104 protein-coding genes and 1 riboswitch (1 of these 105 cut by a window edge) are annotated in these 115,343 nt (G+C 29.9%); of the genes, 31 read left to right on the top strand and 73 right to left on the bottom strand.

Annotated features, from left to right (window positions below; all coding sequences use genetic code 11):
* On the top strand, positions 1-438 hold the 3' portion of the coding sequence (locus tag P3X86_RS06835; protein WP_483291915.1) for a TetR/AcrR family transcriptional regulator. The gene continues 141 nt to the left of window position 1, outside the view; only the last 438 of its 579 coding nucleotides appear in the window; its start codon lies off the left edge, out of view; its stop codon occupies positions 436-438.
* Positions 439-607: 169 nt separating this feature from the next.
* Here the strand turns inward: P3X86_RS06835 and P3X86_RS06840 are convergent, their stop codons facing one another.
* The 11 genes from P3X86_RS06840 to P3X86_RS06890 all read right to left on the bottom strand — a co-directional run bounded on the left by P3X86_RS06840 (position 608) and on the right by P3X86_RS06890 (position 11,112).
* A complete protein-coding gene (locus P3X86_RS06840) occupies positions 608-1,372 on the bottom strand; it encodes a creatininase family protein (protein ID WP_483291916.1) in 765 nt (254 codons plus the stop codon).
* A gap of 162 nt (positions 1,373-1,534) precedes the next feature.
* The gene (locus P3X86_RS06845) at positions 1,535-1,996 is read right to left on the bottom strand and encodes a MarR family winged helix-turn-helix transcriptional regulator (protein WP_483291917.1); all 462 of its coding nucleotides are present in this window, start codon (positions 1,994-1,996) and stop codon (positions 1,535-1,537) included.
* Between the two features lie 259 nt (positions 1,997-2,255).
* Positions 2,256-2,834, bottom strand: a complete 579-nt coding sequence (locus P3X86_RS06850) for a UbiX family flavin prenyltransferase (RefSeq protein WP_483291918.1) — start codon at positions 2,832-2,834, stop codon at positions 2,256-2,258.
* A 75-nt stretch (positions 2,835-2,909) separates the two neighbouring features.
* Complete coding sequence (locus P3X86_RS06855; RefSeq protein WP_483291919.1) at positions 2,910-4,379, bottom strand: UbiD family decarboxylase; 1,470 nt, start codon at positions 4,377-4,379, stop codon at positions 2,910-2,912.
* A gap of 54 nt (positions 4,380-4,433) precedes the next feature.
* The gene (gene lpdD, locus P3X86_RS06860; protein WP_483291920.1) at positions 4,434-4,799 is read right to left on the bottom strand and encodes a prenylated flavin chaperone LpdD; all 366 of its coding nucleotides are present in this window, start codon (positions 4,797-4,799) and stop codon (positions 4,434-4,436) included.
* A gap of 11 nt (positions 4,800-4,810) precedes the next feature.
* The gene (locus P3X86_RS06865) at positions 4,811-5,716 is read right to left on the bottom strand and encodes a bifunctional enoyl-CoA hydratase/phosphate acetyltransferase (protein WP_483291921.1); all 906 of its coding nucleotides are present in this window, start codon (positions 5,714-5,716) and stop codon (positions 4,811-4,813) included.
* A 43-nt stretch (positions 5,717-5,759) separates the two neighbouring features.
* Positions 5,760-6,827, bottom strand: coding sequence for a butyrate kinase (gene buk / locus P3X86_RS06870; protein ID WP_483291922.1), 1,068 nt, complete (start codon positions 6,825-6,827; stop codon positions 5,760-5,762).
* A gap of 36 nt (positions 6,828-6,863) precedes the next feature.
* Positions 6,864-7,649, bottom strand: coding sequence for a PhzF family phenazine biosynthesis protein (locus tag P3X86_RS06875; RefSeq protein WP_483291923.1), 786 nt, complete (start codon positions 7,647-7,649; stop codon positions 6,864-6,866).
* Positions 7,650-7,684: 35 nt separating this feature from the next.
* On the bottom strand, positions 7,685-8,935 hold the full coding sequence (locus P3X86_RS06880) for a M24 family metallopeptidase (protein ID WP_483291924.1): 1,251 nt from the start codon (positions 8,933-8,935) through the stop codon (positions 7,685-7,687).
* 23 nt (positions 8,936-8,958) lie between these two features.
* Positions 8,959-9,921 (bottom strand): dipeptidase, encoded by a 963-nt coding sequence (locus P3X86_RS06885; RefSeq protein WP_483291925.1) that lies wholly within the window; start codon positions 9,919-9,921, stop codon positions 8,959-8,961.
* A gap of 9 nt (positions 9,922-9,930) precedes the next feature.
* Positions 9,931-11,112, bottom strand: a complete 1,182-nt coding sequence (locus tag P3X86_RS06890; RefSeq protein WP_483291926.1) for a glycine C-acetyltransferase — start codon at positions 11,110-11,112, stop codon at positions 9,931-9,933.
* A gap of 1,016 nt (positions 11,113-12,128) precedes the next feature.
* Between P3X86_RS06890 and P3X86_RS06895 the strand changes: the two genes are divergently transcribed.
* Positions 12,129-13,562 carry an MFS transporter gene (locus tag P3X86_RS06895; protein WP_483291927.1) on the top strand — a complete coding sequence of 478 codons (1,434 nt, stop codon included), beginning with the start codon at positions 12,129-12,131 and terminating at the stop codon, positions 13,560-13,562.
* Between the two features lie 504 nt (positions 13,563-14,066).
* Here the strand turns inward: P3X86_RS06895 and P3X86_RS06900 are convergent.
* From P3X86_RS06900 to hcp, 10 genes are all read right to left on the bottom strand, one after another.
* A complete protein-coding gene (locus P3X86_RS06900) occupies positions 14,067-14,216 on the bottom strand; it encodes a FeoB-associated Cys-rich membrane protein (RefSeq protein WP_483291928.1) in 150 nt (49 codons plus the stop codon).
* 28 nt (positions 14,217-14,244) lie between these two features.
* Positions 14,245-16,266 (bottom strand): ferrous iron transport protein B, encoded by a 2,022-nt coding sequence (gene feoB / locus P3X86_RS06905; RefSeq protein WP_483291929.1) that lies wholly within the window; start codon positions 16,264-16,266, stop codon positions 14,245-14,247.
* A 58-nt stretch (positions 16,267-16,324) separates the two neighbouring features.
* Positions 16,325-16,546 (bottom strand): FeoA family protein, encoded by a 222-nt coding sequence (locus tag P3X86_RS06910; RefSeq protein ID WP_483291930.1) that lies wholly within the window; start codon positions 16,544-16,546, stop codon positions 16,325-16,327.
* Between the two features lie 15 nt (positions 16,547-16,561).
* Positions 16,562-16,783: a FeoA family protein gene (locus P3X86_RS06915; protein WP_483291931.1), complete on the bottom strand. Its 222-nt coding sequence runs from the start codon at positions 16,781-16,783 to the stop codon at positions 16,562-16,564.
* A gap of 206 nt (positions 16,784-16,989) precedes the next feature.
* The gene (locus P3X86_RS06920; RefSeq protein WP_483291932.1) at positions 16,990-18,786 is read right to left on the bottom strand and encodes an ABC transporter ATP-binding protein; all 1,797 of its coding nucleotides are present in this window, start codon (positions 18,784-18,786) and stop codon (positions 16,990-16,992) included.
* Positions 18,770-20,581, bottom strand: a complete 1,812-nt coding sequence (locus P3X86_RS06925) for an ABC transporter ATP-binding protein (RefSeq protein ID WP_483291933.1) — start codon at positions 20,579-20,581, stop codon at positions 18,770-18,772. Before P3X86_RS06925 ends, P3X86_RS06920 begins: the two co-directional genes overlap by 17 nt.
* 191 nt (positions 20,582-20,772) lie before the next feature.
* The gene (locus tag P3X86_RS06930) at positions 20,773-21,210 is read right to left on the bottom strand and encodes a hypothetical protein (protein WP_483291934.1); all 438 of its coding nucleotides are present in this window, start codon (positions 21,208-21,210) and stop codon (positions 20,773-20,775) included.
* A 2-nt stretch (positions 21,211-21,212) separates the two neighbouring features.
* Positions 21,213-21,410, bottom strand: coding sequence for a helix-turn-helix transcriptional regulator (locus tag P3X86_RS06935; RefSeq protein ID WP_483291935.1), 198 nt, complete (start codon positions 21,408-21,410; stop codon positions 21,213-21,215).
* 12 nt (positions 21,411-21,422) lie between these two features.
* Complete coding sequence (locus P3X86_RS06940) at positions 21,423-21,620, bottom strand: hypothetical protein (protein WP_483291936.1); 198 nt, start codon at positions 21,618-21,620, stop codon at positions 21,423-21,425.
* A gap of 344 nt (positions 21,621-21,964) precedes the next feature.
* Positions 21,965-23,611 carry a hydroxylamine reductase gene (hcp, locus tag P3X86_RS06945; protein WP_483291937.1) on the bottom strand — a complete coding sequence of 549 codons (1,647 nt, stop codon included), beginning with the start codon at positions 23,609-23,611 and terminating at the stop codon, positions 21,965-21,967.
* 295 nt (positions 23,612-23,906) lie between these two features.
* Here hcp and P3X86_RS06950 point away from each other — a divergent pair, with 295 nt between their 5' ends.
* Positions 23,907-24,935: a branched-chain amino acid aminotransferase gene (locus tag P3X86_RS06950; protein ID WP_483291938.1), complete on the top strand. Its 1,029-nt coding sequence runs from the start codon at positions 23,907-23,909 to the stop codon at positions 24,933-24,935.
* Positions 24,936-24,991: 56 nt separating this feature from the next.
* Here the strand turns inward: P3X86_RS06950 and P3X86_RS06955 are convergent, their stop codons facing one another.
* From P3X86_RS06955 to P3X86_RS06980, 6 genes are all read right to left on the bottom strand, one after another.
* On the bottom strand, positions 24,992-26,158 hold the full coding sequence (locus tag P3X86_RS06955; RefSeq protein WP_483291939.1) for a GNAT family N-acetyltransferase: 1,167 nt from the start codon (positions 26,156-26,158) through the stop codon (positions 24,992-24,994).
* Positions 26,159-26,268: 110 nt separating this feature from the next.
* On the bottom strand, positions 26,269-26,865 hold the full coding sequence (locus P3X86_RS06960; protein ID WP_483292537.1) for a TerD family protein: 597 nt from the start codon (positions 26,863-26,865) through the stop codon (positions 26,269-26,271).
* Between the two features lie 195 nt (positions 26,866-27,060).
* Positions 27,061-27,918, bottom strand: coding sequence for an AIM24 family protein (locus P3X86_RS06965; RefSeq protein WP_483291940.1), 858 nt, complete (start codon positions 27,916-27,918; stop codon positions 27,061-27,063).
* Positions 27,919-28,027: 109 nt separating this feature from the next.
* Entirely contained in the window at positions 28,028-28,375 is a 348-nt protein-coding gene (locus tag P3X86_RS06970) for a MazG nucleotide pyrophosphohydrolase domain-containing protein (RefSeq protein ID WP_483291941.1), read from the bottom strand.
* A 125-nt stretch (positions 28,376-28,500) separates the two neighbouring features.
* Positions 28,501-28,722: a YdbC family protein gene (locus tag P3X86_RS06975; protein WP_483291942.1), complete on the bottom strand. Its 222-nt coding sequence runs from the start codon at positions 28,720-28,722 to the stop codon at positions 28,501-28,503.
* A gap of 87 nt (positions 28,723-28,809) precedes the next feature.
* The gene (locus P3X86_RS06980; protein WP_483291943.1) at positions 28,810-29,691 is read right to left on the bottom strand and encodes a DUF4392 domain-containing protein; all 882 of its coding nucleotides are present in this window, start codon (positions 29,689-29,691) and stop codon (positions 28,810-28,812) included.
* A gap of 275 nt (positions 29,692-29,966) precedes the next feature.
* On the opposite strand from P3X86_RS06980, the gene P3X86_RS06985 reads away from it, so the two are divergent.
* Positions 29,967-31,820 carry an ABC transporter ATP-binding protein gene (locus P3X86_RS06985; protein WP_483291944.1) on the top strand — a complete coding sequence of 618 codons (1,854 nt, stop codon included), beginning with the start codon at positions 29,967-29,969 and terminating at the stop codon, positions 31,818-31,820.
* A 46-nt stretch (positions 31,821-31,866) separates the two neighbouring features.
* Here the strand turns inward: P3X86_RS06985 and P3X86_RS06990 are convergent, their stop codons facing one another.
* The 5 genes from P3X86_RS06990 to P3X86_RS07010 form a co-directional block, all read right to left on the bottom strand.
* A complete protein-coding gene (locus tag P3X86_RS06990) occupies positions 31,867-32,187 on the bottom strand; it encodes a DUF3870 domain-containing protein (RefSeq protein WP_483291945.1) in 321 nt (106 codons plus the stop codon).
* Between the two features lie 224 nt (positions 32,188-32,411).
* Positions 32,412-34,490, bottom strand: a complete 2,079-nt coding sequence (locus tag P3X86_RS06995; protein WP_483291946.1) for a leucine-rich repeat domain-containing protein — start codon at positions 34,488-34,490, stop codon at positions 32,412-32,414.
* 30 nt (positions 34,491-34,520) lie between these two features.
* Entirely contained in the window at positions 34,521-36,713 is a 2,193-nt protein-coding gene (locus P3X86_RS07000; protein WP_483291947.1) for a leucine-rich repeat domain-containing protein, read from the bottom strand.
* A 224-nt stretch (positions 36,714-36,937) separates the two neighbouring features.
* Entirely contained in the window at positions 36,938-39,172 is a 2,235-nt protein-coding gene (locus P3X86_RS07005) for a leucine-rich repeat domain-containing protein (protein WP_483291948.1), read from the bottom strand.
* A 137-nt stretch (positions 39,173-39,309) separates the two neighbouring features.
* Complete coding sequence (locus P3X86_RS07010; RefSeq protein ID WP_483291949.1) at positions 39,310-41,481, bottom strand: leucine-rich repeat domain-containing protein; 2,172 nt, start codon at positions 41,479-41,481, stop codon at positions 39,310-39,312.
* Between the two features lie 139 nt (positions 41,482-41,620).
* Here P3X86_RS07010 and P3X86_RS07015 point away from each other — a divergent pair, with 139 nt between their 5' ends.
* Together P3X86_RS07015 and P3X86_RS07020 are read left to right on the top strand one after the other, a co-directional pair.
* On the top strand, positions 41,621-41,983 hold the full coding sequence (locus P3X86_RS07015; RefSeq protein WP_483291950.1) for a hypothetical protein: 363 nt from the start codon (positions 41,621-41,623) through the stop codon (positions 41,981-41,983).
* Positions 41,984-42,036: 53 nt separating this feature from the next.
* Complete coding sequence (locus P3X86_RS07020; RefSeq protein WP_483291951.1) at positions 42,037-42,264, top strand: hypothetical protein; 228 nt, start codon at positions 42,037-42,039, stop codon at positions 42,262-42,264.
* Positions 42,265-42,500: 236 nt separating this feature from the next.
* Here the strand turns inward: P3X86_RS07020 and P3X86_RS07025 are convergent, their stop codons facing one another.
* Positions 42,501-43,784, bottom strand: a complete 1,284-nt coding sequence (locus tag P3X86_RS07025) for an L-cysteine desulfidase family protein (protein WP_483291952.1) — start codon at positions 43,782-43,784, stop codon at positions 42,501-42,503.
* A gap of 218 nt (positions 43,785-44,002) precedes the next feature.
* Between P3X86_RS07025 and glsA the strand changes: the two genes are divergently transcribed.
* The 3 genes from glsA to P3X86_RS07040 all read left to right on the top strand — a co-directional run bounded on the left by glsA (position 44,003) and on the right by P3X86_RS07040 (position 49,264).
* On the top strand, positions 44,003-44,917 hold the full coding sequence (gene glsA, locus P3X86_RS07030; protein ID WP_483291953.1) for a glutaminase A: 915 nt from the start codon (positions 44,003-44,005) through the stop codon (positions 44,915-44,917).
* Between the two features lie 81 nt (positions 44,918-44,998).
* Positions 44,999-47,047 carry a transglutaminase domain-containing protein gene (locus P3X86_RS07035; RefSeq protein ID WP_483291954.1) on the top strand — a complete coding sequence of 683 codons (2,049 nt, stop codon included), beginning with the start codon at positions 44,999-45,001 and terminating at the stop codon, positions 47,045-47,047.
* A gap of 177 nt (positions 47,048-47,224) precedes the next feature.
* Complete coding sequence (locus P3X86_RS07040) at positions 47,225-49,264, top strand: transglutaminase domain-containing protein (protein ID WP_483291955.1); 2,040 nt, start codon at positions 47,225-47,227, stop codon at positions 49,262-49,264.
* Positions 49,265-49,291: 27 nt separating this feature from the next.
* Here the strand turns inward: P3X86_RS07040 and P3X86_RS07045 are convergent, their stop codons facing one another.
* Positions 49,292-49,423 (bottom strand): hypothetical protein, encoded by a 132-nt coding sequence (locus P3X86_RS07045; protein ID WP_483291956.1) that lies wholly within the window; start codon positions 49,421-49,423, stop codon positions 49,292-49,294.
* A gap of 185 nt (positions 49,424-49,608) precedes the next feature.
* On the opposite strand from P3X86_RS07045, the gene P3X86_RS07050 reads away from it, so the two are divergent.
* The 3 genes from P3X86_RS07050 to P3X86_RS07060 all read left to right on the top strand — a co-directional run bounded on the left by P3X86_RS07050 (position 49,609) and on the right by P3X86_RS07060 (position 54,147).
* Positions 49,609-50,490: a hypothetical protein gene (locus tag P3X86_RS07050; RefSeq protein ID WP_483291957.1), complete on the top strand. Its 882-nt coding sequence runs from the start codon at positions 49,609-49,611 to the stop codon at positions 50,488-50,490.
* A gap of 667 nt (positions 50,491-51,157) precedes the next feature.
* Complete coding sequence (locus tag P3X86_RS07055; RefSeq protein WP_483291958.1) at positions 51,158-52,450, top strand: radical SAM protein; 1,293 nt, start codon at positions 51,158-51,160, stop codon at positions 52,448-52,450.
* Between the two features lie 35 nt (positions 52,451-52,485).
* Positions 52,486-54,147, top strand: a complete 1,662-nt coding sequence (locus P3X86_RS07060; RefSeq protein WP_483291959.1) for an ABC transporter ATP-binding protein — start codon at positions 52,486-52,488, stop codon at positions 54,145-54,147.
* Positions 54,148-54,237: 90 nt separating this feature from the next.
* Here the strand turns inward: P3X86_RS07060 and P3X86_RS07065 are convergent, their stop codons facing one another.
* The 12 genes from P3X86_RS07065 to P3X86_RS07120 form a co-directional block, all read right to left on the bottom strand.
* A complete protein-coding gene (locus P3X86_RS07065) occupies positions 54,238-54,582 on the bottom strand; it encodes a hypothetical protein (protein ID WP_483291960.1) in 345 nt (114 codons plus the stop codon).
* Positions 54,582-55,769: a DUF1576 domain-containing protein gene (locus P3X86_RS07070; protein ID WP_483291961.1), complete on the bottom strand. Its 1,188-nt coding sequence runs from the start codon at positions 55,767-55,769 to the stop codon at positions 54,582-54,584. The genes P3X86_RS07065 and P3X86_RS07070 overlap by 1 nt, the downstream gene beginning before the upstream one ends.
* Before the next feature lie 188 nt (positions 55,770-55,957).
* Complete coding sequence (locus P3X86_RS07075; protein ID WP_483291962.1) at positions 55,958-56,725, bottom strand: class I SAM-dependent methyltransferase; 768 nt, start codon at positions 56,723-56,725, stop codon at positions 55,958-55,960.
* A gap of 94 nt (positions 56,726-56,819) precedes the next feature.
* Positions 56,820-58,064, bottom strand: coding sequence for a nucleotide sugar dehydrogenase (locus P3X86_RS07080; protein ID WP_483291963.1), 1,245 nt, complete (start codon positions 58,062-58,064; stop codon positions 56,820-56,822).
* A 32-nt stretch (positions 58,065-58,096) separates the two neighbouring features.
* Entirely contained in the window at positions 58,097-59,797 is a 1,701-nt protein-coding gene (locus P3X86_RS07085) for a glycosyltransferase family protein (protein WP_483291964.1), read from the bottom strand.
* 159 nt (positions 59,798-59,956) lie between these two features.
* Entirely contained in the window at positions 59,957-61,180 is a 1,224-nt protein-coding gene (locus P3X86_RS07090) for an MFS transporter (RefSeq protein WP_483291965.1), read from the bottom strand.
* Positions 61,181-61,558: 378 nt separating this feature from the next.
* Positions 61,559-61,816: a hypothetical protein gene (locus P3X86_RS07095; RefSeq protein ID WP_483291966.1), complete on the bottom strand. Its 258-nt coding sequence runs from the start codon at positions 61,814-61,816 to the stop codon at positions 61,559-61,561.
* 177 nt (positions 61,817-61,993) lie between these two features.
* Positions 61,994-62,518, bottom strand: a complete 525-nt coding sequence (locus tag P3X86_RS07100) for a hypothetical protein (protein WP_483291967.1) — start codon at positions 62,516-62,518, stop codon at positions 61,994-61,996.
* A gap of 128 nt (positions 62,519-62,646) precedes the next feature.
* The gene (locus P3X86_RS07105) at positions 62,647-62,928 is read right to left on the bottom strand and encodes a zf-HC2 domain-containing protein (RefSeq protein WP_483291968.1); all 282 of its coding nucleotides are present in this window, start codon (positions 62,926-62,928) and stop codon (positions 62,647-62,649) included.
* Positions 62,918-63,430, bottom strand: a complete 513-nt coding sequence (locus tag P3X86_RS07110) for an RNA polymerase sigma factor (RefSeq protein ID WP_483291969.1) — start codon at positions 63,428-63,430, stop codon at positions 62,918-62,920. The genes P3X86_RS07105 and P3X86_RS07110 overlap by 11 nt, the downstream gene beginning before the upstream one ends.
* Positions 63,431-63,432: 2 nt before the next feature.
* Entirely contained in the window at positions 63,433-63,720 is a 288-nt protein-coding gene (locus P3X86_RS07115; protein WP_483291970.1) for a zf-HC2 domain-containing protein, read from the bottom strand.
* Positions 63,713-65,707 carry a hypothetical protein gene (locus tag P3X86_RS07120; RefSeq protein ID WP_483291971.1) on the bottom strand — a complete coding sequence of 665 codons (1,995 nt, stop codon included), beginning with the start codon at positions 65,705-65,707 and terminating at the stop codon, positions 63,713-63,715. The genes P3X86_RS07115 and P3X86_RS07120 overlap by 8 nt, the downstream gene beginning before the upstream one ends.
* A gap of 162 nt (positions 65,708-65,869) precedes the next feature.
* Here P3X86_RS07120 and P3X86_RS07125 point away from each other — a divergent pair, with 162 nt between their 5' ends.
* From P3X86_RS07125 to P3X86_RS07135, 3 genes are all read left to right on the top strand, one after another.
* Positions 65,870-66,358, top strand: coding sequence for a permease (locus P3X86_RS07125; protein ID WP_483291972.1), 489 nt, complete (start codon positions 65,870-65,872; stop codon positions 66,356-66,358).
* Positions 66,352-66,873 (top strand): permease, encoded by a 522-nt coding sequence (locus P3X86_RS07130; RefSeq protein WP_483291973.1) that lies wholly within the window; start codon positions 66,352-66,354, stop codon positions 66,871-66,873. The genes P3X86_RS07125 and P3X86_RS07130 overlap by 7 nt, the downstream gene beginning before the upstream one ends.
* Before the next feature lie 264 nt (positions 66,874-67,137).
* Positions 67,138-67,854: a ferric reductase-like transmembrane domain-containing protein gene (locus P3X86_RS07135; RefSeq protein ID WP_483291974.1), complete on the top strand. Its 717-nt coding sequence runs from the start codon at positions 67,138-67,140 to the stop codon at positions 67,852-67,854.
* A 158-nt stretch (positions 67,855-68,012) separates the two neighbouring features.
* Here P3X86_RS07135 and P3X86_RS07140 read toward each other — a convergent pair whose 3' ends face one another.
* The 4 genes from P3X86_RS07140 to P3X86_RS07155 all read right to left on the bottom strand — a co-directional run bounded on the left by P3X86_RS07140 (position 68,013) and on the right by P3X86_RS07155 (position 71,808).
* Positions 68,013-68,996 (bottom strand): cell wall hydrolase, encoded by a 984-nt coding sequence (locus P3X86_RS07140; protein WP_483291975.1) that lies wholly within the window; start codon positions 68,994-68,996, stop codon positions 68,013-68,015.
* A gap of 468 nt (positions 68,997-69,464) precedes the next feature.
* Entirely contained in the window at positions 69,465-69,956 is a 492-nt protein-coding gene (locus tag P3X86_RS07145) for a flavodoxin family protein (protein ID WP_483291976.1), read from the bottom strand.
* 26 nt (positions 69,957-69,982) lie between these two features.
* Positions 69,983-70,588 (bottom strand): pyroglutamyl-peptidase I, encoded by a 606-nt coding sequence (pcp, locus tag P3X86_RS07150; RefSeq protein ID WP_483291977.1) that lies wholly within the window; start codon positions 70,586-70,588, stop codon positions 69,983-69,985.
* Between the two features lie 41 nt (positions 70,589-70,629).
* Complete coding sequence (locus tag P3X86_RS07155) at positions 70,630-71,808, bottom strand: cation:proton antiporter (protein WP_483291978.1); 1,179 nt, start codon at positions 71,806-71,808, stop codon at positions 70,630-70,632.
* 85 nt (positions 71,809-71,893) lie between these two features.
* A riboswitch (Fluoride riboswitch) is annotated at positions 71,894-71,955 on the bottom strand.
* A gap of 113 nt (positions 71,956-72,068) precedes the next feature.
* Between P3X86_RS07155 and P3X86_RS07160 the strand changes: the two genes are divergently transcribed.
* Together P3X86_RS07160 and P3X86_RS07165 are read left to right on the top strand one after the other, a co-directional pair.
* Positions 72,069-72,545: a spore coat protein gene (locus P3X86_RS07160; RefSeq protein ID WP_483291979.1), complete on the top strand. Its 477-nt coding sequence runs from the start codon at positions 72,069-72,071 to the stop codon at positions 72,543-72,545.
* A 265-nt stretch (positions 72,546-72,810) separates the two neighbouring features.
* Complete coding sequence (locus P3X86_RS07165; protein WP_483291980.1) at positions 72,811-73,485, top strand: hypothetical protein; 675 nt, start codon at positions 72,811-72,813, stop codon at positions 73,483-73,485.
* 551 nt (positions 73,486-74,036) lie between these two features.
* On the opposite strand, the gene cls is transcribed toward P3X86_RS07165, so the two are convergent.
* The 6 genes from cls to P3X86_RS07195 form a co-directional block, all read right to left on the bottom strand.
* The gene (gene cls, locus P3X86_RS07170; protein WP_483291981.1) at positions 74,037-75,479 is read right to left on the bottom strand and encodes a cardiolipin synthase; all 1,443 of its coding nucleotides are present in this window, start codon (positions 75,477-75,479) and stop codon (positions 74,037-74,039) included.
* Between the two features lie 98 nt (positions 75,480-75,577).
* Positions 75,578-76,093: a hypothetical protein gene (locus P3X86_RS07175; protein ID WP_483291982.1), complete on the bottom strand. Its 516-nt coding sequence runs from the start codon at positions 76,091-76,093 to the stop codon at positions 75,578-75,580.
* Positions 76,094-76,212: 119 nt separating this feature from the next.
* Entirely contained in the window at positions 76,213-76,728 is a 516-nt protein-coding gene (locus P3X86_RS07180; protein ID WP_483291983.1) for an ECF transporter S component, read from the bottom strand.
* Between the two features lie 195 nt (positions 76,729-76,923).
* A complete protein-coding gene (locus P3X86_RS07185; RefSeq protein WP_483291984.1) occupies positions 76,924-77,757 on the bottom strand; it encodes a DUF2785 domain-containing protein in 834 nt (277 codons plus the stop codon).
* Between the two features lie 141 nt (positions 77,758-77,898).
* Entirely contained in the window at positions 77,899-78,483 is a 585-nt protein-coding gene (locus P3X86_RS07190; RefSeq protein WP_483291985.1) for a flavodoxin family protein, read from the bottom strand.
* 871 nt (positions 78,484-79,354) lie between these two features.
* Positions 79,355-79,780, bottom strand: coding sequence for an NUDIX hydrolase (locus tag P3X86_RS07195; protein ID WP_483291986.1), 426 nt, complete (start codon positions 79,778-79,780; stop codon positions 79,355-79,357).
* Between the two features lie 185 nt (positions 79,781-79,965).
* On the opposite strand from P3X86_RS07195, the gene P3X86_RS07200 reads away from it, so the two are divergent.
* Positions 79,966-80,712 (top strand): Bax inhibitor-1/YccA family protein, encoded by a 747-nt coding sequence (locus tag P3X86_RS07200; RefSeq protein WP_483291987.1) that lies wholly within the window; start codon positions 79,966-79,968, stop codon positions 80,710-80,712.
* A gap of 192 nt (positions 80,713-80,904) precedes the next feature.
* Here the strand turns inward: P3X86_RS07200 and P3X86_RS07205 are convergent, their stop codons facing one another.
* Both P3X86_RS07205 and P3X86_RS07210 read right to left on the bottom strand, forming a co-directional pair.
* The gene (locus tag P3X86_RS07205; protein WP_483291988.1) at positions 80,905-81,264 is read right to left on the bottom strand and encodes a hypothetical protein; all 360 of its coding nucleotides are present in this window, start codon (positions 81,262-81,264) and stop codon (positions 80,905-80,907) included.
* A 173-nt stretch (positions 81,265-81,437) separates the two neighbouring features.
* Positions 81,438-83,555, bottom strand: coding sequence for a methyl-accepting chemotaxis protein (locus P3X86_RS07210; protein ID WP_483291989.1), 2,118 nt, complete (start codon positions 83,553-83,555; stop codon positions 81,438-81,440).
* Between the two features lie 674 nt (positions 83,556-84,229).
* Here P3X86_RS07210 and carA point away from each other — a divergent pair.
* Together carA and carB are read left to right on the top strand one after the other, a co-directional pair.
* Positions 84,230-85,300, top strand: a complete 1,071-nt coding sequence (carA, locus tag P3X86_RS07215) for a glutamine-hydrolyzing carbamoyl-phosphate synthase small subunit (RefSeq protein ID WP_483291990.1) — start codon at positions 84,230-84,232, stop codon at positions 85,298-85,300.
* 1 nt (position 85,301) lies between these two features.
* The gene (carB, locus tag P3X86_RS07220) at positions 85,302-88,499 is read left to right on the top strand and encodes a carbamoyl-phosphate synthase (glutamine-hydrolyzing) large subunit (RefSeq protein ID WP_483291991.1); all 3,198 of its coding nucleotides are present in this window, start codon (positions 85,302-85,304) and stop codon (positions 88,497-88,499) included.
* Between the two features lie 94 nt (positions 88,500-88,593).
* Here the strand turns inward: carB and P3X86_RS07225 are convergent, their stop codons facing one another.
* The 6 genes from P3X86_RS07225 to P3X86_RS07250 form a co-directional block, all read right to left on the bottom strand.
* Complete coding sequence (locus P3X86_RS07225; protein ID WP_483291992.1) at positions 88,594-89,058, bottom strand: PTS sugar transporter subunit IIA; 465 nt, start codon at positions 89,056-89,058, stop codon at positions 88,594-88,596.
* A gap of 35 nt (positions 89,059-89,093) precedes the next feature.
* A complete protein-coding gene (locus tag P3X86_RS07230; RefSeq protein ID WP_483291993.1) occupies positions 89,094-90,263 on the bottom strand; it encodes an NAD(P)-dependent malic enzyme in 1,170 nt (389 codons plus the stop codon).
* A gap of 257 nt (positions 90,264-90,520) precedes the next feature.
* Entirely contained in the window at positions 90,521-91,714 is a 1,194-nt protein-coding gene (gene nagA / locus P3X86_RS07235) for an N-acetylglucosamine-6-phosphate deacetylase (protein ID WP_483291994.1), read from the bottom strand.
* An 11-nt stretch (positions 91,715-91,725) separates the two neighbouring features.
* Positions 91,726-93,054, bottom strand: a complete 1,329-nt coding sequence (locus tag P3X86_RS07240; protein ID WP_483291995.1) for a family 4 glycosyl hydrolase — start codon at positions 93,052-93,054, stop codon at positions 91,726-91,728.
* Positions 93,055-93,058: 4 nt separating this feature from the next.
* Positions 93,059-93,814, bottom strand: coding sequence for a MurR/RpiR family transcriptional regulator (locus tag P3X86_RS07245; protein ID WP_483291996.1), 756 nt, complete (start codon positions 93,812-93,814; stop codon positions 93,059-93,061).
* Between the two features lie 21 nt (positions 93,815-93,835).
* Entirely contained in the window at positions 93,836-95,392 is a 1,557-nt protein-coding gene (locus P3X86_RS07250) for a PTS transporter subunit EIIC (protein WP_483291997.1), read from the bottom strand.
* Between the two features lie 317 nt (positions 95,393-95,709).
* On the opposite strand from P3X86_RS07250, the gene prdR reads away from it, so the two are divergent.
* The 10 genes from prdR to P3X86_RS07300 all read left to right on the top strand — a co-directional run bounded on the left by prdR (position 95,710) and on the right by P3X86_RS07300 (position 105,789).
* A complete protein-coding gene (prdR, locus tag P3X86_RS07255; protein ID WP_483291998.1) occupies positions 95,710-97,455 on the top strand; it encodes a sigma-54 dependent transcriptional regulator PrdR in 1,746 nt (581 codons plus the stop codon).
* 200 nt (positions 97,456-97,655) lie between these two features.
* Positions 97,656-98,960 (top strand): proline reductase-associated electron transfer protein PrdC, encoded by a 1,305-nt coding sequence (gene prdC, locus P3X86_RS07260; RefSeq protein ID WP_483292538.1) that lies wholly within the window; start codon positions 97,656-97,658, stop codon positions 98,958-98,960.
* Between the two features lie 23 nt (positions 98,961-98,983).
* The gene (gene prdA / locus P3X86_RS07265; RefSeq protein WP_483291999.1) at positions 98,984-100,855 is read left to right on the top strand and encodes a D-proline reductase (dithiol) proprotein PrdA; all 1,872 of its coding nucleotides are present in this window, start codon (positions 98,984-98,986) and stop codon (positions 100,853-100,855) included.
* Positions 100,856-100,882: 27 nt separating this feature from the next.
* Positions 100,883-101,146 (top strand): CBO2463/CBO2479 domain-containing protein, encoded by a 264-nt coding sequence (locus P3X86_RS07270; RefSeq protein ID WP_483292000.1) that lies wholly within the window; start codon positions 100,883-100,885, stop codon positions 101,144-101,146.
* Positions 101,147-101,172: 26 nt separating this feature from the next.
* Entirely contained in the window at positions 101,173-101,898 is a 726-nt protein-coding gene (gene prdB / locus P3X86_RS07275; protein WP_483292001.1) for a D-proline reductase (dithiol) protein PrdB, read from the top strand.
* A 24-nt stretch (positions 101,899-101,922) separates the two neighbouring features.
* On the top strand, positions 101,923-102,678 hold the full coding sequence (gene prdD / locus P3X86_RS07280; protein WP_483292002.1) for a proline reductase cluster protein PrdD: 756 nt from the start codon (positions 101,923-101,925) through the stop codon (positions 102,676-102,678).
* Positions 102,679-102,700: 22 nt separating this feature from the next.
* Positions 102,701-103,171 (top strand): glycine/sarcosine/betaine reductase component B subunit, encoded by a 471-nt coding sequence (locus P3X86_RS07285; protein ID WP_483292003.1) that lies wholly within the window; start codon positions 102,701-102,703, stop codon positions 103,169-103,171.
* Between the two features lie 57 nt (positions 103,172-103,228).
* Positions 103,229-104,236, top strand: coding sequence for a proline racemase (locus tag P3X86_RS07290; RefSeq protein WP_483292004.1), 1,008 nt, complete (start codon positions 103,229-103,231; stop codon positions 104,234-104,236).
* Positions 104,237-104,273: 37 nt separating this feature from the next.
* A complete protein-coding gene (locus P3X86_RS07295; protein ID WP_483292005.1) occupies positions 104,274-105,170 on the top strand; it encodes a sulfite exporter TauE/SafE family protein in 897 nt (298 codons plus the stop codon).
* Positions 105,171-105,432: 262 nt separating this feature from the next.
* The gene (locus P3X86_RS07300; RefSeq protein WP_483292006.1) at positions 105,433-105,789 is read left to right on the top strand and encodes a hypothetical protein; all 357 of its coding nucleotides are present in this window, start codon (positions 105,433-105,435) and stop codon (positions 105,787-105,789) included.
* A 229-nt stretch (positions 105,790-106,018) separates the two neighbouring features.
* Here the strand turns inward: P3X86_RS07300 and P3X86_RS07305 are convergent, their stop codons facing one another.
* The 5 genes from P3X86_RS07305 to P3X86_RS07325 form a co-directional block, all read right to left on the bottom strand.
* Positions 106,019-107,071 (bottom strand): MerR family transcriptional regulator, encoded by a 1,053-nt coding sequence (locus tag P3X86_RS07305; protein WP_483292007.1) that lies wholly within the window; start codon positions 107,069-107,071, stop codon positions 106,019-106,021.
* Positions 107,072-107,150: 79 nt separating this feature from the next.
* Complete coding sequence (locus P3X86_RS07310; protein ID WP_483292008.1) at positions 107,151-107,621, bottom strand: GNAT family N-acetyltransferase; 471 nt, start codon at positions 107,619-107,621, stop codon at positions 107,151-107,153.
* 15 nt (positions 107,622-107,636) lie between these two features.
* A complete protein-coding gene (nagZ, locus tag P3X86_RS07315) occupies positions 107,637-108,857 on the bottom strand; it encodes a beta-N-acetylhexosaminidase (protein ID WP_483292009.1) in 1,221 nt (406 codons plus the stop codon).
* 41 nt (positions 108,858-108,898) lie between these two features.
* A complete protein-coding gene (locus P3X86_RS07320) occupies positions 108,899-109,216 on the bottom strand; it encodes a MazG nucleotide pyrophosphohydrolase domain-containing protein (RefSeq protein ID WP_483292010.1) in 318 nt (105 codons plus the stop codon).
* Positions 109,217-109,522: 306 nt separating this feature from the next.
* Positions 109,523-110,767, bottom strand: coding sequence for a MerR family transcriptional regulator (locus tag P3X86_RS07325; protein ID WP_483292011.1), 1,245 nt, complete (start codon positions 110,765-110,767; stop codon positions 109,523-109,525).
* Between the two features lie 166 nt (positions 110,768-110,933).
* Here P3X86_RS07325 and P3X86_RS07330 point away from each other — a divergent pair, with 166 nt between their 5' ends.
* Complete coding sequence (locus tag P3X86_RS07330) at positions 110,934-111,764, top strand: hypothetical protein (RefSeq protein WP_483292012.1); 831 nt, start codon at positions 110,934-110,936, stop codon at positions 111,762-111,764.
* A gap of 422 nt (positions 111,765-112,186) precedes the next feature.
* Here the strand turns inward: P3X86_RS07330 and P3X86_RS07335 are convergent, their stop codons facing one another.
* The 4 genes from P3X86_RS07335 to P3X86_RS07350 form a co-directional block, all read right to left on the bottom strand.
* Positions 112,187-113,362 carry a MalY/PatB family protein gene (locus P3X86_RS07335; RefSeq protein ID WP_483292013.1) on the bottom strand — a complete coding sequence of 392 codons (1,176 nt, stop codon included), beginning with the start codon at positions 113,360-113,362 and terminating at the stop codon, positions 112,187-112,189.
* Positions 113,363-113,637: 275 nt separating this feature from the next.
* On the bottom strand, positions 113,638-114,330 hold the full coding sequence (locus tag P3X86_RS07340; protein WP_483292014.1) for an L-2-amino-thiazoline-4-carboxylic acid hydrolase: 693 nt from the start codon (positions 114,328-114,330) through the stop codon (positions 113,638-113,640).
* A 147-nt stretch (positions 114,331-114,477) separates the two neighbouring features.
* Entirely contained in the window at positions 114,478-115,008 is a 531-nt protein-coding gene (locus P3X86_RS07345) for a hypothetical protein (protein ID WP_483292015.1), read from the bottom strand.
* A 56-nt stretch (positions 115,009-115,064) separates the two neighbouring features.
* Positions 115,065-115,307: a hypothetical protein gene (locus P3X86_RS07350; RefSeq protein ID WP_483292016.1), complete on the bottom strand. Its 243-nt coding sequence runs from the start codon at positions 115,305-115,307 to the stop codon at positions 115,065-115,067.
* Positions 115,308-115,343: the final 36 nt, after the last annotated feature.

Below are 115,343 nucleotides of genomic sequence, written 5' to 3' on the forward strand. Positions count from 1 at the left end.
AGTAAAGAAGAAATATTTGAAATACTATACGAATGTATTATTGAAGATATAAAAGCAAATCATTATATCAATAATAATATAAGTAGTAGAGATGAATGTTACAGCAATATATTAACTTTAGGTTATAATATGATAGATTATTATATCGAAAATCCCGAATTTCCATTAATTATGATGCAGTATTTTTTATTAGGATTAAGGAATGAGACAATAGCAAATCTTACTGATAAACTCATGAAACAGGTTAAAATCTACTACAAAAAAATAATTGGTATGTGTGTGAAGTTTGACATGATTAAAAGCAATCAAGAAGATTTATATGTACATATTTTTGAAATGATAGATCAAAGCATTTTAGAAAGATCAATTCACTTACCTAAAACAACTCTCTATGATATTTGGAAAACATTTGTAGATAAAATGTTAAACAATAATTGATTAAAAGTCTCAAATAACACTTTTATATTGATCAAATTGCATAATGTTATCATATAATAAGCTGTAGAAAAAAGACAACTATAAATTATCTACTCTCTACAGCTTTAAGCAATAATATCGATGTATTACCATCTTAATTATTATGTTATGTTTGTAATTATGTTATTAACTAAAGACAAAATTTTTTATTATTTTTTATTTTATAGTCAATTATATAATCTACACATATTTCCATACTCACTTTGCCAACCTCAGCAGTTGCAACAGTAGCATCACCTAGTATACCATTATTAGATGTAGCTTTAAGTCCTTTCATTTCGACACTCTCAAAGGTTTCCTCAATTGTACCCAAGAACCCAGTTTCTGCTTTGCTCATATCTACATATTGAGGCCAATATGCTAACATCTCAGAAGTTTCAATTCCACCAGCGTGAATACCTCCTACAGTTTGATCCATTTCAGCGGATTCAGAAGATGTTTCACTCATTTTAGACATATCTTCAAGAGTTAAAGTATTTATTATACAAAAATCAGGATGTTTCTGTGATAATTTTTCAGCCATATCTTCAGCAACATCAAAATTACCTCCATGTGCTGGTGCTAAAATAATATTTGTAAATCCATGTCTAACATAGCTATCTACATAATCTTCTATGAGATCTCTAAAAGTCGATTCTCTTAAAGTAAGTGATCCCGGAAATTCCATAAAATCTTCTGACAGACCCGGTCTAATAGCAGGAGCAACTAACGCTTTCTCAAGTCTTCTGGCAATTATTTCTGCTAATGAATAACCTAATAAAGTATCACAACTGATAGCGATATGTGGGCCATGTTGTTCAATAGCACCTAAAGGAATAACCACCGTTCTAACACCTGCGTCCATAGCTTTTTTTATTTGTACCCAAGTCATTTCTTCTAATAAAAACGTTTTCATTTATATTTCCCCCTTTCTTTTTATTGATTTAATTATATAGGTTAAATAGCTTGTTGTCAATTATGTTTGTTAAATTACTCGATTATTGTTTTATAGGTAAACTATAAATAATGTATAAAAAAACTAGCCAAGTCCAATCTCGACTAGATTTATATCTAACAATTACTTTTGCTCATCTTTAGTTTGTACTAAATAATCTATATAATTTTCTAAAAAGTTAATTATTAGCTGTTGATCTTTTTCTGGCAACTGACTAATATGAGTCCAATCATCGTGACAATGCTCTGCATGAAACGCATTATGCCCTTCATAAGCCAATCTTCCTTTACTAGTAAGAATATAATACACTTCTTTATTGTTACTTACAGCTTTTAACTTTCTTATAAGACCCTTTTTTTCTAACTTTGATGCAGTCTTAGAGACAACACTTTTAGCACTTCCAGTAAATTGTGATAATTTACTAACATTATAATCGGGATTATCATGTATAGCTTCCAGTAGGTGAATTTCAGCTGAAAAAATCTCTACATCTGTCCCATATTTATTTGATATACGCGATACTGAAATAAGGTGATTAGTTATATTTCCTATCAAAGCATCAATTTTTGCTATATTATTTATCATGTTACCTCCTTATATTTATAAATATTATCATTAAATCAATGTATTTTTGAATAATAATTATGATGAAATTGCTTATTTAATAAAAATTTCTACTTATATATAATATTTTATAGAAAATGTGTAGTTTATTCAAGTTTAAATAAACAACTTCTCTCTTTATTATAATTCCATTTGTAGATTAAATGTAACCCAAAACAAAAGAGCTCTAAGAATTTCTTAGTCGCTCTATATAAAAAACAAGGTAGTTTATAAACCTACTTTAGTTTGTTTCACCCCAACGTTTAAATTTGTTAACCTCTATACCGAATTTATATAATATTTTCCCTATTATATGAATCTCCATCTCTTGTATTGTGTTCGGGTTATTATAATACGTAAGCATAGGAGGCATAATAGTTATATTGTGTAACTTTGATATATAACAAAGATTATCTAAATGGATATGACTAAGAGGTGTTTCTCTGATACATAATACCAGTTTTCTACCCTCTTTGATATTTACATCAGCCGCCCTTAAAAGAAGGTTGTCTGAATACCCATGAGCTATACCACTTAATGTTTTCATACTACAAGGAAGAATTATCATTCCCTCAACTTTAAAAGTACCACTTGCAATACTAGCCTCTATATCTTTGTTATCATGATATACATCTGCTAAGCTTTTTAATTCTTCTATATTCATATCTGTTTCAAAAGAAAGAGTCTTCTTTGCTCCCTCTGTAACAACGAGGTGAATTTCGTATTCTTTAAACCATTTTAGTTCTTTAAGACAACATATAGCAAGAGGAATACCACTTGCTCCACTTACACCAACAATTATTCTCTTTCTATCCATCATAATTTTCTACCTCCCACGCTGTAAAAATAACTAGTCTGGTTAACTTCCTTCATTTAAATAAATACTAACTATACTTTATACCCAATGAGACGGATCTACTTCCATAAACTTAGAACGCTCGAAATGCTCTTTTTTATTATAAGGAACTGTACAGTCAAATATAGTTTTACAAGCTATGCCACTATCTCTAATGCTAGGTGACATATCTGGAGTATTAGAAGGATCTAGTGGATGACACCTTACACCGGGTATACAAATAACATCCGAATCTGCTTGAAAACGTGTGTTCATCGCCCATAGTACATCATTGATATCAAATGGATCAACATCTTCATCTACAAGAAAAATGTGTTTTAACTCGCTAAAAGCCGAAAATGCCAGTAGTGCTGCCTGTCGCTGTCTTCCTTCATCACTAAGTATACTTTTTTTAAACTGAATAATAGCCATATATTTACCCCCGCCAGCTGAAGAACAGTATACATTTTGTAATTTATCAGGCATAGCTTTATCAATCATTTGAATTATACTGGCTTCAGTAGGTATACCTGCCAGCGATACATGCTCTTCACTTGGACCTATACAAGTCTGCATGATAGGATTTATACGTGTCGTCACTGCTTTAACCTTGATAACCGGCAGAGATGGATTTGCATCACCTGTGTATCCCGGAAATTCAGGCATAGCTTTACCAGTACCAGTATTACAATCTTCTTTCATGCGAACATTTGGTAAAAGTTCACCTTCAATGACATATTCAGCATTAGCAATGCATCTTTCATTTATTGTTAAACAATCGGTTAATCTAACTGGTTCTTTACGAATAGCTCCAGCAATCTCTAGTTCATCAAATCCTAAAGGAGTCGTTGGCGGCTCAAAACATGATGCTATAGCTATTGCAGGGTCTACACCGATACTGATAGATATAGGAAGTGGTTGATTATTTTTCTCAGCTTTATTTCTAAATACTTCGATATGACGAGCTCCCGGAACAAGATACATAGTAATCTCATCTTTGCTTTGAATACACAGACGATGAATAGTGATATTTGATTCCTTTGTTTCAGGATCAGATGCATAGCACAATCCCATAGTAATATAAGGACCTGCATCGTCAGGTGTATTAGTAGGAGCTGGGATAAGCTTACGAATATCAAAATCTGGATCATCCGCATAGTGCACTACTTGTTGACATAAAACATCTTTGGAATTAATCATCACAGGTTTGATTGGTTTTTTTACAGCCTCATTCAAAAGACGCCCAAGATTCTTAGGGTCTTCATCTAAAAGATACCCTACCCGTTTACGGCTAGCGAGTAAACCTATTACAACTCTATCTCCTTCATGTCCTTTGACATTATTAAAAATCATCGCTGGACCTTCCTTGGTAGGACGCGCAACAGTTCCCCCAGCACCAACATGTCTATAAACTCCTGCAAGTTCAGCTTTAGGATTAACTTCTACATCTGTTTGTATCAACTGCTCTGGAATGTTATCTAATAATTCTAATGCAGAGCGAAGATCATAAACTTTTCTATTTTTAGACATTCCATTACCTCCTATCTCAATAAATTGAATCTTTTTACTTAAATAAAGTTATAGTTATTTTTGAAGTTCTATGATTATATCTTCTATAATTTCATTGCACGCATCGTATATTTTAGTTATGCATTCACTATCAATACCATCTACATGAACACCACAACTACATGACACGGTACAATCAAAACGTCTAGCTATCTTTTCAGAAACAAGCTTTGCGATTTCCTCATCTTTATGCGCTAATTTATTTATTACAGAAGTAGTCACACTAATTCCATTACCTGTTAAACTTTCCCTAGGAATAGTTAAAACTATACATCCTATATGAGCTACATGACCACCATAAAGTGAAATAGATATATCTTTACCCATCTTTACTACAATACATTCAACCAGAAAATCATTAACTACTCTTTGATAATACATATCTTATCTATTTATAAAGCTTGTAATATAGCAGTTAATATGGAATAATACTTATTTTCTGGTTTGTCACTTCTACTAGTCATTATTACTGGGCTAATGGTACCATTTAGGGTTCCCGAAGATGGTAGCTCTGCAAAAAATGTTAAAGATTTAGTGAATATATTCCCTGAGCACAAATCAGGCATTATTAGTATATCAGCTTCTCCAGCCACAGGACTAACGATTCCTTTATGTTTAGCAGCATCTGCAGATACTGCATTGTCTAGAGCAAGAGGACCATCTACTATACATCCTTTAATTTGTCCACGTTCAGCTGCCTTACTAAGCATAGCTGCTTCTATAGTTGAGTTTATTGCAGGATTAACTTTCTCTAACGCTGAAACAATAGCTACCTTCGGTTTATCATTTCCTAATTTGTTAGCAAGCTGTACTGCATTTTTTATAATCTTAACTCGCTCTTCATAACTTGGGTTAATATTAACTGCGCAGTCACTGATTATCATCAGACGTTCTTCTTTTCTATGCTCTAAAACTGTAGCTTGACTTAATAACGCTCTCTCTGGCAAAAGACCTTTCTCTTTGTTTAAAATCGCTCTCATAAATGAAGATGTCTGCATTAAACCCTTCATAGGAATATCTGCCTTTTTTTGATGTACTAACTCACAAGCCAAATTAGCACATTCAGATTCTCCCTGAAAAGAAATTATTTCATAATCCTCTACACTTTCATTCATACCTACGAGAATTTTAATTATCTTCTCTTTATTTCCAATTAAAACCGCTGTTATTATACCTTTTCGCTTAGCACTAACAACAGCATTTAATGCATCGTCATCATGTGCACCTGCTAATGCTATCTTCTTCTTAATATTACTTGAAATAAGATATTTTTCTATTTCTTTAAAAGATTTAAACATAACTCTTCACCCCATTCTTTGAATTATTGTTATTATTCAATCATTATAATTCTTTTATTTCTTCCTCACCTTTTAGAGCTGCCAATGCATTTAATACAAGAGACTGCATTTCGAATTCACCTGGATAAACAACTACTTCTGCAATAAATCCAACATGTTCTTTGATAAAGTCAATTATTCTCTTTGAGTTTGCAATACCTCCAGTGATAATAATTGCGTCAACATTACCACATAAAACAGAAGCACAAGCTGCAATTTCCTTAGATGTCTGATATGACATAGCATCAATAACTTCCAAACATTTTTCGTCTCCCTTTTCTGCTTTTTCTTCTATAGTTTTAACATCATTTTCTCCTAAATAGGCCATTAAACCACCGTTACCATTAAGCATTTGCCTTACTTCTTCATAAGTATATTTACCTGAGTAGCATGTTTTCACAAGCTCTCCAACAGGAACTGTACAACAGCGGTTAGTAGAAAATGGCCCATCTCCATCTATTGCGTTATTAGCATCAACAAGTTTTCCTTGTTTATGTACAGCAACGCTAATTCCACCGCCCATATGAGCAACTACTAAATTTAATTGATCATATTTCTTTCCAATTTCTTTAGCGTATTGTTTTCCAACAGCACGATGATTTAAGATGTGAAAACTACTTCTTCTTGGCATCTGTGGTAATCCACTGTATCTAGCCAAAGGTTCAAATTCATCAGTAGTAGGTGGGTCAACAGTAAATGCAACTGGACCTTCCTCTGAAAAACTATTAGCAATCTTTAATCCTAAATCCGTAGCATGATTTCCATATTTTTCACTTGCCGATTGCTCTAGCATTTTATTTGTTATACGATATATACCTCCTATAATTGGCTGAGTGTGACCACCTCTTGTAACAACCGCATCTAATGATGCTATTTCAATACCTTTGTCTTTTAAAAATCTACTAATAGCTTTTTTTCTGTACTCAAATTGTTCCCATATAGTTTCATAAGATCGTATTTCAACTGCTGGATGCACCAAGCTTTCCTTAAATACAAAATTTTCACCTTCACAATATGCAATCTTTGTAGATGTAGATCCTAAATTTATTGCTACAATTTTATATTTATTCATAATTCATTTCTCCCTTCTTTACAAATTGTTATAGCTTTACGATTGTATATAAAGTTCGGCTTCCGAATAAAGCACTGCTTTTCCTTTTATCTTAACTCTGCCGTCTTTACTTCGACAATATAGTGTGCCTCCCCTTTGAGAATGCTGTCTAGCGACCAATTCGTCTTTTTCAAGTTTTTTAGCCCAATATGCAGCAAGCCCACAATGAGCAGAGCCACAGACAGGATCTTCTTGCATACCTATTTTAGGAAAAAAGCATCTAGAAACAAAATCATACTGATCACTACTCGCAGTAATATGCATACCTTCTCCAATAGGAATCTTTTTCATCAATTCAAAATTAGGTCTAGCGTTCTTAACTTGCTGCTCCGAATCAACTAAAAGTATCAAATCACGACCAAGCACTGCCTCTCTAGGTTTAAACCCTAGTACTTCTTCTATAAGAGGAGTAACTTTGCAGGAGGTCAATTCAAAAGCTGGAAAGTCCATTTCAAAAGTATTTTCATCAACTAATATCATAAAGTTTTCACTAGCAGATTCACAATTAATAGTTTTTATATCAGGCTCATAATAATTAGATATTATAAAAGCTAGTGCTAGTGTTGCATGTCCACAAAGACCAATCTCTTTTTCTGATTTAAACCATCTTATATAATAATTACCCGGTGATTTTTTTACAGCAAAAGCTGTTACACTAATATTGTTTTCTGCTGCGATCTTTTGCATTAGAGATTCAGATATAGGCGAATCTAAAACACATACCCCTGCTGGATTTCCTTCAAATACCTTATCAGCAAAAGCATCTACTAAATAATACTTCATAACCGACCTCCTCTTAATTTATTGAATTTATAATTTTACCATAGCTTTCTTTTAGTATTTGTAAGTGCACGTGCGCCATCATCTGTAATTAAGATGACATCTTCAATAACTCCGCATCCTAGTCCTGATATCGTAACCATAGGTTCTAATGCAAACACATGTCCAGGCTTAAGTATTGTTTCACTCTGCCAATGAAGACTTGGAGCTTCTACTAATGATGTTCCTATTCCATGTCCAAAACCTGTTGGCCAGTGATATTCTAACAAGCCTGCTTTATCAGCTACTTCAATAGCAATACGTTGTAAATCTTTAATCATAACACCTGGCTTAGCTGCAGCAACTACGCTTTCATACATATTTAAACCACAGTCAAGCAAACGTCTTTGCATATCTCCTACTTTACCAACACAAAAAGTTCTAGACGCATCTGTACAATATCCTTGACGATTAACACCAATATCAATATAAACCATATCACCATCTTCAAACTTACGATGAGATGGGTAAACATGTTTAAGTCCTGCTCTTGGTCCACCAACTACCATACAATGAGTTAAGTAATCTGAATCAGCTCCTAATACACAATGTATAACAGATGCTATTTCCATTTCGCTAACCCCTATATTAGCGTGTTCTATAGCTGCCTTTAAACCTGCTGACGTCACTTCGCAAGCTTTTTCCATTATTTTAATCTCAAGTGGACTTTTTATAGCCCTAATCTCTCTGCATATACCTGTATGCACTACTTCTATATCAGTAAAATTAGATGTAAGCTCATCCATCATATGCCCTGACATTATGTGAGCACCTTCTACTCCTAAACGCACTTTTTCAAGACCTCTTTCTTTAATAAAGTCCATTACATGTAGCATTATACTCTTTGGTTCTTTAACTGTACTAGGTAAATGGGCAGGTCTAAAATCACGAATCCATGCAGTATGTGCAAAGGAATGCATAGGTGCTGAATGGTAAACAGAGTTTGTTGTAACCATCAAATCTCCCTCACGAGGTATAACAACAATAGCATCACATCCAACATTACAGTAATTAGATATCCAACGAATATTTGCAGCTAAATCTCCATCTCCTCCGTATACCAAAAGGCAATCAAGACCTTCTTCATCCATTTGCTTTCTTACTCTTTCAACACGTGTATGATACTCCTCTACAGGGAATGGTAACTCTAGCCATTTCTTTCTATTATCCCAGTCATAGGGTTCTCTTTGAAAAGCCATATCCTTATCAAGATACGCTTTTAATCTATTATTAAGACTTTTTGTACTCATTTCTTCCTCCTACTAATTATTTATTATCCTATAACATTCTTGAAAATCCTATATGCATTTTTATAGCATATTTTATCTACTTCATCAGCAGTAAATGATTTGGACAGCGCCTCGGCAATCATAGGCATACCACTATAATCTTTAAACTCAAGTCCGTCCATAAAACGGTCTGGCATACCATCAAAATCAGAACCAATAGCAACTGCATCAATACCTGCTTTATCTTTAATATGGTGAGCATGTTTAACTATATCGTCTATATTTGTTTTAACAGTATCCTTCTTTAAAAATGCTGGAACAAAAGCTATCCCACAAACGCCACCACTCTCACCAATTACCCTTAACTGATTATCAGTGAGGTTTCTTGCTGAATCACATAACGCTCTACTACAAGAGTGAGATGCAACAAATGGTTTTTCACTATACTTTGCCACATCATAAAAACCACCCTCTGACAAGTGAGAAACATCCACTATCATTCCTAATTTATTCATGCGTTTTACAACTTCAATTCCAAAAGGCTTTAACCCTCGTTTCATTTTTTCCACATAATTACTCTGAGGAAATCCGATGCAATTTTCATAATTCCAAACTAAAGTCATCATACGCACTCCTAATTCATATAGCTTATCAAGATAGCAAATTTCATTATTTAATAACGTAGCATTTTCTATAGTTAAGATAAGTGAAATCCTATCATTTTCTTTGTTTGTAATCAAATCACCAACACATCTAGCTTCACTAATATAATTTGAATATTTATCTAGTATTTCTCTGTAGATTTTATAACAGTTATCAAAATATTGCCTAGGTGGCTTTATATCTTCACCAGTTATTTTATCTTCCAAAAATATAGCCATACATTGAGCAATAGCTGACCCTGTTTTTAATTTTTTTAAATCTATATGGTACTTATTTTCCCAAAACGAAATGTTTTCTTCATAGCATCTCATCAGAGTATCACAATGCAAATCTATAAATCCCATATCAATCACCTACAATCCCATTTCTTCTTTTACTTTAGCAAAGCAAGAAATAACAAAGTCTAAATCTTCTTTACTGTGTGCAGCTGAAATTTGAGTCCGAAGTCTCGCTCTTCCTTTTGCTACTACTGGATAGGATATACTCATAACAAATACCCCTTTATCAATCATGCGTTGACTAAACTCAGCTGCTACTGATTCATCCCCTAAAATAATAGGTACTATAGGATGTGCCCCATCTGGAACTTCAAACCCAAGTTTTTTTATCTCTTCTCTATAATACTGAGTATTATCCATAAGTTTGTCTCTAAGACCTGTTGACTCTTCTAAAATATCAATAACCTTAACATTTGCTTGACAAATACAAGGCATGAGAGAATTAGAGAAAACATACGGTCTAGAACGCTGTCTAAGTACTGTTACAATATATTTGCTAGCACTTATAAATCCACCTGAAGCACCTCCAAGAGCTTTTCCAAGAGTTCCAGATATTATATCAACTCTTCCTTCTACTCCACAATGCTCATGAGTACCTCTGCCGTGAGCACCAACAAAACCAGTAGCATGACTATCATCAACCATGACTAATGCTCCATATTCCTCAGCCAAATCACATATTTCAACTAAACTTGCAATTGTACCTTCCATTGAGAATACTCCATCTGTGACTATTAACTTAACACGTGCATCTTTTGCTTCTTCCAACTTTTTACGAAGATCAGACATATCATTATTTTTATAGATATAGCGTTGAGCTTTACAGAGACGAATTCCATCAATAATACTTGCATGATTAAATTCATCACTAATTACTGCATCTTGTGAATCTAACAAAGCAGCAAAAATACCACCATTTGCATCAAAGCAAGATGTATATAATAATGTATCCTCCATATGGAGAAAATTACTTAAACGACGCTCTAGCTCTCTATGAACACTTTGAGTGCCACAAAGACTTCTTCCTGCTGACAGTCCAAATCCCCATCTATCAATACCTTTCTTAGCAGCATCAGCCATAGCGGCACTTCCAGCCAAACCAAGATAATTGTTAGCACACATATTTAATAATCCCTTATGATGCAGTGTATCAACATGCGCATCTTGTTTACTAATCACTTCCATAGGTCTTTTCCATGTGTTTTTACTATCTTCAACAATACTTTTATAATATTTAACCGATTCTTTCACTATCATTAATCCTCCTAACTTTTTGTTTCACTGGTTAATAATTTATTCTTATTTATAATATTAAATTACTATTAATTAAGTGTCAAGCAATATTTTTATTATATTTTACCTAAGAAACTATATTGATAGTTTTATCAAAAATAATATAAATATATAACTTGATGAATGAAATATAATTTATAATACAGTAATTAGGGAAAACATCGGCTAACCAAGCATGTCCTATATTCAATTCCAACTTATCTTTATATCATTCTATTTTTGTTCAAAAACAAAATAAATAGAATTAAAAATATCAATATCTAAATTTGTATGATCTTGTATGATCCCTATGTTACAAATAGCAAGATTGCAAAATAATAGTCTTCTGGTAAAAATTCGAATTAAATCTATTCTTTTGTTTGTTTTATTACTTTGATATAGAATGCAGAAATATAATCGATATTTTTTATTAAATTAATTATATGTAATAAACCATCTGATTATTCTCATATTGTTTCATAGGTATATTTTTTTCGTCATTATATTACATTTAATATTTGTGATAATTCATCTATATTAGAGGTGCTAAGCTGGGTATTTATAAGTTTTATAGCAAAATCAACTGTATAATGTTTAATTGACATTTATTTTGAAATAGTTTATTATAAATATATAATAATTTTTGTTTCATTGTGAAACTTTTTTTGAAATTATGGCACTAAACTATTATTAATTTAACAAGGTCAATAATCAATTTAAAATTTATAGAAACATAGCTTTAAATTTTAGCTTCTATTCCACAGATTTATTTTTTATAAGTTTCATGAAATCGTTTTCAATCTATTTATACGAAAAACTTTAAGATTAAAATATCATTAGCCTTTTTCTCCATCTAAGGTGATAAAAGAAATTTTTGACAACTTGCTTTGTACAAGTATAAGTCGAAAGGAGGTAAATAATTGAAATAGCAATTGTAAAAACTTCACTGTTTAATGTATTAATTAAAGATTTATAAGATGATTTTATTAGGAGGCTATCACATGTCAAATTTAATTAGTTCAGATGAACGCTCAGGCAAACTATCAATTCCACTAAAGATTGGCTATAACTTTGGAGCTTTCAGCACTTCCATCTCAGCCTATGTTTACAATTTATTTTTTTTAGTCTTTGCTGTAGACTTTGTAGGACTTAATCCTGCTTTTGCAGGTGTTATCTCATCAGCAGCTGTATTATGGGATGCTATTACAGATCCAATAATAGGCCATATGTCTGATTCTTTAAAAAGCAAAAGAAATCTTTCTCGTCAAGCTTTTATGCTTAGAGCACTTATCCCATTTACAATAACTTTTGTACTGCTTTATAGAATTATAGATGCAAGCCAAGGCGTCAAAAACGTATATTATGTAATAATGGCAGTAGCATTTTGGACTAGCTATACTTTATTTTCTGTTCCATATGATGCACTTGGTGTAGAACTAACTAATAACTATAATGAAAGAAACTCCATCAAGATAATCTCTCAAATTGCAATTAATGTAGCATTATGTGTAGTTGGTATGTTTTCAATGAGAATAGTAGAATCAGTTCTAGCAACAGGTGGATCTCCAAAAGCGGCTTGGGGCAAACTCTCTTTAATCTTCGGAAGTATAATATTTATATCAGCTGCAATTAGCTTGTTCTCTGTAAGGAAATATAAAATTGTGCAACCCACTACTAAAAACAACAAATCATCAAAAAATATTTTCAGTACAATGTTTAAAATATTAAAAGGTAAAAGTATTAAGATTGTAGCAGCTTCTATTTTTATATATTCTATTGGATTTACAACCAGCCAAGGATTGGTAGTATTCTTGATGAAAAATATACTTGGATTAAATGGAGCACAAGTAGGTAATTATTTCGTGCTAGTTGCGGTAATAGGACTTTCCAGCGTTGCATTAATTAACTATTTATCAAACAAAATCGGAAGACGTATTACTTATATAATTTTAGTGATAGTATCAGCGATTATGCAGTCTATGTTTATTATCTTAGATATTCCTAATTTTGGTTGGATGGTTACATTTGGAGTATTACAAGGTATAGGTCATAATGTGTTTTGGTCAATAGGCTATTCAATTATGTATGATTGTTGTGATATAGATGCATATGCTAATAAAAAACGTCGTGAAGGTACAGTACTATCCTTAATCCTTTTATGTCAAAAAGCTGGATTTGCTATCGGAACATCATTAGCAGGTATATTGCTACACTTCTTTAAATACGACGCAACGCTTACTACTCAAAGTGCTGAAACAGTTTATGGCGTTAAGTTATCAATGTTTATAATTGCACCTGTATTCTTTGTATTAAGTGCTCTCCTCATGACTGGATTTAAAATGAATAAAAAACGTTATAAAGCATTACAAGATGCATTGTCAGCTATGGATGAAGGAAGTTCTCATTCCTCAGATGGATTTGAAGAACTATTGTAGTTTTAATCATATAACAAACTATCTATAGTCAGAGATTAGTTAATAACAAGAGATTCACAATACTAATATAAGAAGGGATTTCTCATTTAAGAGAAATCTCTTCTTGTTGACAAAGCATACCATAAAAAAATAAAAGAAGTCAGTATCTTAAGTATACTTGTATTTTAAGTGAAGGATATATTTATATTATATAGAAAATAAATATTATAGTACCTAAAGGGAGGACTACGCCGTGGAAGAATATGTAGGGCAATTTATAGGCTTTATTGCTTTAATTGTGAATATATTTATATTAGGTTTTCTATGTTTATTTATTTACAGAAAATTTAAATATGTTAGCAGGAAATGAACCTCTGAATATTTGTTATTTGTAGACTTGACTATATTTTTGTCTTTTATATAAAAAGTAGCAATTAGATGACTATGAGTATCTTAGTACTATTCCCTTATAATATTATAATACTAAAAAACACCCATAAATTTTATGGGTGTTTTTAATATATCTCAATTATTATTTTCTCTACTACTACAACTATGCCCACAACTACTACAATCTGAGCAAGTGTTTTCACCATTAGCTAATTGCTTTGTCTTTCTATATATTATAAATGCTGCTAATCCTATTACTACAGTACCTATAATAATTGTAGCCATAATATCATCTCCTTCTATTAATTATTAACTAAAATATTAAGCATCCTACTTGATATACAATCATTGCTACTATCCATGCTACTAGGAACTGGTATACTACAGAAAATGCTGTCCATTTCCATGAGTTTGTTTCTTTCTTTATAGTTCCTATAACTGCTAAACATGGTGTATAAAGAAGTACAAATACCATGAACGCATATGAAGCTACTTGACTGAACGTTTCTTTTAATGTAACTGCGAATACTCCTGCATCACCTTCTACTGCCGCCTCAGCTACTTGTTCTCCTAATCCATAGATTATAGCCATATTACTTATAACAATTTCTTTTGCTGATATACCTGTTATCAGTGATAATGCTGCTTGCCAATTTCCGAACCCAAGTGGCTTAAATATTGGTGCTGCAAATCTACCTATTGATGCACCTATACTGTCAGTGATTTCTGCTGCACCTGAGAAGTTGTATCCAAGTATAAACCATATTACAATAGATGCTGCAAATATAACTGTACCTGCTTTTATTATATATCCTTTACATTTTTCCCATACATTTAACAATGTATCTTTTATGGTTGGAATCCTATAAGGTGGTAACTCCATTACAAATGGCATACTCTCACCTTTAAATAGTGTTTTCTTAAATATTAATCCCATTAATATAGCAATTAATATACCTAAAATGTATAATGAATAAATTACATATGTTTCATATCCTCTAAAGAAAACTGAAGCAAATAAAACATAAACTGGTAGTCTAGCTCCACATGACATAAATGGATTTATTAAAATGGCTGATAATCTATCTTTTTCATTTTCTAGAGTTCTAGTTCCCATTATAGCCGGAACGTTACAACCAAATCCCATAAGCATAGGTAAGAATGCTTTTCCATTTAAACCTATCTTTCTCATAAATCTATCCATGATAAATGCAACTCTCGCCATATATCCACTTGCCTCTAATAATGATATAAATAAGAATAGTAAGGCTATATTAGGTAAAAACGTAAGTACTCCTCCTACTCCGCCGATAACACCATCAACTATTAAAGACTGTAGCCAGCCCGCTACGCTCATGTTCTCTAAAGCTGTTCCTACAGCACCACTAAGTGTTTCACCAAAGAATACATCTATTTTATCCAAATATATATTTCCAATATTAAATGTAACATAAAAAACTAAAAACATAAGTCCTGCGAATATAGGTAATCCGAAAATTCTATTTGTCAACACTTTATCTATTTTATCTGATGCTGTTAATTTCTGAGTCTTTGGTCTCTTTACTGACTTTGATAGTATTTTGTTTATTACATTATATCTTTCTTCTGCTATCGATGATTCAAAATCGTCTTCTTCGTCTACATCTGAAGTTGCTGATACTTCATCCATTTTTTTATCTTGTAAACGCTTTAATATTTCTTCATCGTTTTCAAGTACTTTTATTGCAACCCATCTATCTTCATATCTATTTATAAGTTCAACCCTTCTATCTCTAAGCTTTTCTATCATGGCATTGATTTCATCTTCTATGTTCCTGCTATAAACTAAATCGGATTTTGCAATCTTATCATTTTTATTATGATTATATATAATTTCCTTTAATTGATCTAAACCTGTTTTCTTAGTTGCAACTATTGGAACAACTTTAGTTCCTAATTCCTTAGATAATTTATTTATATCTATTTTATAACCTCTTTTTTCGGCTACGTCCATCATATTCAATGCTACTAAAACTGGCTTACCAAGCTCAAGTAATTGCATTGTAAGATATAGATTACGTTCTATATTAGATGCATCAACAATATTTACTATAATGTCTGGGTTTTCATCTAATATATAATTTCTCGTTATTACTTCTTCAATAGAATAAGGCGACATACTGTATATACCTGGTAAATCAACCACCTTAATACTATCACCTTTAATATTTAATGTACCTTCTTTTTTTTCTACAGTAACTCCTGGCCAGTTTCCTATGTGCTGTCTAGCACCGGTCAAGGCATTGAATAGAGTAGTTTTACCACTATTCGGATTACCTGTTAAAACAATTTTCAATAGAATTCCTCCTTTATTTCGATGTTAATACTCATTATCAATAGGTTTTCAAAAAAATTTACTCTACAATAATTTTTTGAATATCGTCTTTTCTCAATGTAAGACTATATCCTTTAATTTTTATCTCAACTGGGTCTCCTAGTGGTGCTACTTTTTCAACTAATACTTCGCTTCCTTTTATGATTCCCATGTCCATCATTCTTCTTTTAACAATACCTCCTCCATTGATTTTAAGTATCTTAGTCTTATCTCCAGGTTTTAGATCTTTTAATGTTCTCATAACATATACCCCTTCCTACATACATTCTACCATTATCTTATTGCTTATACCCGCTCCTAACACAACTTTTGAGCCTCTGATATTCACAACTGTTGCTCCACCTGTATTACTATATAGTACTTTTATCTCAACGCCATCTGTTAATCCCATATCAGAAAGCTTCTTTTTCAATTTTGATCCTGAATATATAGCTTTAAGCTTAACCATCTTACCATCTTCAACCATATTAAGTGGCATATGTCTCACTCCTTTTCTAATACATTATATTTATATATAATGATAATTGTTATCATTACCATTTTAGCATGTTATCTAGCATTTGTAAAGATATATTTATAACTTCATCAAATTCCATTAAAGATTCAAACTCATATTATAATTTAATTACCAAGTATAAGCATCCCCTTAATGTTACTTACACTTGGCATATTAGAATTACATATTTACATATAATACTTTGATTGAGCTTCCCACATATTTTTATATTTTGAACAATTTATTATTAAATCTTCATGATTACCTATCCCGATAACTTTTCCTTTATCTAAAACAACTATTCTATCTGCAAATTTAACACTACCTAATCTGTGCGTTATTATTATTGATGTTTTTTCTTTAGATATATCTGCGAATCTTTCATAAGTCTTACATTCTTCTATTGGATCTATAGCAGCAGTTGGCTCATCTAATATTATTAATTCATGACACCTATAAAGCCCTCTTGCTATAGCTAGTTTTTGCCACTGTCCTCCTGATAAATCTATCCCTCCAAATTCTGTAGACAACATAGTTTTATACCCATCAGGAAAAGTACAATTATTTATTTTTATATCAGCTTGACTTAATACATTATCAACATTTTCATTATTAGTACCAATACTATAATCACTTATAGTAACATTATCTATTAAGTTAAACTTATATTTTTTATAATTTTGAAATACACCTGATATGTTCTTATATAAAAAATCCTTATTGATTTTACTTATATCATATTTATTGTGCGTTATTATTCCATCACTAGCTTTATATAAACCTATTATTAATTTAACTAATGTTGATTTTCCTGAGCCATTTTCTCCTACTAATGCTAGAGTTTCTCCTTTCTTTATTTCAAAGCTAACGTTATCTATTGCTTTATCAGACATATTTGGATATGAAAAACTCACATTTTCAAGAGCAATATTTCCTGTTAATTTTTCTGATTCTATTTTGCTGATTAAATCCCTCTCTGGTAAATCTAAAAATTTTATATAGTTTTGAACCTTCCCAAAGTTTTTGGAATAATACCCTATACGTCTACATATCACATCTTCCATATTATTAAACAAACTATCGATTGAAGCAAATACCGCAGCAAAAGCTCCTACTGAAATATCCTGTTTCATAAGGCTATCAAAAAGCAAGAATAATATACCTATGTAACCTAGTAGAGAGATTATTTTAGATCCAAATTCTACTAAATTTGATTTTAAGTTTGCGTTCCACTCAAGCTTAATAAGCTGTTTAATAGTATCCTTATATAATTTATAAAAATATGGACATGCTCCCAGAGCTCGTGTTTCTCTAATATACTCCCTACTAACTAAACACTCTTCATAATAACCCGTTCTTCTTCTTATAGGTGCACTTTTATCTTCGAGTTTTGAATGTATTTTGACTTTTATTAACTGTGTTATCAAAACTGGCAAAAAAACTAAGCCAAGTGATACAGCTAATATAGGCTTTAATTTGTATAAATATATACCCATAAATAAAAAATATGGAACATATAATGCAAATACATCAGTTAAAGTATTTACGAAATTTATAGCATATCTTATACCTGTATAACACTTGTTTATATCATCTAAAACTCCTGTGTTTTCAAAGTATAGTGGATCAATTCTAGACATCTTTAAATTAACATTATTAGCTAGTTTTGCAAAAGTTCTAGGATCGTAAGTTTCTCCAATAAAATTATCAATACCTTCTATTATTTGCTGAGAGATTTTCACTACAAACAACATTGCAAGTGCCAAAACCGTAGCTCTTAAAGATCCTTTTTTAGTTGCTAAGTCCGTTACGTTATCGAAAAGTTTTTGCATAAAGATAACAGTTACTGCAAACGAAGCACCATCAATGATAAATAGCATCGTATTGCTTATATATAGTAAAGGAGATACTGATATCACTTGAGGGAAAATTTTTCTTATCATAGTCCATACTGAAATATTTTTAATATTATTTTTCTTGTTCATAATACCAACTCCTTTGGGCTATAAACATATTGTTATAGATTCCTTTTTTATTAACGAGTTCTTTGTGTGTGCCCTTCTCTGCTATGACTCCATTATCAACTACTAAAATCTCGTCCGCTATCCTTGCTGCTCCTAATCTATGTGTGATCAATATTGAAGATTTTCCCCTGCTTACTTTACCAAACAATTTATATATATTACTCTCACTAATAGGATCAAGCGCTGCAGTAGGCTCATCTAATATATAGACTGGAGCATCGCTTGCTAAAGTTCTAGCTATTGCAATCCTTTGCCATTGACCACCAGATAGATCTTTACCATTTTGATTGATTTTACCTAGTGGTGTTTCTATCCCAAGAGGCAATTTTTCGATATCATTTAACATCTCTATATCTTGTAAGATTTCTGAAACTTTTTTATTATTATTGTAATTGTAAACAGTATTACAATCACCCAGTGCTACGTTATCTTTGATTGTTATCCAGTATTTAGCATAGTTTTGATATACGACTGAAAATAAAGCCTTTAGTTGTTGCTGTGTGTATTCTTTAATATCTTTACCATTAATTAAAATCGTTCCAGTATAATTAGTATAAAGACCAGTCAATAACTTTACTATAGTAGTTTTTCCAGCACCATTTTCGCCAACAAAAGCATAAAGTCTATCTTTCTCTAGCTTCATAGATAATCCATTTAATATTCTTTTATCTGTATTAGGATAAGAAAAATAAACATCTCTAAACTCTATGTATTCAAAATTCATATCACGAATTGATATATCTGCAAGCTCATCTGTGCCAACTTCTTCATCAAGATATGAAAACTCTGTTAAATCTTGAATATAAACCTTGTTTCTTGAATACTTTTGCATCGTATATGATAGTTGCCATGACATCTGTTGTACTAATTTAAACGATGCTGTAACTAGACTCATATACATACCTGCTGTAAGTAGTCCATTCTTGACTGGACTCAATAATACTAATGCTATCAATACAGATAATACGACTGTTATACTACTTGCTGTTTGCATTTTTATAAAATTATTTTTATCTACTTTGTACTCTATCTTTCTAGCTATCTCATATTCATTAAACCATTTTTTATTTAGTTCTTTTGTAAAACCAAATAAAGACCTCTCTTCAACATAATTTCTTGATGAAATAACGTCTGTAAGATAGTCTGCTTTTCTTTTATATTTTTTAGCATCTTTATAAGCTTCATAATCTGCCTGTCCACATTTAAACGATAGTTTAAACAATGGTATGGCGATAACTAATATGAAAATACTGACCCACCAAACTTGTACAGATATTATAAATATAATGCTTCCTATTTTCACTATATATTCGAGTATATTAAGAATATTGTCAAAACCATCAATAATTTGTTTACTAGGACATTCTCCTACTCTTGATATCAAATCCCATGTATCATTATTTTCAATATGCTTATACGACAAACAGGCACGTTTTTTTATAATTGCATAAGAAACAGCTTCATTTGTTTTAAGAATAAGTTTAAGTTTTACAAACTCAAGTAACATACGTGACAACCATGAAAATCCAACTAAAATCATTATCGCAATCAATGGTATATATATTGATAACATTTGTTCACCATTAAATATACCTATAGCTGTATTTATAAAATATGTAGTTGCTAATACTAAAAAACTAGGGATAAGGGCTATTAATATACGTAGTATTATAATACTTGAAGTTATCAATGGTTTTAATTTCCATAGTATAGCAATATAGTCTATTGGTTTATATTTCTTACTTTTTATGTTCAAATCTTCTCCTCCATCTTTGTATATTAACTAGCCATAATTTCATAATAATAAAAAACATCTAAAAAGATGCTTTTATTATTATATATTATATTAATTATAGTTTTAGTCTAATTTTGTCGATTGATATAATTTGTTTAAACTTATTTAATATTTTAATTTATTATGAACATTATATTATCGGTATTTACGAATTACATAACCTTCCTTGATTGAACAAAATTAAATATTATACTTAGAACATTAATTGATACAAAGAATATTATACCTAGATAATACATACTTATCTTTATTTTAAGTATTTCTGTTGCTGTGAGTATTATAAATAAAAATGATGCTATATTTATTACCTTCAATGTATTCTGCGCTGATTTTGCTCTTATAAGAGTAAATAGCTCATCGTCTTTGTTTACAACTCCAACACTCTTTAACGGTTTTTTTGTAAAATATTTTGACAATATATATCCTACTACTCCTATTATTAAAAACATAATTGATAGTATCTTGGTTAGTTTCATTCCCTCTGCCATTACTACTCCATTTGTTTTGGCATAGAACCAAGCTATAAGCCCTATTAAGCCCATTAATACAGATTCTATATAACTAAATGAATCTGAATCCATTTTTCTCATATCTAATCCTCCTCATATATAAATATTTGCTCTATCTGTGTGTTAAAAACTCTTGATATCTTAAATGCTAATGTAATAGAGGGGTTATACTTACCTTTTTCTAATGATATAATAGTCTGCCTTGATACCCCTAACTTAATAGCCAAATCATCTTGAGTAAGGTTGTATTCTTTTCTTAAATCTCTTATTTTGTTTTTCATATATATTCCCCTTTATCCATTTAGTAAATCTTTTGGGTTTTCAATATAAAGATTGATATTGCCACACTCTGGACAGATAGCAACTTTTGGTTTAGCAACTTTCTTTCCAAATACACCTTTTCTAGTTATCTTTATACCATAGGCGGATGCATCAACTTTGATATCAAATTCTTCTATCATCTCTGTATTACACTCATTACATTTTCTCACATCTTCTCCTCCTTTATTTCAATATGTAAAGTATCCTTTACATTGATATTACCATCTTAAGTTTTAAATGTCAAGCTACCTTTACATTTTATTTTTGCAAAATAAAAGATTATTTCAAGCATTTGTCACAAGAAATAATCTTAGGTTAATGACAAAGTCATCAAGATAGCAGACTATAGTAAGCGCTCAATTTCAAGATGTGTCAAAATTGAGTAGCATAGCTTACTTAGAGGTAAGTGAGCAACGGAAATTTTAACAACAACGCAGAAATTGAGCTTTTGTCTACAGTCTGAGATTATTTCAAGTAGTTAGTCACTTAAAATAATCTCAATTTGGTTTATTGATTAGCCCAATATTGCTTTTAAGTCATCATCTGGCGTAGATATTGGTTTTATGTCAAATTTATCAATTAATACTTGTAATACATTTGGAGATATGAAAGCTGGGAGTGTAGGTCCTAACCTTATACCTTTTATCCCCAGCGACAACAATGTAATCAATATACAAACTGCCTTTTGCTCATACCACGAAAGTATCATTGTAAGTGGCAAGTCATTGACTGTACATTCAAATGCATCTGCTAGTGCTAAAGCTATCTTGATGGCTGAGTAAGCATCATTGCATTGACCTACATCTAGTAATCTTGGTAGATCACCTATATTTCCAAAATCCAATTTGTTAAATCTATATTTCCCACATGCAAGAGTCAATATAATCGTATCTTCTGGTGTTTTTTGTGCAAATTCTGTGTAATAGTTTCTACCTGGTCTTGCGCCATCACATCCTCCTATTAGGAAAAAGTGTTTAATAGCTCCTTTTTTTACTGCATCTATTACTTTGTCTGCTACACCTATCACTGTATTATGACCAAAGCCTACTAGTATTTTCTTTTCTGGCTCATCTTCTTGTGTTCCACCTAGCTCTAATGCTTTTTCTATAATCTGAGAAAAATCTTTCTTATTATCTTCACTTTTAATGTGCTTAATTTCTGGATATCCAACTATACTAGTTGTATATATCCTATCCTTGTATGAATCTCTTGGTTTTTGTAAACAGTTTGTTGTCATAAGTATAGCACCTTGGATGCCATCAAATTCTTTTTGTTGATTTTGCCATGCTCCACCGAAGTTTCCTACTAAGTGCTTGTATTTTTTTAACTCAGGATAACCGTGCGCTGGTAACATTTCTCCATGAGTATATATATTTATCCCTTTTCCTTCTGTTTGCTCTAGTAATTCCTTTAAATCCCTTAGATCATGTCCAGAAACTATAATAAATGGTCCCTTTTTCATTGTAATCAAAACCTCAGTTGGTACTGGGTTACCATATGAATGGGTATTAGCTTCGTCAAGTAATCTCATACATTCTAGGTTCACTTTACCAAATTCCATGTTGAGTTCAAACAAATCGTCTATAGTTAGACTATCGTCTATAGTAGCACCAAAACCTTTAAAAAAGAATTCATCAACTTCTTTTGACCTATATCCCAATACTTGTGCATGATGTGCATATGCACCCATTCCTTTCATTCCATATATCAACATCTCTCTAAGTGATCTGATATCTGGGTTTAAATTTTCATCATACATAATACCTGCTTTTTTTGAGTCTATTAGCATAGCTTCTTCTGTTTCAGGTAATTCATATGATACTTCTTTAGGTACATTTGAGATATCACCTAATGATTGTCTTAATCTTTTCTTTATTTCATCTGCTTTTTTTAGATACTCTACAAATCTTTCATCATCAAAGTTTACATTTGTGAGTGTTGCAAATGAAGCATCTGCCATAAATCTACTTGCTTCATCGTCTATTTCATGTTCTTTTTCTATCAGTTTCATCCCACAATAACCGATTCCCTTTAATTGATAAATCAGCAAATCTTGCAAGCCTGCTACTTCTGCATTTTTCCCGCAATTTCCTGCTTTTGTACATCCTTTTGATCCTATTGTCTGCTCACACTGATAGCAAAACATTGAATCTAGTTTCATTTTATATACCTCCAATCGAATTTTCCTACATATATATAATTTCCTTATAACAACTAATATATGTGTTTCATATTGAGTTAATCATTTGAATAAACATAGTAATGACAAATAATTAAAATATTCTTAAAATTTTTTAAAAACTTGTGTTAACGTTTTACTTTTGTATATTTAGCTATTAAATTAATGTAACATTATCATTATTATTTCGTTTAATTGTGTTAAATGTATTGATATTTATATATAATTCTTGTAAGATATAGACAATAATATTATTATTTTAGAGGGGATGGATGTCATGACAAAAAAAGTTGATATCGACTGGGCTAATTTATCATTTAGCTATATGAAAACTGATTTCAGATATGTAGCAAAATGGAAAGATGGCAAATGGGATGAAGGTAAATTAGTTGAGGATAATATGTTGACAATAAGTGAAGCTTCTACAGCACTTCATTATGGTCAACAATGTTTTGAAGGATTAAAAGCATATAGAACTAAAGATAATAAAATACAATTATTTAGACCTGATGAAAACGCAAAGCGTTTAAATAGAAGCTGTGACAAATTATTAATGCCTAATTTTCCAGTTGAAAGATTTATAGACGCTTGTATGCAAGTTGTTAAGGCTAATGAAGCATATGTGCCACCTTATGGAACTGGTGCAACTTTATATCTTAGACCATTTTTAATTGGCGTAGGAGATAACATCGGTGTTAAACCAGCACCTGAATATTTGTTCTGCGTATTCTGCGTACCTGTTGGACCTTATTTTAAAGGCGGTTTAACTCCTGTTAATTTTGTCATCTCTGAGTCCTTTGATAGAGCAGCACCTTATGGAACTGGTGGAGCTAAAGTTGGTGGTAACTATGCTGCTAGTTTAGAAGCTCACAAGGTAGCTGTTGATAATGGATTTGCAGACTGTATCTATTTAGATCCAAAAACACATACGAAAATAGAAGAAGTTGGAGCTGCTAATTTCTTTGGTATAACTCACGATAATAAGTTTATAACACCTAAGTCACCATCAATACTTCCTAGTATAACAAAATACTCTCTTTTACATATTGCAAAAGAGTACATGAATCTTGAAACTAGTGAAGGTGATGTTTTGGTTGAAGATTTAGATCAATTTAAAGAAGCTGGAGCATGTGGAACAGCAGCTGTTATAACACCTATTGGTGGAATCGAGTACAGAGGTAAACTTCATGTATTCCACAGTGAAACTGAAGTTGGCCCTTTAACTAGGGAATTATACGATACTTTATATGGAATCCAGTTTGGAGATGTTAAAGCTCCAGAAGGTTGGATATACGAAGTTAAATAAATTAGAATAAGTTATGGGACTATCTCGCTGAGACAGTCCCATTTTATATAAAGCTTTTAGTCACAATCATCATTATCAATGTACCCTCTTAACTCTAACCATTCTCTTCTGAGAAGCCCTAATACACTCCCGTCATAGTAGTTACCATTCCTAAATACAAATGCTCTATCATTACCCTCTAATTTAAAGCCTATGCGTTCATAAAGCATTCTTGCTTTTTCATTAAAGTTAAAACACCCTAAATATACTCTATGCATGTTTAATTCTAAAAACGCATAGTCATTAAAAAGTCTTATAGCTTCTGATCCATATCCTTTGCCTCTATCTTTGTCACTTAATATCCCTAACCCAACCATTAAATGTCTGTTTTTTAAATCTATTATTCCTGCTCCAATTGTTCCAGCAATTCTACCATCTTTTGTTCTTATCCCAAATGATATCCCTTTTTTTAAAGTAAAGTAATCATTTTTTCTTTCTACTATTCTTTTATATTCTTGTATTTGTGCTGGTGCAGGCGCTCCTATATATCCATATTGTTTCTCATTTGAATTCTTAGATAACTCATACATAACTTTGATATCATCTTCATTAACTGGTGTTAAATCTATTTTTTCTCCAATTAGTAGTTGCTTTATTGGAGATAAGTTAACTTTTAACTTATAATCATCATCAAACTCTGTATTGCTAATATTTACGATTTCATCCTTGTATATTTTTTTGTTATTGAAATCTTCTTTTGTAATCCCCATTGCTAGCACATCTTTGTATTTTCCATTTATATAAAAATGTTCTCTTAAACGTGCCTCTATCATAAAGCCACTTGCTAATAAAATCTCCAACATTTGTCTTTTGCTACTTCTAATACGTATATTTAGTTTATTGTAGTTCAAGTCACCAAAACACTTTTGAACTATAATGTTTAATGCCTTAATCCCAAATGGCTCTTTATATTGCTTTGATACATAATATCTGATATGAGTATAGCCATTCTTTGTTATACTCATATCAAATATACAACAAGCTATCATAGCTCCGATCTCGTTTTCTACAACATAAACCCCATCTAAACTACTTGCTTCTTCAATTTTTTTTCTTAGCTTTTGCTCTCTTATATCGCTTGGTCCTTGAATTTCTATAGCATAATATTTTTGATTTTCATTTTCTAATTCCAAAATATCTTCTATATCTTTAAATGATGCAAGTCTTATTTGTAATCCTTTCATAGCTACCCCCATATCATTTATTTTAATATTCTTAAAACTCAGTATGTATTTATAGGGAATGTTTCGTACGAAACATTCCCTTTGTTAATAATTATATAAATGTAAATCTACTATTCAGCACTTACCCCATATTCAGCACATAAAGCTACTAATCCTTCAGTAAATCCTGAACCTACTGCTCTGAATTTCCACTCTCCACCATGTTTATACAGCTCTCCTACTACCAATGCTGTTTCAATAGAGTAATCTTCAGATAAATCATATCTCATAAATTCAGTTCCAGAACCAGCGTCTACTATTCGTGCAAATGCATTGTCTACCATACCAAAATTCTGACCTCTTGTTTCTGCTTCATTAATAGTTATACAAAATGCTATTTTTTCTATCTCAGGTGGCAATGAAGTCAAGTTTATTTCTACTGATTCATCATCCCCTGCTCCTGCGCCTGTTCTATTATCACCACTTAGAACTATAGCACCTTCTGGAATATTTTTATTGTTGTAAAATACAAAATCACTTGCATTTCTAACCTTTCCATCTGCTTTTAAAGCAAATGTGAATACATCTAGATCAAACTCATTTTGTCCATCATATTTATTTGTATCCCAGCCGAGTCCTACTTTAACAGTAGTTAATGGTCCGTTTACTCCCGCTCCTTGAGCACTTTTAGCAAGTGATACCTTTTGACCTTTTTTTAATGATACTATATTTGATGACGGTGCTGGAGTTGTTGTATTTGTTGGATTTGCTGTAGGCTGTGCTCCTCCAATTCCACCACCTATTCCTCCTCCTAGCCCTGCTGGCTGAGATGTCTCTGTAGCTTGTTGTTGATTATTTGTATTTGTAGTATTTAAACCACCTAATCCTCCACTTATGTTCATAATATTTCCTCCTCTTATTTGTTAGTCATTAAAAAATCTGCCTAGCGTTGATCCTATATTACCTAATGGATTTGAGTTGTTACCATTTTGTCCTCCCCCAAATGCTTGTCCAATATTTCCCATTGTATCACTTACATTATTCCTTGAGTTTTGATATGAGCTTCCTTGTCCTCTTGCCCTTCCACCTGAGTCTATAGATATATCTAATCCTGATTTTCTTTCTGATGGTTGAAGAACTACTGATTGACCTGCATTTTTAAAGTTGAACATATAAGATTCCCCAGAGGTTTGTCCTATTATTGTCTTCCAGTTAACATCAAGCTTTAACCCAGGGTCTGGACCAGTCCAACATATTATTGCATCTGGATCTACTCTACATGGACTTTGAAGCACTATTGCATTACCATCTGTGATAATTGCAACAAACCCTACTTCACCGGAATTGTTTTGAAAATTAGTCGTAAACAATCCCTTTTGTGATAACACTCCTGCTCCTATAAATCTCACTCCATATTTCAAGTTACCTGAAAATGCTAGTATATTCTCTGATTCTACTCCTAGTGATTCTCCTGGTTGTACAGGTATAACTTTAACATTTTTACCTTCCCAAGCAAATATGACCATTCCTTGTCCACTTACTTTCATTATCTCCATGTTTTCTCCTGTCAATCTTCTTGAAACTTGATTAACTATTCCTCTAACTAATCCTCCTCCATTCGGATCAAGCAGGATTTTCTCGTATTTGAATTGCCCCTGATCTGCTACCATTGCTCCTTTTTTAGCATACATTACTCCATTTCCTTGTGCTACGCATGAGAATGCTGGTGTTTGATCTGTTGCACCTGTCAATTTCTCATAGGTTTCTAATTTGTATCCCATTATGTAATACCTCCTTGGTGTTTGTTATATTATAAATTCATTATTTATTTTCTTAATCGGTTAATTGATTATTTTAATTATATAATAAATAATGTTAAAAATCAAGTTATTATATTTGATATTTTTCATATTCTTCTTTATAATTTCTAATTAGGTTTTTATCATATTTATCCTTGTATACTCTTGTGAATTCTTCTGAAGTTACTTTAAATCTATTTAATACATCCATATAGTACATCATTACATCTCCCATTTCTTCTATGAAACGTTCTCTTATTTCTTCGTTTTCCATTATGCTATTTATTCCTTTTTTCTTTATTATAGCTATTACTTCTCCAAGTTCTTCAACCATATACAATAAAAAATCTTTACTGTATTCTGGTTCCATAGGAGACCATCTTTCTTTGTTACTTTCCCACAGTAACTTTGATAGATTTAACATTTCTTCTATATTCATTTACTCTCATCACCTCATCATCAATGTATAATATTATATATAGTATTATATATAATTTGTGCTAATCGAACAAGCGTTTTCTCATATAAAAAAGACATATTAACTTAATATGTCTTTATATCGATTTACAATTCCATTTCATTGAGTATATCTCTGAGTTTCTTTAAATCTTCCGCTGAAAGTGTAATTCCCTTTCCCATTTTTTCATGACCTTCTGACCAATCTCTTATATCATATTTAGGAGCTCTAGAGTTCCAGCTAATTTTGTTCAACTCCTTTGACCATCCACTACTTGACTTAGATAATACTCCTAATTCTTCTACTATTTCATATTTGAATTCTGCCATTTTGCACCTCCTACTTATATTGTTGCATAATTTGACTATTTAAATTCTATGATAGAATATAACATATGTCAAATACCTTGCTTATGGTCATTTCTTTGTAAATTGGATAGTACACTCCAAAACAAAGTGTAACTCATGTATTATGCTTATATTCTCTTCTATACTTAGTCCATCAACTGTAGGAGTTTTTAACTTTGTAACGCCATCTACTGCCCCACACTCAGCCATAGAATATAACAACCTCTTTTCCATATCTATATCATGTAGCAACCGTTTGTTACTCATGATTGATAATCCTGCTATTATAGCATGCGCTCCCCAATTAGACACACCTGCTACTATTAAATAATCAGAACTAAATTCACTACAAATTAAATTTCCGTAGGCAACATGCTCCCTGATATAATTAGATATTTTCCCCATTCCTATCTCATTTCCTCCATCTCCTATTGCTATCGTTACTATCTTCATAGCTTTCGCATATTTAAACAATATATCTGTATTTGGTACTAGATGTGTTATGTCATCTCCATTCATTGAATAACAACACCTGTCTTTAGCTCTCCCTGGCCTTTCTACTGCTACTATATGAGAAGGTTGGTATTGTTTTAATAATGCTAATGAATTTGCCTCTACATCTGTTTCTTTAATTATCTCTATATCTATCCTATCTCTTATCTCTACCTCTAAACTGCATTTTTTCACTATATTTACAGAATATTTATCTGTTACTATAATTACTTTTTTTTCTAGCTTGAGTAGAGCATTTGCAAGAGCTACTGCTCCTAATGGTCCATCTGTTTCTCCTACAAGTACATCTTTAATCACAAATCCTGTGACTATCATGATTACTTTACTTTTTATCAATTCATTACAAATACATTCTAATTCCCCTTTTAAATAAACTCCACCCATATTTCTATTGTCTAGATTTTTTCTCATGATTCCTTCTATTTTTTCAAGTGACATGTTATCCCTCCGTTTTATCAACATAAAAAAACCCACAACAACATAAAGTCAGTCATGGGTCTTATCTACAATTGTATATAAAGGTCTTTTATATACCAATAAATAAAACTATTATTTACTTGATTACATTATACTATAAAATTTGTGTTTTTTAAATGAATTTTGCCAACTCATTTTTTTGGTATTTTTACCACAATTTAGACAAGTTTTTATTGACTTTTGCACGTAAATATTATAAATTAGAAATAGCTAGTCCATGTAAAAGGAGGTAGTATATGACAAAATCTGAAACGAATCCCCAAGAATTTAGCATTAAGAATATTTTCAGCTCATTTAAATACTGGCCTAGGATACTTAAACTCCTTTGGAATTGTAATCATAAGTATCTAATAGTTATAATGTTACTTAGTATTTTAATCGGTATTATGCCTGTTGTAAATATAAATGCTATGAGAAATTTAATCAATGTTGTTCAAAAGGGAGGTAATAATTATAGAAGTGTACTAAACGCATTCATTTTTTTAATTTCAGCTTCGCTTTTTGCAAACTTATTGTCTCTAGCAAAAAATTATTTTGAAAATCTATTCCAAACTATTATGACTTATGACATCAAAGTTGATATAATAGACAAAGCAAAAAAACTATCACTAGCTGATTTCGAAAACCCAAATATCTATGATAAGCTTCAAAGAGCTCAAAATGAAGCTGGTTATAGACCATTTTCTGTTTTCACATCTATTCTTGCTATTATTAGTAGTGTTTTAACGCTTGTAACTTCTGCTGGAGTTATTTTTATGTGGAAATGGTGGGCAGCTGTTTTATTAATCATTGTTCCTTCTTTTTCTACTATAAGTCTTTTAAAACAAGGGCAAAAAGAGTTTTTGTTACAATGGAAAAGAGCTCCAAAGCATAGAAAGTCATGGTATCTTGAATTTTTACTCACTAGAGATGCATCTGTAAAGGAAGTTAAGCTTTATAATTTGGGCAATCACTTAGTAGAAAAATATAAGAAATTTTATAAAGGTTTTTATCGTGAAGATAAAGCTATGACTAAAAGAAGATTTTCTCTTACTCTAGTCTTTGATATGATAAACGAAATAGCTGTAAACGGTGTGAGAGGATTAGTAATTTATAGTACATATATCGGAAAGCTTTTTATTGGAGATTTGTATGCATTTTTAAGCACTACAAAGCTAGTCCAGTCAAACTCTCAATTAGTTTTAAATACAATGTTTCGTATGTACCAAAACAATTTATACATAAAGCAATTATTTGATTTTTTAGATTTACCTGTTGATGAAAACAATAAATCTAGCTCTAACGGTTTAGCATTAGATACAATAAAAGATATTGAATTTAAAAATGTATCTTTCAAATACCCTAATAAAGATATCTACGTTTTAAAAAATCTAGATTTTAAAATATCTGCTGGTGAAAAAATAGCTATAGTAGGTGAAAATGGTTCTGGAAAAACTACAATAATAAAACTAATGTGCAAACTCTACGATAACTTTGAAGGTGATATCTTAATTAACGGTATATCTATAAAAGACTATGATGAAAATTCATTGAGAAACAAGATGTCTATCGTTCTGCAAGATTTTGTAAAATACCAACTAACTGTAAGAGAGAATATTGCATTTGGCGATCTAAAATATATTGAAGACAATGAAAAAATAATAGCCTCCGCGAAACGTTCTGGTATTAATGATTTTGTTATGAACCTTCCTGACTCTATTGATAGTCAATTGGGTGTCTGGTTTGAAAAAGGAACACAATTATCAGGTGGTCAGTGGCAAAAAATTGCACTATCTAGAGCTTTTATCAGAAAGTCTGATATATATGTTCTAGATGAGCCTAGCTCGGCTTTAGACCCCTTATCTGAAAAAGATATATTTGATAAGTTCTTTGAATTATGTAAAGACAAAATAGGTATATTTACTTCTCATAGATTTTCAACTGTTAGATTTGCAGACAAGATATTAGTATTTAAAAAAGGTAATCTAATCGAATGTGGCACACATGAAGATTTGATGGCAAATAAAGATTACTATTCGAAGCTTTATAGTATACAAGCAACACCTTTTAAGGATAACAACGATAGAAATAAGGAATACGAATGTGTTTAATAAATAAAGGGGGCTAATTGATAATCGTTAGCCTCCTTTATGTTAGTTATTTTGAAATCATAATATACTTATTTCTAGCATCTTTTACAGAGGCAATAACTGCTTTTTGTGCCATTCCGTAAAATCTAGTATTAACCTCTTGTACTATTTTATCTATATCTTTCACAAGGTTATAACCTATCAGCATTGACCTGATAAAATCTGTTGTGGCATCTTTGACCATATTACATGTGGCATCTATTATTTTACTATTATCTTTTTTTACTACTAAGCCAATAAAAAATATATCGTATAAAGCAGTTATGGGGTCAGTTTTGCTTATTTTAGCAGTTCCAAGAATGTATATAGTATTTTTATCATATAGCATATTTTCACCTCTACTAAATGTATTATCTAAATGTTCATATCATAGTCAGTAAGTTTACCATCTACATATATGAACTTAGCTATTTAAAATTCATAATCTCTCATCCATCCTAAAATAACTTATTTCTTTCAGACATATTAAGTTCTCCTAGATTATCGCTATCAATCAATTTAAGTATGCTTATTGCTATCTTTTAAATCACCCGAAAAGTATCTTCACTTCATTTAATAAACAAATACATTATTATATTTTGTAATAGTTTCATCATCTATTTCATTACCTAAAACATTTATCTTATACAAATGCTCCAGCTTCGATAAAAATTCCCAGTCATTAATTTTGTTATTTTTTATACTTAAAATCATTAATAATTTTGTGTGGTCAAATAAGCTTTGGTTTATATTCTTTATTTTATTGTTATCAATACTTAATATATACGTTTCTTTTAAGTTCAACTCATTTATATTCATTATCTTGTTGTTATTCAAAAATAAATATGCTGTCTCTACGTTCTTGATTGGTGATATATCCGAAATATTATTATTATTCAAGTTTAGAACTTTTAAGTATTCTATATCTTTTAAGCCAGATAAATCTTCAATGTCATTGTTCATTAAATAAAGCTCTGTTAAATTCATAAGATTCTCTATAGGTTTTAAATCTTTAATATTGTTATGTTCTAAATATAATCTTTCTATATCACTATTTTTCATGCCTTCTAAAAAAGTTAAATCACTTATTTCATTATTGGTTAAACTTAGATATCTCAAGTTGTTTAACTTATTTAAACTTGGCATATCTTTAATCCCATTATTATCTAGATATAAATGATTAAGATTTATATTCTCATTTAGAACACTTATATTTGCTATCTTATTATTAGTTAGATCTAAAAACTCCAGTCTTTTTATGGTAGCTAATTTAGATACATCAACAATATCATTATCATATAGTATTAATGTTCTTAGATTTTGCAAATTTTCTATACCATCTAAATATTTTAGTCTTTCGTAGCCATTGTATATTAGTTCTCCAATACTAAGGCAGTCATATATATAAAGATCACCCTGTGGTTTATTTATTAGCTGTCTAATAGACTTTTCTAAGGCTTTATCCTTAAACTCTACTATCTTTTCGGTATCTATTTCTTCAAAAGTACTTGCATATACTTCCTTCTTTAATTTATTTAATGTAGTTCTAAAGCTTAATGGTACATTTTTATAACTAAACATATGTTTATCTTTATATTTCATTTCTCTATACTCATCCTTGTATTGATAATCTATCTTTATCTGCTGTATTCTGTTTTTCGCATCAATCTCAATAATTATATCTGCTTTAAACTCTCTTGATTCATTTTCTTCTATCCATGTATTAAATATTAATTCATAATATATATTAGCGTCATATGTAGTAATTGTATATATATGTTTATCACTACCTGTTTCTTCATATTTAATAACTAACTTCTCTTTGTTGATATAGTTTATTAAATCTAACTTAAACATTTCAATATCATAAATTGGTAATTGATCAAAACCTTTAAATGCTGTCATATTATCAACATCTCTATCAATGTAAATAGAATCTGCCTCACTATACACTGGCTTTTTTCCATTGGCAATCATTTTTATACCAGCCATTCCATCTCTAAAGTAATAGCTTTTAACTATATCTAGTCCCTTTTTATCTAATTTCACCTGTCCATCTAAGTTTTTTAAAAAAACTGGGTTGAACCTTCCAGTCTTGTTATATCCTCTTATATTACAATAAGTTTTACTATTTGTATTTTTGTAGTATTTATCATCTTCTGTAACGAGCTTTTCGGTATGGATTGAATCTATTTCAAAATAATTACTATTGTATCTTAGATTAGCAATCATACTATAAAGTTTCTCGTAATCTGTATCTATTAATACCTCTTTTTTTTCTTGATCAAATACGACTTTACAAAGCATGTTCTCTTCAAAAAATTTAGCTTCAGCATAAAGCTCAACATTGTATAAATAGTCATATTTTGTGTATCTTTCATCTGTTATATAATCTTCGTCAATATAAAATTTCCTATTTATATCATCTCTACTAACTAAAAAATCTTGATTTGTAAGCTTTACTTCAAATTTTAAAAGCTTAAGTGTATCGCTAACTGGTAAGTAAACTTTTTGATTATGTTCTATTATTGGATGGAAAATTTCCATCTCTTTATTGTCAAGCTTCACTTTCCACTCGCTCTCTGCTTTAACACTCTTGCATGTTATAATCATAAATACTATCATAAAAAAGACAGCTGTTTTATTTTTCATTTGTTAACCCCCTATAAGTAGTTCTAAACCTTAATCTTTATTTCTAGATAATATATCTTTATATTTTTCAATATCTTCTTTTTTTATTGGATTATGTTCTACGTATATTAATTGTATGTATTTTAGCTTAGATATGAAATCTATATTTTTTATTTTATTATAACTAATATTTATAAGCCCCATTTCTTTATCTTTAAATAATTCCTCATTAATATATTCAATTTGATTATTGTTTATAGCTAAACATTTCAAATTCTTCATAGGTAAAGTATCTACTCTTTTTATCTCATTATAGTCAAGATATAAATAAACTACTTCTAAGTTCTTTAAAGGTGTTATATCTTTTATTTTATTAAATGATAATTTAATTGCTTTTAAAGTATCCATTTTCTTTAATTTAGATAAATCTTGCACACCATTTACTGATAAGTTTAGATACTCTAAATTCATATCGTCAAAATTACTCAAATCAGTAACCTTGTTATTCTCAAGATTGAGTGACTTAAGATTAGTAAAAACACTTAAATACTTAGCGTTAGATATATTGTTATTTTCAAGATTTAGGTTCTCTAGATTGTTAAATTCTCCTTGACTTATTTTCTCCAAAGCTTTTAAACTAGATATGTTGTTTGTAGATAGATTTAGTTTCTTTACGTGCTTCATACTTTGAATGTTACTAATATCACTTATTTTATTATTTGATAAATTTACCATAACCAAATCAGTTAATTTATCTACTCTAGGAATTTCACTTATTTTGTTACCTTCAAAATCTATTTCCTGCAGGTCAGTTAAATAATTGATGCAGGATATATCTTCTACTAAATTGTTTTTAATAGATAGCTTTTTTATTTTTTTTAATTTTTTAAGTGGAGTTATGTCTTTTATTAGATTGCCGTCTAATCTTATAAGTTCTAAGTTTGGCATGTTCTCTATATCTTTTATACTTTTTATTTTTTGATCTTTGTACTTATCAATGTCTATACTTTTCAATGAATATAGTTCATATCCATATATGTCACTTTTGGGTTTGTTCAACAAATCTCTAACTATATTTTCAAAAGCTTTATCATTAAATTTTATAACTTCATATGCATTTTTACTATCAAACTCTTCTTTATATACTTCTTTTACAAGGCTTACTAGTGAAGTATCTAATTCATTAATATTTTTAAGCATGCTAAATCTAAGATTTACTTTTTGTTTGATACTTGTTTTATTCCCTTCGTCTATAGATATGTAATACTCAAATTCATTAATATTATAGTTTTTGTCATAACCAAATATAAATTCTAGTTTAGATTTAGTATTAGGCATGAAGCCTGTAGGAATGTTTAGCAAACAAGCTATTGCTTGGTTATCAGTAGTTATAATTTTAACTCTGTTTTTACTCCCAATATTACTTAATTGTATCTTAACTTTGTCATTACTTATTAAGCTATTAATTGACCATCTACATTCTCTAATAGTTCTTATAGCTCCATTATAAAAAGTATGTGATTCATTGAAGTCTTTACCATATTTCTTCATACCATCTATCGTTACTATAAAACCTTTTATATCTCCATAATAAAAATAATCTAGTTTTGCATTCGTTTTCTTTCCGTCTACTAAATGCATACTAGATGCTTTAAAAACGCTTTTTATAGGTTGACCTCTATCAAATAAACATAAAGTTTTGCCTGTGAGTTTTTCTTCATAAACATTTCTATTCATATCATCCTTATGTCTACAGTACTCATCTACTACTATTTCATATCTTCCACTATTGTAACTCATCTTATGGAGTGATGCTATGAATTTTGTGTATTTTGTATCGATATATAGTTTTTTGTCTTTCTTAGATATTTTTATATTTGCAAACATATTATTTTCGATAAAACTACTATCCACATACAATGTATTGTCTTTAGTTGTAGTTTTATGTTTAGTCATTGCATCATACACAACACTTTCATATATCATATAATAACCTATCTTTGAATCTTCATCTTTGACAATTATCTTACCGTATTTATCAATTTCAATATCAAAGCCTATTATTCCAAACATATCAACTAAAGGAAAAAATATTTCATCTCCTTCGCTAAATGGTTGATTCTTAATCTCTACCAACTTTTCATCCTTATATATCTTCCATGTATCTTGCTGCGCATTTGCCTGTGTTTTTAATCCTATTATAAACATGGATGCTATTAAACATATCATCACTTTTTTCTTCATAAACTCCTCCTTTTAAGCTTCAAAATATACCATCTAATGGTTATTATACCATATAATTTATCTATTATTGTCATGGATGTTTTTAAAAAGTCAATATAGATAAAAAGAACTACTAAATAGAATTAACTACTATGTCTATACCTATTAAACAACAAAATATAGGTACTGTATACAGCACCTATATTTTTACTATAGCTTACAAAGTGTCTATAAACAATCTGCTTCTAATCCATATTATATTCTTTTGATTTGTCTAATTTTTTCTTGTACTTGATCAAATCTTCTTGCTCTATTGGGTTTGAATCAACGTATATTGCTCTTAATTGAATTAGCTTAGATATAAAATCGATACTTTTTATTTTATTATTGTTCATATTTATACCTATTAATCCACTCCCAGTAAATATATCTTCATTTATATATTCAATTTGATTATTGCTTATCGATAATAGCTCCAATTTGCTAATAGGAAGCTCATCTATCTTTTTTATCTGATTATAATCAAGCATTAGTGAAACAACTGTTATGTCTTTTAGTGGTGTTATATCTTTGATATTATTACTCCTTAAATTAAGTAATTTCAAATTCTCCATTTTCTTTAGCTTTGATATGTCCTGCAATCCGTTTTTAGATAAATCTAATACATATAAATTCATTCCATCAAAATCACTCAAATCACTAATTTTATTATTAGATAAATAAAGAAACTTAAGATTAGTCAAAACGTTCAAATATTTAGCACTAGATATATTATTATTTGAAAGTTTGAGTTCTTCTAATTTACGGCAGTTGCCTTGATTAATATCTCCTAACTGTTTTAAGCTAGATATATTATTATTACTTAAATCTATTTTTTTAACATTTCTAATGCTTCTTATATTACCAATATCGTCTATCTGATTGTTTGATAAATTTACTTTGGATAATCTATACAACTTATCTACACATGGTACTTTCTTTATTTTGTTGCCTTCAAAGTCTATCTCTTGTAAATCCATCATAGAATTTATACATGATATATCTTCTATGTGATTGTTTTTTATAGACAATTTTTCAATCTCATTTAACGCTTTAAGTGGAGATATATCTTTAATCAAATTATCATCTAGCTTAAGTGTCTTTAAGTTTATAATGTTCTCTATGCCCTTTATACTTTTTATTTTACCATTTTGATTTTTAAATTCGGTAGTATCTAAATTTCTTAATGAATATAGTTGATACCCAAATATGTCCCCTTGTAGTTTGTTTATTTTAAACCTGATAATATCCTCAAAAGCTTTATCTTCAAATTTTACTATATTAAATGCATTTGTATTTTTAAACTCTTCACCATGTACTTTCTTAATAAGGTTAATTAACGAATTATCTAGTATCTTTGTATTTTTTAGTTTACTATATTTTGAATTTATTTTTTCTACAACTTTATGATTTTCATTATATATACATATGTAGGCTTTGGTTTCTACAATTTCACAATTCTTATCGTATACATATGTTAGTTCTAACTTAGATTTAGTAGTACTAGGTACAGTTTTTCTAGTTAATTCCAAAAACTTAAATATTTCATTACTATCTATAGATGTTATTATAACTTTACATTTAGTACCTATATTACTTACTTTTATACTGAATTTATTATTATCTAACAATTCACCTATTTCGTATCTTGCTTTTTTCACTATGTCTATATTATCTAATATCTCTCTTTTTCTAATATTAACAATCTTTAATTCTTCTCTTTTAAAATCATAGAAATCCTTACCATAACTCTCTTTACCATCTACAGTCAATATAGCACCTAGTATATTATTATAAAAGCACTCTACCTTTGCTTTCTTTTTTCCTTCTTCTGTATAGTAATCAATATCTGAACTAAAGACAACTGCGTCACTGAATCCATGCGCTAATTTAATTAAGGTTTTATCTTTATACTTATTCTTGTATATAGTTTTTCCTTCTTTTTTTAAACTTGCATAGCTATCTCTTGTTATTTCATATTCTCCACTACAATTAATCATTTTGTAAAGCGATGTCAAAAATTCAGGCAACCTTATATTAATATGTACTGTTTTTTTATCTTTATTTATCTTTACATGCGATAGTAAGTTGTTTTTTATAAAATTACTATCTACATACAACATGCCATCTTTATATTTGATTTTATATATATCAAATATATCAAATAAATCATCGTTTTTAAAACAATATAGCACCGTTAAATCTTCATTTTTAATAATCAGATTGTTATATTTATCAAACTCAGATTTAAACCCCATGATTTTTAACATATCTTCTAAAGGAAAAAATATTTCGTCTCCTTCGCTAAATGGTTGATTCTTAATCTCTACTATCTTTTCATCTCTATATATTGTCCATGTAACTTTCTGTGCGTTTACCTGTGTTTTTATTCCTATTATAAACATGATTACTACTATAATTAATGTTAACTTTCTTTTCACAAAACCCCACCTTTTATTATTCTTCCATCTAATGGTTATTATATCATATTACTTGTTTATTATGGTCTTGCATGTTTTTTTAAGTTAACATAGGTAAAAAGCACTAAGCTTTAAATAACTCAGTGCTTTAGAAATTGTTATTTATATTCTACATTATGAAATTGTTTTAATACTTCATCCTCTATCAAGTTACCTTTCATATTAATTTCCATTAAATCCTTTAATTTATACAAAAAACCAATCCCATTATCATTTATTTGATTATTGGCTAAGTCAAAATAAAATAGCTTATCACATTTATTGAAAATCTTAGGATGTATCGTTTTAATATGATTATTGGATAAACTCAGTAACTCGATATCACCAATCAATAAATTATCAATGCTAGTAATATTGTTATAATCTAATGATAATGTTTTTATTTTAGTATAGTTTAGTGGTGTTACATCACTTATATTATTGTGACTAAGATATAGACTTTCTACATAGTCAATATTTTCAAAAACCTTTAAGTCACTTATTTTATTCATTGATAGATTTAAATATGACAAATATTCTAAATTGTCCACAGGAGTTATATCTTCAATATTATTTTTTATTAGTTCAAGTTCTTCCAAATTGCTAGTTATGTATTTTAAAGGCTCTAGATCAACAATTTGATTCTCATTTAAGATTAACTTTTTTAGGTTTGTTTGTTTACTTAGATTTGGTATGTACATTATTTTATTCTTAGTCAAATCCAAAAGTTCTAACATTTTCATATCACACACCCATGACATATCTACAATATCACAGTTATTTAGTATTAGTGTCTTCACTTTTTTCATATTTTTTAGTGTTGAGAAATCTGCTGTTTTAGCATTTGTTATATATAAATATTCTAAGTTATTTAAGTTTGCAAGCTTTGATATGTCCTTTAATTTGCATCCATCAATAACTACGAATTCTAAATTACACATGTTTTCTATACCATCTAAACATGTAATTTCTCTGTTTAATAACGTTATTGCATTTACATTCAATAAGTCATAAACATGTATAGTGCCTGATTTTAAATCTATTTTCTCTCTTATAGTTTTTTCTAATTCTTTATCTTTAAAATTAACTATTTTATCTATATTAATGCTTGGATAATATGATTTGTAAATTTCTCTTTTCAGACCAGATATTTCTTTACTGAAGTTGTCTGGTTTTTTTATATACTTAAATGTATACTCATTTTGAATAAAATCAATTAGATTATCATCTTTAAAATGACCAAAAAATCTCATATTATCTATTCTATTTTTTTTATCAATACTAACTAATAATATTGCAGTTTGCTCTTCATCTTTATCCAGTTCGCTTAGTTTTACGTTTTTGTTATTAAATACTTTATAGTATATCTCCATATCTTTAATACTTATATAATAATCGTATTTATTAAGCGTACTATCTCTATCTATACTTCCTATTTCAACTAAACCAAGCCTAGCGTATTCAAGTAAATAATTATAAAAATTGTCTATTTCATCTATTGTAAATCCCCTATTATACTCTACAACATATCCCTCTGAATCTATATTACTCTTATCATGTAATGGCGAATAAAACTTTTCTCTTTTATTCTTTGTGTATTTAAGTCCTCCTAACATACCTTGTTTGAACTCTTTTATATCTACATTGCAAAGAGTCTCCCCCTGCTCTGTGAGTTTTAATTCACCGCTTATATCTTTAACTTGAGTAATTTTAAACATTCCTGTGTTTGAGCCCTTAATGTCGCAACTTGTTTTACAATTTTTTTCAATATAAACAAGTTGTTCTTTATTTATGTTAAACGTATCTACAATTTCATTAGATTTTATCTCTATAAAGTTATCATTATATACTAAGTTTGCAAAACCACTAAGTAACTCTGAATACTTTGTATCAATAAATATTTCTTTTTTTTCATCACTAAAAATAACATTACTAATTAGATTGTCTTGAAAAAAAAACTCATTAGCATAATAATTTCCATTTATAAAATAACAACAATATGTTTTATTTCTACAATTTTGTAGACTATTCTTGTAATAATCGAACTTCATTGTAACACCATTTTTTTTCATGATTATCACATGGTTATCTATTTGTATATCAAATCCTAATAATTTACCAACATCCTTCACGGATAAATACACAGAACTCCCTTCAGTATGTACTACATTTTCACTTAAAGTTATAGTCTTACCATCTTTGACAATCTTCCAATCACTTTGTGCAAATACACTTTTACTTGAAAAAACCATTAAAAACAATACCAATAAAAACATAGTTCTCTTTTTCATTAATGCAACCCCCTATTATCTATGGCATACAAGGATTATTATACCATATTTTTTATCAGTTTTTGTCATTTATTTGTTTACAATGGTTTTTTTTTATATTAATATATATATTGTTAAAACTATCAAAGGGGGTTTTTATATGGAAGAAATGAAAAGTATTGAAAATGCTGAGAATATGAATAATACAGAAGAAGACATTGAATCAGAGGAAATAGAAGATACTAGTAGTCCTTCAGGATTTTTTGTTTTTACAGTTATTATGGGCTTTGTAATGTTCATAGTTTCTGCAGCTTTTCTTCACAAAGGTCATGATAAAATGTGTAATTATAGCACAGGCTATTTCAAACAAAATGCATATGTTGGTGGAGATGCATACAACTATATTATAAACAGCAATTATTCTACTTCATTTTTCGTTCTTGCTACGTTGTTTGCACTTCTTGGAGTGGGCATAATTATAATAGGTTATTTGCATAGAATAGCAATCAAAAATAACGATTAACGAAAAATATAAAATAATTAACACAATACTTGGGAATGAAATGGGGTATTAAAATGAAAGATGTATATGCGAAATTTAAAGTATCAAGTTTTATTATGTTTTTAATTTCTGTCTTTTTCCTATTTAAAGGTTACGGTAAAATGAATGGTCACGATATGAATTATGCAATAGCATTATTTGTTTTAGCTACGTTTTTTTTAATTCTTGGAATTGGTTTAATAAAAATTGGATATTTGCATGAAATAGCCATTAACACTGATAAAAATAAGCAAAATTCATAGCAATAATTGCATACTTAAAAGGTATATAAATTAATCAAATATTTTAACTATGATATTTAAATTGAGTCATGCTTTGAGTATGGCTCAAAACTTTTTTAGAGGCAGATTATTAAAAACAATTAAAAAGCTTAACCAATAAAACTATGTATAACCACAATGCTCACATAGATAATCTAAAAATATATAACAAAATGACCATTAAATTAATGGTCATTTCGTGCTAGTATCATCATTTCCTATTTATTAATCATAATATCAAGTATCATCTCGTCCGTATGCATCATACCCTCTGAACCAATTTTTGCTATGTTTTTAATTGTTTCTTCTACATCTTCGTGTATAATACCATCTTTTCTTGATATTTCAATATCATTTATGGCTAAAAGTGCAGATTGTATAGCAGCACTTACACCAGTTGAAACCTTTAGAGCACATCCTGTTTTAGCACCATCACATATCATGCCTGTTATATTTCCTATCATGTTTTTAAGAGCATAAACTATGTTCTTGAATTTTCCACCCATCAGATATGTTATACCGCAACTTGCCCCTGCTGATGCTACTACACAACCGCATAACGCTGAAAGTCTACCTAGATGTGTCTTGATATATATCGCTATCAAATTTGCTAAAGCTAATGCCCTTATTAACTCTTCTTCACTGTTCTTGTTCTTCTCTGCTACTGCTAAAACTGGTAACATAACTGTAATCCCTTGGTTACCACTACCTGAGTTACTCATAACACTCATCATGCATCCATCCATTCTAGCATCAGATGCAGCTGCAGTAAGTGCCATAGCATAATTTTGCATGTCATCAGATAATATCCCCTTTTGTATACTATCAAATAATGTCTTCCCTACGCTTAATCCGTACCCATTTTTTAAGCCTTCTTCTGCTATTTTTTTATTTAACATAGCTCCTTCTAGTAGTGGCTCTATTTCTTTTATATCCACACTTTGAACAAAATCATATATCTTTTCCATATTCATATTGTATCGTTTATTATCAGTTTTCTTTACTTTTTCATCCTTATCTTGTATCTTTTCAAATAATACTTTATCATTTAGCTTTTCTAGTACAATATTTGAATGATTATCTTTTATTATTACTTTAGATATATTATTTTTGCTATAACAAACTGCTTCTACATAGAGTTTAATATCTGTATTCTTTATTTTAACTTTAATTAATCCCTTAGATATCATTTCTTTTGCTTTATCAATATCTTGCTCGGTTGTATCTTTTAGTACCTCTAAAACTGCTTCAGCCTTACCCCCAATTCCACCTAAAGCTGCTGCTATATCTAGTCCTGTAGAACCTGTTCCTGGTATTCCAACACCCATACCATTTTTATATATATTAGGACTAACATATACTTCTAATTTTTCCAACTCTCCAAGTATCTCTCTTGCTTTTGCAGATGCCAACGCTACAGCGATCGGCTCAGTACAGCCTAGTGCAGGTACTACTTCTTTTTTCAATATATCGACAAAATTATTACAACTACAACAGTCCATCGAAATCACTCCCTTTACAGATTTATATATTCCCTTGTCTTTATTTTATTAAAATTGCAAATTTATTCTTGTTAAAAATTAATATAGCCACCATTATTATATTTTACAATATACCCTTAGTCAATCTAATGTCATTTTTTTAATAATTGTTGTCAATTTAACTTTATTATTGTATTATTATTTTGTACTAAAAATCATAATTGCAAAGGATGAAAAAAATGAGAGAATTACTGCATTCATTAATAGAAAAGAATAAATATTGGACTCAATATGGAAACGTTGCCACATATATACCAGAACTATCTAATAGTAACCCTGATGCTCTAGGCATATGTACAATGGACATTGATGGAAAAATATACTGTGAAGGTGATTATAATACAAAATTCACAATACAAAGCATTTCTAAGGTTGCCTCATTTATGTGCGCGTTAAAAGATAATGATATAAATAAGTTATATAGCAAAATAAGCTGTGCGCCTACATCGGATGGCTTTAATTCTATTGTAAACTTAGAAACAAAAAACTCCCACAAACCACTCAATCCTATGATCAATTCTGGAGCTATAGCTACTATTTCAATGGTATATGGCTTAACTGCTAATGATAAGTTTAACAGAATACACGAATTCATAAAAGAAGTAACTGGCAACAATAATTTGAAGATAAACTATAACGTATACCAATCCGAGAAAAATACAGGTGATAGAAACAGAGCATTGGCTTATTTCATGAAAAGTACTGGTATAATTAATGAAGATGTTGAAGATATATTAGATGTATATTTTAAGTTATGTTCTTTGGAAGTAACCTGTAAAGACATTGCTCATATGAGCTTAGTTTTAGCAAGCGATGGAATATTACCAAACAAAAAAAGACTTTTAAGCAAACATATATGTAAGACCGTTAAAGCTATAATGACTACTTGTGGTATGTATGATGGCTCAGGTGATTTTGCTGTAAGTGTTGGTATTCCTGCTAAAAGTGGTGTAGGAGGAGGTATAGCTGCAGTTGTGCCTAAAAAGATGGGAATTGGAGTCTTTGGTCCTGCATTGGACAAGAAAGGAAATAGTATTGGTGGTATAAAGCTTCTAGAGGATTTATCTGAAAGGTTAGACCTTAGTATATTTTAAAATGAATTAATATTGCAATTGGATACTATGCATAGTACAATTAACATACACTTCTAATATAATCCAAAGGAGGAAATACAAATGAAGAAAATAGTATCACTTTTGTGTATTATTGTATTATTGATTTCAAATGTTGCAGTTTTTGCTACCGTTGATACAAATGTTACTCAAAAGCAAGATTTAAAAGAAGAAGTAAATAAAAGACTTAAATACTATCAATCTATTACTCATGACACTACAATCTATAGCTTAAGTTTTAATAGTATGGGTGAAGCTGAACAAGAGGTAATTACTCAAGGAAAAGTAATGACTCCCTCATATTCTGATATAGTTTACTGTGAGCAAGCTATATCAAAAAAAATTGATGAAGTTGTCATAAAAATAAACTCATTTTGTAAAACCCAAGATGAAAAAAATCTTATTTATGCAAAGATACTAGAAAATTTTCCATTTAAAACTGCATATAAATACTCTAAAGAGCCTACTGTACTCAATATAAATGGAAAAGATCTACATACTACATTGAAAAATATAGATAGTGCTTTTATATTTACGAAAGGACAAATTGAAAAACAGCGTGAACTTATAAAGGTATTTAAGAATGATTTACCATCTAAAGAAAATATTTTTACAATTGCTCAAGTTATAAAGGATAAAAATTTACCTAAGAAGTTTCAAAAAGATTTTCAAAGACCTTTGACTATAGGAGAATATTGTGAACTATTATATGAAATAACTAAATCACAAATAAAAATAGATAACTATACTATAAGAGAAAAAAGCATCAAGAAAACACATCCTGCTTATGTAAAACTAGCTTATATATTAGGTTACATTGATACATACAGTGATTTAGATAAAACTTTAACAAGAGAAGAAATGGCTAACATTGTTGCTCCTACTAGACAATTCTCCAGTAGAGCAACTTCTATGGATTTTGAGACTATAAATCCTCTATACCTTGATGCTGTAGGAAATAGTGGAATGAAATTGATTGGTACTAATTTTAGACCGAAAGAATTTTATAAATTAGAAGATGCTATAGTTGATGTTAAAGGTTACTCGTTGTTTAATTTTAAAGTAAGAGGTTTATTATCACTAAGAGATTTACCAAGTCATTATTTTATACTAGATGGTAATACAATCACTTTACATAAAATGAAAAACTTTGACTATGCTGTTGAAAAATACACTAAAAAGCTAGCTAATAATATATCTATAAATTTATCTACACACATGCTTGACTACGGTCCATTTTGTGTTGATGTTGATAGTAAAAACAAAAAAATCACTTTTACTGTAAAAGAAGGCTGTTCTACGATTAGCTTGAGTGTAGATTGGCGAAAATACAATTTTTATTTTACTGACAATCATATAAAAAACAAGTATGAAATAAGAGCTATACCTAAAAACAATCAGATTGACAAATTCGTAAAAGGCGATAAAGCTAATCAAGAAGTAAAACTTATAGCTAAAAATATTATAAGTAAAATAATACAGCCTAACATGAATCAAACTCAAAAAATAAAAGCTATACATGACTACGTAGCTAAAAATCTTACTTACAGTGGAGATCCTTCATTTGTAACTACTGATGTTGCTTTAGCTGGATTCAAAACTGGCAAAGGTGTATGTACAAATTATGCTACTATGTTCCACTATTTATGTCAAGAAGCTAATATTCAAAGTAGAGTTTTATCTTACTACGATACCTTTGTTGGTCCTCACACATGGAATGTAGTATATGTAAACAACAAATGGTATCATGTAGACGTAACATGTGATGACGCAAAAAACAAAATAACATATAAATACTTTATGAAGACCTCAGAAGAGTTTATGCCTACGCATGGGTGGGAAGCTTTTGGAAATATAGTAATTACAAATTATAAGGATATTGATCCTATGAATATTAAATCAACTATAGAATTGAGATTGTTTCTTACTGAATATGTTAATTCGCGCGAATACGCAGACTCTGATATAGATTTTAAACTTGCAGACCCAAGTATAGATACAAATTTACGTTTCTTAGTTCTAACACGTGGTGGCACTGGTCGCAAATTTAGTCTTTCTTATAATAAAAAAACTAAAGTATATACATTAATTGATAATTTTAAGAAGAATTAAAATCATAACTTTTTTAAAAATGTTAAATAGTCTTAACAAATTCATTATAGATAAACAATCAGACATTTTGCTATGTTTAGCGTAGCAAAATGTCTTTTTTATAAAAATTATTGCAATTATATGCAGAGTAATAATAGAATTATATAGTTAATAATTATATTTTGAAAGGAGTTAAAAATGAAAAAAACAATATTAATATTATGTATATTATTACTTTTAAACAGCATCACAATGGTTTATGGCTCAAATCAACCTTCAATTGAAAGCATTGATTTAAGAAAAAAAATCATAGTTGATTTTGCTTATAACTCCAATGTACATCCAATTTTCAGTGATTTTCTTGATAATCATTCAATTAAAGAAGTAGAGCAAGCTAGAATTGATCTTAGTAATATATTAATAAAAAAAATTAATGATATTAATCAGGAAATAAACAACTTTTGTAATAATGAGTATGAAAAAAACATGATTAAAAACCATATTATTAATAACTTTCCTTATTCAGAAATCGCAAATGCTTATTTTAGATCTTTTGATAAATCAAAATCTAACAAAGAATCTGCAGTAAATAGTCTCCTCGATTTATTACTTGAGCAAGCAAAAAATAATATTACAAGATATTTAAACGTATTTAAGCATGATAAACCTTCTTCTAAGCACAAAGCGACAATAGGTAAATACATATTTGAAAAGACAATTTCCCAAAAGTTCCAAAAAAATTTTCAAAGGAATATTACGGTTGGTGAATATATAGAATTATACTATGAAATTCATAAATTAAGTGAATTGAATGCGCTGGATGATGTATTTTATAAGTTTGCCATTAATGAACCAAGCATAAAAACTTCTCATCCAAATCATATAAAGTTTGCATATATATTTGGCTTAATTAATAAATATAGCGATTTGAATAAGACTCTGACTAGAGAGCAAATGGCTCACATTATTGCGCCTATAGTAAAAGCAAATAAGACTTGCCAATCAATAGATTTTGAAAGTATAAATCCTAAATATTTAGACGATGTTGGTAATAGCAACATGCATTTAATAAACAATTGCTTTAAACCAAAAGAATCTTATAAACTAGAAGATGCTATTGTCGATATTAAAAATCAAAAATTTCACTGTTATAATGCTTATCTAAGAGGTATTTTCCCTCGTGCACTTTTTTATCTTTTCAATAAAGATCTTTATATTATAAAGGATAATACTATAACTATTGATTGTGGACATAAATATAATAACTATAATGAATCAATTGATATGTTTATGAAATTAGGTAATTTAGATATAAGAAAAATAAACACTAGCACTACAACTATTGATTACGGCCCATTTTACGTGGATATTTATAAAGAATATAAAAAGATTAAAATTACAATGAAAGAAAATGCAAAAATAGATTTTACTGTAGATTATTATACTCTAGGAAATTCATTAAGAAGTAGTTTTGAAGTTAAACTGCTTCCAAAAAGTAAAAAAAATATAATCGCTTACGGCGACTCTACAAAATTAGTATTAAAACAAAAAATAAAAACACTTATAAGCCAACTATCTAATAAAAAGATACCTCAAAAAGAAAAGCTAAAAACAATAAATGACTATATTGCAAACAAACTAGTTTATGATGATTGTAATGAATATAAAGGTGTTTATAGTCTTACTTATAAAACAGCTCTAGAGTCTTTAAATAATAAGGTATGTTCAAGCAATGGTTACAGTACTCTTCTTAGTTTTTTATGTGATGAAATTGGTATTCCAAATAAAATCATTCACGCTTATGACGAAAATTCGGGCTTGTATCACTATTGGAACGTTGTATATATTGATAATAAATGGCTTAACATCGATGTAACACTGGATGATAAGGACAAAAAAATTGACCATAGCTATTTTCTAAAGTCTACTTTTGAATTGATGTCTACCCATGACTGGAGAGTGTTCGGTAATATCACAATAGATAACTACCCTAATATTGACCAAATGAATATAAAGTCAACTATTGAGTTTAGGTTATTTATGACAGATGGTCTTTCTAAACGTCCAAATTTAAACTTAGCATTTAAACTAGCAAATAAAGATGTAGACCTTGATCTGAAATTTCTTGAGGTAGGCTTGTCAAAAGCTACAAATCATAAATACAAATATTCTGTTATTTATGATGAAAAAAGTGATACTTATATGTTATCTACGAAAATTAAAAATTCTTTATACTAAATGCTGGTAGGTTTAGGTATAAAATATCTAAACAATACTTAAACCTAATAGCTTTTTATCCTTCAATCTTATTTTTACTATTTCTTTTATTACATTACCTATTGTAAAAACAAAATACCCCTCTATCTCTATAAATCTTACTACCAAAACTCTTTTCATTCCCAATATACACTTCCTTTATTATTATATTTCTAACTCTCATTAGTATAATAGAAAATCTAAAATAATCTCAAAAACTTAAATGTTAAATTTTTGTAATTTTTGTATTTTTTTCTAGGTTAAATTCAAACTGTGTGCTATAATAGTTAAAAGTGATATATTTTACATATTTTAGGAGGATTGTTGTGAAAAAATTATTCATTCTACTTTTAATAATTAATATGATTATAATCGGTTGTAGCTCTGTCAATAGAATTAAAGATACAAATTCTCTTTATCAGACACTTTTTCATGAAGTATACAATAATAAACTGGAGGCTAAAGATATATCAAATATAAAAGTATTATCTATATATAATACTTTTGGTAATATTCATATTGCTAAATCAAATGATAATAACTTAAGAATCACAGTAAAAATGGCACAAACTAAAAACATACGTGATTTAGACAAGAAATTAGAAAGTATTGTTATAATACCTGAATATAAAAACAATATAATGCTTTTAGAACCTTTATATTCTAAAGTAAATCACCAAAATTATTGGCAATGGATTAATGAAAAATTCAATGCAAATGGTATACATTTAGATTTCTTTGTACTTGTTCCTGGTACAGTAAAAGAACTTCGATTATATGGAGAATTAGGCGATATAAATTTAGAAAATATTACAGCAAAAATCCATGCGCAAACAAATATCGGTAATATAACTGGAAAAAGTATTAATCCATTAGATGATACTACATTTTTAACAAATATTAATGATAAAAAAGGTATAGATATTGGTTTTACTACAACAAATAACGCAAATAAAATTACTGTTATAACAAATATCGGTGACATTAATCTACGTATCCCAAATGGAGAAAAAATTGATTATATACAAGTAGATAATAAAGAGAATTATAATTATATTTACGAAATGTTTTCACAGAACCAATTTCTATATTGTAAAAATAAATGTCTACAAAAATATACCCCTATTAACAAAACAGTGAAGAAAACTACAATAATTACAAATACCGATAGTATTTTAGGAAAAATAAATATCAGTAATCATAATTAGTTTAAATTTGAAGTTATAAGTTAGTACAATATAAATTTCTTTGAAATTTTTTCTAAATTAATTCTACATATAATTAAGAAAAAGTTTCCAAAATTATTTGTAACTTATGGATTACAAAAATTTTATAAAAAAGGAGGTAATAGAATGAAAAGATTTGAAGTTTTAGAAAAAGGTATGTTGAATTTTTCTGAGCCTAATTTCTGCGTTTTCGCTAACTGCAGCTCGAAAATCTTCTAATGGAAAGTGAGGACTAATTAATGAGATTTAAAATAATTGAAAAAGGAAATTTGCTTTTTAACGAACCAAATTTTTGTATATTATTTGGTAAGTGTATATGTATAAGGATATTTTGATTTAATATTTACTGCTAACTTATAACTTCTCTAATCAGGAGGTGATATATTGCGTTTTTATATTTTAGAAAAAGGTGTATTATCTTTTAGCGAACCAAACTTTTGTTGGTGGTTTATGAATTGTCCTACAAAGATATTTGATCCTCCAACTAACCCGTAAAAAAATGAACTAGAGCTGTAGCAATAAATACTTATGCCATAGCCTATATGAATAATAAAGGCTATGGCATTATTAGAATAACAACATAGATTTATTCTATCTTTAATCATAGTTAACGTTAACTTAAATTAAAATCTATTTAGGAGGTATTTTTATGATAACATCTAAATACAATGTAGTTGTTCCTATAAATAATCAAAATTTTATTTTTAATTTAGCATCTCAAGCCTTAATTAAAGCAGATGATGATTTAACTGATCTATTAACATCAAATGACAACAAGATGGATTTATCTTTAGAGGAAATTAATGGTCTCAAGGAAAATGGTATTATTGTTGATAGTGCAGAACAAGAAGTAGCTAGATTAAAAAGCAATATAAATTCACTTAAATATGATAGGAGTAGATATGGTATTTTTTTATCAATGACTTCATCCTGTAATCTTAGTTGCACTTACTGTTATCAAGATAAGAGAAAGGATCAAAAAAATACTGAATATTTATCACTGGATAACTGGAAAATTATACTTGAACATTTCAAAAGTGAAATCAAAAAATATAATGTTAAACTATTTGTTGTAAGTTTATTTGGTGGAGAACCTATGTATGATGACAAAATGTGTCAACGTATTATTAAAGATTTGAGAAATCTAGAAAACGAATTTAATGGTATAAGAGTTCAGATGGCTCTTATAACAAATGGAACTCTCTTTACTAAGGATAACATTGATTTTTATTTAAATAATGTTGGTACTATACAAATAACAATTGATGGTCTAAAGGAAATCAATGATAAATTCCGTATTTATCCTGATGGTTCAGGAAGCTTTGATGATATTATTAGAGGGCTGAAACTCATAAATGAATTCCCTAAAAAAGATACATATGAGGCGTGTTTAAGAGTAAATGTTAATGATGCAACGATAAACTATGCCAAAGATTTGATAGATTATATAATTGATAACAACCTTCATAAAAATATAACTACAATTGCTTTCCATGAGATTTTTTCATCCCAAAGCCAAGTTTTCTCGGAAAGTTGCACTAATAAGAATGTTGAACTAGCAAAAAAAATATCTGAACTTAATTTCTATCTAATTAGTAAAGGCATAAGAGTTTTTAAGGAATTGTCAGGTCCTTGTATAGCAAAAATGTCTACAGGTTATGCAATAGATGAAAACTTAAATATATACGGATGTCCTGGTATAATATATAGTCAAATCCACGGAAAATTAGAAAATAATGGAGATATCACTGTGCAAAATAAAGAATGGTATGACTACTATCTAGAAGATTCTAGTTGTATCGATAGCTGTAAGTACGCTCCTATTTGTTATGGAGGATGTACTTGGGCTAAAGGAAACAATGAAAAAGATTGTATGAAAGATATCTACGATGCTACTATTGTGAGAAAATTGCAATCATATATTATGTCAAAATATCTTTAACATGTGGAAATACTATTATTAATAGGGGTGAAGATTTGATAAGGTACCTAAAAGAACAAAAACTTATATGTTTGATAATATCTCTTTTGTCTATAGTTATTGCTGCTTTAGATGTATCAAAAGGTATTATTTTAAAACTTATAGTTGATACTGCAACTAAAACTATCAACTATCACTTTCAAAATATCATATTAATAATACTACTTTTTATAATTTTAAATTTTGTTATTCTTTCTATATTTAAAAAATTAATATATTATTCAATTAGAAAAGTTTCTGTGGAAATTAGAAATGATCTTTTTAAGACTATATTGTTTTGTGATTTTAGAAAAGACAATCTTATTAATAATATGAATATATTATCAATGTGTAATAAAGATATTGAAATATTAGCAGATAAATACTTTTTAAATTTTTTTATGTTAATTAGACTAAGCGTAGTTTTTTTATTGTCAATGATATATTTATCATCAATTAACTTTGTATTATCTATAGTTATATTATGTTCTGGTATCATTAGTGTTGCTTTACCACATTTTTTTGTAAAAAAAAGTGGACAATTAAGAAATGCTTATTCTAAAAATAACAGTATCTTGTTTAATTCTATTAAGGAATTGTTATATGGTTTAAATACTATCCACCTCTTTGGATTAGAAGACAAATATTATTCTAAAAATGAAACAACAAATGAAGATTTTGAAAAATCTAAAGAAAATAGCATTTATTTTGATTGTTTTATTCAAATAATTACTACATGTACAAGCTTCCTTATACTAGCTACTAATGTTGTTTTTGCTGGTTATTTGTCTTTTAAAGGTTATTTTAGCATCGGTACTGTATTATCTGTGATGCAGGTTATGAACTATGTACTCTCTCCTCTTACTCAAGGACCTTTATATTTTGCAGAGATTAAATCGGTGAAACCAATAATCCAAAAAATAAATAACTTTATTATAACCATTAAAGATAACAGCTGTAATGTACAAGAAATTATTAAAGAAATAGAACTTTCAAACCTTTCCTATAAATATTTAGGAAATACAAAAAATTCTATATCAGAAGTTAATATAGTATTCAAAGCAAATAAAAAATATGCAATAATTGGTCCTAGTGGATGTGGTAAATCAACATTAGTTAAAATATTGGCTAAGCTTGCAAATGAATATGTTGGAACAATAAAAGTAAATAGCAAAAATTTGCACAATCTCAATTCTTATGATTGGAGAAATAAAATTTCAACCGTCCAGCAAGAAGTATTTATGTTTGACGATACATTACGATATAATATTACTTTGGGAAAAACCATTTCAGATAATATGTTACTAAAAGTATTAGATGACGTTGAATTATTAGATTTTGTTAATTCTCTACCTTCTGGTTTAGATACTCATATAGGCGACAATGGCAATCTAATATCAGGTGGTGAAAAACAAAGAATAGCCATTGCTAGGGCTTTAGTAAAAGACACTGAAATAATAATTATGGATGAAGCAACCAGTGCTTTAGATTTCTCAAACACAAATAAATTAAATAATCTAATTCTTTCGTTAAACAAAATGATAATTGTAATTACACACAAGTATAGTGCTGAATTTCTTAAAAAATTTGATCATATAATAGTAATGGAGAATGGTGAAGTGCTTGCACAAGGTAATTATGATGATATAATCTGTATGGGTATACCTTATGATTCGTAGAATAAAAAGAGGTATGTAAATAATTGTTGATTTTATTTACCTACCTCTTGTCCTTCTAATGCAAAAACCTTAACATAATTAACTATATTATTATTTATTTTTATACAAAACAATGCTAATATTCTTATCATCTATATCAAGCTTTATCTTATCAACCATCATACTTATAAGAGTAAGCTCTGTATCTACATCACATTCTCCTGCCAACTCCCAGTAGTACTCTTCCATTTCTTCCTGCTTAGGGCAATTTATGCATTTGATTAATTTATCTATTTTTTTCTGATTATTCTCTTTTACATAATTGCTTTTTGCACTAATTTTGTATCTAGTCTTTTCATTTTTTATATTGACCGTTATATCATCTGCTCCTATAGACATGAGGTATGTCGATAACTCATCTACTATTTTAGATATACGTTTTTTTGTGTGTTTCATCAATCATCATCCCTTCTAAATGCTTCTATAACGGGCACTAAAACCGATGCTACAATTCCTGCTGCAAAACCATTATTGTAAAGGTTTAATCCTCCATGTAAAGCTCCTACATTTAATACTACTGATGAATGTACTAAACCTGCTAATATACCAAAACCCCATCCAAACTCACCTGCAATAGGAGCTAACGCTGTTCCAAATAATGCTGCTAGCTGTATATGTGGATCATTTATCTGAAATACTTTTATAAGTGAACCTATAAAAACTCCCATAAGTATCGGTGTAATATTTCTAAAATGCTTACCAAATGCTCCGAATCCTACTACTGTCAATATTCCACTTATTGTTGGCCCGTTTAAGTCTCCTCCTATTAATATAACATAAGATAGCGAAATTAATCCATTAATCCCCATATTTATTAGTGTAGGAGGAAAACCTTCTAGTATTATAAAATCGGTAACCAATCTACCTGGATATCCGATGATACCTTTGATGCCATCTAATGATCTATGGTTCATAATAAACCCTGTTACTATAAATGTTAAAAATACTAAATAAAAAAAACTTCCTAGCAATAAATTATTTCCTGTGGTCCATATCATTTTTGGACTTGGTGTGAAACCAAAAGATTTGAAAAGTGATACGTAGATTGTTCCAACCATACCTGCCGTAAAACCAATGTTATAAAGGTTGAAACCTTGATGTACTCTTATAAGAAAAGCTGCTAATGGAGGGAGTATAAAACCTATACTTATCCCACTAAATATACCGACGATTAATCTCATATTAAAGCTCATTTGAGCTGTAAATATTATCTCTGTTACTAAAGGAGCCATAGCTGTACCAAATAACGCTACATATATATATTTTGAAAACTTCTCTCTTTGCACTTTAGCAAATAAAAATACTCCAAATACTACAAACCAAACATTAAATAGATTTTTCCCAAAAAGTGAAAACCCTGATATTAAAAACAATGCAGCAAATGTAGCACCGTTAAAATTTATTCTTAATCTGCAAAGTAACATTACAAAAATGAGAGTTAATAATCCTGAATTGACAAAAGCTGCTCCTATACCTCCAATGCCAATATAATCTGTTATTAGTGTTCCCGGCTCGAGTATAATCCTGTACATACCATTTATTATGGTCTTAGGATTATCAACAAAGAATCCAAATAATATCATAGATATAGCATAAAAACTAATTATCTTAACCTTAATAGTATTAGTTATATCCTTTTTTATTTTATTCCTTACGAGTCTTATTGAAATACCTCCTTTACTTTAAAATATTTTGTATACACTTATATTACAATAGCACCCAGTATATCGTCAACCAAAATTTATTACAATAAAATATTAGTCTAGTAATGTTATTCTTTTTTGGTCGCTACCAATGTAAACTCTCCTGGTATATTTTTATGTTCATCAAATCTTGGCCCTTCAATCAACTTTTCTACCACAAAACCAACCGACGCAAATGCAGTTATTATCTCTCCCATAGTCCAATACCTCAAAAGACATTTTGGAAATTCTTCATCCCCTTTATTATTTAATATCCTTTCATAAGCTACCTCTCCTTGCTCTAGTTCTGATGAAAAATAATCTCCCCCTAATTCTAACTTTTCTCCCTTAAAGATATTGCGTTCTTTTAAGACTTTTCTGAAAGGATGAAAATCATTTAAAACTAACTTACCTTCTTTTTTTAATAAAGAATATATTTTCTTTGCTACTTTCTCAATATCTGAAAAATAATGCAATATTCCACCCTCTAGATATGCTAAGTCATACTTATTATATGTATTTAATTCTAAAAAATCAGAAACTATAAAATTTATATCGACATTTGCTTCTCTTGCAACATTCATAGCATATTCTTTGTTATCCTCTGATATGTCAACAATAGTTACATTTGCTCCTAATAAAGCAAGTGGTATAGCTTTCTTGCCACATGAGCCAAGTATGTTAATAATACTCTTTTGATTAACCTCACCTAACAAGTCAATATGTCTACGCAGATAATACTTTGGTCTTTTTGTCATATCTTTAGCAACTGTCTGTGGCTCTCCCAGCTCCTTAATCCAAAACTCCTTTGCTCTATGTGACCATGCTTTTTTATTAGTTTTACTTTGGTTATTCATATAGCATCTCCTCTCTAAAAAAAAATAAACATCCACAACTCCTAATGAAGTTATAGATGTTGAACATATATTGTATCAAAACTATATTAATTATTCAATTAATATTACCTAAATTGTAGTATTTAATATCTTCGTCTTCTATATTTAATGCGTTTCTAGTATCTAAAATCATAGGTGTTCTCATTTTACTTGCCAATCTTTTATAATCCATTTCTCTAAACTGATTGTGAGCTGTTAGTATTAATATTAAATCCGAATCCTCTACTATACTATCTATAACCGACTCCTCATAGTATCTTATTAAAGGATCGTATACCTGCACTTGGTATCCTATCTTCTCAAGAATTCTAACTATCTTTAATGCTGGACTTTCTCTTATATCATCAATATTTTCTTTATACGTCAATCCAAATACTGATATCTTTGGTTTCTTGATTTGACTTAATAGTTTTTTTACTTTATCTACTATGAAATAAGGCATACTATTGTTGATCTTTCTTGCTGTTGCTATTAGTTTGCTTTCTGATTTGCATTTCTCTATTATAAAATAAGGGTCTACGGCTAAGCAATGTCCTCCTACTCCTGGACCCGGCTTTAATATATCTACTCTTGGATGTTTATTAGCATATTCTATTACTTTTAAACCATCAATTCCAAGCTTATTGCAAATCTTAATCAATTCGTTAGCAATAGCAATATTTATATCTCTAAACGTATTCTCATAAAGCTTTGCCATTTCTGCAGTTTTGGAATCTGTTAATATAATCTCACCTTTTACAAATTTATTATAGATACTTGCTGTTTTTCGGTTACAGTTATCTGTGCAACCTCCTATTATTCTACTATTGAATATAATCTCATGCATAATATTCCCCGGTAACACTCTTTCAGGACAATGCGACAAAAACACATCTTTTCCAACTTTAAATCCTTTTTCCTCTATTATTGGTTTTATTATATTCTCAGTTGTTGTAGGTGGCACAGTTGATTCAACTATTATCAAATCACCTTTTTTGAGATATTGACATACCTCTTTTACTGATTTTATCACATGGCTTAAATCGCATTTTCCGTCATTATCTATTGGAGTAGGAACACATATCATAAATACATCTGCGGTACTTAGATTGTTTCTTATTGATATTTTATTTTTATATATAAGATCTCCAAAATGCTTTTCTAGATTTGGTTCTTTTATATGAATGAGCCCTTGATCTAGCATTTTCACAACTTTTTTGTTTTTATCAACACCAAATACTTTAAACCCATTTAATGCTAGTGTTATAAGTGTTGGCAAACCAATATAACCTAAGCCGACAACACAAATTTCATTCAACATAATCACATCCTTAATTATAAAAACCGCTTATATTATACCGATACATATTTTTGTGGAGATATTACTCTTTTTAGCTTCTTGCAATTCTTAAGATAATCAGAATCACTTATCTTCCAAGTATGCTTTGATACATCACCATTTCTATATACTATATAGTTGTATTTATCAGCTGAATATAGCTTAAAGCCATGTCTTATGCAATCCTTTAAAAACACAGTATCCTCTCCTGTAGATTTATCTATAAATTTAATTTTATCAAATACCTGTTTCTTTACTATCATAGCTGAACCAGATAAAAAATCTGTATATTTATGCTCATTGTCAGGGAACCTTATAGCAAATGTCTTACTTTTAGTCATATAAGTGTAATATGACATTTTACCCACTATATCTGCACTAGTATAAGTGAATGCATTCATCAAATCTCCGATAAAATGGGCACCGTAAAAATTATCGTCATCAAATTTTGATACATAGTTATATTTAACTTTACTAATCGCATAATTTAAACATGCACCTAGAGTCTTGCTTTCATCTAGCTTAAATATCCTTACATTTTTATACATCTGAGCTTTCTTGAAACATTCATCTATATTAAGACTATTTTTGTTTAGTATTATTATCAATTCTTTATTGTTATACCTTTGCCTATTATAATTTCTCAATATATAATCTAATTGTTTATCTTTATTTGTACAGGTTATTATTGATACTCCTGACCTTTCTTCATCTGTATATTTAATTTTTATTGTATCTAATATATATTTTAATCTATGCTTGTAAGTATGTTTATCAAATACCTGTCTAATTCCTCTGAGTGCAATTCTATCTCTTGTCTCTTTGTTAGATAATAAAATTTTATAATATCTAGCCGCTTCATCTTTACTTTCAGCTATTTTGACAATATCTTTAAACACTTTTTGCATCCCTATTGATTTATTACTTACAGCACAAGTTCCACATGCTAAAAATTCATATATTCTTCTTGAAAACATAGTTGGACTGTCTACTACTGTATTAACATTTAAAAAAATATTATATTTCTTATAAAGCTTAACAATCTCTTTATATGGCTGTCTAGGTTTTAGAAAACCTTTATACATCTGAGGAAATTTAAAGTTTATATTATTCCAGTGTGAATTTCTGTCGTATATATCAATTTTATATCTCATAGCAGGAACTAATAAGTTATGGAGAGCCAATTTTCTTTCTTGGTGTTGTCTTGCATACCAAGACCCTGCAAAGGCAATTTTACCTTTTTTCTTGCAGTCTCTATTGATTGGATTGTGAATTTTAGGCTGTGCTGCAAAAGGCAATGGATATATTTTATTATGTTTTAGATGCTCTTTATACATAGATATACAGTTTGAATCTGATGTAAACACATAATTAAAGTATTTTGCTGCTCCTAAAAATTTATGGAAATGAGCAGGGTCTTCTTTGTTCCAAAATACAGTAGGTATTTTTCTAGCTCTACACCAATTCACTACACTTCTTAAGACAGTATTTCTGCGCTTGTGAAGATTTATTATGCTATTTTGCCATGTACGTCCGTTTCCTTCCCAAGCTGATTCTACAAATAATAAATCTATATCGTCTTTTATTGCTTCTAGATCTTGCTTCCATGTCTTTCTTCTGATTAATTTCAAATTACACTCATATTTAAAACAGTTATAACTAAACTCATCAACTATTGTTGCTACGGTTATATCTTTAATGTTTTTTATACTCAACGTCATGCATCCCCTTTAACTCATAATGATAAAATAAACTAATCTTCTATACTATAGTATGAGTCAAAGTGTGTATTGGTTTAGTTTTAATTAAAAAAAGCTAGAAATATCTGTTTAAGACGTTTCTAGCTTTTTTAAACTCACTATTTTTATCCTGAATCATGTGGATGATTTAGGTTTATATGCATTTTTCTTTTTAAACGTTCTTATAAGTGTCAGTACTATAAAATTCACTGCTAAAAATACTGGTATCAAATATAATATAAACTTCGTTCCATAATCAACTGATACTTTCATTCCTAACATAGGGGCTACTATCCAACCTGCACTACCTACTAAACCTTGAAATCCAAATAGCTCTCCTCTTCGTTCTGGTATTGTATTCTCTGCTGTTATAGATGTGACTATTGGCTCTATTCCACCTATTAAGAAAAAAAGCAATCCATATAACACAAAGAACATATTAAGTGAATCAGATTTTGTGAGAAAATATGAAGTAACTATTGCAAAAACCAATAGTATTGTAACAATCTTTAGTTTATTGTATTTGTCCCCTAATCTACTGATAAAAATACCTGAAGCTGCAGATGTAAGTCCAACTATTGCATTGACAGTTCCTGTGTGTTCAGCTGCTCCTACTTTAGTTTTTAAAATTCCTTGTATATATAGCGCTACATATGGTGAGAATACTGTTCTCGTAAGTCTGTGAAAAAATAGAACAACTAGCATTGCTATTACTAGTTTTGTAAAAATTGATTTTCTATTTTTATCTTTATTTTTGCTCTTCTGTTTTTTAGCTTGTTTTTCTATGTCAGTTTTATCTTCAACTACTAAAAACAATACTATTAAAAAGCCTATTAACATTACTCCAGAGCCTAGAAAAAAACTAAATCTATATCCAAAATACTCAGCGAATTTACCTCCTAGAAATGGACCTATAGTATAGCCAATAAACGTTGATGATGATATGATCCCCAACGCATAAGAAAGCTTGTGTTTTGGCGTTGATGCTGCAACAAACACTGTCGCTGCTGTAACAGTACCAGTAAATAATCCTTGAAACCCTCTGAGTATTACCAATTGCCAAACATTGGTTACTAATCCCATAGCTCCAATAATAAATACAGAACAAATCATAGCTCTAAGTATCATCAACTTTCTTCCATATCTATCTGCTAACCATCCCCATACTGGGGCCATTATAGCCATTGTTATTGCTGGAGCTGTAGCTAATATTCCTGTAAAATACTTGATTTGCTCTTGATCCACAACACCTAATTCTTGAATATAAAATGAAATAAAAGGTAGTCCTAATCCAAAGCTCGTCAAAGAAATAACTTGTGAAATCCATAAAGTATATAAATTTCTTTCCCACCGCTGCATAAAATTCCCCCTATTTCTATACAATTTTTTTACATGATATATAATATCACAGTTAGAGATAAAATGAACGGGAATATTTTGCTTTTTATAAGCTTAAGTTAGAATTAAATTCGTAAATCTATACTATCAGTTAATTTACTCTTAAATGCTTTATAATGCTCAATGATAAAATATACATTTCATAACTCCTCTTTAGTAGCTTATTTTTAGTAGCTTTTATATTATTAATATTTCGTAATATAATTTTGCACAAAATACTACTTTATCATGTAACCCTATTATTTTTTGTAGTTTTCCTCAATTTTAACATTCCAAATCGTTTTTATTGGAATATAATAATCTAATATATTATTCTTTCAGTTAGACTCTTTTTTTGCACTAAACTTCTTTTACTTCTTCTAATTTCATCATATTTGTACTTTTATTGAATGTTCCCTTATAAATTTTCCCTTCATCTACTTTATTTATAACTATTCTATAATTATAATTTTCTATAGTATAAGTTGTACCTGTTCTTCCATCATTCAACTTGTATCGTTCTTTTATTATGATATTTGTAACATCTTCATAAATATTTGTTTTTAAAACTATAACCAATAAAATAATAACCAATATTAACGACAACCTTTTCTTCACTCTAAAAATGCTCCTTATATGTTATCTTAAAATAATTGGTTTTATTAGTTTAATGATATCATATTTATATTATCCTAGCACAAAAAAACACCCTAAAATCACACTGTTACGGTGTGTAACTTTAGGGTATCATAGCAATTCTCAATTATCATACAACCTATTTTTAAGTAATGACTATTACCTATTATTAACCCAAAGATCAAAGTCATGCTTTACAAATGAATCGGCTGCAACTTGTGTTTGTAGCACTTTAAAGTATTTACCTTCTCTCTTTCCCATATGTCCGTTAAATTTTTTTACTATGATAGTTCCTACTATACTTATTACTACAAAAGCTATTAATACTTCCGTTATAACAGATTTAGATGTGGAGAAACCTAAGTCATTTATCATTTTAGTCAGATCGCTCTTATCCCTTAAATCTCCTTCTCCAAACAATATAACCTTATTTTTATTAAAACCATAGTTAACCCCTGCTTTTGAATGTTTCATATTTATATCTTTTAAATGAGTATCAGTTAAAGCATTCTCATCTTTATCACCAATTATAATCATATTTTCAATCTCTCTGTTATTATTGGCAAGCTTATACTGGCTCATACTCAAATTAATCGCATTATGGCCTTTTTTATTGGATATATATTCTGCTAAACCTTCTGCTATTTTATGATGTTTTTCAGATGCAACAATAGCTATATCCATAAATCTTAACCCCCTAGAACAAAATCCTCCCTCATAGTCTTATAATATGCATTCAGTGTAATTTTCTACACTAAAAAAATGTATTTTGTTCAATTTTTTTAATAGAACTTATAAAACTCATATCATAACTAAAATATCACTAATAATATTGACACAAGCACTATGTAGCTAATTAGCCCTATTAGTGTAAATTTCTTAATCAAATATCCATAGTATTTTTCTAGTAGTTTGTCTTCTTTAAGTGCTGGTTTCTCTATATTTAGTTGCTCAATATTCATAGACATTGCTTTTTTTATTTCCCTGCAATATTCACATTCCTGTAGATGCTTATCAATAATCTCGTTTGTTTCTTCTCTACATAAGCCTTCTTCATACAGCGGCAATAAATCTAAAATCACATTACATTCCATCTATAGCGCCTCCATATAATTTCTTGAATTTTATTCTTGCTCTGTATATCGTAATCTTCACTTTAGATAAACTCCAATTCAATCTATCTGCAATCTCCTTATACGATAACTGCTTTATATCATGCAATATAATTGCATTTTTCTGATCTTCATTTAATTTATCTAATATCTCAAAGATATATCTAGTATCCTCTCTGTCATCTATATATAACTCTGGATTTTCATCTCTATTATTATTTACTTTATCATAACTATCAGTGTACTGGCTTGTTTTAAATTTTTCATGTTTACGTAGATAAGATACAATTTCATTTCTTGTTATAGATAATATCCAATTTTTTATAGATGCTTCTCCTCTATAGCTGTGAATCGATTTATATACCTTTAGAAATACTTCTTGCGTTATTTCCTCAGCTATCGCACTATTTTTTAGTTTTATATTAATATAATAATAAACTAGGTCCTTGTACTGTGTATAAATATTTTCTATGCTTTCTCTCATGTTTATCTACTCCATAATATCGACCAAACACTTATCCATGTTATAAACAAAATTACCGCTATACACCCAGCATAGAATAAACGCCTGATTTTTTTTAATAGTTTTTCATCTTCTTTATTTAAAGCTTCATCTTCCGTCATTAGTTGCTTTACTTTATTATTTGGTATATAGTTTCTACATTCTTCACACGCTGATATGTGCTCTTTAACATATGCTAAAGTTTCTCCTTCTAACCCTTCTAATCCATAATAATCTATAAGATCTCTAACTATCATACAATATTTATTCATCTTTGTTCACCCCATCAAAATCATAAAGTGAAGTCACTTCTTTATTATCTGAATCTACTCTATATACATGTCTCTCGGTTTTACCATAAGGCATTATCTCAACAATATAGTCATATTTTACGTCCTGACCATTAATGAACTTACCCAAACTTACTCTTGATTTATATACTTCTAAAGGTTTATACAATTTTTTAACTGCTCTTACTGCATTGTTTTTATTAATTTTAAACTCAGAAAATGTTCTATCTTTAAATCTATTTTTGTAACTATGAAATGAAACTAAATCTCCATTGTTATCTAAATTAACATATATATTATGTTTATGATTTTTAAAATAATGATTTTCTTTAACCTCATAAGTGTATTTTTCGCTTTTTAATATTGGCTTAATATATTTTAAAGCTATTTCCATGTCCTTTTCGTTTGCTTGTATTCTCTCCCTATTATTTAATCCGTATGATGTTACTATTTTTTCCTTTCCATTTATCCTTATAACTTCTGTCATAGTTTGTATCTTTATACTAGGTTCCTCATCATACTCATTACGTATTGCTGTAATAGCATATGGTGGCATTTCTTTTTTCAAAACCCTATAAAATTCTTTTAATATGTTTTCTATTTCATCATGTGTTATAGTTATATCATCATAAAATGACAATGGATACAATCCAAAATTACTATTATATGTTCTAAGTTTCCCATCAAATGAATAAACCATGTTTCTACCATCATAAATTGTATCCTTCTTTAAAACTTTTCCATTACTCAATTTTAGAGGGAAATCTATTTTGTAACAATTCTCCTCTTTTTCTATTATCATGTCCTCTACTAATGGATTATATGGATGACCTATATCCCTTAGAAACTCAAGAGATATATCTTTAATATCCTCAATAGATTTTGTGTGTTTGGCACTTTCTAATAAACTATTGTCACTTGAGTACATACTACGGTGGTGAATTGAAAATATCCTATTATTTGTTTGACAAAATCTAAAATCATAATCTCCCACATTCCCACTTAGTTGATAATATAGCACTCCAATCCCTGAGTTTCCATCCACTCTAAAGTCACCCTCATAGTCATTTAGCGCTTTTCTTAATATTATCTCACATACTTTAGGATTATCTAAATGTGCATCTTCTCTAACTGTTGACTCCATTATTGGTAATGTATGCTCGACACTTAAATCAAATAAATTGTAGACAGGGTTAAGCATTATCACTGATAATACCATCACTCCTACTAATAGTGACTGAGTAACTTTATGGTTTTCTATTTTCTTTAGATGTATTAGATAATATACAAGCTCATAGCTTCCTAAAAGCAATATAAACAGCGATGTTGTTAAAAGAGGATCTCTATTGGCGTAAATTTTTATAAAACTCTGTCTCCATAACCCTGTTAATAACCCAATTGTTCCTAACATATAGAACCAAAGAATATTATATTTATTTTTACTCCAGAACATCTTAAAGAAAAAGTATATAATCACTCCTATACCAGCGATTGAAGTAATTTCTATCAAAACATACATCCATCCATCTATGAATTCATCAAACATTTTAATCAATACATATATCAAGTAAAATATTCTGTATATCATAGGAGTTGTCATGACTAATACATCAAAGCTATAAAAATAGCCTCTATACTTAGTTTTTCTTATGGTCAAGATATAATATATTCCAAAAACAATCATATAGCCAAAAAATAAATTGTTCCATATTCCTCCAATCACTCTATCTACATTACTACTCACCTTAATTCTATGTAAAAAACCGTATCCTAGTGAAATGAAAAAAACTAGTCTTAAAACTACTCCACCTATAGCCATACTTCTTGAATATAGCTCCTTCTTCCAAAATAAATGTACAACATAAATAAATGCAAATATCATTATGCTATAGCAGATTATACTTATACCCAGATCACTTATGACAGAATATCTATCTAAGTGATTTACTATTTGTGCTAAAAACCTCATACTATCACCTTTCTATATTTACTAAATCAACGTTAATTCGGCTATAAAGACGTAATATTTATAAAAAAGTTACACATTTATGCTTTTTTATTATATTGCATAATTTTGATAATAATATTATAATCTAATTGTTATACATATTTTAGAAAATGGTGATAAATAATGTTTTTATTTTATACTTTTGTTATAGCTTCATTGATTTTGTCTTTTTTATTTGATAGAAAAAAGACAATAAAAGCACTCAAAATAGCATACAAAAAGCTAACTAAGATTCTCCCAGCATTTTTGACAATGCTAATATCTGTATCAATAGTACTTTATCTTGTACCTGATACAACTATATCAAAATATTTAGGCAGTGGAAGCTTATATGTCGAAATAATTATTGCTTGTATAATCGGTTCGATTTCTCTAATGCCTGGCTTTATTGCTTTTCCACTTGCTAAAGTTTTGATTGAGGCTGGCATAAAATACAGCGTGATTGCTTCTTTTACTTCATCTCTTATGATGGTAGGTATATTGACGTTTCCAGTTGAAAAGAAATATTTTGGCAGTAAATTAACTATTTATAGAAATGTTCTTAGCGTTATTATAGTAATAGTATTGTCAATTATAATGGGATTAGCATATGGGGAGGTTACCTTATGGTAAATAAAAAGAAACTAGCTTTATTTATTATCTACATAGCTTTTATAATAGCATCTCTTGTATTTAGTTATGACCCAGGAATACAAATCGGTAAAAACTTTTATATATTTGCTCTTGATATGATAAAAGTCCTACCTTTTGCTTTTGTACTAATAGGGTTGTTCGAAGTATGGGTAAAAAGAGAAACTATAGAAAAGCATTTAGGTGAATCTTCGGGTATTGAAGGATATATGTGGGCTATCTTGTTATCAACAACAACTGTAGGGGGCATATTTACAACACTGCCACTCGCTCATGCATTGTACAAAAAAGGAGCTAGATTGAACGTCGTAATTACATATTTAGGTGCTGCGTCCGTATGTAGAATTCCTATGACGGTATTTGAAATTTCATTTATTGGTTTAAAATTCTCTATTATAAGATGGTTAGTATCATTACCTCTTGTTATTCTTATAGCTATATTTATAGAAAAGGTATTTAAAAATAAAGACTTAGGTATACCAGATGATATTGAATGATATAGTTTTCTAGGGTAATGATTTAATAAGATATGATCTTTTATTATTAAAATTTACAAATAACTAAATCAGTATTGAAGTTATAGCTACTTTTCTGAAGCTTTGAGAATATAATAAATGACATACTATATTCATTGGTATAAATTAGCACCGAAGTTCCATGACGACTAGTGTTTCTTTTGATTTGTTCTTACTTGTAATGAGTAGTGCTATTTGTTATAATGTAATTGATAATGATTATTGATTTCCTTAAAGGAGTGTACTATGAATATATTAATGTTAAGAGGCACAACCGAATTAATAATTTCGATAGCAATTACAGCAATTTTGTATTTTAAGTTTAAAGACTCTATTAAGAAAAACAGTAAGTCTTGTTACTTAGGTTCTACTATTATATCCGGGATATGCATGGCAATATCAATTATGGTTTTTATAGGTTTGTGGAATGTTGATTTTAGTATATGGTGGGTGAGGATGATTAGAGGAATTGCTAGTGGTTATTTCCCTGCATCTATTTTCATGTTTGTAATGTATGCAGGAGCTTTAACGCATGCAAATCCATATAAGAAGACTCTTATGTCTATTAGGACTGAAATGTCAATTATAGGTGTAATATTTTACTTGCCTCATACGATACTGTATACTGCTTTTTCTGCGCCATATGGAATAAAAGCTCTAATAGCAGGAGATATACAATTGATTCCTCAATTGATGACGTGGACAGGTCTTATAAATAGTATACTGCTGATTGTTCTCGGTATTACATCATCAAGAAAAATGAAAGCTCGCCTTAATAGCAAGTGGAAAAAGCTTCACAAATGGTCATACCTTTTCTACTTCAACTGCTTTGTACATTATATGACTCTCAGTATTAGCAGGGGGAGATATGAACGCTCAGTTATATATGTATTAGTTTATGGAATCTATCTGATGATGAAAATTAGAAAAGAAGCATTTAGTAAAAAATCAATAGGTGCTTAGCTAGATAAGGTTAACTATATTAAGTACTCCCATATTGATATTATTAATGGGAGTACTTTAATCTAAAATAAAACAATATCTCAATCTATTTAATTTTTTTAAAATAAAGGGACTATACGTTATTCGTATAGCCCCTTCTTTGCTTGCCAAAAAATATTTTACATATAAAAATCATGTAAACCTATTGATTTATAAAATGTTTTGTTGTTAACTATCCAAAAATTCTTAGCTTTATCAGGATTTAAGAAATATGTGCAATTTCTAATATTATTGTTCCCTGACAATGCTTCTTTTGCTGCATTTGTACTTTCCTGTGATGGAGTATTATAAATAGAACCATCTAATACTGGGCTAAACTGATAGTAGCCAGATGTTTTTTCAAAAACAACACCTTTAATTGTATTTGGAAAATCACTACTTTTTACCCTGTTTAATATAACATTAGCAACTGCCAATTTCCCTTGATATGACTCTCCTTGAGATTCAGCATGTACTATTCTTGATAACCAATATAAGTCGTCAGAATTATTAATTTCACTATGTGTTTTACCATATTCGTCATCGTATGCTTTGTTAGTATTTATATGAGCTGTATAGGTATGCTGATCCCAACCTACATTAACACCAAATACCTCACATAAAAATCTTAATGGAACAAAAGTTCTTCCACTATAAACATTAATTGGAGCATCTAATTTTACCTTCTTATTGTTTATATAGGCTGTATCTGAGTACAACGGTAGCGATATTTTTTTACCATCTTTCATTATTATCGCTGTACTATTTTTTTCATCCCATTTAATCTCATCTGCTTTTAAAGCATCTGCTATTGTTCTTATTGGTAAATGAACTCTACTACTTTCTAAATAAGGGAATTCTTTTGGCCAAATCGACTTACCGTCAATTTTTATTTTGATATTTTGCTTTGAAGACTTTAATCTTATAAGTTTTCCTTCATATAGCATATCACCATAAGACTGGTTTAGGTTTTGAATGGTTGTTAACCCGATACCGTATTGATTAGCGACTTTCCAATAAGTGTCGCCATCTCTAGCTGTGTGCATTACATATGAATTACCTAATGAATAGGAGGTATTCACAACAACACAAACTAGAGCAAGTAAAGCTAAAATCTTTCTCATAGTATTCCTCCTCTCATCAATCATTACTTTATCATCTATCTTTTTTCATATCAACACATAATACTTTCAAGCATATCATAATAATACCTATTTATTGATATTTTTGTATCCAATGAATGTTTTTATTATTCTTCCACATATTTTTATTGGTAAATAGTTCTATGGTTCTAAATATTACAAATTTCAAAAAAGTATTGTATTTATCACGTCTAGAGGGTATAATGTTTTTAGACAATACTAATATAAATAATGAATTACATAGAACAAAGATAGGTTTAGTTCTATAACCTATCTTTGTCATGTAGTCTCTATCCTATTTTTGTTTCATTTTCCCCTATTTGTAACTAATCCCAAAACATTGCATTGATGCTTTTATTTTTATGTAAATATTTCTTCATTTGTATCAATTTAATCCACAGCTAAACTATTTTATTGCTTTAATTGTCCACAGGATTTAAGCTCGATTGTTTATCTTTTTTTATTAATTAACTCTATTACACCTTGAACTATTCTTTCTCCAAATATCTCAGCTCTTTCTTTTTGTTCTTTTTCTCCGTCTTTTATGCATACTGCTCCAAAGTGAGTATAAGGTTGTCCTTTACTTGCTCCAACAGAATATACAAACATTCCTTTTACTAATAGTTCTGAAGCAATAGCTAATAAGGCGTTGTCAGCTCCACCACCTAAGTAGTTCTCTGTTGCAAATACACATCCTACTTTGCCTGACAGATTAAGTTTACAAGTATCTAACCATTTCTTCATTTGCCATGAGTATGTACCCGCATATGTAGGTGTTCCAAATATCACTATATCAGATGACTCTATGTACTCATTATCTACATCATTTATAGACATTATCTTTACATTTGTACTTTCTATTTTCTTTACCCCACTCATAATCCTTTCACTTACTCTCTGTGTATTCCCTGTTTCACTATGATATACAATAGATATTTTCACGTTTTACACATCTCCTTTATTTTCTTTTAATGAACTAAAATAGTTTTTATTGCACACTCTATTCCTTTCGTTATACTAGCTAAACACATACTAGGTAATCCTTTTTTATGAAGTGTCTGTTTAGGTATAAAAGGAACATGTATGAATCCACCTTTGATATGTCTATACTTTTTATTTATTAGATACAATAAGCCATACATAGTGTGATTGCATACAAATGTTCCTCCTGTATACGATACACTTGCTGGTATTAGGTTATTATTCATTTCTTTCACCATTGCTTTTACTGGTAAATTAGAAAAATATGCATTAGCACCGTCTTCATATATTGGTTTGTCAGTTATTTTATTATTCTCATTATCTGGTGATTTTGCATCAATAATATTAATAGCTACTCTTTCCACTGTGATTTCTTTTCTCCCACCTGCTTGTCCTAAGCAAATTACTACATCTGGCTTTACATTCACGATTAACTCTTCTATAGCTTTTACAGATTTATAAAACACTACTGGTATCATTGCTTTAATGATATCTACATTTTTTATCTTGTCTTTTATAAGATTAAGTGTTTCTATCGCTGAATTTAATCTTTCTTTACCATATAGCTCAAAACATGTTACAAGTATCCTCATTACCAATACTCCCTTTAACACAGATTTGTATTTGTCATTCTCTAACTATCTAATAGTTTCTTTGCAGATAACTTTATTCCTATAGCTCCAAGGGGTGCGGTTACTAGTATAGATAATACTGCTATTGCTAATATAACGTCTCCTGATGTAACTCCAAGTGCTAATGGTGTTGCTCCGATAGCTGCTTGAACAGTAGCTTTTGGTGTATATGCTATTATACAAAAAATTCTCTCTTTAAAATTTAACTTCGTTCTCATTGTTGATAATAAGACCCCTATACTTCTACCTATCAAACCTATCACTATTATTATCAGTCCTGTTACCCCAGAATCAAATGCAACATTAATATTAACTTCTGCGCCTACTAACACAAATAAAAGTATTTCAGCTAAGACCCATATTTTATTGAACTTGCTAGCAAGTCTCTTCGCTTTTTCAGTGGATTTTTCAAGTATTATAAAACCTAATGCCATAACTCCTAATAGTGCTGCTATCTCTATTTTACCATCTAATTTTGTTTCTAGTGTAGTAAATATTATGGAAATACTTAAGATTATTAAAACTTTCTCAGTATCTCTTATGCTATATTTTCTAAATATCTTTATCAGTAATAGACCTGTAACAATACCTAACCCAACTCCTATCACTATTGAGATAGGTATATTTAAAATCTGCATAAACACGTTTACTTGTTTTCCACCATAAAGCCCTATGAATGTTGAAAATATAGTTATCGCAAATACATCATCTATAGAAGCGCTGGCAAGTATTAAAACTGGTATATTATTTTTTCTTCCAACACCTTTTTCTATAAACTTAAGCATATGAGGTACAACAACTGCTGGTGAAACTGCTGCTATAATAAATCCTAATATTCCTCCTTGTATAAAAGAAAAGTCAAGTAACACCATTGAAAGCACCGCTATAACAAATCCCTCAATCAACCCTGGTATACAGCTCATTTTTATTGCTATTTTCCCGACACTAGTAAGCTTTTCCTTACTGATTCCCAGTCCTGCTCTTAATAAAATAATAATTAATGCAATCTTTCTAAGATCTTCCGAAACATTCATGATACTATCATCAAGCACATTAAAACCATATTTCCCCACTACAATACCTAATATAAGCATTCCTAGTAGCCCTGGTAATTTAATTTTTTCAAATAACTTATTTACTAAAAAACCTAGTAAAATTATTATTGCTAAACTTGTAGCCATATTTATTCCTCCTCTTCTTATACAAACTAATCATCTTGGATGTATTTTGTATAAGCATAAAAAAACCTACTGATATACAATAAATACATCAATAGGAGTCATTAGCATGTCATGCGTTTAATGGCGAACTCCATCGCCTATTCTGTTTACCTATTCATTATAATATAAATTATATCATCACACAATATATTTTTATCATTTTATATTGTTCTATACATTATTCTTATTAAAAATACAAACTATAGTAAAGAGGTGATAAAATGATAAACTTTACGCAAAAACAAAGAGATATTTTAAAGGAACAAAGACATGACGAAGAACTTTGTATAAAAAAATACAATAGGTACGCTAGCAGAGCACATAATCCACAATTGAGCCAGTTATTTACAGAATTAGCCTCTGTAGAGCAACAACATTACGATACCTTAACTCAAATGCTAAACGGTGTTGTTCCAAGTATGAACCAAAGCGGAGGGGGACAAGGACAAGGACAACAAGCACAGCAACAAAATATGCAACCTTCAAAGCCTACAGGAAACTACAATCAGCAAGACTCTGATTTATGTCGAGATGCTCTTAACACCGAAAAATTCATATCTGGATTATACAATACAGCTATATTTGACTTTGAAGATAAAAATGTAAGGCAAGTTCTCAATCACATACAAAAAGAAGAGCAAGAACACGGAGAAAAAATATCAAATTATATGACAACTCATGGGATGGATATAGGATAGCCTAATACTTATAGCTCCCAATAAGCCATGTTACTTTAGAATAAGTATGGATTTTAAAGTAACATGGCTCAATCTTATCCAATGCATAGTTGTAAAGTTAACTTTTGATATCTATATGAAGTATAATCTAAAAATTTAAACAAAATGTTGTATTTTGGAGAATAAACTCATTTAATGTAAATCTTTCTCAGATTATATTTTTGTTGGTATCTATAAAATATTTATGGTATAATTGTTTTATTCTAACTTTCTAAGGAGTGACTTTATGAAATCCGAGGTATTAATTGCAAACGACAACACAGTTATAAACATACAGAATATATTCAATCTAATACAATGTGGTAAATTTGAAGAGGCATTTCTCTTATCTTCACAGACAATGACAAGAGGAGACTGTGGAGATCAATTATTTCATGAGTGGGTCAAATCTCTAGCTGAATTTTATTCATGCAAAAATAAAAAAACAGCTATTCAGCTATTAGAAAAAATAAAACCTGATAAATTAGAAAATGAAATCCACTTTAGAATAATTAACTCCTTGATGTCGTTTTATGGTGATATTAAAGATGAACATAATTTCATACTCTATAAAGAAAAATTAGAATCCATTCTTCCTTCAATAACTAGCTATGATTTAAAATTTAGAATACTCGTTAATATTAGCAATGGCTATTATGATATAAAAAATTATAAGAAATCATTAAATTACTGCGAAAAAAGTATATGTATAGCACAAAAGCATATGATATTTGATTTTAAGTTTTGCAATGTTGTAATGATAAAAATAATGAATCTTTTTTATTTGGGAGAAACAGAAAAAGCTAATGATTTGAAAATGGATTTTACAACGTTTTTAAGGCTTACAAATAATTTATATGTCAATAAATATCTGGATAAAGCATTAGATAAATTTAATAAGGAGGTGTTAGATAATGAATAAAATACTAAACAAAATTTACAAAAACCCTTTATTCACAATAGCTATATTATTCCCATTAACTACTAGTAGATATATCTTTTCTTTACTAGGCGATTTCCCTTATATTCACTAATCTCGATCAACCCCTACCGTTAAAGACTACTCTAGTGGTAGGGGCGTCTTAAATATTAATATTAACTACTTATCAATTTAATGTTTTTATCCTAAAAAGAAGCCTATAAACGATATTATTATATATATTAAATCATAAATCAAAGCACTATTATTATAGATTGTAAATGTAGTGGGATAAAAGAACATACCCATAAATAAAAGTAAATACCCCTTAAATCTATTATTCTCAGTAAAAAAATATCCAGTTAGAAAACTATATATTGTATTTACTATTAATGCATAAAAACTCCAAAAAATCCTTATTATCTTAAGAACATGAATAATAAAATGCTTGGTATTAATAAAAATAATAGGATTGAACTTAATATATTGTTATTTTGCATTTTATTTTGTTTATTATTACTATCAGCTTCTTTCATGTTTATTTGTCCTATCTGTTACAATATAGGTGACAGCAACCTCGAAATAGCTTCTTTTATCCTTATAATCCTAGAACGGTTTTCATATACTTCTCTTGTTATTTCACTACAATTCTTCATATCTTTTTCAAAAATCTCTTTTAATCTACTAGAAACTTCTTTATCATATATTAATGCATTCACTTCAAAATTAAGCTTAAAGCTTCTTATATCAACATTTGCTGTGCCAACGGAACATATATTACCATCAACAACAAATGTTTTAGCATGTAAAAACCCTTTATTGTACACATACGCTTTAACACCAGCCTTTAACAAGTCTCCAATATATGAATAAGTTGCCCAGTAAACAAACATATGGTCTGGCTTATTTGGTACCATTATCCGAACATCTACTCCTGATAATGATGCTATTCTTAAGGCTTCTAAAAAACTGCTATCTGGTATAAAATATGGCGTTTGTATATATAAACTCTCTTTAGCTAAATATATCATCTTTAGATATGCATATTTAATTTGCTCCTGCTCTGAATCTGGTCCACTAGATACTATCTGTATACCTGCATCGCCCTTACTATCTGTATTCTTAAAGTATGATGAAAGACTACTAAACTTCTCTTTTGATGCATATCTCCAATCAACTAAAAATCTACTTTGCAAGCTATAAACTGCTTCGCCTATTAGTTTTAGATGTGTATCTCTCCAATTCCCAAACCTTTTATCAAGACCTAAATATTCATCTCCTATATTGTATCCTCCGACATACCCGTATTTCCCGTCTATTACTACTATTTTTCTATGATTTCTATAGTTTAGTCTATAGTTTAAGTATGGTATTAAAGATGGAAAAAACGCAGCTGTTTTCCCTCCAGCTTCTCTTAATTCACATAATAATTTTCTTGATATTAGATGACTACCCATAGCATCATACAACAACCTAATTTCTACCCCTTCATTTGCTCTTTCTACAAGGGCTTTTAAGATTTTCTTACTAAGGTCATCATTTCGTATTATATAGTACTGCATATGGATATGATTCTTAGCACTTTTAATAGAATCCAGTAGTGCATCGAATTTATCTTTTCCATTCGTGAAAAATTGTACAGTATTGTTTTGTGTGAATAATGAATTATTGTCTACTAGATTCATATGAATCATGTCTTTATATTCACACATTGAACTATCTTTAAATTCTACTTCATCGTTTTTAAGCATATCTACTTCATGATTTATCAGTTTCTTTATACTTTCCTTTTCATTTTTGTTGTTCTTAAATATCTTTTTCTTAGCTATATTTTGTGAGAACAATAAATATAGTATGAATCCAACACCAGGTATAAATAACAATACCATTATCCAAGCCCATGCTACCGAAGGATTTTTTCTTTCTAAAAAAATGACAGCAAAAGCTAACGGTAAATTTAAGAGCATTAAAAAATATATTGATGACGCAATATACATTATAACACCTCCGAGACATTAAATTATGATATAGCTATTTTATAATATTATTTGCATCAGCTCAATATATAATCCAATATTTATTAAGAATAAATACTTTACATATTGTCTATTATAGAAAATAATTCATTTTTATATTTTTCAAGTTGTCTTAAATAACTATTGAGTGTAATTCTATTAAACCTAATCTTTGCTTTCTTCCACTCTTTAGTTAAACCTCCATTAAGTAATAATCCACTTACTCCTGTTATCAAAAGCACTCTAATCCATCCACCAAATATCAGCTTTGAAATCAAAAATATAAACATACCAACAATTATACCAAATAAGATGTACGGTGTTTTTGTTGGATCTTTTAGATTTATATCTCTTAGGTTTATACCTTCCAGAACTTTTTTTATATCCTCGCTTATATCTGGTCTGAATTCACTTAAATTGTTTAACCCTGTATTATTTTTACCTTTATTACTCCAATTTTGCACTTGTTGCTTAACTTTTATATTAATGTTTGGCAAACATATATTATTTCTAGTTACTATTGATTTAGACAACTCCAATTTTATTATTGACTCTAATGTATTAAACTGTTCATTGATTTCATTTTTAAAAGACATCTATACACCTTCAATCTTTTTATTTTACATACTTAATAAAAAATATTCCCTAGCGTATAATAATATGCCGTTATTTTATATATAAAAAAGCCATCTCTTTATTTGAGATAGCTCCAACTTTAGAATGAATTTGTATTCTTTAAGGATCTTTTTACCTGTATTCCTATAGGCAACGCTATTATAATTCCTACTGTAGTTGTTAGTATAGAACCTGGTATTTTGCTAATTGGAGATATAAAATTGCCTAATAATATAGCATTAGCAAAATAGTATCCAACTAACGATATTATACCACCGATTATGTAAGCAAAAAAATTCACTATATAATTCATACCATTGCTTTTCTTATGCACAATAAGTGATACAACAAATGCCATAAGACCTTTTATGATAAGTGTAAATGGTGCATATTGCAGAAAATTACCCAATATGTCGAATAAAAACATTCCTCCACCACATGCTATAGCTGAATCAATTGGATTTAGTATTATTGCTGTTATAAAAAGAGTTGTTGTTCCTAAATGCATCATGCTAGTTCCTATAGGAACTTTAATAAATGTAGCAACTAAGTTAATAGCCATAAAAAACGCCAATCTTACAATCCTTCTAGTATTCCATTTTTTATTTATATCCATAACATCACTCCTATATTTCATAATATAGCTTAGATAATCACGGATTAATTATCGCATGTTTCATTGTTAACTTCAATAACTAATTTTAATATTGATATATATAGTTATTTTATAAAGCATTATTTTATCAGCTATTAGCTCAGTAAATATTACGAAAAAAATAATGCTATAAGCCTAGAAGCTAAAGATTATATTCTAACTGTATTTGTTATTTTTACTTAATGACATCAGCAATTGATTAACTATTGTTTTATACTCTGACTTTCCTAATAATCTAAAATAAATACTCCTTATTAACTGCTTTACATTGTTGTTAAAAATAAATTTATATGGATAATCCTTAATACTATCCATCTCAAAAAGCTTTTGAATCCACTCTATAAATTCTTTCTCCTTGATAATGTTTCTACTTAAAATACTGACTATGGTAGTTGTCATACGTTCATCTTCTTCGTACATAAAACCTATCTCATAGATATTAATCTTACATTTTATAGCACACAATATTTTCATTAAATCATCATGCTCTAGTTCCTGACATAATGCAAATTCGTCTAAAGCATCAGATGCATGACATATTGCATGTAACCATCCCTTGTCTTTAATGTATCCTCTAAAATCTAACTCTTTATTAAAATAATACAGCACTCTTTCAAATGAATATTTAACCTCTTCATGTGATAAATAATTATCTTTTCTATGCCTAAATATAGTACATGCAATAATTAATATAGTAAACGCCCTTTTAAATCCAGAATCATCATCCTTGTTACCTAATCCATATAGCAAATAATCATCACTTAATGCAATATTGTGTAACTGATAAACCTCTTTTGTACTAAGAATTTCATCATTTGTTATCCATTTAAATAAAACTGCATAGCATAAACTGTCCCTTAATTGCCCATCTGTATCACCTAAGTACTTCATTGATTGCATTGCTAACTCGAATGGGTCAATATTGTCTATTACTTTATAATCATTTTCTCTTATCTCTATTAACAGTCTCTTTAATTCTTCTTTATTCATGTTCACCCTCCTTTTTAGTTAATTATATAAAATAAAAGCTGACATAATCTTGTCAGCTTTACTCAAAATATTTATTAAATTATTTTTATTTAAAGGGATTAAAAATATTTTTATATAAAATGGTAGGGTTTCTCTATATACTTACGCCTCAACTATCCTGCTTGTCAATAAACTTTTATTAATAGCTTCTTTTACATTATATCCAATTTCATATGATCTTTCTAGTTCTTCTTGTCTATTATCATCTAAATGAATACTCTTCATGGTGAATTTTTCTATTGGCATTATACCTAACTGTTTGTAAAAGTATTCAATTGTATCTATTGCGTGACTATTTTTTAGATTATTTGACTCAATAGCAACTGAGATACCACATTTACCACCTCTCATAGCTATTTTATCATTGAGATATGGTCTGCATCTGTCAAAGAATACCTTTAAATGTCCAGTTATATCCCCTAAATATGTAGGAGATGCAACCAAGATTATGTCAGATTCGTCTATGTCTTCGTATATGGCATTCATGTCATCATACTGTTTACATCTCTTCATGCTCTGACAGTAATTACAATCTTCACAATAATTAATGTTCAAATATCCTAAGACATATCTATTAACCGCTATACCTGCTTTTTCCATACCCTCTATAATTTTATCTACCACTAAAGCTGTATTTCCATTATTTCTTTGACTGCCAATAATACATACTGCTTTAATTTTAATCACCTCTTTAGTATATTATTTGAAGAAAAATAGTAGAAAATTTTTGAATTAATAATTTGTGATACTGCATATTAAATATTTTAATAAACCTTTGCTCCAAATTACTATTTGCCAAAAAGCATTTAAATCATATACCCTACTTTATTTTTTAATCCCTATTATACTACCCCTTCTTTCATATATTGTAAATTTATACACCTTCAACTTCAGGTGATGACTTTTTTTTACATATATTGTATTGATGTTAAATCTTTCTCTATGTATAATATTATATCTTAATATAAATAATCCTTTAGCTAGTTTTGTCGTATTATAGATAAAATAGCCTGTTGTAGTTATTATCTATATTAAAATACTCAATTTTTTTGAAAAAATTTTTTAAGACTTTAAATCACTAACATATTCTGTAAAATTGCTATTTAAATGTATTTTTATTCTAGTAAAATAGAGTCTTCACATATAAATTTAAATTATTTAGATATAGATTTTAATTATCAGATTAAATATAATTAATTACACTATTCGGCTAATCGACAAGCTATTCTTATTATAAATCTGCACCCATATGTATCTTTTTCAGTTAATTGTTAATTATTGCTATTATGTAAATATTTGTTGTCGCATTTATGTGTTTTTTTATATTAAAATAATCCAAATAAAAAAAGCTGATAACTTTTCAGCTTTTAGATTGATGACAAAGTCATCAAGATAGTAGACTTTAGTAAGAGTTCAATTTCAAGGCGTGTTAAAATTGAGTAGCAGAGCTTACTTAGAGGTAAGTGAGCAACGGAAATTTTAACACGGGCGCAGAAATTGGGCTTTTGTCTAAGGTCTGAAAGCTGATAACTTTATCAGCTTTTTTAAATCGATGAATCTATTTATTTTTTTGTCTAAACTCCAAAACCCTTTCAAATAAATATGGCTGTATTTGAGGATAAGTCATTTCTTTTGGCAAATCATCAAAATAGTCTATTTTTTCTATCTCCATGTTTGGCAATTCTCCCATTACATTTAAGTCTGCAGTAAATAATCTTCCGTAAGATGTATTCTCATCTCTAGTTACATAATAATCACATATAGGAGTTATTTCAAACTCTTTTGCACCTGTTTCTTCATAAAGTTCTCTTTTTGCTGTAGTATTTATATCTTCATTTTCTTCTCTGTGACCACCTGGTATTTCCCACGTGTTTCTGTCCTTATGCTTTACAAATACCCATTTACCATTATGTATAGCCATTATAACTGCAAATTTAAGATTATATGTTTTATCATGTCCGATTTCTTTAAAACCTACCTTCATAATATTCCCTCCACTATTCTATCATATTATACATTATAATGTGTTACAATAAATTAAGCAATAAACAATAACAAAAAATTCAACGTCAAACTTGTACTTTTACTAATTTGCCAGTTAAATTATTAATTTAATTTCAATAAATTGATTATAATATTAATATAAACTAAATTTTGGAGGTTATCATCATGAAACTCAGTTCATTAAGAAAACCAAATCCTGTCTTAGCTAAAGGTATGGATTATAAAATGGAAAGTCATAATACTACTGATACAATGACAATGGGGGGCACAATAAACAAGATAATAATACTACTAGGCTTAGTCATAATAGGTGCATTATTACCTGCAAGTGGCATAATACCTTTAGTATCGTATACTGGTATGATAGTATCTATTATATTTACTTTTATAATAGGTATCATAGCCTTTTCAAAACCTAAACTATGTCCTATATTAGCTCCAATATATGCAGCTTTAGAAGGAGTTTTTTTAGGGTATATGTCATTAGCTTTTGAAAGAGCCTATCCAGGTATAGCATTACAAGCAGTACTACTGACATTTGGTATACTTGGAGCAGTTGTAACCATATATAAACTTGGACTTATAAAAGTTACAGAGGAATTTAGATTTATGGTTTCTAGTGCTACATTAGGGATAGCCTTACTATATGGGTTAACTATCATACTAAGATTATTTGGCATTGATATAGCATTCATACATTCAAGTGGTATTATAGGAATAGCATTTAGCTTGTTTGTCGTTTCTATAGCTACTTTCAATCTAGTCTTGGATATTGAATATATTCACAATGCAGTTAGAAGAAACTTTTCTAAGGAATATGAATGGTATGGTGCTTTTGGATTGATGGTAACTTTGATTTGGCTATATATAGAAGTGATTAGATTACTTGCAAAGCTTAAATCAAGGGATTAATCAATTATTTTTATAGCAAAACATCAATATACAGACTGAAGAAATAGTTCAAGTCTGGGACGTGTTAAAATTGAGTAGCAAAGCTTACTTAGAGATAAGTCAGCAACGTAAATTTTAGGACAACGCAGAAATTGGGCTTTTATAACAAGTTTGAGGTTGTCCAGCATTATTGCTAGACAACCTCATTTTTAACTAATGGTTCACCGAATGTTTATGCCAGTACTGCATGTGTGTACTTTTATCATAATACTCACATGCCCCACATTCTTCTATAGTAGTTACCTTTCTTTTATATACTGTCACAAAACAATCTTTGTAAGGACATTCATAATATCCGCATTTAATCCATTCTCCATAAGTCGTTCTCCTAATAAATCCTGACCAATTACCACATTTAGGACATGCTGGCGCTCTTATGCCTACTTCATCGTCTATATGATTATGACAACTACATGTCTGCTCATTGGCTTCTAGATTCCCTGCATATACGAAATTGATAGTAAAAATAGTAACTACCAAAATACTTACCAAAAGAATATTTCTCTTATTCACAAAATCACTCCTTATTTTTTGGATGTTTATGAATATATATAGTGTAATAAACGTTATGAAGAATTACGAGATATTAGAACACCTTACTCACCTCCACTAGAATAATACTTTGATAATCAATGTAATTTTATTTTAACATTATTTGTAAATATTGTCAATGGAAGTCCATCTCTTTATACGTTAAACTTGTCAATACTCTCTATTAGATTATTTGATTGAGTTTTTGTAATCTGTGCATTTTCATTCATTTCTTCTATAGAAGCTAACACTTCTTGTGTACTAGCTGATACCTGCTGAGCTGTAGCTGATGACTGTTCAGCAAACGCCGCTAAATTACTCAAAGTATCTATTATTCCATTTTTGATATCCTCTATGTTTTTAATATTTAACTGAGCTGAATCCAACTTGCTAAATAACGATGATAAGTATTCATCTGTTTTGCCAAATATCTCTTCTGTGCTTTTAATTGACTTATTTTGTTCATAATACGATGTTTTCATTTCCTTCATCATAGTTACTGATTTTTGAGATTGTTCTTGTATATTACTAATCATCTCTTTAATCTCATTAGTACCTTCTGCCGTCTGTTCGGCAAGTTTTCTTATTTCATCAGCTACTACCGCAAAGCCTTTGCCTGCCTCTCCTGCTCTTGCTGCCTCTATAGAAGCATTAAGTGCAAGTAAATTAGTTTGCTGTGCAATACTGTCTATTAATCCTATGATTGACTCAGTATTGTCCGCATACTCGTTAACTTTGTTTATTATATCTGTTATAGCCTGTGTACTTTCATTTGCAATTTTTGTTTTTTCATTGAGATTTACCATTATATCTAATCCGGATTTACTTAGTTTGTTAGTCTCTTCTGATATATTGTATACCTCTGATACAACTTCAACTGTCCCATCTATAGATGTTCCTAAATTATTAGTTCGATGAGATAGATCATCAACGTCTTTAGCTAGTCTAGATGAACTCGATGATACTTCCTCTATAGCTGATGAAATTTCATTTACTGATTGATTAGAAGCCTCAACAATCTCTGCTAACTGCATAGAGTTTTTATTAACAACATCTGATGACGATTTAACATCATTAACCAATACTCTCATCTGAGAAATCATATCATTAAAATTACCAGATAGTTGCCCAAATTCATCCTTTGTCTTAATATTTGAAAGCTGCGATAAATCACCGCCTGCCGCTTTACTCATAACACCGCTTATTTTTTTCATACTACTATTTATGTTTTTACCTATTAGTATATTACTCAATGTTGATGCTAATATTATACATAGTATAATTATGATATTAATTGTACGACTTTGGTTATATTCACTAAGTATTCGACTTCTAGGTATGAATGTCATTATCGACCATGTTGTATCTAAGTTTTTTAGATGGAAAGGTTCAAATGTTATTAATACTTCACTATCTAATTCACTAATATGGTCAAAATATGAAGTTTCTTTATTCGCTTTTATTTGTTTCATTATTTCCGGCTTAACAGAATCATTTTCAAAGATTTTCTTAGGTAAAATACCTTCTTTAAAACCATTAGCTACACATGATCCTTCTGCCGAAACTAAAATAGCTACTCCACCGTAATCATTAACACTTTCTATCGAAGTTATTTTATCCTGCAAATAATCTAACTCAATATCAGTAGTAACAACTCCTAAGAATCTATTGTTATTTAGTATAGGATAAGCTATTGTAACCATTAGTACATCCTTACCATTAATCTTATAAAGATATGGCTCTGTAATTATTGGCTTTTTAGTCTTTTTAGGTACTAAATACCAATCGCCATCACCTTCTACATCGTATCCAACTAAAGGTTCTACTTTTATCACGCTACCACTTTTATAAACATAGGGCAAGAATCTCCCTTTAGAATCACACCCTAGCTCTTTTTCCTTCATAAACATCATATCTTTTCTGTCATATGCATTTGCCTCAAATCCAATAGCTAATGCGATTACATTTGTTCTGTTCTTCAAATTATTCTTTAGTATATCAACCGCTGCTTGTCTACTTATTGTTCCTTCTTTAGCTAAGTTAGAAAAGGTGCTAGCTAAACTCTTTACTGTATTTTCTGCTATTTCAATATCTTTTAGTATCGCTGCTGCTTCTTTTTTTGAACTTTCAGCAACTATAGTACTAGTTTTGTTCAGACTCGTCGACTTTAACTCACTCAAAATATAGAATATCATTGCCACCGACATGCACAGTATAATCCCAGACAAAATAGTGATCTTATACTTCATTCTTAAATTGTTGAACCATTTCACTTTTTCATTCACTCCTTTTCTTATTATTTGCATACAACATTAGCCTATTTATGTGATATAAGTTATTTAAATTATACACCATTTTAACTAAATATGTCATGTATTGTTGTAATTTTTATTATTATCTATAATTTTATTATTGTAGTAAATTATAGATAATATTTTCTTTCACATCACTTGAATAAAGATGCAAACTAATCTAAAATCAATGTATTTTTATTATTAGAGTTGACATAGATATTACAATGTGTTAGTATGGATAAAAGTTTAAAAGCAAATCAAAACTTAATTAAGAATAATATTAGTACCTTTAATTCAGCCCTGTGAGACTGAGAAGGATGTTTATTAAGATATGTGTTAAACACTGTCTATTATTTGTATGCAAACAAATAGGATACCCAAGATAAACGTCTTAAAGTATTCTATTTTTTTATGCAATAAAATAACGTAAAATATTCATTGAGATTAATAAATATACTGATTTTTCTATATTTACTTTCAATTGTTTAGATTGTAATATAAAAACCATATATCAATAATTAAGTGTATAGTTAATTCTAGATGAGCATTTTGGTTTAATGAGTATTTTAAGCGTTTATTATTAATTAAAGGTTTTATAACAGTGTATAGGTACGAAACTTATTCTTTCAAATAACAAGCAAAGGTGTGGTTAAATGAAAGGTATACTTTATCTAGAAGATGGAAGTATGTACATTGGCAAAGGTTTTGGAAGTATAGGAACAAATGTAGGGGAACTAGTATTTAATACTTCCATGACAGGATATCAAGAAATCATGACAGATCCTTCATATGCTGGACAAGTAGTCACTATGACTTATCCATTGATAGGTAATTATGGAGTAAATCCAGAAGCTAACGAAGCAACTAGTATATTTGCAAAAGGATTAGTAGTAAAAAATATATCCCAAAATCCATCAAATTATAAATCTATGGGAACATTAGATGAAATGCTTAAAACAAAAGGGGTAGTTGGTGTTTATGATGTGGATACTAGAAGTATCACTAAAAGAATAAGAAAACATGGAGCTATCAAATGTTTAATAACCAATGAAGATTTAACTAAAAAGCAGATGCAAAATCTAATCAACAATACAAATATAAAAGAAGATTGGATGAAAGTAGTAACAACAAATGAAATAACAAATATAAAAGGTACTGGACCAAAAGTAGCCGTAATAGATTTTGGTATCAAGAAGAACATCATTAGAATATTAAAAAAATATGGATGTGATATTACTATTTTCCCTTGCGATAGTAATATAGAACAAATACAAAAAACAAATCCAGACGGTGTTTTTCTAAGTAACGGTCCAGGAAATCCCAAAGAAGCAAAGGCAGGAATAACCCTCATAAAAAAATTGATAAACATGTATCCTATATTCGGTATTTGTATGGGACATCAAGTATTAGCACTCGCTACAGGAGGAGATACATACAAAATGAAATATGGACATAGAGGTGGTAATCATGGTGTCTATGATATAGAAAATGATAAAGTCTATATTACTTCACAAAACCACGGTTATGCTGTAGTTAAGGAAAGTTTACAAGAAAGTGATATGAAAATAACACACATAAATCTAAACGATAAAACTGTAGAAGGCATAAAACACAAAAAACTACCTGTTTTCTCAGTTCAATTCCATCCAGAAGGCGCGCCAGGCCCAAATGATTCAGAATATCTATTTGAACAATTCATAAATCTAATATCGGAGGGAAAATAATATGCCTTTAAATACATCTTTAAAAACAGTTTTAGTTATTGGTTCAGGTCCTATTACAATAGGACAAGCTGCAGAGTTTGACTATTCGGGAACACAAGCGTGCAAAGCTATTAAAGAAGAAGGAATTCGCACAATCTTAGTTAATAGTAATCCAGCTACTATTATGACAGATAATAATGTGGCTGATAGAGTATATATAGAACCTCTTAACATTAAAAGTTTGACAGAAATCATAAAAAAAGAAAGACCAGATGGTATACTTGCTGGATTTGGTGGGCAAACAGGACTAAATCTAGCCATGGAACTTGAAGACAACGGCATATTAAAAAAATATGAAGTATCATTGCTCGCAATAAATAGAGATACCATAGAAAAAGCTGAGGATAGACAAGCATTTAAACAACTTATGCTTGAAATTGGTGAACCAATCGCTAAGAGCATCATAGCCACAGACATTAATCAATGCTTAGATTTTGTAGATACCGTAGGATATCCAGTAATTATAAGGCCAGCGTACACACTAGGAGGAACAGGTGGTGGTATCGCTTATGACAAAAATGACCTCATTAAATTGTGTACATTAGGAATAAAATGTAGCCCTATATCACAAATACTCCTTGAACAAAGTGTAGCAGGATGGAAAGAAATAGAGTATGAAGTGATTAGAGATAAGAAAGATAATTGCATTATAATATGCAATATGGAAAATATGGATCCAGTAGGTGTTCACACTGGGGATAGTATAGTCATAGCACCTTCACAAACATTAAGAGATAAAGAATACCATATGCTTAGAAATGCTTCTATTAAAATCATTAAAAATCTTAAAATAGAAGGGGGTTGTAATATACAATTTGCTCTTAACCCCAATAATAGCGAATATATAGTAATAGAAGTTAATCCTAGGGTAAGTAGATCAAGTGCTTTGGCTTCAAAAGCTGTAGGTTATCCTATTGCAAAGATTTCTGCCAAAATATCTATAGGATATTCTTTAGACGAACTAAAAAATAGTATAACTAAAATTTCTAGTGCTTGCTTTGAGCCGGCTTTAGATTATGTGGTAGTCAAGTTTCCGAAATGGCCTTTTGACAAATTTTCTAGTGCATCTAGAGCACTCTCAACTCAGATGAAAGCTACAGGAGAAGTGATGGCTATAAGCAGAACTTTTGAAAGTGCTTTGTTAAAAGCTATAACTTGTTTAGATGACAAGTACGAAGGCTTAAGGAGCAATGATATTGATAATTTAAATAACAAATTATTAATTGAAAAAATCAAGAAATGTGATGATGAAAAAATATTCGCTTTAGCTGAAGCTCTAAGAAGAAATATGTCTATAGATGAATTGTTTGAGATAACAAAAGTAGATAGATGGTTTTTATATGGTATAAAAAGGATCATAACATTTGAAAAAAGATTAAAAGATGAGAGTTTTAACCTTAACATACTTAAAGAAGCAAAAAGTATAGGTATGACAGATAACGAGATTAGCAAACTATCTGGTGTAGCTATTGAAGAAATAAAAAATCTTAGAAAAGATAATCAAATGTATCCAGTGTATAAAATGGTAGATACATGCAGTGGAGAATTTGAAGCTAAAACACCGTATTATTATTCTTGTTATGAAGAAGATAATGAAAATATTATTAGTGATAAAAAGAAGATTTTAGTTATAGGATCAGGTCCAATACGTATAGGACAAGGAATAGAGTTTGATTATTGCTGTGTACATGGCGTATGGGCAACTAGAGAATTAGGATACCAATCAATTATCATCAACAACAACCCTGAAACTGTAAGTACAGATTTTGATACAGCTGACAAATTATACTTTGAATCATTATATATTGAAAATGTTATGAATATCATAAAGGCTGAGTCACCATATGGAGTGATAGTTCAATTTGGAGGTCAAACAGCGATAAATCTAGCTAACAAACTCAACCAAAATGGTATAAAAATATTAGGTACAAAGTTTCAATCTATAGATTTATCAGAAGACAGAGATAAATTTGGTGCTTTCTTAAAGAAACATGAAATAAAAGCACCAAAAGGAAACTCAGTCACTAATATTGAGCAAGCAATAATCGCCGTACAAGAGCTTAATTATCCTGTAGTAGTAAGGCCTTCTTATGTTATTGGCGGTAGGGCTATGCAAGTTGTTTATGCTGAAAATGAATTGATTAGATATATGGAAGAAGCCACCCAAGTAACATCAGAGCATCCTATTCTGATTGATAAATATATCAAAGGAATAGAAATCGAAGTAGACGCTATTTCAGATGGAGAGTACATTTTAATTCCGGGTATTATGGAACATATCGAGAGGACAGGAGTTCATTCTGGAGATAGTATTACTGTTTATCCGAGCATTTCTCTAAATAACAATGTAATCGAAACACTCCTAAATTACACTGAAAAAATCGCTAAAGAATTAAATATAATTGGATTAGTCAACATCCAATATGTTTATGATGGCACTAATGTATATGTTATCGAAGTAAATCCAAGAGCATCTAGAACAGTTCCAATTTTAAGTAAAATTACTGGTATCCCTATGGTAAAACTAGCTGTAGATGCAATGCTTGGAACAAGTTTATTAGATCAACCTTTTGGTACAGGATTATTAGAAAACAGAAAAATTTATGCAGTGAAAGTTCCTGTTTTCTCTGGAGAAAAACTAGGAGATGTTGATATGCAACTAGGCCCTGAAATGAAATCAACTGGCGAAGTGTTAGGCATAGATTATGAATATAGAAAAGCATTATATAAAGGATTTGTTGCATCAGGTATTAAAATTCCAACTAAAGGATCAATTTTTGTATCATTAAAAGAATCTGATAAAGACGAAGGTACTGACATTATAAGCAAATATAGTGAATTTGGATTCGATATTTATGCTTCATATGGTACTAGCATTATTTTAGCTAATAAAGGTATCAATTGTAATCAAATATCATTTGAGCAAACACTCGAATATATAGATAATGGAAATATAGATATCATAATCAATACTCCTACGTTAGGAAATGACTACAAAAGAAATGGTTTTAAAATAAGAAGAAAAGGTATAGAACAAAGAATACCAACATTTACATCCATTGATACTGCAAAAGCTTTTATCACAGCTGTTGAAGTAGAAAAAAATAAAGAAGAAGTTAATTATATGACAATTGATGAATATGTTAATGGGCGTTTTTAGTTAATATATATATTTCCCTATTTTTAAGTAAAAGGACTAACTCTTAAATCAATTCATAGAGTAAGTCCTTTTACATTATATTTAAAATAATAAGTTATTTAATTGTCACATGCATCATTTCATCACCTGTAAACATCTTATCTAGGCTTTTTACTCTATCCATATTAGTTATCACGACTGGTGTTACTGTGTCTTTTTCATTCTTTTTTAGTAATTCCAAATCTACTTTCATGATAGGTGTACCTGTTTTTATACTGGTTCCCTCTTCAATCAATCTTGTAAAACCCTCACCTTTTAGATTAACTGTATCTAATCCTATATGAATTAATATTTCTAATCCATTAGTAGTTTCAATCCCTATTGCATGGTTGGTAGGAAATATTTGAGTTATTTTACCATCACATGGCGCTACCACTAACCCATCACTAGGTTTGATAGCCACTCCATCTCCAAGCGCTTTTTCTGCAAAAACAGGGTCTGCTACTTTTGTTATATCTACTACTTCTCCTGCCATAGGAGCTTTTAATATTTCTACTTTCTTTTTAAAAAATCCAAGCATAACTTCCTCCTAATTTGTCATGTTTTTGTCTATGTCTATCTTATTATACCACTTTTTATTGCAGCTTGCTTTACTGCATCTGCAACAGCTTCTTGAACTTTAAGATCAAAAGCCCTTGGTACTATATAATCTTCACTCAATTCTTCATCCTTGATACATCCAGCTATAGCTTGGGCTGCAGCCACTTTCATATCTTCATTGATTTCTTTAGCTCTAGCATCTAACGCACCTCTAAATATTCCTGGAAATGCTAAAACATTATTAATCTGGTTACTAAAATCTGACCTTCCTGTACCGACTATTTTAGCTCCTGCCTCTTTAGCTAGTGATGGATAAATCTCTGGTTCAGGGTTTGCCATTGCAAACACTATAGCATCTTTGTTCATTGAAGCTATCATATCTTTAGTGACAACATTTGGTGCAGATACTCCTATAAATACATCTGCTTGTTTTATTACTTCTTTCAACTCTTCATTGATACATCTAGGGTTGGTTATCTCTGCTAGATTTTGTTCTGCTTTATTCTTATATACTCCTCCCCTACAAATAGATCCTTTTCTGTTACACACAACTATGTCCTTTACTCCTGTATTTATCAATAGTTTTGTTATAGCACTACCAGCTGCGCCTGCGCCATTTACTACTACTCTTAGTTTATCTATTTGCTTATTAACTATTCTTAAAGCATTAATTATTGCAGCCAATGTTACAATAGCTGTGCCATGTTGGTCATCGTGAAATACAGGTATATCTAACTTTTCTTTAAGTCTATTTTCTATTTCAAAACATCTAGGTGCTGAAATATCTTCTAGATTTATTGCTCCAAAACTCGGAGCAATGCGTACTATTGTTTCAACGATTTCATCTACTTCTTTTGTGTCTAAGACTATTGGAAATGCATCTACATCTGCAAATTCTTTAAATAATATCGCCTTACCCTCCATCACTGGTAATGAAGCTTCTGCTCCAATATCTCCTAATCCAAGCACCGCTGTTCCGTCTGAGATAACTGCAACCGTATTCCATTTGCGTGTGTATAGATATGCATTTTCTTTATCTTTTGCTATCTCTTGACATGGTTTGGCTACCCCGGGCGTATACGCTAAACTCAAATCCTCTTCATTATTTACTTTAGCCCTTGAAACCACTTCTAGTTTTCCTTTAATTTTTTTGTGAAATTCTAATGCTTCGTCGTATATAGACATCTTATCACCTCTTAATTATAACTGTTATTCAATACTTAAAATCTGAGGCTGCCTGTTAAAACAGACAACCTCAGATTTTTACTACTTTAACCTAAATTAATCACAGAAAAATAATAACTATATTGCATCCTTATAATTACAATATATCCATCACTTTTTCACCGTACCACCAGTATGCTTCCGAAACCGCTGAAATAGTGTAATTTAAAAAACTACATCATATTTATCAATGTTCCATGAATAATTCAGGTTTAATTTTATGTTTCCTGCAATACTCCTCTTACAAAGGTATCTATTATATTCCAATCTTCATCTATCACTAATAAATCAGCATCTTTGCCTATTTCTATACTTCCTTTTTTATCATCCACACCTATATATTTGGCAGGATTTTCGCACGCCATTTTTATTATATCAGATATGGTTGCATTAACATTTTTCACTACATTTCTAACAGATTTTATATAGCTTAATTCTAAATCTTTAACTTTTTCATAATCATCTTTAGATAAGATTTCTTCTTTGTTATCGTCATATACAAGCTTTATGTTGTCTCCATCCGGAATGAATTTACATTTTCTAATATAATGGTAAAATGGTTCTTTTACCCTTGCAAGTCCAACACAATCTGTACTTAGTATTATCTTTTCTTTTCCTTTTATTTTATACATCAACTCAAAAGCTTCTGGTTTTACTGTTTGGCCTGTTTGCTTAGCAAACTCTGCATACATATCATCAAAATACATAGCTGCACCTGCTACCCCTAATCTTCTATGATGAAAACCTCTCATACCACTAAAGGTATGTGTAAAGCCACCTAATCCATAATCCTTAAGTGCTTTTATATCTTCAAACTCCGCTGCACTATGACCTACCGAAATCTGAATATCTTTACTATTAGCATGTTTTATCAGTTCTTTTGCTCCCGGTAACTCTGGAGCAAGTGTCATGAGCTTAATATAGTTATCCCCAGCTATTTCAATAAACTCATCTAATAAATCAATTGAAGGATCTTTACAGTACTCTTCTTTTAGCATACCTTTGTATTCTTTACTTATAAATGGTCCTTCTAAATGAAATCCTAAAACTTCTGCTCCTTGTTCTGCATTCCATTTATCTATAAATTTCTTTCCTTCTGCTAACTGACTTTTTATTTCATGTATTGCTGCAACGTCTGATGTGGCAAGATAAGAAGTAACTCCTTCTTTTACTAACCCTTTAGACATTTTTTTTAGAGATTGTTGATCTCCTTCAAAACAAAACGATCCCGTTGCCCATCCATGAAGATGTATATCAATGAATCCCGGTATTATTACATGTTCACCATAATCCACTATATTTTCAGTTGGCATTACTTCATCTAATATTCCTAATATTTTACCTTCTTCAATCTTTAGATAACCTTCTTGAAATCCGTTAGGTGTATATATATTTTGAGAAAACAAATACATCAAACCATCTCCTAACTTAACCACCAATAATCTTTGTTTGCCTGCATCATATCATCTAAAACAGCCTTGGCTTTAACTGGATTTACGATTGAACGATTTAGTGTCAATGCTTCTAAGGCTTTTTGATAATCTGATTCTAAGCACGCCTCTACAGTTAATTTTTCGTAAGCATATTGTCCTTCTATTAGTCCTTTATAGAAAGTACCAACTTGTCCAAACTCATATCCTTTAACACCATCTTTACCTAGTGTCCCTGCCACTTCAACCATTGCATCTTGTGGTATATTGGATATAATATTGTCATTCTTCACCATAACTATATATACTTTATTTAAATCATACGCTATAGATTCTGCTACTTCTACCATCATATTTCCATGAACTGCACCTACTAGTAATTCTAAACCTTCAAAGGAATTTTGGTCTTTTGCCTTCTTACATAATTCCAATACTTGTTTTTCTCTACCATTTTTAGCTTCGTCTGCTCTAGTATAATTTGGATCACTATTCTTAGCTATTTCTTCTGGGAAGAAATAATACTGCAAATATGTGTTTGGCAAGTATTCTGGGAAGAATGACATCATTTTGTTTACATTTTTATATGTTTTTAACCATGAAGCAGCTCTTTGTTCTGCATTATATGGCTTGAAATCATGCTCCAATAAATACTTTTTAAGTTTTGGCAATAAATCTTCTCCAGTTGGTACATGACGAAGCTCTGTAAACCAACCAAAATGGTTCAATCCAAAATACCTTGGTTCAATATCATACTGGTCAACATCCAACAATTTAGCAAATGATTTTATCATAGAATAAGGTTGATCACATATGTTTAATATCCTTTTATCTTCTGGAAATACCTTATCTAGTGCTACAGCAACTATTGCAGCTGGATTTGTATAATTCAATATCCATGCATTAGGTGCATACTCTCTAATCTTCTTAACCATATGAATCATAGGTTTAATGGATCTCATACCATATGCAAATCCTCCTGGTCCACATGTTTCTTGACCTATTAGATCATATTTTAGAGGAATTTTTTCATCGTGTCCTCTCATATGGAAATTTCCTGCTCTCATTTGACAAAAAACATACTCTGTTCCTATATAAGCTTCATCTTCATTATCAGTAAATAACAGCTCCACGTCTGGGCAGTGTTTCTCCATAGCTAATCTTATATAATCTTCTTGAGCTTCTATTCGTTTTTTATCTATATCGAAAAATATTAATTTTTTTAATGGGAAATTCTCTTTATAGTTAATCAAACTTCCTACTAACGCTGGGGTTCTTGTACTTCCACAGCCAACTATAGTTACTACTAGTTTTTTTCTGTTCATAATATTACTCCTTTTCATACATACTTATATACATAATTAATAGTTGAGCCACAGCATGTAATCCTAATCGAGGAATTAAGTCGTTATGTTTTGTCTCAATTTCATCAGCAAAACAAAACATCTTATAATTCGCTATTTTTTGTAAAGAGTTATTAGAAAATGAGGTTAATGCAATCACATCAATTCCTTTAGCTCTTGCAATATTTGCAACATTTTTTATTATTTCTGTTTCACCTGATAATGATATTAGTACTAATGCCTCATTTTCTGTTAACCTTTCACCTATGACATCTATTAAATTTATATCTTCAATAAATATTGATTTTAATTTTAAGATAGATAATCTAGAATTTAGCATAGTACCAACATGCCTAGAAGCACCTCTTGCAACAATATAAATAGTCTTTGCATTGATTATTTTCTCAGCAACAACTTTTATATTTTCTTCACTCTGTAATGCCAGTGTTTTGTTTAATTCATCTTGCAAATTTCGAGTCATATCTTGATAAGATAGTCTTTCGATTTTAGCTTCTTGGCTAGTTACAAATTCTTTAAGATAATATCTAAGTTCTGAAAAACCCTCAAATCCTAGTTTCTTAGAAAAGTTTATAATCGACGTCTTTGAAATAAAAACTTTAGCTGCTAGTTCATTTGCTGTCAAATGAACTACTTTTTTGGGATTATTCATTATATATTCAACTATTCTCTTTTCGTTAATTGTTAATGAATCATAATTTTCTACTAGCCTTTTTAAATTCATATATTATCTCCTTAAAATTATTTATAGTTGATCATCAACTGCATTCTTAACAAATTCTACATGTGGTCCAAAAACAACGTGAATATGCTTCTTTGATGGTAAGAATATTCCTGATGTTCCTGACTCCATTAATTTATCTTTATTTATCTTTCTAACATCATTTAAATCTATTCTCAATCTTGTTATACAGTTATCAACATTAAGTATATTGTCTTTTCCACCCAGCCCTTCTATAACTATCTTAGCAATCTCTGCGTATTTTTTCTCTTTGAGTAGACTGTTATTAGCCATCTCTTCATCTTCTCGACCCGGTGTAGATATGTTAAACTTCTTAATTGCCCAAGTAAATACAAAATAGTAGATTGCAAACATTATTGCCCCAACTATTAGTATGTTGTACCATCTAGTGTTTTCATACATTAAACCAAAAATACCAAAATCAAATATTGTACCTCTTATATATCCTACTGCTGTATGCAATAGATACAATGATACACCTGTGATACCTACCATTACCGCATGGAATCCAAACAATAGTGGAGCTACAAATAAGAAAGAAAACTCCATTGGCTCAGTAACATTTCCTAAAACAGCGGTAAGTACCATTGTTAATATCATACCTTTGACTAATTTCTTATTCTTAGATTTTGCAGTCTTGTACATTGCTAAACCTATAGCTGGTAATATAAACATAGTTGTTACCATTTGTACTTGTGCTTCAAATCTAGTTAACTCAGGCAACATCTCCCACGCCTTTGTTCCTGGCCCTGCTTCAAATAATACATGATTAAGCGTTGGTATTACTCCTACAAAAGTCTTATCTCCTATAATATATGTTCCTCCTGCTGGTGTAAATCTTACCAATGCATTCCAAACATGATGTAATCCAAATGGTATCAATAGTCTATTCATTGTATGGAATAAGAACGTTCCAAAGTGTGAATTTAATAGTATCTTTGAAAGATGCATTAAACCAGACGTTAAAAATTGCCATAAAAACGGAATTATAATACCTGTTACCATTGATAAACCTACTGAAATAGTCGGTACTGATTTCTTACCTCCAAAGAAAGCAAATGCTACGGGTAATTCAAGGTTGTAGAAACGATCAGCTGCTTTAGCTGCTATTAATCCACAGATAATACCCCCAAGAGCATCTAAACGCAATGTTTGTATTCCTAATATCATCGCTTGTCCATGTTGATCCATTACTGAAGGATCCACTATATTTCCTGTGACATTTAACCAAATATTAATTGTAATATTTAGAACTAAGTATGATATAACTGAGGAAAACACTGCTATACCTTTTTCCTTTTTCGCCATTCCATAGGCTACACCCATTGCAAATAATAATGGGATATTTGCGAAAACGATTCCAGCAACTTGTCGTAAACTCTTTAAAAGTGTGTTTATAACAGGATTACCCAAAAACGGTACTTTAGCTATCATATAACTTTGCACAAGAGCTCCACAAAGTCCCAATATCATACCCATAGGCGCCATAACAGCTATAGGTAATAACAACGATCTACCAAAGCGTTGAATTTCATTATTAAATTTTTTCATTTTTCCCATACCGTCACCTCTTATTTAAGTATTATTCCATAATATAATTTAGAACTTTTATGTACTAGCACATTAGTATCATATCACAACAATAATTTTAAACAAGCTTATCACATCATTTAAGACCACAAGCAATCTATTTTGTACTTGGTAATTTATTGTGACCAAAGTAACTATTAATCTTAAGATGATAAAACCCTAAAAATATAAAATACTAATATTTTCATAATTATGAAATTCTACACTTTGATTTTTGTAACATTGTTGTGTTAAACTAGACTCGACGGGGATTGCAATATAATAAATACTCAAAGGGGTGCATAAAGATGCTTTTACATCCAAACAACATATCTGCATACAAGATTATGTCTAAGGATTTTATAAAGATTCATGAAGATACATGGTCAAATGATATAAAAGATATCTTAACTCAAAACATTGATAAAGAAGTTCTTGTACTTGATGATAATAATAACCTCATAGATATACTGACTATGAAGGATTTTAATATCCTTAATAATAAAAATGTTAGCTATAAAAGCATAAAAAAAAGTAGAAAAATCATCAGCGTAACACCTAATCATACATTATTAGAATGTAGAGATATAATGCTAAACGAAAATATTGGACATTTACCTGTATTAGAAAACAATCAAATCGTGGGGGTTATTAGACAAGGACATATAAGAGACTTTTTATATATGGGTATTGAAAGAACCCATGCTATTTTAAAGTATATACTAACCAATATACAGGAAGCAATCTGTGCAATAGACGATAAAGGTGTAGTCATACTTTGGAACAAAAAATCCGAAAAACTGTATGGAATTAGTGCATCTGAAATAATGGGTAAATATCTAAAAGACTATTTTCCAAACGCTATAGATGTTAAGTTACTAGAAACTAAAAAAACTATTCGCAACGTATATCATTCTCCTAGAGAAGACTACCATATAATCATAAGTGCTTCTCCTATAATGGTAAACGGAAAATTTGCTGGTATAGTTAGTACTGATAAAGATATAACTGAAATTAAAAAAATGCAAACTGAGCTTGAGGAAGCTAATGATTTACTAGAATTTTTACAAAGAGAAGTTGATAAGTATTCAAATACTAATTTTGGTGAAGTAATAGGTACAAGTAAATCTATACAAGAAAAAATACAATTATCCAAGCAGGTTGCAAAGACAAATGCTTCTATACTTATAATTGGTGAAAGTGGTACTGGTAAAGAAGTATTTGCTAAAGCTATTCATGATTATAGCGGGGTTAAAGGATATTTTGTTCCTGTTAATTGCGGTGCCATACCAACTGAATTATTTGAAAGTGAATTTTTTGGATATGAAGAAGGTGCCTTTACTGGAGCAAAAAAAAGTGGTAAAAAGGGATTATTTGAGCTAGCTAACAACGGAACTATATTTTTAGATGAAATAGGTGATCTACCACTATTCATGCAAGCTAAACTTCTAAGGGTTTTACAAGAAAAAGAAATTAAAAGAGTTGGCTCAGAAAAAATAACTAAAGTTAACGTCAGAGTTATATCTGCAACAAATAAGAATCTTAAAGAAATGGTTGAAAAAGGTGAGTTCAGAGAAGATTTATATTACAGGATAAACATTATTGAAATGGAACTACCTCCTTTAAGAAATCGTAAAGAAGACATAGTTTTGTTACTCAATCATTTCCTCAAAAAAACAGCTAGTGAAAATAACATTATGTTACCTCATATAGACAATGATGTGATAGATTTACTTGAAAAATACAACTGGGACGGTAACATAAGAGAACTAAAAAACACAGTTGAACATATGGTTGTTCTTTGCAGAGATAACACTCTTACTAAAGAACTATTACCACACTATATCAAAGAACAATTAACAAACAAAAAGAAAATAGATATGCAGTACAATACACTTGATTTAAGAGAAGCTGTTGAAAATCTTGAAATAACACTCATTAAAGAAGCATTAAAAAAATCAGGTGGTAGTAAAACTAAAGCAGCTAAGTTGCTTAATATACCAAGAACTACATTGCACTCAAAAATCATTCAATATAACGGTGTCGATATTTAGACTATGACTAAATATAGTCATATTGTTGATTGTTAAGTTAATAACAAAAAAACAGTAATATTATGCTGTTGTTTGTGACGATATTTAGTCACTATAAATGTTTATATTTTACATGCATAAGCCAAAAACGAGCATTTCACTTCTTCTTAGCTCACCTTTTTATTTTGGCATCTTCCTTGCATAATATATAATTGAAAAATATGCGAGGGGGTGAGATATTGATAATTTCTATACTATTAAAACAACATGTAGGCGTAGCATGTGAGCCTATCGTTATGGAAAAACAAATCGTAAAAAAAGGTGAACTTATAGCTAAACCTACGGGACTAGGAGCTAATATCCATTCAAGCGTATCTGGTATTGTTCAAAAAATCGAAAATGATGTTATAGTTATTGATGCTTTTGATGAGCAACCAGAAGAATATGAAAAAATTAAGGCTTCAGACGATTATTTAGAGTTAATAAAAGAAGCTGGAGTTGTAGGCGCTGGAGGTGCTGGCTTCCCCACTCATACAAAACTAAACACCAATCTTGAAGGTGGTTATGTATTAGCAAATCTAGCAGAGTGTGAACCTCTGTTAAATCATAACACACAGATGTCAACTATTAATCCAGATTATATAGTTAAAGGTGTTAAATATATTATGGAAATTACGAATGCTTCAAAAGGTTACATCGCAATAAAGCCTATTTATAAACTAGCTATAGACGCTTTAATAAAAGCTTGTGAAAAAGAAAGCAATATTGAGGTTAAACTATTACCTAACATGTATCCTGCTGGAGATGAAAGAGTTATCGTTAGAGAGATTCTTGGCATAACTCTAAAACCGGGTCAGCTTCCTCTTGAAGCTAATGCTATCGTGTCTAATGCTGAAACGCTTAAAAACATCGTTTTGGCAATTGAGGAAAGAAAGCCTGTTATAAGCAAAGATATAACTGTCTGTGGAAGAGTCAAAAACGCTAAAGGTGGAAAAACATTCTTTGACGTTCCAATTGGTACACCTGCAGGGTATTTGATAGATAAATGCGGTGGATATATAAAACCATATGGAGAACTAGTAATGGGAGGTCCTTTTACAGGAAATCATTGTACTGAACAGTCCCCTATTTCTAAGACATCTGGAGGAATATTGGTAAGTATGCCACTGCCTAAAGAAGTGCGAAAGATTGGCGTTATCGCTTGTGAATGTGGCGCTAATGAAGATAGATTAGAAGAAATAGCTAAGCAAATGGGTACTGAGGTTGTTGCATCAAAAAAATGCAAAAGAATGATAGAAGTTAACGGAAGATATAGATGTGAAAAACCAGGTGTATGTCCTGGACAAGCTGAGACTGTCTTATATCTTAAGAAACAAGGTGCAGAGGCAATCATTGCTGGTACTTGTGAAGGCTGAACTGACACAGTTATGAAAATAGCTCCTAGGTTAGGAGTTCCAGTTTATCATAGTACAGACCATATTTTAAGAGCAAGTGGTCACAAGCTTTACAGAAGAAAAAAAAGCTAATATTTAATGAAGGAGTGAATTTTATGTCTATCACTAAAGAAACAGCAATGGAGCATTTAAATGACAATGCTGTTACGTGTTGTAGATTTGAAGAAGGAACAGTAATCGATGAGTCTTGTTTAGAGGACCCTAATATCGTTCCTGATTTAGAGGTATCTGGTTTATTAACGATACCAGATAATTGTTTAAAAATTAAAGAGGTTTTAGGCGCTACTCTTACTAGTACTGTTGAAGCATTAACTCCTCTTACTGCTGATGTACTCAGTGGAGTTAAGAAATCTGACTCTGATGATGTAAAGAAGCAAGAGCCATCAAAAGATATCGCTACTGCTACTCCATCTGTGGACGGCACTGTAGCATATTCTAATAACACTGGTAATCAAATGGTTAAAATCCATATTGGAGAAGGTAAAAATATCAACTTAGAAATACCACTTACTATGACAGGTATGAATACTAACACCGCTGTTAATGAATCTCCTGTTAATGTGGTTGAAAAATCAACGCAAGAACCTACTTGTAAAGAAAAAATAGTTAGAAATCTAGTAAGAAAGTATTTCAAAATAGATGAAGTAAAATTTGGAGAAACAACTGAAATAAAAGGAACAACTCTTTACTTAAGAGAAGGCATTTGCGCTGACGCTATAGAGTCTGAAGAATTAGTTATTGATATGAAACTAGATATAATTACTACAGATAAATACGGTGAATATAGTGATACTATAATGGATGTTCAACCAATTGCTACTAAAGAAGAAGGTGAACTTGGTGAAGGAATCACTAGAATAGCAGATGGCGTTATAATGATGGTTACTGGAACAGACGAAGATGGCGTTCAAATAGGTGAATTTGGTTCATCTGAAGGTATCTTAGAAAGAAACATCATGTGGGGTAGACCTGGTTCTCCTGACAGAGGAGAAATATTTATAAAAACTAATGTTACAGTTAAAGCTGGAACAGGAATGGAAAGACCTGGTCCAATGTCAGCTCATAGAGCAACTGATATCATTACACAAGAGATCAGAGAAGCTCTTAAGAAATTAGGTGACGAACTAGTTATTAACACAGAAGAGTTTGTTCAAAAAAGACGTATAGGTAAGAAAAAAGTAGTTGTTATTAAGGAGATAATGGGTCAAGGAGCTATGCATGATAACTACTTAATGCCTGTAGAACCTGTAGGTACTTTAGGTGCTAAAGCTAATGTTGATTTGGGTAATGTTCCTGTAATGGTTTCCCCTCTTCAAATACTTGATGGTTATGTTCATGCATTAACATGTATTGGCCCTGCTTCTAAAGAAACATCTAGACATTACTTTAGAGAGCCATTAGTACTTGAAGCTATGAATGATGAAGAAATAGATTTAGTTGGTGTTATACTAGTAGGTTCACCTCAGGTTAACTCTGAAAAATTCTATGTATCTAAAGTTTTAGGTATGACAGTGGAAGCATTAGACTTAGATGGAGCTATCATAACTACTGAAGGATTTGGTAACAATCACGTTGATTTTGCTAGTCATATTGAACAAATAGGTAAAAGAGGAATCGCTGTCGTAGGTATGACATACTCAGCTATTCAAGGGCAATTAGTTGTTGGTAATAAATACATGGATGCTATGGTTGACCTTAATAAATCAAAACAAGGTATTGAAAACGAAATACTTGAAAATAACTGTATCACATATGAAGATGCTCTTAGAGCAATGTGCATGTTAAAGGTTAAAATGGCTGGTGGAAAACTAAAAGATCCTGAAAGAGCATGGAATCCAAATGTAAAACTAAACAACATTGATGTCATTGAAAAAGCAACTGGAAAGAAAATAGAACTTGCTCCAAATGAAACTACTCTAGAAAAGAGTAAGAAAAGAAGAGAAATCTACGAGGTAGATGAAAACTAATAAGTTATAAAGAGTGGAGGTAAATAGATGGATAAGCTAAAGTATGTTTCCACTGAAAGATATTATGAAGGTATAGTCGTTGAAATCAACGATTGTGCTGTAGGCATAGACTTCAAAGGTAGAATGGGAAAACTATATGTGCCTAAGAGAATGGTTATTAGTGACTATGAACTTAAAATTGGACAAGAAGTAGGTTTTATGATGACATATCCTGAGGTTTTAGGTCCAGATGTAGATGAAGAGTATGCTAATAATGCTATAAAACAACAACAATTAAGAAAAGTTAAGTAATTTTATTAACCAAAAGGAGGAAGATTATGAGTTTAACAGTTATTGAAGGCTTACAATCTGAAATTTATGTTCCAGTTACACCACCTGTAGTCTGGACACCTGTTGAAAAAGAATTAAAAGACATGACCGTAGCTATTGCAACAGCTGCAGGTGTACACTTAAAATCTGATAAGAGATTCAACCTTGCTGGAGATACAAGTTTCAGAGTAATGCCAGGTAGTGCAGTTGGTACAGATTTAATGGTTTCACATGGAGGATACGACAATGGTGATGTAAACAAAGACATCAATTGTATGTTTCCTATCGACAGATTAAAAGAACTTGTAGATGAAGGCTTCGTTAAAGCAGTAGCACCTAGACACGTAGGATTTATGGGTGGTGGTGGAGATGTAAGCATTTTCACTGAAGAAACAGGCCCAGAAATCGCAAAAATATTCAAAGAAGATGGAGTAGATGCTGTTTTGCTAACAGCAGGCTGAGGTACGTGCCACCGCTCTGCCGTGATTGTGCAGAGAGCGATTGAAGCTATTGGTATACCTACTATTATTATAGCGGCTTTACCACCAGTAGTTAGACAAAATGGAGCTCCAAGAGTTACTGCTCCACTAGTTCCAATGGGTGCAAATGCAGGTGAACCTAACAACCCTGAGATGCAAAGAGATCTAGTTAGAGATACATTAGCTCAGCTAGTGAAAATTGAAACACCAGGAAGAATAGTTAGTCTTCCATATGAGTATATAGCAAAAGTATAAATATATTATTAGGAGATATGTTCTATGAGTATTACAAAAAGACGGTTAGTTATTAAAAGTTTTCATATGAACAGAGTTGAGCTTGGGGATAATTTTCGTATCAAAGATAATACACTCACAATAGGTAGTGAATATTTTAAGAATTGTAGCTACAATAAAGATATTATAAAACAAATTGATATTGATATAATAAAACCTAATCAACATGATAAACACGTAAACAATATTCTAGATTTTATCCCTATTTCAGTAAAGTGTCTAGGAAATCTTGGAGAAGGTATAACTCACACGCTTACAGGTGTTTATGTAATGCTAACATGTGCAAGCGAAGCTGGAGAGCAGATGTCTGAATTCGGTAGCTCTGATGGTAATTTAAAAGAGCAAGTATACTTTGGTAGATCAGGGACTCCTTCTGCTAATGATTATATCCTACACTTTGATGTCTTGCTTAAAGGAAATCTTCTAGGCGAAAGAAGATTTCCAATGCAAGCTCATAAATCCTGTGATAATTTTATACAAGAAATTCGCTATAAATTAAAGCAATTAGACAGTAAATATGCTGATGAAGTTCATGAGTATGTGGAAAATAAAGCTTCAACTAATAAAAAAATAGTCATTGTAAAACAAGTTGCTGGACAAGGTGCTATGCACGATAATATTATTTTGCCAAATGAGCCAAGTGGAGTTACTGGCGGCAAATCAATAATTGATATGGGAAATGTACCGATTATCTTATCTCCTAACGAATACAGAGATGGTGCAATAAGAGCAATGACTTAACAGTAAATAGAGGTGTATATATATGGGAATAGGCCCTTCAACAAAAGAAACATCTTTGCATCATTTTAGAGATCCATTGCTAAATATAGTGTCTGCTGACACTGATGTTGATTTGCTAGGAATTATTATTGTTGGGACTCCTCAAGATAACAGCGAAAAGCATTTTGTAGGCAAAAGAGTTGCCCAGTGGACTGAAGCTATGGGTGCAGATGGAGCTATCATATCATGCGATGGCTGGGGTAATTCAGATATTGATTTTGCAAATACAATTATGGAAATAGGAAAAAGAAATATCCCTATAGTAGGGCTAAGTTTTATCGGTGTACAAGGCAAATTCGTCGTAACTAATAGATATATGGACACTATAGTTGATTTTAACAAATCTGATAATGGAATTGAGACAGAAGTAGTTGGAGAAAACAATATTAATGAACTAGATGCAAAAAAAGCTTTAGCCTTACTCAAGCTAAAAATGAGGCAAAAAATCAAATGATCGAGTATACAAAATTCAAGATTCTATATTCATAACAACAGATAGGAGTGACTTTTTATGAAGGCAATAAGAAGTATCTATGCCATAGATTCTCATACTATGGGAGAACCCACTAGAATCATAACTGGGGGTATACCTAAGATACCGGGAAAAACAATGGCAGACAAAAAAACTTATTTAGAAAACGAATTAGACCACTTAAGAACAGCTATAATGCATGAGCCAAGAGGACATAATGATATGTTTGGTTCTATTATAACAACTCCAACAGTAGAAGATGCAGATTTCGGGATTATTTTCATGGATGGTGGCGGATATTTAAATATGTGCGGTCATGGCTCAATAGGTGCTATAACAGCTGCTATCGAGACAGGTATGGTAGAAGCACAAGAACCTTTTACTAATGTTAAAATGGATACTCCTGCTGGTATTGTAACTGCTCAAGCTAAAGTAGAAGATAGCAAAGTTAAGGAAGTTTCCATAGTCAATGTCCCCGCATTCTTATACAAGAAAGATGTTAAGGTTGAAATGCCTGAAATCGGAGAGGTTACGTTTGATATCTCATTCGGTGGTAGCTTTTTTGCTATCGTTCATGCTAAACAGCTAGGACTAAAAATAATACCTGAAAACACAAGTAAACTAAAAGAAATAGCACTAGAATTACGTAATATTATTAATAAAAATATTGAAATTAAACATCCCACATTGAATCATATAAAAACAGTAGACCTAATTGAAATATATGACGAATCAACAAATCCAGAGGCTACTTACAAAAACGTAGTAATATTTGGACAAGGACAAGTAGACAGATCTCCATGTGGAACTGGAACTAGCGCAAAGCTAGCAACACTTTACTCAAAAGGTAAATTAAAAGAAGGTGAAGATTTTATCTATGAAAGTATTCTAGGTACTCTATTTAAAGGTAAAATTGTTGGTACTGGAAAGCTCAAAGATTATACCACAATTACACCTAAAATAACAGGTGCTTCGTATATCACAGGTTTCAATCACTTTGTAATTGACCCTGACGATCCTGTTAAATATGGTTTTGTTTTAAAGTAATAGGTTAAAAAAATAACGAATATTTGGGAGGTTTTACATGATCACTTATATATTAGGCGCTTTAGGTGCTTTAACTGCATGGTTCTCTGTTGTTTTTGGAAAAGATTTTATGAAAAATAAAAATAATTTAAACCCAAAAAACTCTTGGGTCAAAGTCACGATTATAGGCTTTATTACTGATTTCTTTGACACTTTAGGTATTGGTTGCTTTGCTCCAACTACTGCTCTATTTAAAGGGATGAAACAAGTAGACGATAGAGTTTTGCCAGGTACGTTAAATGTTGCACACACTATACCTGTAGTACTTGAGGCATTTATATTTATAAAAGTTATTGAAGTAGATTCATTAACTCTAATTTCAATGTTAGCAGCAGCTGCATTTGGTGCTTATGCCGGTGCTGGAATAGTATCTAAAATGGACGAAAAGAAAGTTCAGTTATTTATGGCAGTAGCCTTACTTATAACTGTTTGCTTGATGGTAGCTGGTCAATTAGGCTTAATGCCTGGCGGTGGTGATGCTATAGGTTTATCTGGAGGTAAATTAGTAATCGCTGTTGTAGGTAACTTTATTTTAGGTGCTTTAATGACAGCTGGTATAGGTCTTTACGCTCCATGTATGGCACTTATATATGTTTTAGGTTTATCTTCAAAAATAGCATTCCCGATAATGATGGGATCTTGCGCATTCTTGATGCCAGTAGCTTCTGTAAAGTTCGTTAAAGAAGGTGCATACGATAAAAGAGCTGCATTAGGAGTTACTATAGGTGGAATAGTTGGTGTTATAATTGCAGCTTATATTGTTAAAGAATTACCACTTAATGTTCTTAAATGGTTAGTAGACGCTGTTATACTATATACTTCATTCACTCTATTCAAATCATCATTATCTAAAAAAGCACAACAAAAAAATGCCTCAGAATCAAAGGCATCGTAAAATTAATTTAAAACTGTATGTAAAAGTTAAGTATTGTTATGATTTCATTATTCGCTTTAAACATATCCCCAACATGAACTTCTTTTACATACAGACATATAGATGACTATATCATCAAACCAAAAAGGACTGACCATTTTCATGATTAGTCCTTTTTTTAGTAAATGGAAATTCTCTTTATTTTTTCTATATATTTACTTTTTTAAGATTATATGTTATATTATGGGTAGATTGTTAAACTAAATTTTAAGGAGGTGAAACAATGAGATTAAATAAAAAGATGATCATATTCGTAGTATTAATTGTTCTTTGTCTATCTAGTATATGTATAGCAAGTACACTGCCAATGAACAAAGAAACATCTAAAGTGTCTGTCCGTACAAATATTCCAACATGCAAATATTGCAAACGCCCTATGACCTTAGCGGACACAGTTGAACACAAGCCAGAACTTGTAGGTCAATGCAAATGTCCTGAACATACTGATTGTACTATTTATCAATATGAACAGCCTATCACCAAGTGGTATATCTGTAGTGAATATGGTTGCCATAATCTTGGTTATTATGTAAATATTAAAACTTTACGAGTTTATAATGTTCACACCCGCAATCACTAATATCTAAATCTAGTAATAAATATTATAGGACTGAAAAGCTATAATATTTATCGACATACTTATTTTATGTTTGTCTAGCATATGTATATCTAATAACTCTGATAATCTTTAACGACTCTAGTTTAGTAACATCTCGCATGTATTTTGACAAATACATAAAATAACCTCAGACAAACTAATAACCCATAGACTAATTTATTCAAGTTGTCCATGGGTTATTTTAACCATACTATTCAATAACTACAACAAAATTGACTCTATCTATTTTGCATGACGCAAGTTTTTTTGAATATTTTCTTAATTCATTTTCTAATTCTTCAATATTAGAATAGTACTCATCTTCCATAGCTTCTATTTGCTCTTTTGTAGAGGTATTTTGTAGCTTTATTTTTTCTGATTCATTTTCATACATTAAATCACCGATTACAATTTTTCCTTTTTCCTTGAGAACTCTTAACATCTCTTTTATGGCTAATCTTTTTTCGTTCTCATTTAAGTGATGGAATGCATAAGTTGAGACTATGATGTCAAATTGACTATTATCAAAAGGTATTTTTAAGAATTCGCCTAATCTTACTTTTAGATTGGGATGCTTTTGCTTTGCAACATTCAGCATCTCTCTAGATTGGTCAAGCCCTACTATATTATAGCCACTATCTAGGTATTTCTTTGTAAGATTACCAGTGCCAATTCCTATATCTAAAACTCTTTTTTGCTCTGGTTTATCACTTATGTTTTCTATTGATTTTTCATATACAGTTTGTAACACTTTGTAGTAATTTTTAAATATACCTGTAATGTCATCACTCTCAACTGATGAATCATATCTTTTTGCCCAACTATCAAAATCCCATTTATCTTTCCAATTATCACTTATATCTTTTACTTCATTCATTTTATTTATAGTTTCTATTAATTTTTCTATATATTCATCACCTTTATTATCATAAATGATATCCATTACTCCCTCAACGGAATCTCTTAATAATCTGAGCCTATGCACTTCGTTATTTATTATATTCCATTGATTGTAAAAATGGTTTATTACATCATCTTTATAATCTTTATTTAACAGTTTTTTTATATCATTAATAGAAAAACCAATCTGTCTATAAATAAGTATTAGTTGGATTTTAAGTAAATCATCATTTGTATAATACCTGTAATTATTTTCATCATCTCTCGAAGATGTTATTACCCCTTTCTTTTCATAAAATCTCAATTTATTAGTAGTAATATTAAACATTTTCGCTATTTCACTTATTAAATATCTCTTATCCATTTACATTCCCCTCCAACAATATTTACAATTATATGATAATCCTTAGTCTAAGGCGAATGTCAAGTTTTATTATTTTTCCTTATAACTTTTCTAAAATAATAACCTTAGGATAAAATCCAAATTTCTGGTACAGCCTCATCACATCTTCGTTTCCTACAGCTACTCCAACAGAAATTTTCTTTGGGTTTCTATATTCAAGCCACGATATAGCATCATCCATTAGTTTATTTCCAATTTTTCTATTTCTATATTTTTCAATAATATAAAATGATTCTATTTCCGCAATTTTATTTTTTGTTATAGATGCTACTATATAGCCAATATTATTTGATGCTTCATCTTTTACAAGTATTACTAACACCTCTTTATTATCATCCTCAAATGATTTAAGTCTATCTTCAAATTTAATATTAACAAACGACTTTCTGAAATATTGTGATTTTTCCATATGATACTTCGCTGTTTCCTCCCATAATTCTTTTATGTGAGGTAGCAGTTCTTTGCTTCCACTCTCATATAATATGTTGTGTTTTGAAATATCTTTATCCAAAATAGCCCCTCCCCTTTATTTAGATATTTCATGTAAAACCTTCTGCAACTTTGCGTTTATTTCATCTATATGCACATCTTTTATTGTTTTATCACTTAGTTTATACTTATCTTTTAATCTCAGTATCCTCATGACACTTTCATCTATCTGCTTCATGGAAATAACTTTATCCTTTACAGCCTGTTTTAACGCTTTGATTGCTCTCACTTGGTTATCATATTTATGACATACAAGTACCATGTCACTACCTGATTTTATAGATCGTACAACCGCTTTTTCTATACCATAGTTTTTCGTTATCGCTCCCATCTCCATATCGTCAGACATAACAACTCCATCAAACTTCATATCATTTCTTAAAATGTTTTTTATAATTTTATCTGACATAGATGCTGGATATTGCTTATCAATCTTAGGGAACAATATATGTGTAACCATTACAGCGTCTACATCTTCATTTATTGCCTTTTGAAAAGGAACTAATTCATATCTTTTTAATCTATCTATATCATTTTCTACTACTGGCAAACCCAAATGTGAGTCTACTGATGTATCTCCGTGACCTGGAAAATGCTTTACAACAGATATTATGTTTTGCATCTGTAAGCCATTCATTGTTGTGATTCCTAACCTACTAACAACCTCTTTGTTATTACCAAAAGATCTATCCCCTATTACAGGATTTTTAGGATTACTATTGATATCTAGTACAGGTGCAAAATCCATATTAAAACCTAACGACTTAAGTTCAAATCCTATTGCATTCCCTATCTCCAAAGACAACTTAGGATTATCTTTAGCTCCAATCACCTTATTGGTAGGTAGCTTTAACAGTTCCTTGGGCATCCTTGAAACTCGTCCACCCTCTTCATCAACAGAAATGAAAAGTGGAGTCTTATTGTTCTTGTTATTAATGCTTTTTATATCATTCACTAATGAAAGTGTTTGCTGTGGATTTACAATATTGTTTTTGAATAATATCACACCACCTACATGATAATCTGCAACCATACTCTTAATATCTTCATTAGCTGTGTTACCTTCAAATCCTACTGTAATCAACTGTCCAATTTTCTCATCTAGAGACATACTTTCTAATTTTTCTCTGATTTTATCTTTAACCTCAATCTTTGGGACCTTATCATGACTCGCAAATTCTACATCTTCTTGGCTAATATTACTTTTTAATACTACTAGTGATAAAACTACGAATATTGCTAAAATTATTTTTTTCATAGATATACTCCCTTTCTAGCTCACATTTAATGTCATATTATCTACTTACCCGAACCAACACTTCCTATGCTTTCAAATCTCTTTTCATATTTATCTATTACTTTAGTTAAGCAATCTTCTAAATCTACATCCGTTTCATTGGCTAAACATAAAAGTGAAAAAAATACATCTCCTATTTCACTTTTATAATCATCTGTTATAGTAAATTTTTTCTCTCCATAATTAGTGCTTTTTAAAATTTCCTTTGATAATTCACCTATTTCGGATATAAGGTCAAGTATTCTTATATTTGCATTAGACTTGATTCCTTTTTCGTCAGTGAATTTATTGATTTTAGTCTGGATTTCGTTTAAATTCATGACATTCCCCCTTTTGTGTTAGTTCTTACTTTCTATTATAAATCATTAAATAGAACATTCAATCCCCTTTTTATGTCTTTATATCTAAGATTTGATATACATATTCTCAGAGTAGAATCCGCCTTGTTCCTATCAATATAGAAATTCTTCGGTGACGTTACATATACGTTTTGGATATTTTCTGGGCTGTGTATCTCAATTTAATATAATCAGCTTTTTTCCTTGTTTAACTATGGAGGAAAAATTAATTATTCAGATGTGTTTTGAACTTGAAAAACAACTAGAATTAGTTGAGGAGGAAAGCGTCTATTGAGACACTTCCTTCTTATTTAAATCTAATTTACTTAATAGTAGCAAACTAACTTTTAAACTATCTTCTCCATCATACATTGAATTTAAATTTTCCAAATCATTTATATCTCCAATATACTCATTGTGCTTAATCTCAAATCTATAGTCTTCTAAATGTTTGTTACATGAGTTATCTGTAATATATTTTTTTAACTCTGGTATTTTTTTAAACGTATTAGCCGATAAAGGTAATGTAAGTCGAAATTTTAAGACATTGGTTTTAGTTGTTAGTATTTGATTTAATAATTGTATACTATATCCACTTTGAAATCCTATTAAGTATTCAACCATATTACTTGAGTTGTCTACTATGCATGGAATGCTATCAGTTAGTGGCAAAACATCTTTAGTTAATATAAACATAAAATTACCTTTTATCCCTAATATCTCAAGTCTATTCTTAAATTTACTGATAGTTTCAAAGTCAAATGAGACAAAGACATATTTACCGTTTTGCTCAAACAGTTCATGCAGTTTCATCATCAGTATATCTGTATCTGAATAATAAAATATTATACCATCTTCATGATTTACTAAGTTTAAATGCTTTTTTAAACTTTTACCCATTTTATTGTTTATTAAGATATGGTTCATTGTAATTTTTGAGTAAGGATCATCTAGTAAAAACTTATTATCTTTTTTATCAAATGCTTCGTGTTCTAAATTATCATCACAAATCAATATACCATTTTTTATGTTAAATTTACATCCACAACTGCACTCAATTATCCCAGAATGTACAGCATGACTCTCTATAGTTGCATCTGTTATTACAAAATTTTCTTTACAGTATGGGCAGCATAAATAATCTAGCATAGCTATTGAAATCCCGATTGGTTTGCTATCATTCTTTTTTTCTAGCATTTTGATATATTTATTTATCATGTTGATTCTTTGTTGTATTTTTTCCATTTCTTGTTTGTGTTCAAATATCTTTTTCTTTGCTATTTCGTTAATTACTTTTTTGTCTTTATCATCAAATACAACCATTAATCGTTCGTATGCTTTTATTGATTGAATCTTTTCGATACTAAATCCCATTTCCTTTAATTCTAGTATATCTTGCATGTCTTTAATGCAGTCTTTGCCAAAATCACAATAGTTTTTCACTCTCTCTGGTATGATTAAATTTATATCTCTATAATATCTTACTGTTGATTTTCTTATATTGAATAGGTCTGCGAATTCTTGTATCTTCATTTTTACCTCCACTTTAATATCGTGCAGTTAACTACATGATAAACTAGAAACACCACCTAAACTAGCAATTGACATGCAGTGTAGGTCGTTATTTATAATATCAATAATATTTGTTTTATTATATCAGATATACTCCATTAAAAAAACTAAGAAATGAGGCGATAGTATGAAAACACTTGATGATAAAAATTCTTTAGAGTGTATCGGTAGCGGAAAACTTAGAGTGAAATACAGTAAGGGTTACCTAGAAAAAGCAACAGCTCAATACAATCTGCTTAAGCAAATGAAAGAGTTTTACAACGAAAAGAAAGGTTTTAATCTAACAGTAGAAGTTAACCTTCTTGATAGAGAGGCATGGGAAAAAAAATACGATTTACCATATGGGCTTCCATTTGTTATGTTGGAAGAGATCTCTGTTATAGTTCTCCCTGCAACAGAAGACGGTATAGTAGTAGAAAGCATGTTAGTATTTAAGGACATCGTTCCTCAAAATATTAAGGACATTCTAAGTGAGATTAATTATTCGTATGAAGATGCTGTTAAACAATTCCCTGATCTTATAGGATTACACGAAATTGGTCACACTCTTACTATTGAAAACGGAAATGATAATTTAAACAACTGGTTCAATGAATTTATGGCTACATACTTTGCATATGCTTTCATGCGTAATAAAGCACCAGAGTTAGCTAAACTATGGGAAGCAAATGCTTATATAACATATCTAGACGGTAGCAAGCCTGAATATACTAGTATGGATGCACTAGATGAAGTATATTGTGATATGCCTGTTCCAAACTATGATTGGTATCAAAAGCAATTTACACTATTAGCTGAAAAGGTGTACGATGCTATGGGGCTTGATTTTATTGATAGTGTTAGAGATGCGTTTGGTAACGATGAGGTAAAAGGCGATGAAACCTTTGATAGGCTAAGAACTATATCTCCTATTTTTGATGAATGGATTGCTGAGATAAACGCAGAATACAATAGTTAAACAATAATACGGTTAAAGACCATTAATTTGAGTAGATTAATAGTCTTATTTGGTAATGGCTCATAAAGTGGTTTTTGATATCTCTTTTTAGAGTCATGCTTTGTACGATAAAAAAACTTGTTGTTCTTGGTTACTCTTTATATATTGGTGAAGCATATCCTAATTTCTTACGGACTCCGTATAGTACATGTTCCTTTTATTGCTTAAAAGCGTTGTAGGAACACGCACTCTAAAGTCGCTTCTCCAGAAAAACGGATATGCTTCTTTGTTACTTTGATGGTTTTTTAGTAATTATTTTAGATTATCTTTGAGGGTCATATAGTTGCTCGTTAATTATTGGTTTAACAACAAAAACTTGACCAATAAACCCCTCTCGTCTGAGCCAATAAATTTCGATTTTTTATAGTTACCTAAATCACTTACTACCCTATTGCTTTTTGTATTCTAGTCATAGCGCTTTCTAGAATTTCTCTTGGACATGCAAAGTTGATTCTTGCAAACCCTTCTCCACCTTCTCCAAACCAATGTCCACTATCTAATGCAACTTTGGCTTTGTTAATGAGTATATTATCTAATTTATTTATATCTTCTGTTATATTTCTAAAATCTAACCAACCAAGATAAGTTCCTTCTGGCTTTATAAACGTCACATTTGGTATATTTGCTTTTATAAATTCATCAATAAATTCTACATTGCTTTCTAAATACTCGAGTACATTTTCTAACCATTCTTCTCCATGATTATAAGCTGCTATTAATGCTTCTATTCCAAAAATATTTGCAAACTCTATAGAATTACGTCTTAACTGTTGCGTATAATTTTTTCGTAATCTTTCATTTGGAATTATTATGTTTGATGTTTTTAGCCCTGCTATATTGAATGTCTTACTAGGAGCTGTACAAGTGATGCTGTTTTGAGCAAATTTGTCTGAAATGCTGGCAAAAGGTATGTGTTTGTGCCCTTTGAATGTCAAATCTCTGTGAATTTCATCTGATACTATGATAACATTGTTTTCTATACATATGTTTCCTAGCTTTATAAGTTCATCTCTCGACCAAATTCTTCCCACTGGATTATGAGGATTGCATAGTATTATCATCTTAACATATGGATCTTTAACTTTTTTATTTAAACCTTCAAAATCCATAATATATTTATTATCTTTTTTTATTAATTGATTATGGACTATTTGGCATCCATTATTTAATATTGCTTCTCCAAAAGGATAGTAAACAGGATTTTGGATTATTACTTTGTCTCCAGGTTTACAAAACACTTGTACACACTGATTTACTGCCGTTACAATACCAAGAGTATACACTAACCAATCTTCTTTTACATCCCAATTATGTCTTCTTTTATTCCACCTTATAACTGCATTATTATAGTTATGCTCTCTAAACACATAACCAAAAATCCCATGCTTAGCTCTATCAATAATAGCATCAATTACAGGTTGTGGACACTTAAAATCCATATCTGCAACCCATAGTGGTAACACATCACTTCTACCAAATACATCCTCTAAGAATATAGGATCCCATTTTAATGAATATGTATTATTCCTTTGTACTACTGCATTAAAATCGTACTTCATATATATTTCCTCCTCTTAGCCAATATGAACTTTATAGATATTATAGGTACTGCAATATTTTTTACTGATAAATTATCTATAGTCACAGTTATTTTGATCTTAAAATTGATAATAGCAATCTTTTAATAATTTTTTCTACCAATTAATGAATCAATCCTTAATACATCTAGTATAAATTATCAACCACCATTTCAAATGGTGGTTGATGATAGGTCTATTTAAGTTATAGTTTGATAGTATTACGTCTATTTCACTCATTTGAATTAATCTATATATTATTTCTTACGCCTAAAACAAAAATCACATACTTTATCCCCACGAGCAATCGTACCAGTCCTAATAAACTCTAGACCTAATTGTTCACAATAACGTGGATAAAATACATCATCGCTGTAACAACTTACAATACATGTTTCTCCAAGACCTATATAATCTGGAATAGAATGAAATGCACAAGAAGTAACATCAAATCGTAAAACATCATCTGTATCTTCTATTACTTCAAATTCATGTATTCCTACTTTTACATTCGCTTCTAAACCAGTTATCATATACTGTTTGTATACCTCAAATGGATCTCCACAGCTTTTTAGTTCCTCTAATGTAGGATGAAATCTAGACATTAAATCATACGTTGTTTTCTCTGCCAAATTACAGTTAAACTTGAGTGCTTCATCTTTTCCTATTATTTTGCTCAAAGCTCCAAAAGCACTAGCTCTATTTAATAAGTTTTTTACAAACTTCTCGCTTTGAACATTTAATTTTCTTGCAACATCGTGCTCTATATTTGCTATCTTTTTATCATATGTTCTCTTAGCTAATATAAACCTTATCATCTTTATAAATCCTAGATTTTTCTTCATTTCACTTTTAAAAACCTTTTGAACATACTCTCTCGCATCATTTGGCATGTCTTCAATTACCTTATCTAGCGATTTACCGTAATTGTACAAACTATTTGCTTTCATATATAACTCCCCTTTTTTATAAATTAATTACATATGACTAATTACTAGTAATTGTTATAAATTCCTATTTTTCTATATTGTATAACAAAAACATAAATTTGTAAACAATAACGATTTTCATTATCATTATAGTTTGATAAGGGTATGTTAGTAATCAATGACTCGTTTTACATAAGTTATTCTCCATTTTATTCCCTTATGTATTCTCATATCAAAGTCTTTAATTTTTATCCACAATACTCCACTTTTGACTCTTGCATTGTACCTAAGGTTATCATCTCCATATATAGTTTTTATGTCAATGTTGTTATTTTTATCTCTAAAACTTATATCTAAATCTTTTCCTCCAATCACAAAACGATACCATCCATCTTTTAACTCAGCATCATGGAGATATTTTTTACCATACATAGTCCTAAACTGACTTACTTTTGCTAGTATTTCATCTATCCTAGACGCTATGTAACTTTCAGCCTTCCTTTCTAAATGCTTTTTGATTACTACTAAATTGACTATCCCTAATAAAGTAATCACTAATATTATAATTGACCAATATATTGTAAAATGAAACTTCACATTACTATCTACCATTGTTATTTTTTCATTTAAAAAATCTATTTTCTCTGTTAAGCTAGATATGTCTATATCCTGTTTTAAATTAATCAAAGAAAAAAACATGACCTTTCATCCCCCTTTATATAAGGTATTAAAATGTGGACATGTTTAGAACTTTTTTATATAATTGTTATTCCTACAACTTGCTTGTCATCTAGCTGTACTTTGAATCGTTTCTGTGATTCAAACATTGCTTCAAACGCTTTAATAAATGGAGAATTATTTTCTACATATATTATATCCTCTGTTTTTTTATCAATCATACTTAGTAGATTGTTATATAGATTATCTTTATTAGTATTATGACTAACACCTGTATCTTTAATATATTCACCTGTGTCTTTGTTTACCACTATGTACATACTTCTCTCCTCCTATACTTATTAAGAGGATTGCCA

Source organism: Abyssisolibacter sp. ZYX002 (assembly GCF_056892235.1).

Excerpts from the sequence above, each read along its gene's own strand:
- P3X86_RS07240 (WP_483291995.1), bottom strand. The coding sequence starts at position 93,054 with ATGAACAGAAAAAAACTAGTAGTAACTATAGTTGGCTGTGGAAGTACA.
- nagZ (WP_483292009.1), bottom strand. The coding sequence starts at position 108,857 with ATGAAAAAAATAATTTTAGCAATATTCGTAGTTTTATCACTAGTAGTA.
- P3X86_RS06990 (WP_483291945.1), bottom strand. The coding sequence starts at position 32,187 with ATGCTATATGATAAAAATACTATATACATTCTTGGAACTGCTAAAATA.
- P3X86_RS07300 (WP_483292006.1), top strand. The coding sequence starts at position 105,433 with ATGAGATTAAATAAAAAGATGATCATATTCGTAGTATTAATTGTTCTT.
- P3X86_RS06910 (WP_483291930.1), bottom strand. The coding sequence starts at position 16,546 with ATGAGAACATTAAAAGATCTAAAACCTGGAGATAAGACTAAGATACTT.
- cls (WP_483291981.1), bottom strand. The coding sequence starts at position 75,479 with ATGTATATTGCGTCATCAATATATTTTTTAATGCTCTTAAATTTACCG.
- P3X86_RS07200 (WP_483291987.1), top strand. The coding sequence starts at position 79,966 with ATGAAACTCAGTTCATTAAGAAAACCAAATCCTGTCTTAGCTAAAGGT.
- P3X86_RS07330 (WP_483292012.1), top strand. The coding sequence starts at position 110,934 with ATGAAAACACTTGATGATAAAAATTCTTTAGAGTGTATCGGTAGCGGA.
- prdR (WP_483291998.1), top strand. The coding sequence starts at position 95,710 with ATGCTTTTACATCCAAACAACATATCTGCATACAAGATTATGTCTAAG.
- P3X86_RS07025 (WP_483291952.1), bottom strand. The coding sequence starts at position 43,784 with ATGGACTGTTGTAGTTGTAATAATTTTGTCGATATATTGAAAAAAGAA.
- P3X86_RS07120 (WP_483291971.1), bottom strand. The coding sequence starts at position 65,707 with ATGAGGTTTTTAGCACAAATAGTAAATCACTTAGATAGATATTCTGTC.
- P3X86_RS07045 (WP_483291956.1), bottom strand. The coding sequence starts at position 49,423 with ATGAAAAGAGTTTTGGTAGTAAGATTTATAGAGATAGAGGGGTATTTT.
- P3X86_RS07320 (WP_483292010.1), bottom strand. The coding sequence starts at position 109,216 with ATGAATTTAAACGAAATCCAGACTAAAATCAATAAATTCACTGACGAA.
- P3X86_RS06865 (WP_483291921.1), bottom strand. The coding sequence starts at position 5,716 with ATGTTTAAATCTTTTAAAGAAATAGAAAAATATCTTATTTCAAGTAAT.
- P3X86_RS07345 (WP_483292015.1), bottom strand. The coding sequence starts at position 115,008 with ATGTTTTTTTCTTTGATTAATTTAAAACAGGATATAGACATATCTAGC.
- P3X86_RS07325 (WP_483292011.1), bottom strand. The coding sequence starts at position 110,767 with ATGAAGATACAAGAATTCGCAGACCTATTCAATATAAGAAAATCAACA.
- P3X86_RS06915 (WP_483291931.1), bottom strand. The coding sequence starts at position 16,783 with ATGCCACTTAATATGGTTGAAGATGGTAAGATGGTTAAGCTTAAAGCT.
- P3X86_RS06840 (WP_483291916.1), bottom strand. The coding sequence starts at position 1,372 with ATGAAAACGTTTTTATTAGAAGAAATGACTTGGGTACAAATAAAAAAA.
- P3X86_RS06980 (WP_483291943.1), bottom strand. The coding sequence starts at position 29,691 with ATGTCACTTGAAAAAATAGAAGGAATCATGAGAAAAAATCTAGACAAT.
- P3X86_RS07290 (WP_483292004.1), top strand. The coding sequence starts at position 103,229 with ATGAAGGCAATAAGAAGTATCTATGCCATAGATTCTCATACTATGGGA.
- P3X86_RS06845 (WP_483291917.1), bottom strand. The coding sequence starts at position 1,996 with ATGATAAATAATATAGCAAAAATTGATGCTTTGATAGGAAATATAACT.
- P3X86_RS07245 (WP_483291996.1), bottom strand. The coding sequence starts at position 93,814 with ATGAATTTAAAAAGGCTAGTAGAAAATTATGATTCATTAACAATTAAC.
- P3X86_RS07070 (WP_483291961.1), bottom strand. The coding sequence starts at position 55,769 with ATGATATTATTTGGATTCTTTGTTGATAATCCTAAGACCATAATAAAT.
- P3X86_RS07350 (WP_483292016.1), bottom strand. The coding sequence starts at position 115,307 with ATGTACATAGTGGTAAACAAAGACACAGGTGAATATATTAAAGATACA.
- P3X86_RS07160 (WP_483291979.1), top strand. The coding sequence starts at position 72,069 with ATGATAAACTTTACGCAAAAACAAAGAGATATTTTAAAGGAACAAAGA.
- P3X86_RS07135 (WP_483291974.1), top strand. The coding sequence starts at position 67,138 with ATGAATATATTAATGTTAAGAGGCACAACCGAATTAATAATTTCGATA.
- prdA (WP_483291999.1), top strand. The coding sequence starts at position 98,984 with ATGTCTATCACTAAAGAAACAGCAATGGAGCATTTAAATGACAATGCT.
- prdD (WP_483292002.1), top strand. The coding sequence starts at position 101,923 with ATGAGTATTACAAAAAGACGGTTAGTTATTAAAAGTTTTCATATGAAC.
- P3X86_RS07035 (WP_483291954.1), top strand. The coding sequence starts at position 44,999 with ATGAAGAAAATAGTATCACTTTTGTGTATTATTGTATTATTGATTTCA.
- P3X86_RS06890 (WP_483291926.1), bottom strand. The coding sequence starts at position 11,112 with ATGATAGTGAAAGAATCGGTTAAATATTATAAAAGTATTGTTGAAGAT.
- P3X86_RS07075 (WP_483291962.1), bottom strand. The coding sequence starts at position 56,725 with ATGAATAACCAAAGTAAAACTAATAAAAAAGCATGGTCACATAGAGCA.
- P3X86_RS07040 (WP_483291955.1), top strand. The coding sequence starts at position 47,225 with ATGAAAAAAACAATATTAATATTATGTATATTATTACTTTTAAACAGC.
- P3X86_RS07055 (WP_483291958.1), top strand. The coding sequence starts at position 51,158 with ATGATAACATCTAAATACAATGTAGTTGTTCCTATAAATAATCAAAAT.
- P3X86_RS07140 (WP_483291975.1), bottom strand. The coding sequence starts at position 68,996 with ATGAGAAAGATTTTAGCTTTACTTGCTCTAGTTTGTGTTGTTGTGAAT.
- P3X86_RS06920 (WP_483291932.1), bottom strand. The coding sequence starts at position 18,786 with ATGAACAAGAAAAATAATATTAAAAATATTTCAGTATGGACTATGATA.
- P3X86_RS07020 (WP_483291951.1), top strand. The coding sequence starts at position 42,037 with ATGAAAGATGTATATGCGAAATTTAAAGTATCAAGTTTTATTATGTTT.
- P3X86_RS06880 (WP_483291924.1), bottom strand. The coding sequence starts at position 8,935 with ATGAGTACAAAAAGTCTTAATAATAGATTAAAAGCGTATCTTGATAAG.
- P3X86_RS07065 (WP_483291960.1), bottom strand. The coding sequence starts at position 54,582 with ATGAAACACACAAAAAAACGTATATCTAAAATAGTAGATGAGTTATCG.
- P3X86_RS06965 (WP_483291940.1), bottom strand. The coding sequence starts at position 27,918 with ATGGGATACAAATTAGAAACCTATGAGAAATTGACAGGTGCAACAGAT.
- P3X86_RS06985 (WP_483291944.1), top strand. The coding sequence starts at position 29,967 with ATGACAAAATCTGAAACGAATCCCCAAGAATTTAGCATTAAGAATATT.
- P3X86_RS07100 (WP_483291967.1), bottom strand. The coding sequence starts at position 62,518 with ATGGATATAGCTATTGTTGCATCTGAAAAACATCATAAAATAGCAGAA.
- buk (WP_483291922.1), bottom strand. The coding sequence starts at position 6,827 with ATGAATAAATATAAAATTGTAGCAATAAATTTAGGATCTACATCTACA.
- P3X86_RS06850 (WP_483291918.1), bottom strand. The coding sequence starts at position 2,834 with ATGATGGATAGAAAGAGAATAATTGTTGGTGTAAGTGGAGCAAGTGGT.
- P3X86_RS07295 (WP_483292005.1), top strand. The coding sequence starts at position 104,274 with ATGATCACTTATATATTAGGCGCTTTAGGTGCTTTAACTGCATGGTTC.
- P3X86_RS07225 (WP_483291992.1), bottom strand. The coding sequence starts at position 89,058 with ATGCTTGGATTTTTTAAAAAGAAAGTAGAAATATTAAAAGCTCCTATG.
- P3X86_RS06855 (WP_483291919.1), bottom strand. The coding sequence starts at position 4,379 with ATGTCTAAAAATAGAAAAGTTTATGATCTTCGCTCTGCATTAGAATTA.
- P3X86_RS07080 (WP_483291963.1), bottom strand. The coding sequence starts at position 58,064 with ATGTTGAATGAAATTTGTGTTGTCGGCTTAGGTTATATTGGTTTGCCA.
- P3X86_RS07175 (WP_483291982.1), bottom strand. The coding sequence starts at position 76,093 with ATGTCTTTTAAAAATGAAATCAATGAACAGTTTAATACATTAGAGTCA.
- P3X86_RS06975 (WP_483291942.1), bottom strand. The coding sequence starts at position 28,722 with ATGGCAGAATTCAAATATGAAATAGTAGAAGAATTAGGAGTATTATCT.
- P3X86_RS06950 (WP_483291938.1), top strand. The coding sequence starts at position 23,907 with ATGACAAAAAAAGTTGATATCGACTGGGCTAATTTATCATTTAGCTAT.
- P3X86_RS07230 (WP_483291993.1), bottom strand. The coding sequence starts at position 90,263 with ATGTCTATATACGACGAAGCATTAGAATTTCACAAAAAAATTAAAGGA.
- glsA (WP_483291953.1), top strand. The coding sequence starts at position 44,003 with ATGAGAGAATTACTGCATTCATTAATAGAAAAGAATAAATATTGGACT.
- carB (WP_483291991.1), top strand. The coding sequence starts at position 85,302 with ATGCCTTTAAATACATCTTTAAAAACAGTTTTAGTTATTGGTTCAGGT.
- P3X86_RS06930 (WP_483291934.1), bottom strand. The coding sequence starts at position 21,210 with ATGAGAAAAATGGATTCAGATTCATTTAGTTATATAGAATCTGTATTA.
- P3X86_RS07305 (WP_483292007.1), bottom strand. The coding sequence starts at position 107,071 with ATGGATAAGAGATATTTAATAAGTGAAATAGCGAAAATGTTTAATATT.
- P3X86_RS07270 (WP_483292000.1), top strand. The coding sequence starts at position 100,883 with ATGGATAAGCTAAAGTATGTTTCCACTGAAAGATATTATGAAGGTATA.
- P3X86_RS07165 (WP_483291980.1), top strand. The coding sequence starts at position 72,811 with ATGAAATCCGAGGTATTAATTGCAAACGACAACACAGTTATAAACATA.
- P3X86_RS07195 (WP_483291986.1), bottom strand. The coding sequence starts at position 79,780 with ATGAAGGTAGGTTTTAAAGAAATCGGACATGATAAAACATATAATCTT.
- P3X86_RS07110 (WP_483291969.1), bottom strand. The coding sequence starts at position 63,430 with ATGAGAGAAAGCATAGAAAATATTTATACACAGTACAAGGACCTAGTT.
- P3X86_RS07340 (WP_483292014.1), bottom strand. The coding sequence starts at position 114,330 with ATGAAAGCAAATAGTTTGTACAATTACGGTAAATCGCTAGATAAGGTA.
- P3X86_RS07015 (WP_483291950.1), top strand. The coding sequence starts at position 41,621 with ATGGAAGAAATGAAAAGTATTGAAAATGCTGAGAATATGAATAATACA.
- hcp (WP_483291937.1), bottom strand. The coding sequence starts at position 23,611 with ATGAAACTAGATTCAATGTTTTGCTATCAGTGTGAGCAGACAATAGGA.
- nagA (WP_483291994.1), bottom strand. The coding sequence starts at position 91,714 with ATGTATTTGTTTTCTCAAAATATATATACACCTAACGGATTTCAAGAA.
- P3X86_RS07335 (WP_483292013.1), bottom strand. The coding sequence starts at position 113,362 with ATGAAGTACGATTTTAATGCAGTAGTACAAAGGAATAATACATATTCA.
- carA (WP_483291990.1), top strand. The coding sequence starts at position 84,230 with ATGAAAGGTATACTTTATCTAGAAGATGGAAGTATGTACATTGGCAAA.
- P3X86_RS06895 (WP_483291927.1), top strand. The coding sequence starts at position 12,129 with ATGTCAAATTTAATTAGTTCAGATGAACGCTCAGGCAAACTATCAATT.
- P3X86_RS07250 (WP_483291997.1), bottom strand. The coding sequence starts at position 95,392 with ATGGGAAAAATGAAAAAATTTAATAATGAAATTCAACGCTTTGGTAGA.
- P3X86_RS07105 (WP_483291968.1), bottom strand. The coding sequence starts at position 62,928 with ATGGAATGTAATGTGATTTTAGATTTATTGCCGCTGTATGAAGAAGGC.
- P3X86_RS07010 (WP_483291949.1), bottom strand. The coding sequence starts at position 41,481 with ATGAAAAAGAGAACTATGTTTTTATTGGTATTGTTTTTAATGGTTTTT.
- P3X86_RS07155 (WP_483291978.1), bottom strand. The coding sequence starts at position 71,808 with ATGGCTACAAGTTTAGCAATAATAATTTTACTAGGTTTTTTAGTAAAT.
- P3X86_RS07185 (WP_483291984.1), bottom strand. The coding sequence starts at position 77,757 with ATGAATAAAGAAGAATTAAAGAGACTGTTAATAGAGATAAGAGAAAAT.
- P3X86_RS07115 (WP_483291970.1), bottom strand. The coding sequence starts at position 63,720 with ATGAATAAATATTGTATGATAGTTAGAGATCTTATAGATTATTATGGA.
- P3X86_RS06935 (WP_483291935.1), bottom strand. The coding sequence starts at position 21,410 with ATGAAAAACAAAATAAGAGATTTAAGAAAAGAATACAACCTTACTCAA.
- P3X86_RS06995 (WP_483291946.1), bottom strand. The coding sequence starts at position 34,490 with ATGAAAAATAAAACAGCTGTCTTTTTTATGATAGTATTTATGATTATA.
- P3X86_RS07180 (WP_483291983.1), bottom strand. The coding sequence starts at position 76,728 with ATGGATATAAATAAAAAATGGAATACTAGAAGGATTGTAAGATTGGCG.
- P3X86_RS07000 (WP_483291947.1), bottom strand. The coding sequence starts at position 36,713 with ATGAAGAAAAAAGTGATGATATGTTTAATAGCATCCATGTTTATAATA.
- P3X86_RS06955 (WP_483291939.1), bottom strand. The coding sequence starts at position 26,158 with ATGAAAGGATTACAAATAAGACTTGCATCATTTAAAGATATAGAAGAT.
- pcp (WP_483291977.1), bottom strand. The coding sequence starts at position 70,588 with ATGAGGATACTTGTAACATGTTTTGAGCTATATGGTAAAGAAAGATTA.
- P3X86_RS06875 (WP_483291923.1), bottom strand. The coding sequence starts at position 7,649 with ATGAAGTATTATTTAGTAGATGCTTTTGCTGATAAGGTATTTGAAGGA.
- P3X86_RS07285 (WP_483292003.1), top strand. The coding sequence starts at position 102,701 with ATGGGAATAGGCCCTTCAACAAAAGAAACATCTTTGCATCATTTTAGA.
- P3X86_RS06885 (WP_483291925.1), bottom strand. The coding sequence starts at position 9,921 with ATGGGATTTATAGATTTGCATTGTGATACTCTGATGAGATGCTATGAA.
- P3X86_RS07090 (WP_483291965.1), bottom strand. The coding sequence starts at position 61,180 with ATGCAGCGGTGGGAAAGAAATTTATATACTTTATGGATTTCACAAGTT.
- P3X86_RS07125 (WP_483291972.1), top strand. The coding sequence starts at position 65,870 with ATGTTTTTATTTTATACTTTTGTTATAGCTTCATTGATTTTGTCTTTT.
- P3X86_RS06970 (WP_483291941.1), bottom strand. The coding sequence starts at position 28,375 with ATGAATATAGAAGAAATGTTAAATCTATCAAAGTTACTGTGGGAAAGT.
- P3X86_RS07130 (WP_483291973.1), top strand. The coding sequence starts at position 66,352 with ATGGTAAATAAAAAGAAACTAGCTTTATTTATTATCTACATAGCTTTT.
- P3X86_RS06900 (WP_483291928.1), bottom strand. The coding sequence starts at position 14,216 with ATGGCTACAATTATTATAGGTACTGTAGTAATAGGATTAGCAGCATTT.
- lpdD (WP_483291920.1), bottom strand. The coding sequence starts at position 4,799 with ATGTATTATCAAAGAGTAGTTAATGATTTTCTGGTTGAATGTATTGTA.